The sequence below is a fragment of the Roseospira visakhapatnamensis genome (assembly GCF_014197915.1).
Classification (GTDB): Bacteria; Pseudomonadota; Alphaproteobacteria; order Rhodospirillales; family Rhodospirillaceae; genus Rhodospira; species Rhodospira visakhapatnamensis.
The window spans coordinates 113,685-229,027 of record NZ_JACIGK010000003.1 but is presented as its reverse complement, the minus strand read 5'-3'; the positions used below and the strand labels follow the sequence as shown (position 1 = coordinate 229,027).

The window sequence follows — 115,343 nt, the reverse complement described above, 5'->3', positions numbered from 1 at the left end:
GCGCCGAACAGCGCCCGCAGCGGCGCCAGAGCCAGGATCTCCCCAACCTCCGGAGCGGTGAACGCCTCGCGCAACTGGTCGTCCCAGGCCGGCCCCAGGAACGCGAACGGCGCGACCAGGGCCCCGGTGCTGATGCCGGTGACGACGGAGAAGGTGGGACGCGTGCCGCAGGCGGTCCAGCCATTGAGCACGCCGGCGCTGTAGGCGCCGTCCCAGGCCCCGCCGGAGAGCGCCAGGACGGCGGTGGACAGGCCCTCCTCGGGGCGCCCCTGCTCCTCGTAGCGCCGCAACAGCCGCTCCCGCATGCGGGTCACCAGCGCGTCGGCGTTCGGGGGCACCTCGTCGCCCCACTGACGCACCTCGGTGACACCGCCCACGGTGGCGCGCTCCAAGGCGGCGTCGGGCACGGGACTGCGGATCGGCGTCAGGGTCGAACACCCCGCGATCACCCCGGCAAGGGCCATCCCCAGAAGGACGCGACGACAAAAGGACCGTCGGACCGGCCCGCGCGTCGGACCGGGCGTGGTGATCGGGGGGACCATGGCGGGGACTCCAACGAGACGGGCCACATGGTCGCCCATCCCCCGACGGCGCGCAACCGGCCCCTGTCGACATCGGGTATCCGGCTTTTCGCGGTCCCCCGGACACGGCCGGCGGCCCCTCCCCCCGGGCGCCCGCGACGCGTGCTCTTTCCGGATCCCAGGATCGCCGGCAACGCGGTTCCGCCGCCTCCCCACCGGGTCTAGACTTGCGGAGGGGCCGTGGCTTGGGCACCCTCTCGCCCTGCCGAGGCTCCTGGCCCCCCGGAGAGCCCGTCCGGACCCTCCGGGAAACCGCACCGCGCCGCGTTTCCGTCCCCGAGCGACACGTCGTCCGTCGCGTGCCTGCGGGGACCTCCGGACAGACACCGAGGGCCGCCTCCGCCGGACACATTGCGAAGGAACCGTTTTCATGTCCCTCAAGGATATCCTGGTTCATGTGGACTCGTCGCGTCACTGCGGGACCCGGCTGGAGGCCGCGGCGGCCCTGGCGGCCCGGCACGGTGCCCGGCTGACCGGGTTGTTCGTCCGCACCACCCCCCACGTGCCCCAGTTCGTCATGTCCCAGTTGGGTCCCGAGGTCGCCCAGGCGCAACGCCGCTTCGCCAACGAGGCGGCGGCGAAGGCACGGGCGGCGTTTGACGAGGCCGTCACCGCCACCGGCGTCAGCGCCGAGTTCCGCACCCCGGAAGGCGAGATGCTGGAGACCCTGGTGCTGCATGCCCGCTACAGCGATCTGGTGGTCATCGGGCAGTACGATCGCCGCGACGACAACATGGCCGACGAGCGCGAGGCCGCCGATCACGTCATCCTGGATTCCGGACGCCCCGTCGTCGTCATCCCCCATGCCGGCCACTTTCCGGTCATCGGCGACACCGTCCTGGTGGCCTGGAACGCCAGCCGCGAGGCCACCCGCGCGGTCAACGACGCGCTGCCGCTGCTGCGCGCGGCCAAGACCGTGCACGTGCTGGTCATCAACCCCCGCCACAACGGCGTGCACGGGCACGGCGAGATCCCGGGTGCCGACATCGCCGGCCACCTGGCGCGCCACGGTGTCAATGCCATCGCCGAGCATGTGGTCGCCCACGAGGTGGATGCCGGCAACATGCTGCTGTCGCGAGCCAGCGACGCGGGCGCCGACCTGATCGTCATGGGCGCCTACGGACGGTCGCGCCTGCGGGAACTGGTGCTCGGCGGAGCGACCTGGCACATCCTCAACCACATGACCGTGCCCGTGATGATGGGCCACTGACGCCGGCGGCGGATGAGGGCCCCCTCATCCGCCGGGCTGCCTCGGCCTACCCCGTCAGCATCCGGGCGATGCGCTCAATCGGCGCGGCATCCCGGATGATCCGGGCGTAGAGGGCGATGTGCCCGGCCTCGAAGACCATGCGGTTGGCGACGGGCACCCGCCAGTCGTCCAGCATCCGCTTCGCCTGTCCATAGGGCGTCGACTGGTCTTCCGTGCCCAGGAAGGCCAGGATGGCGTCCGGATCGACGCCCGGTTCGGGACCGGGGTCGAGCACCGGCCGTAACGCCCGCAGGTCCGCGTCCGTCCATCCGGCCCGCGTGACGGCATCGGTCAGGCCGAGCAGCCTGGAAATGTCACCCCGCGTCACCACCTGGTCGATGTGCGTGGATCCGGCCCCGATGAAGGCCATGTCGGGCCGCATCGCCTCGGGCCAGAGGCGACAGCGCGAGGCGATCTGCTGCGTGACCAGGCCGCCGAGGCTGAACCCGCCCACCCCGACTCTCGCCGAACCCCGCGCCCGCGCCCAGGCGACGAGGTGCGCAGTCTCGCACGCCTGCGCCGCATAGAGTTTCACCAGACTGAGCGGCGCGCGCGCCAGATAGGACTGACCGCTGAAACAGCCGGGAGGCGCGCGCCGGCCGTGCCAGGGGGATTCGGGCAGGATGACCCGGATGCCGCGCGCCGCCAGCCGTCGCGCGACATAGTCCTCTTCCGGCCAGTAGGCGATCAGGTCGTACATCATCCCGAAGCCGCTGGCGTAGATGAAGGTCGGCGCGCCGGCCCCGCCCCCCTCCGGCCCGTAGACGCGCGCGGTGACCCGGTCGTCCATGAACGGCGAGGGCGACGCGAACCGGATCAGGGACTCCGGTCCGGCCGGACCGAGCACCTCGGCGGAGATCTCGGTCGGCGGGGTGGCCGCCGGGGCGGCATAGACGCCGTCGGGATCGTCCAGCCAGGGACTCACCGCCGCCAGCGTCTCGCGCGGGGGCGGTACCTCGAACGGACACACCGCGACCGACGGCTCGTTGCCAAGGAACCGAAACAGCCATGCCGGCTTACGCGCATCCTGGGACCGCCGGCGGCGCTCCCGGTCGAGCGCGACCCGCGTGGCCATGTCGGCCGTCGCGTGACCCCAGAAGACGTCATCCCAGCGCCGCTGGGTCTCGGCCAGATCCGCGTGGCGGCGGGCAAGCACCGCCATCGCCCTCCTCGCGCGCGGCCGCAGACGCGAGGCCCGGTCGCCGTCGAGACCCAACTCTGTCAGAAACGCATCGACGTCCGGCTGCGCGGCGGCAACGGCACTGGCGCGCGCGGCCCGGAACTCGCGCGGCACGACCGACATCCTGACCCGGTCGAACCATCGCGACATGAACACACGGCTGAGGGGTCCCGAAAGAACGCGATGCATCATGGACACGCTGAGACGGTCGGGTGCCATTCGTGCTCCTTTCCGTGAGACTCTCGCCGTGGCCACGATCCCGTTCCGACAGGATGATGGGACGGCAGGAGCGATCCAGACCGATGAGTACGGATCGCGCCCTCCGTGTGGATCACGACCCGGACGATCCGCGTCTCACGTCATGTTGAAGATGATTGTCTTCTTGTGGGTGAAGTGTTCCAGCATGGACTCCAGCGAGGCCTCCTTGCCCAGGCCCGAGGCCTTCACGCCGCCGTAGGACAGGTTGGGCTGCACCACCAGGTTCTGGTTGACCTGTACGAAGCCGGCCTCCAGGCGCCGGGTGGCGTCCATCGCGGTTTTCAGATCCCGGGTCCAGATGCTGGCGGCCAGGCCGAACTCGCTGTCGTTGGCGGCCTCGATCACCGCGTCGTAGTCGCTGAAGCGGAACACGCAGGCGACGGGACCGAACACCTCTTCCCTGGCCGGGGGCGCGTCGGCGGCGATGTCGGTGAAGATCACCGGGCGCAGGAACAGGCCCTTGGCCAGGGCGGGATCGCTGGGCAGGGCCGAACAGGGGATGGCGGTGGCGCCGGAAGCGCGACCGGCCTCGATGAAGCCCTCCACCTTCTCGCGCTGCTGCGACGAGATGATGGTGCCGATGTCGGTGGCCTCGTCCAGCGGATCCCCCATCACCATGGCATCCACGCGGGCGCGCAGTCGCTCCACGAAGACGTCATGGATCGAGTCATGAACATAGATGCGCGACGAGGCGGTGCAGCTTTGTCCCTGCCGCGTGAAGCGCATGCCGGCCACGGCGCCATCCACGGCGCGGTCCAGGTCGGCGTCGTCCATGATGATCATGGGGCTCTTGCCGCCCAGTTCCAGGGTGGCCGGGATCAGCCGGTCGGCGGCGGCGCGGGCGACGATGCGGCCGGTCTCCACCGAGCCGGTGAACGAGACCTTGCCCACGCTCGCGTGATGGACCAGGGGGGCGCCGCATTCCGGGCCGAAACCGGACAGCATGTTGAAGACGCCGGCGGGCAGGATCTCGTTCATGATCTGGCAGACGCGCAGCACCGTCAGCGGCGCCTCCTCGGCCGATTTGACCACCACCGTGTTACCGGCCACCAGGGCCGGGGCGATCTTCATGGCCATCAGCAGCAGCGGCACGTTCCAGGGAATGATGACGCCCACCACGCCCACCGGCTCGCGCACCGTGACGGTCATCATGTCGGGGTTGAAGGGCACGGACTCGCCCTTCAACTCCGAGCCCAGGCCCCCGAAGAACACGAACATGTCGGCAAGCACACTGGCCTCGACCCGGCTTTCGGTGCGCAACGCCTTGCCGGTTTCCAGGGCGACCAGGCGGCCCAGTTCCTCGACATGCTCGTTCAGGCGGGCGCCGCAGGCGGCCACCAGCTTGCCGCGCTGGCGCGCCGGCATGCGCGCCCAGTCGGTCTGGGCGCGGCGGGCGGCGGACACCGCGCGCTCGACGTCGGCGGTGTCGCCCTCGGCGGCCTGGCCGATCACGGCGCCGGTGGCCGGATTGATCACGTCGAAGGACTTGCCGGAGGCGGCGGCGGCGAACTGGCCGTCGATCAGGTGCGCGCCGCTCAAGGCCTGGGCCAGGGCAAACGGATCGGTCTGCGGGGTGGTGTCGAGGGGCATGACGAGTCTCTCCCGATACGGGCGCCTCGGTCCGGGCGCCTTTGAAGGTGGGGGCGACGCGCGGAACGGGCGCCACCGCGCGCCAGTGATGCCATGCGGTGCCGAATGGTTCAACCGTGTCGGAGTCGGCGACGGGAAGGGCCCGGCCGGCCGGACGAGCGTCGCGGCGCGCCCGCCGTCAGCCCACGAAATCGGTGGGCAGGGTGGACAGCAGATCGGCGAACAGGTCGCCCTGGATGCTGACATGGTCGCGCATGGCGCTATCGGCGCGCACGCCGTCGCCATCCAGAATCGCCTGGAGCACGGTCTCGTGCTCGCGCAGGGAGTCCGCCAGCCGCCCGGGACGATTGAGCTGGTGGCGACGATACGGCGTGGCGCGCAGACGCAGACCGGCGGTGGTCTCCTCCAGGACGGTGTTGTGGGATCCGACATAGATCAGGTCATGGAAGCGCCAGTTGGCCTCGTAGTAGGCATCCACGTCGTGTCCGGCGGCGACCGCGTCGGCGCAGGCCGCATGCGCGGTGTGCAGGGCCGTGCGTTCCTCGGTGGTCATGCGGCGCGCGGCCAGCCGGGCGCACATGCCCTCCAACTCGGCCATGACGTCGAAGATCTCGATCAGGCGACGCAGCGTGATCTGCGCCACCACCGCGCCCTGACGCGGGCGCACCTCCACCAGGCCCGAGGCGGACAGCTGGTGCAGGGCCTCGCGCACAGGGGTCCGCGAGACGCTGAAGCGCTCGGCGAGGGACACCTCGTCAAGACGGTCGCCGGGTTTCAGGCGTCCGCTGAAAATGTCTTCCTCCAAACCCTTGCGCAACACCTCGGCGCGGGTCGGGCGCTTCTGACGGGTGGGGTGCACAGCCACAAGCCTCCTGGTGTTCATAACGACGAGTCTTCCATCCGGCCGATGGACCCGGTCGTGGCCATGATGGTGTCCTGACACACCCAAGCCACACTGTTCGGGGCATCCATCCGCGACAGGACCCGACACGCGAGAGTCGATTCAACGGCACATTATCACGCGACGATTATCAAGACTCCAATATTTCTCGGAAATGTTCAAGCGCCCCGGGTGACCCGATCAGGGCAATCGCGGCACCGCGAGCAGTCGGTGGGAGATCCCAGGCTACCGACGCGCTCGCGGCCAACGGATATACATCAAAAATTGTTCCTAACCCGTCCGCATCATTTCCATTCCCGACGCGCGCCTTGGCAAGGCGGTATCGTCGCCGAGCCAGGACGCGTTGGTTGCTTTTCACGGTCACTTCGACCCTTCAATCGTTAAGATTTTTCTTCCTAGACTCTATCAACAATAAGTCGCTCAATCGCCTGTTGATGGCTCGACGGGACCGGAACCCGGATGCGTTCATGGCATTGGACCCCGTCCCGTTCCTGTGGCAAGAGTCGAGGGGGCGTCGGGGAACCTGGTCGAAACAAGCCGGCGCGGCCCGGCGAATGAGTCATACCAACCGGCCGTGATCCGGACTCATCGGAATCATGGTCATACGCTGCCCCGGACACCCGTCGGGCGTTCGCGCCATGGACGTTGGCGCCGCGACGCGGCACCGGGGGTAGCGGCCTCCGGAGTCCCCGGAGTCCTATGGATCCGGCACCGCATGGCGGTGCCGGGGCGCGCCGACCGGTATCGCACGCATCCGCCGCCGGTCCGGCACCAAGAATCACGATGCGCGGACCCCAATCCCAGGGCCCGCGCCGACGAAGAGGGAGAGCACCATCATGATGAGGACGACGATGACCCTGGGCCTGGGCCTGATGATGGCTTGCGTGACGGCCGCCGATGCGTCCGCCCGGACCCTGAAGGCATCGCACCAGTGGCCCAGCGGCAAGGGCGATCTCCGAGACGAGATGGTGCAGATCATCGCCCGCGAAGTGGCGGCGGCGGACGTCGGCATCGACGTGCGCGTCTATCCCGGCGCCCAGTTGTTCAAGCCGCGCGAGCAATGGAACGCCATCGTCAAGGGGGTTCTCGACATCACCGCCTTCCCGCTGGACTACGCCAGCGGTCAGCACCCGCAGTTCAGCGCCACGCTGATGCCGGGCCTGGTGAAGAACCACGACCATGCGATGCGCCTGAACGACTCGCCCTTCATGGACGACATCAAGGCCATCATCAACGAGGCCGGCGTGGTGGTGCTGGCCGACACATGGCTGGCCGGCGGGTTCGCGGGCAAGACCGATTGCATCGTGGCGCCCGAGGACGTGGCCGGCCAGACCATGCGCGCCGCCGGCCCGGCGTTCGAGGAAATGCTGGTGGGCGCCGGCGCCTCCATCGCCTCCATGCCCAGTTCCGAGATCTACACCGCCCTCCAGACCGGGGTGCTGGACGGCGCCAACACCTCCTCGGGGAGCTTCCTGTCCTATCGGCTGTACGAGCAGGTGTCGTGCCTGACTCCGCCCGGCGACTACGCGCTGTGGTTCATGTACGAGCCCATCCTGATGTCCCAGCGGACCTGGGACAGCCTGACCGAGGACCAGCAGGCGGCCTTCATGGCGGCCGGCGAGAAGGCCGAGGCATATGCCCACGAGGCGGCCAAGGCGGTGGACGGCAAGATGGTCGCCGCGTTCGAGGACGCCGGTGTCGAGATCGCCACCATGGACGAAGCGCAGTTCCGGGCCTGGCTGGCCATCGCCGACACCACCGCCTATGCCGGCTTCGCCGACACGGTGGACGGGGGCCGCGCGCTGCTCGACAAGGCGCTGGCGGTCGACTAGCCCGGGCTGTCCGCGCCGACGCCGGCGCGCGCGCCTGGTCGCGTAACCGATCCCGGTCACCGTGGATCGATCGCTTGCGATGGGTCCCACGGGCGGCCGGGTGGCCGGCTCCAGGCCAGGATGGACGCCCGTCCCGGTTGCCCCCGTGGGCCGCCGCCCGTCGGTCGGCCTCTCTTTTGTCGTCCCGGGAAGACCGCCGCGCCGAGGGCTTCCCAAGGAGCTTCCATGGACACCTTCATCCTCGCCGTGCGGACGCTGTCGCGCCTGTGCGGCGTCACCGCCGCCGCCATGATGGGCGCCTCCGTGCTGGTGGTGACCCACATGGTCGTGGTGCGCTACTTCCTCAATGAAAGCACGGTCTGGCAAACCGATTTCGTCACCTACGTGCTGGTGGCGGCCACCTTCATCGGCTGTCCATACGTGCTGATGCAGCGCGGGCACGTGAACGTGGACCTTGTGCCCCTTGTCCTGCCGCACCGGGCGCGCCTGGGACTGGCCTTCCTGGCGGCGGCGGTCGGCCTGCTGTTCTGCGGGGTGCTGGCCTGGAAGGGCCTCGACCTGACGCTGGAGGCCTACCGCGAGGGGTGGCAGTCCGCGTCGGTCTGGAAGGTGGACATGTGGCTTCCCTACGCCGCCCTGCCGCTGGGGTTGGGGCTGACCTGCCTCCAGTACCTGGCCGACGTGCTGGCGCTGGCCACGGGGCGGGACCTGCCCTTCAACATGCGGCCCGACGAACGATAGGCGTCGATCGCCGCGTGTCCGCGCGGCGCAAGGGGAGCAATTCAGTATGGATCCGTTGTTGATCGGCGCCCTGATCGGGCTGACCACCGTGTTCATCCTGTCGCTGGGGGTGCCGGTGGCCTTCGGGCTGGGCCTTGTGGCCATCGGCTACCTGGTCTGGTTCGATGGCTGGTTCAGCCTGTCGGTGATCGCCGAGACCTTCTATGCCGGCATCGGCCACTTCTCCATGGTCTCCATCCCCATGTTCATTCTGATGGGGGCGGCGGTGGCCAGTTCCCCGGCCGGCAAGGACCTATACGAGGCCCTGGACCGCTGGCTGTACCGGGTGCCGGGGGGCCTGATCATCTCCAACCTGGGGGCCTGCGGCATCTTCGCCGCCCTGTCGGGCTCGTCGCCGGCCACCTGCGCGGCCATCGGCAAGATGGGCATTCCGGAGATGCGAAAGCGCGGCTATCCGGCCAGCCTGGCGACCGGGTCCATCGCCGCCGGCGGCACGCTCGGCATCCTCATCCCGCCGTCGATCACCATGATCGTCTACGGCATCGCCACCGAGACCTCCATCGGCCGGCTGTTCTTCGCCGGCCTGGTCCCCGGCGCGATGCTGGTGGCGCTGTTCATGGCCTGGTCGCTGTTCGACGCCTGGCGGAAGGGCTACAAGCTGACCGGCCAGTCGAACACCGGCTTCACCCTGTGGCAGCGCGTCCAGATCCTTCCCAAGGTGCTGCCCTTCCTGGCGATCATCGTCGGCGTGCTGTACGTGCTCTATGGCGGCATCGCCACGCCGTCGGAAACCGCCGGGGTCGGCGCCCTGCTGTGCATCATCCTGGTGGTGCTCATCTACCGCATGTGGAGCGCCGGACGGCTGTGGACCGTGCTGTCCGACGCCACCCGCGAGAGCGTCATGATCCTGATGATCATCGCCGCCTCGGAGCTGTTCTCCTACACCCTGTCCAGCCTGTTCGTGACCCAGTCCATCGCCCAGTCGATCGCCGAGATGGAGGTGAACCGATGGGTGCTGATGGGTATGATCAACCTGTTCCTGCTGGTGACCGGCTTCTTCCTGCCGCCGGTGGCGGTGATCCTGATGACGGCGCCGATCCTGCTGCCGATCGTCATGGACGCCGGGTTCGATCCCTACTGGTTCGCGGTGGTGCTGACCATCAACATGGAGATCGGCTTGATTACACCGCCGGTGGGGCTCAACCTGTATGTGATCAACGGCATCACGCCGGACGTTCGGTTGCCAACCATCCTGTGGGGGGCACTGCCCTATGTGGGCTGCATGGTGCTGGGCATCATCATCCTGTGCGTGTTTCCGGGCCTGGCCACCTGGCTGCCCGACCTGCTGATGGGACCCGGGGGATGACCGTCCGGCGGCGGGATCATCGGCGATCGAACCATACGGAGGGGACTATGAGCAAGGCAGAGGACCCGGCGGTCGTGGTCCGCCACGTTCTGTGCGCGCGGCGCGAGGGACTGAAGCGGATGTCCTACCGCCAGCAGGGACCGGCGCACGCCCCGCAGGGCCAGGAGGGGGCGCCGTCGATCATCTGCGTGCACGGGCTGACCCGCAACGCGCACGACTTCGACGCCCTGGGCGCCGCGCTGGCCGCGACCGGCCGGCGCGTGCTGGCCGCCGACGTGCTAGGGCGCGGCGCGAGCGACTGGCTGGCCGATCCCATGGGCTACGCGGTGCCGGGCTACGTGGGCGACATGATGGGGCTGATCGGGCGCGCCACGTCGTCGCCGCGCCAGGACCAGGTGGACTGGGTGGGCACCTCCATGGGGGGCCTGATCGGTCTGGTCCTGGCCGCCAGCCCCATTTCGCCGATCCGCCGGCTGGTGCTCAACGACGTGGGCCCGTTCCTGCCACAGGCGGCGCTGGAGCGCATCGCCGCCTACGTGACCGCCGAGGCCCCGGTATTCGACTCGCTGGAGGCCGCCGAGGCGCACTACCGGGAGATCCACGCGGACTTCGGCCCCATGACCGACGACGACTGGACGGCCCTGACCCGGCACTCCACGGTGCGCACCGAGGATGGCGCCGGATGGCGCCCCCACCAGGACCCCGCCATCGGCGCCCCCGCGGCGGCCATGCCCGCCCACGACATGGACCTGTGGGACGTGTGGGACCAGATCGCCTGCCCCGTCCTGGTGGTGCGGGGCGCGCGATCCGACCTGCTGACACCCGACGTCGCCGAGGAGATGGGCCGGCGCGGACCGGGATGCACGGTGCACACGGTGACCGGCGCGGGCCACGCGCCGACCTTCACCACGCCGGAGATCAATCGCGTGGTGGTGGACTTCCTCGCCGGATAGCGGATGCGCAGGGCATGGACACCAGGGCATGACGACGGACCGGCCGCGGGACGGTTCGGGCCGGGGTCTCGCGCCGGCCCGAAGCGGCGGGACGGCGACCCGACGGGGGGCCGATCCCCCCCCGGCCATGCCACATACGGGCGGGTCTGGCGTGCCCCGGACGGCGCCCGGACCAGGGGTCCCCCCGCCGCCTCGGATCCGCCCGGCGGATCGATGGACCAGAATGACGTATTTTCGTCTTTTTTTCCCCGTCATGATGCGGCCCGTGGTCGACCATCCGATGATCCCGGGGCGCGTGGCGGCATCACGGCGAACCGCGCGGGCCCCCTCTCCATCGGATGCATGACTTCGGAAACCGGCGGCAACCTGGGGGTCGGTCCATGTTACGACCCCGGGTCGCCTGAACCATTGGGGCGGGACACGGTGGGCAGGATCGGACGGCGACGGAGACGAAGACAGGGACGCGACCAACACGCCCCCGACGGCAAGACCGCCACGGGCACCGGCGACCCCGGCGGCGGGCCCGGCGGCGACCGTCGCCGGCATCGGTGCCGGGCAACGCGCCTCGTCGGCGCCCTGGCGGCGCTGATCCTCGTGGCGCCCCTGGCCTGGGCGGTGCCGGACACCTGGGGCAGCACCTGGACCACCGACGCGGAGGACGACCGCGCGACCGTTCAGAAGACCGCCACCGGCGACGCGGAAGCCGACGAGTCAGCGACGGGCGAGCCCGGGCCGGGCGCCGGTCCGGCCGTCATGCCGCCCCCCCTCGACAGCCCGTCCGCAAAACCGGCCGGCTCCACGCTGCTGGAAACGGAATACCGCTGGCTGGTGGCCATCCTGGGCCTGAGCACGGTGGTCCTGTTGGCGTCGGGCGGCCTGGGGGTGTGGTTCTTCTCCCTCAACCAGCAGCTTTCGCGCGAGGCCGACCAGCGGCGCTCGGCGGAAGCCCGCTACCGCATGCTCATCGAGGCCGCGCCCCTGCCCGTCCTGGTGCTGACCATGGACGGCCGGCGCGTGCTGTTCGCCAATTCGCGGGCGCGCGGCATGCTGGGCAACATCGTCGACCTGCCGGCCCCGCCACAGACCCCCAGGACCGATCTGGCGCTGTTCGCCAGCCCGGAGGACGGTGACGCGCTGTTGCGGGCCGTGCGCAAGGGCACGGCGGTGATCGACCGCGAAATGCGCCTGCGCCGGGCCGATGGCCATGCCCTCTGGGTTCACATGTCGGCCGACAGCATCAGCTACGAGGGTGACGACGCCATCTTCCTCGCCTTCGCCGACATCACCGCCCGCCGGGCCGCGGAATTCCGCCTGCGCGACAGCGAACGCCGCCTGCGCATGCTGACCGAGAACATGGTGGACGTCATCTGGACCTTGGATGAATCGCTCCACTACACGTACATCAGCCCCTCGGTGCGGCGCCTGCGCGGATACACGCACGACGATATCATCGGCATCGCCATCGATCAGGTCATCCAGCCGGACGCCTACCGACGCCTGGAGGACTTCATCCGGACCAGTGGCGAGAGCGTCCGCGACACGGGAACCCAGGCCTTCATGGACACGCGGGAGGAATGGGAACTGCCCTGCAAGGGTGGCGGGACCGTGTGGACCGAGGTCAACATCCGCATCTTTTTCGACGAGCACGGCCGCTTCACCGGTATCCAGGGCATGAGCCGGAACATCAGCGAACGCCGCACGCTGGAAGAGGATCTGCGCCGCTCCAACGCCGACCTGGAGCAGTTCGCCTACGCCGTGTCCCACGACCTGCAACAACCCCTGCGCATGGTGTCGCAGTTCCTGGGGCTCCTCAAGCGGCGCCTCGGCGATGACCTGGAGGGCGAACACCGCGAGTTCCTGGACTTCGCCGTGGACGGCGCCCGTCACATGCACGACATGATCAAGGACCTGCTGGAATTCTCGCGCGTGGGCCGGGGCGAGATCCAGCATGATCCCTTGCCCCTGGACCGCCCCCTGGATCAGGCCCTGCACATGCTGGATGCCACCATCCGCGAGGCGGGCGCGATCGTGGAGCGCCACCCCCTGCCCACCGTGCCCGGCGACGAGGGCCAGTTCACGCGCCTGTTCCAGAACCTGCTGGACAACGCCCTGAAGTACGTCGCGCCGGACCGGCGGCCGCACATCGTCATCAGCGCCCACGCCCCGCGCGAGGGATGGTGCGAGGTCAGCGTCGCCGACAACGGCATCGGCGTCGATCCCCGCCAGGTCGGCCGCCTGTTCGCGGTGTTCCAGCGCCTGCAACCGGCCGGAGAGTACCCCGGCACCGGCGTCGGCCTGGCCATATGCCGGCGCATCGTGGAGCGGCACGGCGGCCGCATCCGCCTGGAGTCCGAGGGGCCGCATCGCGGCGCGACCGTGACCTTCACGTTACCGGCCGCGCCCGCCGCCGACGGCCGGACGGATGGCCCCTCCCCCCCGGCGCATCCGCCGACGGCGAACGGGTGACGCACGCGGGCCGGCCACGGACTGCAACGGTCATTCTCAAGGACCGTTGGTATCACTTGCGGATCGGCAGCGTCGCCGCGTAGGCCAGGATACCGGCCGCCACGTCGGCGCCCATGGCCCGCAGCGGCGGCATGTCGTCGCCGGCGTGCCCATTGAACACGCTGTGCAACGAGCGCTCCGGATCCCCGGTCACCATGCGGCCCAGGGGCGGCATGGTGCGCACCGCGCGACCGTCGGCGCCATGGCAGGTGGCGCAGATGGTCTGGTAGGAGGCCTCATACACCGCCTCGTCGCCCCGGAACCGGCCCGTCTGGGGGTCGATCCACGTGGCCATGTCAATCTGTCCCCGGCTGACGAACATCGCCAGATCCTGGATGTCGCGCACGGACAGAAGGCGCTCGTAGTGGTGCGTCTCGTCGACGAGAATGCTCTCGACGTGCTTCGGGAACATGCCGACCATGCCGTCGATCCCCCGGTGAGGCGCCTGGGCATGCTGGCCCCGGGTGACGCCGGCCGCCCCCTTGTAGTCCCAGCCATGACACGCCACGCAGCGCCAGCTGAAGCGTTGCGCCCGGGTCAGGCTGGCCTCGGTCTCCCCGGCCAGGGTGGACCGCGCGGCCTCGGGGTAGGCCGGGTGCCAGCCCTCGGGCACGAGGCCGCCGTTTTCCGTGTACCAGGTGTCGTACAGACGCCCGCCATGCACGATGGCGGCGATGGCCGGGCGGCTGGGCAGGGTCTGCATATAGGCCAGCGTATCGGCGAGACGCGCGTGGTTCAGCACCCGCAGGGGCGGCATGGAGCCGTTGGGGTGACCGTTCAGGATGACGTGCAGGGCGTGCCAGGGTTCCTCGCGACTGAAGTCGCCCAGCGGCGGAATGGCGGTCACGGCCATGCCGTCGGCGCCGTGACACCCGGCGCAGATGGACTGAAAGTAGATGCCACCCGGACCCGGGTCGCCGAACGCGCGGCGCGTGACGGGATCGATCCAGGTGTCCATGCGCACCTGGCCGCGGGTGACGAACAGGGCCAGATCGCGCAGGTCCCCCGCGCGCATCTCCTGGCCGTAGCCATGAAGCCTGTTGCCCAGCACCTCCAGCACCGCCTGTGGATCGCCGCCGGCGGCATCGGTGATACCCCCGGTCAGGCCACCGGACCGGCCATACTGACCCAGGTAGTCCCAGCCGTGGCAGGTGACGCAGCGCCCGGCGGCGGTGACGGCCGCGCCCAGGATCTCGGGCTCCGGCAGGTGGGAGATGCGCCGATCATGGAGGCGCAGTTCCACCCGCCAGTTGTCGTACAGGCGGCCACCGCGCGCGATCGCCGAGATCTCCTCGGCGGCCCACGCAGGCGGCGTGAGGCCGGGGACGAGGGCCGCCAGCAGCGTGACGACCAGAAGGATCGAACCCAGGGGCATGGGGACCACGGCGGCCGGCACCAGGCGACGCGGCACGACGGAACACGTCGAACGACTCACGGTTCATACCCCTCCGGAAGTTCGTGAACGATGCCCTTGTGGCATTCGATGCAGTGCCGTCCTTCCTGCATGGCATCGGGATGCTTGAGGCCGGCGCGGCGCCCCTGCTCGTAGGGGTCCATGGCCTCGAAGGCATGGCACTCGCGGCATTCCCGGGACTCGGTGGCATCGAATTTGGCCCACACCCGTTCCGCCATGTCCAGCCGATGGGCCTCGTACTTCTCCGGCGTGTCGATGGTGCCCAGCAGATGGTGCCAGAGATCCTTGCTGGCGATAATCTTGGCCACCAGCTTGGGGCCGAAGTCGCGCGGCACGTGGCAATCGGCGCACTCGACCCGAATCCCGGTTCGGTTCGCGTAGTGGATCGAGTTCTTGTACTCGGCGTAGGGGCCGATTTCCATCGCGTGGCAGGAGATGCAGAACTCGGTCGTGTTGGTGACGCTGGCGAACACCGTGAACCCGCCATAGGCCCCGCCGATCAGGACGATCGTGGCCAGAACGAAGATGATGCCACCCGACGTGGTGGCGAAGGGATTTCGCATCAGCCGCCGCAGCCAGCTTCGGCCCTGGCTGGACTCGGGCGACGGAGGATCGCCGGGCGGGCCATTCGGGGTATCGGATGCGGACATCGAACCTCCTCACGGGGTCTATGAAAGCGGAACACGGGGACCATTCCGCGATGAACCTGGCGCCGACGGTCAATGAGATCCGTCATCTGGCGTCTGGCGTCTAGCATCCTGTGTTCGGTCGTACAGCTGGCCCGTCGTCCCACCCGGCCCCCGGATGCCCGGCCACGGCCCCCTGGCGTGGTCGGAGTCGGGGTGCGTGGCTGACACCGGCCGTCCCGGGTCCTGACTCGTCGGGCCCAAGGACAGACGCCGCGTCGCGGCACCGACGCGATCGCGTCGGCCGCCGGACAAGAGACGTCCCCTCTCTTGTTCGGCGGTATGACACGGAGCGGCGCGAGACCGAATCGCGGCCCCGGCGCGCCCTCCCCCTCACGGGCGGACGGCGCGCCAGGGCACGCGGCGGGCTAGACGCCCCACACGTCGGTCTTGATGTTCTCGAACCAACTGTGCGCATAGACCTCTTCGCGGGCCCGAATCGAGGGATCCGCGTTGGCGGGCGACACGCCGCCGGCGCCCTCGATCGGTTTCAGGTGGTTTTCGAAATCATCGAACTGGTAGACGGCCGCCACCGAGAAACCAAACTCCGGCCCGGCGATCGAGTAGCAGGCATTGGCCAGCTTCGGCGACGGCGGCTCCTGATCCCGCGCCAGGGCCAGCACGCCGGCGACCGCCGCCTTGGCCTGCGAGTTGGCGCTGGAGGCCGACTTGGGCATGGCGGCGGCGGCGCTGGCGTCTCCCAGCACGTGAATGCCCGGCACGTCCAGGCACTCGAAGGTGCCTTTGTTGACGGTCACCCAGTCCCCGTCCGCCAGGCCGGCGTCGAACGCCAGGCGCCCGGCCTTCTGCGGCGGAATGATATTGACGACATCGCCCTTGAAGTCGCCGGCGCCGGCGCTAGACACGGTCATGGTCGACGGATCCACCTTGGTGACGCCACCGCCGTTGGAGCCGGAGATCCACTCGATCATGCTGTCGTCCGTGCCGAAGCCGTAGAGCTTCTCCCAGGCCTCGGTGAACAGGCCCTGCTTGGAGAACTTGTCCTTGGCATCCAGGAGTATGATCTTGGAGCGGGGTTTGTGACGCTTGAAGTAGCTGGCCACCAGACTGACCCGCTCGTACGGCCCGGGTGGGCAGCGGAACGGGTTGGGCGGCGACACCAGAACGAAGGTGCCGCCATCCTCCATGCTCTCCAGCTGCTGGCGCAGCGCCTGGGTCTGCGGACCGGCCTTCCAGGCGTGCAGCATGGTGCTGTCCGCCACCTCGGCGGAGTAGCCCTCGATGGCGTCGTACTTGAAGTCGATGCCCGGGGCGACCATGCAGCGATCGAAGGACAAGGTGTCCCCGCCCTGGGTGGTGACCGTGCGGGCGGTGGCGTCCACGCCGGTCACCCGGTCGTGCACCACGGTGATGCCCTCGGCGCGCATCGCGTCGTAGCCCACCTGAAGGGTGTCGAAGGAGCGATCGCCCGCCAGGACCTCGTTGCTCATGAAGCAGGTGGTGTAGGTGGGATTGGCCTCGACCAGCGTGACCTCGGCGTCGGGGGCGTAGCGCTTCAGGTAGCGGGCGGCCGTGGCGCCGGCCGGCCCGCCGCCGACGATGACCACGCGGGGTCCGGCGGCGCGGGCGATGGAGGGAAAGCCGGCGAGCCCCAGAGCGGCGGAGGCGCCCGCGAGATGCAGGAATGTGCGTCGTGTCGTCATGGTCTGGGCCTCACTTCACGCTGGCGTAATAGTGCAAGGTCTTCTCGAAGCCCTCCATGCCGTGGGCATCCATCAGTTCCCGGAACTTGCGCGCCTGGCGGCGTTCCATGTCCCGGTGCCCTTCCAGGAAATCCTCAACGGCATAGCGCATGTACACCAGCTTCTGGCCCGCGAGGATGCCGACACCCTCGCCGTCCCGTCCCTCGTTCTCGTGACAGGACTCACAGTATTCGGCGGCAAGTTCCTTGCCCTCGGCGGCCATGGCCATGTCGATGGCCGGCTGCGCCGGCCGCTCGAACGGCAGCCCCTCGAAGTACACCGCCAGTTGCTCGATCTCGTCCTCGGAGAAGCCGCGCGCGATGCGCCCCATGACGGTGGACGGATTGGTGTCGTCCTGATACGTGCGCATCATGTAGGCGAACTGCTCGGCATGCAGCCCGGAGATCGTCGGCACCGCCGGGCCGACTCCGACACCGTTCGGCCCATGGCAGAACGTGCAGGACCCGGCCATGATCTCCAGCGCGTGATCGACCGCCGGCTCGTCACCCAGGGCCGGCGCCGCGGCGGCGGCCAGCCCAACGGTCAGCGTCGCCAGTCCAAGGCGGCGCTGTCCCCTCTTCGAAATATGCATATCCTGGACTCTCCCTGGTTCCATTGATTGCAGTCGTATCGAGACGACATTCTTTATTCATTGTGCTTTTGACTTGATCTGGTCCGTTCCCTTCCGCCCTACCCGGATCGAACGGATCGCGGCACCCTGATTCCGTATATTAGAGACCGCATACGTAACAAGGTCACAGGCGCCGCCGTTAATGTCAAGGGCACGGCGGCGCGACCCCTCTTGACGACGGCATCCCTCGCCCCCATCTCCGGCTTGTAATGGACCGATCGGTTCAGAAAAAGACACTCCACTGCCATTCCCCGAGCCGGAGATCACGCGATGACCGCCTTTCCGAAGCACACCTTGGAGACCGCCCCCGACGAGGTCCGGCCGCTGCTCGAAACCTCCCGCAAGATGTTCGGCCGCATTCCCGGCCTGCACGCCACCATGGCCGAGTCCCCGGCGCTGTTGCGCGGCTATCAGGAGCTGTTCTCCCTGGCCGCCCATACCCGGTTCAGCACCACGGAGCGGCACGTGGCCTGGTTGGCCCTCAACTACGAGAATGGCTGCACCTACTGCATGGCGGCGCACACCGGCCTCGCCAAGAAGGACAGGGTGGACGACGCCATCATCCAGGCGCTTCGCGACGGCCGCCCCCTGGCCGATGCCAAGCTGGAGGCATTGCGCCGACTCGCGGTTCGTCTGGTCAGGGATCGGGGCTGGGTGGACGAGGACGGATTGCGGCCCTTCCTGGACGCCGGCTACACGCGCGGGCACGTCCTGGATCTGGTGCTTCTGGTGGGCGCCAAGACGCTGTCCAACTACACCAACCACCTGGCCGAGACGCCGGTGGACGATGCCGTCAAGCCCTTCGCCTGGACGCCGCCCGATCGTCGGCAGGCGGCGGAGTAGGCCCGACACAGGCAGAACGACGGACCGTGGCCGTCCCTGGGGAGGCCGGTCCACGAGCGTTGGTCTTAACCAGAGGGCGGGATGCGGGGGGCATCCCGTCCCCTAGCGCGGCAACGCTTGCATTCAAGGGGGAATTCCTTGAATGCAAGCGTTGCCGCACAAAACACTGTCTCTAGCAGTGTGTCGGATTTCAACGGCTCAAATCGGCTAACTACTTGATATCATTCATGTTTATTTCTCGGTCAGCAAATCCAACCTTGAATGATATCAATGGGTTAGCCTCTAAATCCGACACACTGCTAGCGCCGTCAGTACCGATCCTCGGCCAGCGACATGACGCCAACGCCCATGGCGACGCTGCCGAAGGTGATGAACAGGCCGGCGAACAGCAGCGCCAGGTTCAAGGCCCACTGGTCGGAGGCCAGCACCAGGGTGCCGATCCCGCCCACGTCGAGGCCAAGGAGCGAAACCCCGAAGGTCAGCGCGCCGGTCAGCCCGTAGGCGAGGTGGCGCAGCATGAACAGCACGGCATGGCGTTCTTGCGGCTGAAGCGGCATGACAGGATCTCCCGACCAGCTCGGCACGCCCGGGCTATCCAGACGGACGGGCGCCCAGCGCGCGCCTCGCCTGGATCCAGACACGATGTCCCCATGATATCAGGAGTCAGGTGCGCTCTGCACGGCGGATGTAAAGGGCACGCCATTGCTGACGTGCCGCTCTCGCCAAGGCCCGAGCATGTCGGAGGGATGCGCGCGGCCCTGCCCGGGATCGCCCCGGGCGGCCGGCCCGGCTCCGGTATCGGCCTCCGGTGGTTTTGGTGCGGTCGAGAAGACTCGAACTTCCACCCCGTTTCCGGGACAGCGACCTCAACGCTGCGCGTCTACCAATTCCGCCACGACCGCACACCGCACCAGCCTGACGCCGGTCGTCCGTGCGACCGCGCCAGAACCATGCAGGTATCAGAAAGGGGACGGGGCATCAAGCGAGACATCGCCCCAGGGCGTTGCGCCGGGGGCGCGGTGTGCCCAGCTTAGGACTTGTCACGCCGGCCGCGTCCGACCGAGACTGAGCCCGCCCGGCCTGGGCAGGCGGCATGTCCGAGCACCCCGGATGGGCGCGCCGTGCGTCGGCCACGCGAGGCGGGCCGCGATGATGCGGCGCCGGGCCATCCGGCGGCGATCGTGTCCCCGGTGTCCCCCGTCCCGCGCCGTGCCGTTACCCCATCCCGTGGTGCGAGGCCTGTCCGGTTATGAGCGAGTCCCTCTCCCTCCGCCGTCCCGATCATCCGCGCGTGGTTCCCCTCGCGCTGCTGGCCGCCGGCCTCGGGCTGCTGGGGGGCGCCATGGTGCTGGAGCACGGCCTGGGCATCGCGCCCTGCGTTCTCTGCGTTTACCAGCGCGTGGCCCCCGCCGTGGTGGTCGTGCTGGCGGCGGTGGCGGCCTGGCCGGCGATCCCCATGCACGGCGCGCGCCGGCTGGTGCTGCTGATAGCCCTGGCGTTCCTCGCCAACACGGTGCTGGCCGGCTATCACATCGGTGTCGAACAACACTGGTGGGCCGGCACCGACGCCTGCGGCAACGGGGACGCGGCGCCGGTCTCCCTGTCCTCCAGCCTGGCGGACCTGCGCGCCGGCCTGACGAACCCGGAGGTCGTGCCCTGCAACACCGTGGCCTGGTCGTTTCTCGGGATTTCGGTGGCAGGTTACAACATGATCCTGTCCATGATGCTGGCGGCCGCGGCGCTATGGGCGACCCGCCGGCCCCATCTGTGGAGATAGCCATGACCGACTCCGCCGCCACGTCCGTGCCCCGGCCCGGCCCGGCCCGCCTGCCCGGTGACCGCCCCCGACGCCAGGAGGTCGCCCGCATGATCCGCGTCGATCACGCCGGCGAGTACGGCGCCGTTCGCATCTATGAAGGCCAGATCGCCGTTCTCGGCAATCAGACGGCCAACGCGGGCGTGCTGCGGCACATGCGCGACCAGGAGCGGGAGCACCTAGCGACCTTCGAGCGGCTGGTGCGCGAACGCCGGGTCCGCCCGACGGCCATGACACCGGTCTGGCACGTGATGGGGTTCGCCCTGGGCGCCGGCACGGCCTTGCTGGGGGAGAAGGCGGCCATGGCCTGCACCGTGGCCGTCGAGGAGGCCATCGACGGTCACTATCAGGCCCAGGCCGATCGTCTGGGCGACGACGACGCCGACCTGCGCGACACCGTGCTGCGGTTTCGCGAGGAGGAACTGGAGCATCGCGACATCGGCCTGCGCAACGGGGCCGAACAGGCGCCGGCCTACCCCGTGCTCTCGTCGGCCATCAAGGGCGGCACCCGGTTCGCAATCTGGGTGTCGGAACGGATCTGACGACGGGCGTTCCGGCGCGGCGGCCCGACCCATCGGCGTCGGTTTCCTGTCAGGTATGGGGCATAACACCCTGAAGCGCGCGCAGAAATAGCGCGCATCCCGAACGGTCCTCGCGTTTCGGGACCCGAGTCGGCGACCGGCATTCTTTTTGCTGGGGCAGAGTCGGGGCGAGGCGTCGTGCCTCGCCCGGCGAACCGGCCCCCCGACAGTCGCACCGGATTCGTTACAATCACTTGATTCAGAAGACAAAACACCAGGTCGGCCGGATCCGGTCACCAGACGACCATTCGTGGTGTTTAATGTGATGCTTTAAAATGCAGGTCTAATCATCGATGTTGTTATACTCAAAATGTTCCGATGGCTGAATCCGCCGCGACGGATGGTCGGGGAGGCTTCGAACGAAAGGGGATTGCACGCGTCATGGTGTTCGGACGTGGCCAACGTGCACAGACAAGTTTGCAGGTGGATCAGGATGTCCCGATGCCCCTGCTCGGCTGGGTGTGGATCGGCTTGGCGGTGCTGTGCGCCATGCTGGCCGCCCTGCCGGTGGACAGCAGCGCCCAGATCCTCATGGTCATGATCTGCCTGCTGGCGGTGTTCCTGCTGCGCCCCATGGTGCCGCGTGACGACCCGAACAGCGTTCTCCGGATCATTGTGCTGTTCCTGGCGCTGTTCATAAGCTTCCGGTACTTCGGCTGGCGGACGTTCGTATCCCTCCATTACGATACCTTCCTGGACGCGCTTCCCGGCCTCATTCTTTACGTCGCAGAGATTTATGCCTTTTCCGTGGCTCTTCTGGGGCTTTTCGTGGCCATCTACCCGGCCCACCGACGCGATCCGCCGCCGGTCCCGGTGGGCGCGCCCATGCCCACGGTGGACGTGTTCATCCCGACCTACAATGAAGACCCGGATCTTCTGGAGACCACCATCCGCGCGGCCTGCCTGATCCGTTATCCCCAGGACCTGCTGCGCATCTATCTGCTCGACGACGGCGGCACCGACCAGAAGTGCACCGACGAGGACCCCGAGACGGCCCAGGCGGCCCGCGCGCGGCGCGAACACCTCCAGGCCATGTGCCAGCGCCTCGGGATCACTTACGTCACCCGGCCCCGGAACGAGATGGCCAAGGCGGGGAACGTCAATCACGCGTTCCGGCAGACCGGCGGCGACCTGATCCTGATCCTGGACGCCGACCATGTCCCCACCATGGACATCCTGGAAAACACGGTGGACTGGTTCCGGGCGTCTCCCAGCACCTTCCTGGTGCAAACCCCTCACTTCATGATCAATCCCGACCCGATCGAACGCAATCTGCTGAAGTCGTTCAGCCGCAGCCCGTCCGAGAACGAGATGTTCTATCGCACCATCCAGTGCGGCCTGGACTTCTGGGATGCTTCGTTCTTCTGCGGGTCGGCGGCCATACTGCGTCGCTCGGCGCTGGAAGAGGCCAACGGCTTCCTGGGCGAGACCATCACCGAGGACGCCGAGACGGCCCTGGACCTGCACGCCCGGGGCTATCGCAGCATCTATCTGGAACGGGCCATGGTGGCCGGGCTGTCGCCGGAGACCTTTGCCGACTTCGTCATCCAGCGCATGCGCTGGACACAGGGCATGGTGCAGATCTTCCTGCTGAAGAACCCGGTCTTCCGGCCCGGCCTGTCCTGGCATCAGCGCCTGGGGTACATCAATTCGTCCCTGTTCTGGTTCTTCCCCTTTGCTCGCCTGGTCTTCGTGCTGGCGCCGCTGATGTACCTGATCCTCGGCATGCGGGTGTACAACGCGACCCTGACCGAGGTGATGATCTACACCGTCCCGCACATGATCGCGGTCTTCTACATGACGGACGTTCTGTTCGGTCGCGTGCGCTGGCCGTTCGTATCCGAACTCTACGAGGTCTTACAGTCCGTCTTCACGGGGCGGGCGTTGTGGCAGGTCATTCGCAACCCCCGCAAACCGCGCTTCGTGGTCACACCAAAAGGACGGACCCTGAACCAGGACTTCATCTCGCCCTATGTCCGCCCGTTCTACGTCCTGCTGGTCCTGGTCGTCACCGGGATTTTCTTCGGCGTATGGCGCTACAGCGTGATCGACATCGATCGCGATCTGACGGTCGTCGCCTTCGCCTGGAACCTGTTCAATCTCATGATCCTGCTGGGCAGCCTGGGCGCGCTGCTGGAGCAGCGCCAGCGCCGCGCCGCGCCGCGCATGCCGTCCCGATACAAGGGCAGCCTGACCATCAAGGACACCACCATTCCCTGCATGATCGTCGACCTGTCGCAAGGAGGCGCCCGCATCTCCCTGGACATGCCGGCGCCCGACGACTGGGCCAGCGGCGACCAGGGCATCCTGGAGGCCATTCGGGGCGATGGGGCCCGCTTCCGGATGAATCTGGAACTGCGGGCCAAGTGGATGTCCGGCCGTTTTGAGCAGTTGGGCACGGTGTTCCGGCCGCGCACCGACGACGAGGTGTTCGACGCCGTGGCCCTGGCCTTCGGGGACAGCGCCCGCTGGGAGACGTTCGTGTCCCGCCGCACGCGCCCGATGATGTTCTGGCGGGCGCTCTGGGTGACGTTGAGGCTGGGCCGCATGGCGGTCACCGAGCACTTCAAGATGCTGTTTTCCCGCCCCCTGGCCAGACTGTTCCGGCGGGCGCCACGGACTCGGACACGGGCGGCTCAAGCAGAAAGCGTTTGAGAGACCAAGGGGGGCATCGATGACAACGGACGACCTGCAGCGCCGGCACCATGGCCGGCTCCACCCGGCAACGCCGGCATCGCACGGCGATGACGGATCCCCGGGAACCGTCGGTGACGGGGCGCGTGTGGGCCAGCAGCGTCGGCGGGGTCGGACCGCGACGGAAACCGGGACAGGACAGGACCAGACCATGGGCAACGGCAAGATTTGGCGGGGCCGGGTCGCCATCGGGCGACTCCGGGACCTTGTGTCCAACGTGGCGATGAACCGAGACGGCGCGGGGCGAGACGGCGCGCGCATCCCGTCCCGGGGTCTGGGACCAACCACACCGGCGCTCGGGTCCGGCCTGGTGCTGGCCGTGATGCTGGCCCTGATGCCGGCGATGAGTCTGGCGCAGTCGGCCGGTGTTCCGACGCGCCCATCGACCGGCGGCGCCGGCATGATGTCGGACGGCGCCCCGGCCGCGCCGGGACCCGCCGGGGCGGGCCGCCTTTCGGCGGGCGGTCCGGCCTTCGGCGAAGCGGACAGCCAGGGTTCGCGGCGCGTGGCCGCCGAGGCGACGGATCGCGCCAACGGTCGGGCCGGCTTCGGCCCGCGATACGGCCTGGACGGGCTGACCACGGACGATCGCTACTCGCTGGCCAAGTTCGTGCCGGAAACAGGCCCGATCCGCCTGAACGGCGTCGGACCCCGCCGCAGCATCTCCATCCCCTTCGCCGGCCGGCTGGACCTGGACAGTGTCGAGGTGCGCCTGACCTTCACCAACTCCATCGCCCTGCTCCCCGAACGCTCGGCCCTGACCGTGCGCTGGAACGAAACCGCCATCGGCCAGGTGCGGCTGGACCGCAAGGGCACCCGCAACCAGGTCCGGGTGCCGGTTCCGGTGGAGCTGATCACGGCGGGGTTCAACAGCCTGACCATCGAGGCCGCGCAGCACTATACCTATGAGTGCGAGGACATCAGCGCGCCCGAGCTGTGGACGGAGATCGATACCTCGCGCTCCGAAATCATCGTCAACGGCACACGCAACAACGACAGCATCACGCTGGCGCGCCTGGACCAGGTGTTCTCGCCCGGCATCGGCGGCGTTCGCGACCTGACCGTGGTGACGCCGGACGTGACCGTGCGGCCGGGCGCGCTCTATTGGTCCGGCCTGATCGCCCAGAGCACCGGGCTGCGCCTTCAATATGAACCGGCCATCATCCGCCATCAGGCGCTGGGCAGCGGCAGCCTGCCCGACACCGATCAGGTCATGGCCGGCACCGTGAACGACCTGCGGGGATCACTGCCCAACTTTCCCTGGCGCTCGGTCACCGGCCCGGTGATCGCGGTGCTGCCGGCGGGCAGCGGCGGTCAGGCCATGCGCCTGGTGATCACCGGCACCAGCGACGACGAGGTGACCACCGCCGCCCTGGCGCTGTTGTTCATCGATTTCCCCCTGGCCGACGCCTGGTGGATGCGCGTCAACGCCATCGAGGGCGGGGGCGAGCAACCGGTCGGCGTGCGCAAGTTCCTGGTGCCGGGCACCACCTATACCCTCAAGGACCTGGGGGTTCCGTCGCTGCTGATCGACGGCTCCGGCGGCACGGTGCGCAACGATATCGCCTTGCTGATGCCGGCCGACCTGTGGGCCGGCGAGAACGCGCAGGTCAAGCTGTTCCTGGACCTGACCTACGGCGCGGCGTTCCATCCCACGTCGGTGTTCAACATCTTCCTCAATGGTGACCTGGAACACGCCATCCACCTGAACGACAAGGCCGGAGGCTCGTTCCGGGAGTACGAGGTGCGCATCCCGTTGCGATCGTTCTCGCCCGGCTACAACACGCTGACCTTCGAGTCGTATCTGGTGGCCGAGCAATTGGAACCCTGCGTTACGTTCTACAAGGAAAACCTGGTGATGACGCTGTTCAACAGCTCGTCCCTGGTGCTGCCCAAGGCGGAACATTACGTGCCGCTACCGGACCTGCAACTGCTGGCGAAGACCGGGATTCCGCTGTTCCAGCCCGACCGGCTGCGCTCCACCGGCGTCGGCGTGCTGAACACCAGCCCGGAGGTCATCACGGCCGCCCTGACCCTGGTGGGCAAGCTGACCCAGGTGGCCGCCGCGCCGTTGCCGGGCCTGGAGGTGGTGCCGCGAAACCCGACCGACAAGGAACACGTGCTGCTGGTGGGAACGGTGCAGTCGCTGCGCCCCGACCTGTTCCGCCGCGCCGGCGCCACCCTGGGCGAGGTGCAGCGCATTCCCTATGAGTCCCATCAGTACGCCGACGAGGAGCGGCAGCAGGCCAGCGAGGCGGTGGCCGCCGACGATGGCGGGGGCCTGGGCGGCTGGTTCGATAGCGTCCTGGGCGAGGGGGACGAGTCCGCCGGCGCGCCGGCCGAGCCGGCGCCCACCCGCACCGCCTCCAGTCCGGGCCCGCGCAACTACGTCGCCCATGGCGCCGGCCTGGGGGACACGGCGATCATCATGGGCTTCCCCTCGCCCAACCAAAGTGACGGGACGGTCACTCTGGTGACGGCCGAGACCGCCGAGGCCCTCCTGGCGGGCGTGGCGCGACTGGTTGACCCCGCCTTCTGGGACGCGCTGAAGGGGGACATCATGATCTGGCGGGACTCGCCCACCACCGCCGAGACCCGCACCATTAGCCCGCTGGTTCACGTGGGCGACATGAACCCCATCAGCCAGGCGTCCTACCACGTGTCCAAGAGCCCTTGGATGTGGATCATCGGCGCCCTTGTGATCATCGTGCTTCTGGCGGTGATCGCCAACGTCCTGCTGCGAAACCGCGCCAGGCGCAAGAACGTGGATTCGCACGGTGACTAGGACAGATGGCCCGACGGGCGGGCGGGCGGATCGCACCGGCACGCCCCCTCCCAGTCGGCGCGGCCTGCTGCGCCTGCTGGGGGCGGGCGCGCTCGGCGCGGCCGGATGCACCCTGGCGCGTCCGGGTGAGTCGCGGAGCCTGCCCCCGGCCGGGACCGGCCGGGGGGCGCCGACCGATGACGTGCGGCCGGCGGACTGGTTGGCCGGATGGGCGCAGTTCCGGGACCGCTTCATCACCCCCGCCGGCCGGGTGGTGGATGTCTCCAACAAGCATGTGAGCCACAGCGAAGGCCAGGGCTACGCCATGCTGTTCGCGGTGGCCGCGAACGACCGCGACACCTTCGACCGGGTGTGGGGATGGACCCGCGCGACGTTGCAGTCCCGGCCCGATGACGCCCTGTTGTCCTGGCGCTGGATGCCCGACGATCCCGACGCCGCCGGCGACATGGGGCGCGTCGACGATCCCAACAACGCCACCGACGGCGACCTGCTGGTCGCCTGGGCGCTGACCCGGGCGAGCCAGCGGTGGTCCGAGCCGTCCTACCGCTCGGACGCCGTGACCCTGGCCGGCGACATCCTGCGGCTCACGGTGCTGGAACGCGACGGCGTGCTGATGATGCTGCCGGGGGTGGACGGGTTCCGGCGGGACGGCGCCGTGATCCTCAACCCCTCCTACTACGTCTTTCCGGCCATCGACGCGCTGGGCATGCTCACGGGCGACGCGATCTGGCAGCGCCTGTCCGCCAACGGCGCCGACCTTATCCAGGAGGCGCGCTTCGGCCGCTGGAATCTGCCGCCAGACTGGCTGCTGGTGCGCTATCAGGAGGCCGACCCCCCCGCCGAAACCGAGACCGAGACCGCCGAGGACGCCGGCACGGACGACGCGGCCGGGCCGGCCGAGGCGAACGCCGAGGGGGCGGAGCCCGACGCCACGGCCGGTCCGGAGCCCGACGCCGACCCTGGCGCCACCGCCGACGCGCCGGCCGAGGACACCGCCGACGGGCCCCCCGAGACTGACACTGAGGCTAACACTGAGGCGGACGCCGAGACGGGCGCCGAGGCGGGCGAGCCGCTGCCGCGCCTCGACCTGCCGGAGGGGTTCGAACCGGCCTTCGGCTTCAACGCCATTCGCATTCCCCTGAACCTGATCTGGGGCGGGCGCCAGACCCCCGAGCGGCTGGAGCCGTTCATCACCTTCTGGGGCCACTTCGACGGCGCCCGGTTCACGCCAAGCTGGACCGATCTGACCAAGGACACGGTCACCGTCTACGAGTCCAATCCGGGATTCCAGGCTGTCTTCGTACTCACCAGCGCGGCCTGGGACGACTGGACCCTGGGGACGGTGACCTTGCCGGATCTGGGCGACGACGCGGACTACTACGCCAGCGCGCTCTGGCTCCAGGTCGGATTGGCGCGGGAGGGATGGGTATGACGACGCACAGGGTCCTGTTGCTGAGCGGCGCCGGACTGGTGGTGCTGTTGGGGCTGCTGGTGTCCCGGTTCATCCCCACCGAACCGGCGGCCTGGATCGCGGCCCGGGCCCAGATGGCGACCTCCACCACCGAGTCCGGCGATCAGGCCGACACGCCCCCGGCAAGCCCCTTCCCCGCTCCGGCGGCCGCGCCCGACGCCGACGCCGCGCCGGCGTCTGCCGATGAGACAGCCGCCGAGACACCCGCCGGCGCCGGTTCGACCGACGCCGTGCCGGAGATTCCCGCGCGTCCCGTGGACGCGGACGGCGCACCCGTGGTGGTGCGCGACGACGAGGGAGCCCAGGTGGAAACCGTGGCGCCGGGCGCCGCCGTCGAGGCGCTGGACCCGGGCGCGGATGTCCAGGCGATGCCCGGAACCGGCCTGCGTCGCGAACCGGACAGCGGCGGGGACGGCGGCGCCGTCCGCGTGGAGCGGCTGGGCGGCACCGACCTCGCGCCGATCCCCGAGGGCGCCACCGCGCCCGTGCGCGTGACCGAGGACCAGCGGGTCAACGATCCGGTCCGCGCGCAGGTGCGCGACCCGACGCGCTTCTATCGCGGCGTCGACACCGTGCCGTTCTGGGACGAGATCCGGGTGGGCGATCGCACCGGCGCCCTTGAGGTGCTGGAGCGTATGCGCGCCGACAATCCCGGCTGGTCGCCCAGCCCCAGCATGGTCGAGGCGCTGGCGGTGGACACCACGCCGTTCTGGGCGCGCATCGAGGCCGGGGACCGCGCCGGGGCCAACGCGGTCATGCAACAGCTGCGGCGCGACAACCCGGACTGGTATCCCACCAGCAACATGATCGAGGCGCTGACGACCGTGGACACACGCCCGTTCTGGGCGCGGATGGAAGCCGGCGACCGCGCCGGCGCCCGGGAGATCCTGGCCCAGTTGCGCGCCGAGAACCCGGACTGGGTGCCCGACCGGCGCATGATGGAGGCCCTGGCCACCGTGGACACGCGGCCGTTCTGGGACCGCATCCAGGCGGGCGACCGGCCAGGCGCGCGCGAGGCGCTGCGCGACCTCCGCCGCGAGTATCCGGACTGGACGCCGACCCCCGACATGCTGGAGGCGTTGCAGGTGGACACCCGCCCGTTCTGGGCCGAGGTGCGCACCGGCGACCTGGACGGCGCGCGGGCAATGATCGAGACGCTGCGCACCGCCAACCCCGACTGGCAGCCGTCCGAGGCCATGACCGAGGCGCTCAACCTGATGCGGCTGTCCGCCCTGGCCGAGGCCGGCCGTCACGGCGAGATCGTCGCCCTGGCGGGGTCCGAGCCGGACCTGTTCGCCTGTGACCGCATCGAGGCGCTGTGGTGGCTGGCCGATGCGCACGCCGCCCTGCGCCAGAAGCAGGCGTTGTCCGCGCTGTATCGCCGCATCCTGACGCAATGCCCGGCGCCGTCGCCCGAGGACCTGGGGATCACCCTTCAGAAGGCCTCCACCCACCTGCCGACCGAGGAGTTCGCCGCCTACGTCAAGGCGATCGACGCCGCCGGCTGGCCGACCGAGGCCCGCACGCGCTATGATCAGGCGACCCAGGGGCTGGCCTCGCGGCGCCTTCAGGAGGCCATCGAAAGCGGCAACGTCACCGCCGTCGAACGCGCGGTGGCGGACACGCCGGCCGTTCAACGCGACCCCGCGCTCACCAATCTGGTGGGCTACTTCCTGCTGAACAAGCGCCGCCCGGCCGACGCGCGCCCCTGGTTCGAGCGCTCCCTCGCGTTGGAGGAAACGTTCGACGCCCGCCAGGGTCTGGTTCTGGCGCTGGTCCGGTCCAATGCGCTGGACCGCGCCGCCGAGGTGGCCGGCGCGGCGCCCGAGAAGCGGGCCGCCCTGCAACGCATTGTCGGCGATGCCTATGCCGACGCCGCCACCCGCGCCGCCCGCCGGGGACAGCGCGCCGAGGCCCGGACCCTGACCGAGAAGGCGGCCGCCCTGGGCGTGCGGCGGCCGGGACCCTCGGCGGTCGGCATCGGCTACGAGCGCCTGAACAAGGGCGACCCCCAGGGAGCGCTGGCACGCTTCGTCGCGTCCTACAAACGCAATCCGACGCCGGCCAGCGCCACCGGGATCACCGTGGCCCTCCAGCAGCTCGGACGTGTCGCCGAGGCCCGGCAAATGGCCTGTGGCTGGTCGGCGCGGGCGGCCAACCTCGCGCAGTTGTGCCAGGACCTGCGCGCCAGCGAGGCCGCGCTGGCCTTCGAGGCCGGAGACTACGACCAGGTGCTGGCCATGGCCGCGGAGGCCGGCCCCGGCGCCAACGCCGACCTGCGCGCCCTGGAGGCCTGGAGCTACTACAGCCTGGAAGAGTACGACCGGGCCGAGGCGGCCTTCGAGGCGGCGCTTCAACGCAGCCCGGGCAACACGGACATGCTGGAGGGGTTGGCGCTCACCCGGCTGAACGGCGGCCGTCCCGGCGAGGCCATGGACCTCGCCTGTCCACGCGCGGGGTCGAGCGCCGGCCTGGCGGATGCCTGCGCCGACGCCGCCGCCACGCTGGCCAACGAGTCCTTCGAGGACGGGGACTGGCGCGCGGTGCTGCGCACGGCCGAGATCGCCCGCGCCAGTGGCGCCGACAATGCCAATCTGGCCCAACTGGAAGGCTGGAGTCTGCTGCGCCTGGACCGGCCGGAGGAGGCATCCCAGCGCTTCGAGGTGGCCTATCGCGCCGACCCCGACTCCGGCGCCGGGGCCGGGCTTCTGGAGTCCCTGGAGAAAAGCGGCGACACCCGCCGCGCCCGCTATCTGGTCGAGGACCTGGGTGGCCCCCTGAAGGATGCGTGGCGGGTGCGGGCCTATGACACCTACGTCGAACGGAGCCAGTATCTGATGGCACATCAGGCGCTGGGGGACGAGGAACCGGCCTTGCGCGGCCTCTTCGATCCCGAGGTGGTCATGGGGGTGTTCTACCGGAGTCGGTCCGGCGACGACGGCCTGGACGCCTTCACCGGGCGCTATGGCCAGCTTGAGATGGGCGACGCCTTCACCGGGTTCAACGGCTATCCCGCCCGCTGGGGCCTGCGGGTCGAGGGGCTGGACGCCGATATCGGCGATCCGGATGCCTGTGCCCTGGTCGGCCGTCGCGGACAGATCAACGACCAGAGCCTGGACGCGACCGCCAACTTCCTCGCCACCCTGCTGGCGGACCCCAACATCAGCGACAGCGACCGCGAGATCGTCAATCAGGCGATCGCCGACGTGCGCGCGACCCGGGCGCGAGGAAGCAACGGGGCCGCCGTGGCCCAGGCGATCAGCGATGCCTGCAACCGAGTCAACGCCAGCCTCCCGAGTGCCGTGCAAGGGGCCTGGGTGGCCAGCCCGACCAGCGGCGACAGCATCTTCCACGTCTATGCCGACTTCCGCCAGGAGGCGCCGAACAGCACCTTCGAGGGCTCGGTCGGCTTCGGTCCGGTGGGCGGCGAGGTCGGCGCGGTGCCGCTGGGTCATCTGTCGGTCACCAGCTATGGCGACGGCGCGACACTCTCGGGCACCGCGTTCGCGGAAACCCGCAAGGACAGCCTGCTGTCGCAGTCGGGCATGGTCGATCCCTTCACCGGCGACAGTTGGGGGCGGGTGGTGGAATACGGCCTGAAGGCCGGCGCCACCTTCGACGTCTCGGAGCGGTTCGCGGTCTCGGCCGAGGTGCTGGGAAGCTACCTGACCGGACGCGACGTGGAGGACAACCGGCGGCTTCGCGGCACGCTGTCGGCGGCCTATGACCTGAAGCCCGACGGCTTCAAGTACCTTCGCGTCGGCCCGAGCCTCATGGTCCAGGGGTACGACAAGAACCTGAGCAAGTTCACCTACGGCCACGGCGGCTACTACAGCCCGCAGTGGAACACCACGGCGGGGCTGTTCGTGGACCTCCTGACCCTGGAAGGGAAGGACTGGCTGGTGGGCGGGCGCGCCTTCGCCGGCCTGACCTCGTCGGAAGAGGACAGCACGCCGCTGTTCCCCACGGAAGACGATGGCCAGCGCTACGCCGGCACCGACAGCGAGGGCCTGTCCACCGAACTGGAACTGCGCGGTGCCTGGCAGGTGGCTCCGCAATGGCAGCTCGGCGGCCTGCTGCGGCACTCCACCGCGCCCGACTACGAGGACACGGCGGTCGGCATGACGCTCCGCTACAGCTTCGGCGAACGCGGCGGCGTGCTCGCCCGCGACCTGCCCTCGTTCGTCGATCGCGGACGGCAATAGGCCGGAGCGAGACCACCGGCATGACATCGCCAGAGCGCGCGCGGTGTCATGGCGGTCGGCAACCGCCCCACCGGTCCCGGCCGTCCGGCGCCAAGTGAGCATCGTCACTGCGGGACGCCGTGGTCGCCACTACCGTGACTCCGCTGAGATGATCGCGGGAACCACGGACGGTCCCGGCCCGGGCCGCCGTGCCACGGTCCATGACGGTCAGTCACGCGCGCGCCGTGCCCGACGAGCGGGCGCGCGGCATGGTCGAGGGGATGCCGTCACCGTCGACGGAGGGCGTCGCGACGCCGACGGCTCGCCTCGAAAAAGGGGGGTGCCCCCGACGGGCCCGTCTCCGGACCGGCACCACCATCGACTCCCGGTCGGTGGTGGCCGGGCCGGGGGCGGGCCTTGTCCGGCCCATCGGAGGCCGATCCCCTCCCGAGGCGCCCGCTGCCGCGTCGCGCCCGTCTCCCTCATGGCCCCGTCTCCCCCATTGCCCCGTCTCCCCATTGCAAAGCCGCCGGCGCCCCGGTAGAGGTGCGCAGGGGACCGGTCGAGCCCACCCCGCGCGGGCTCGGCGTCCCGGGCCCGGGTCCTCAACGCCGCCCCGGTCGCGAGCCGGTCGCCGGGGTCCGGGCTCCGCCCCCGATTCCCCCTCGCCGTCCGGAACCGTGCCCGTGTCCCTGCCGCCCGCCACCGTGCCCGCCGACCTGCCCCTCGCGCCCCGTGTCGCGCCCCGTGTCGCGCGCCTGGAGGGGCCTCCGCTGCGCCTGCTGATCGTCGAAGGCAACACGATCGACGCCCGTCGCGCCGTGGAGGCGTCCGGCGGAACCGTCGCCTGCGTCCTTTACGAACAGGTCCTGTTGGCGCTGGCGCCGGCCGGGTCCACCTGCGCGACGATCTGTCCGGGCGATCCGGACGGCGACACGCTGCCGGCCGGCCTGGACTGGGCGCAGATCGACGGCGTCGCCAGCACCGGATCGGCGCTCAGTGTCTACTGGGACCGGCCCGAGGTGCATCGCCAGATCGCCTTCCACGCCCGTGTCTTCGACAGCGGCCGGCCCGCCTTCGGCAGTTGCTGGGCCTTGCAGGTGGCGGCCGTGGTGGCCGGCGGCACCGTGGCGGCCAACCCGCGCGGCCGCGAGGTGGGCCTGGCCCGCAAGGTCACGCTCACCGAGGCCGGACGCGCCCATCCCCTGCATGACGGCCGCCCGCCGGCCTTCGACGCCGTGGCCATCCATGGCGACGAGGTCACCCGCCCCCCGGCGGGGATGACCTGCCTCTCGGGCAATGCCGTCAGCCCGGTGCAGGCGGCGGACATCCGCCACGGCAACGGCATGTTCTGGGGCGTCCAGTACCATCCGGAATTCAGCCTGCGGGACATCGGCCCGCTGTGCCGGCGCTACCGGGAGCAGTTGATCGCGGACGGTCTGGCGGCCGACACGGCCGCCGTGGCGCGCCATGCCGAGGTCCTGGAAACCCTGGGGGCCGACCCCGGCCGGCGGGATCTGGCCTGGCGCCTGGGGATCGATCACGATGTGCTTGACGACGCCCGGCGTTTGACCGAGATCCGGAACTGGCTCGTCCATCAGGTCCTGCCCGCCTAGCACCGACCCGACCGACCGACCACCGCTCCCCAGGATCCGTCCCTCGATTCATCCGCGGCCCGCCCGCGTTCGCTCGGAGTCCGCCGCCATGTGGCTGTCGTTCCGGTCCGTCGCCTCGCTGTTGCTGAGCGTCTCCATCATGTTCCTGGGCAACGGCCTGCTGGGGACCCTGCTGGGCGTCAACCTGGCGGCGGCGAACATCCCCTCGGCCATCAGCGGTCTCGTCATGTCGGGCTACTTCCTGGGGCTGGTGCTGGGATCGCTGTTCGCCATCACCGTGATCCACCAGGTCGGCCACATCCGCGCCTTCGCCGCCTTCGCCTCCGTCTTCTCGGCGGCGTCGCTGGCCCATGCCTTCTTCACCGACCCCCTGTTCTGGGGCGTGCTGCGGGTGATCGAGGGTTTCTGTGTCGCCGGCCTGCTGATGTGCACCGAAAGCTGGCTGAACGAGAAGGCGACGCGCGAGACCCGGGGGACCATCCTGTCCCTGTACATGATCGCCACCTACCTGTCCCAGGGTGGGGCTCAGTTCCTGCTGCAACTGGGCGACATCGCCGGCTATGTCCTGTTCGCGCTGGTCTCCATCCTGCTGTCCATGGCCCTGGTCCCCGTGGCGCTGACCCGGGTGCCGGGTCCGGCGATTCCGACGCCGCGACGGTTCGGCTTCGTCACGCTGTTCCGGATCTCGCCCACCGGGGTGATGGGGTGTGTCGCCTCGGGACTGGCCATGGGGGCCCTCTACGGCATGGGTCCCCTGTTCGCCCGCCAGCAGGGGCTGGACCTGTCGGGCACGGCAGCCTTCATGTCGGCGGTGATCCTGGGCGGCCTGGTGTTGCAGTGGCCGCTGGGCTGGATCTCCGACCGGTTCGACCGGCGCCCAGTGATCGCCATCGTCTGCCTGGCCATGGCTGTCGTGAGCGCCGCCATGGTCGCGGTGAGCCTGAGAGCCCTAGATCCCAACAGCCTGGGCTCCTTGAGTGTGCTGCTGGCCCTGGCGGTTCTGTTCGGGGCCCTGGTGGCGACCCTTTATCCGCTGGCGATCGCCCTGGCCAACGACTGGATCGAGCCGCAGGACGTGGTGCCAGCCAGCGGCGGCCTGCTGCTGGCCTACAGCCTGGGCGCGGTGGCCGGGCCGATCGTGGCCTCGGCGGTCATGGGCTGGACCGGACCGTCGGGCCTGTTCATGCTGACCACCGGCGTGGGGCTGACCATGGCCGTGTTCACCCTGGTGCGCATGCGCATGCGCGACTCGGTGCCCATGGCGGAGCAGGCGCCGTTGCAGGTGGTGCCGCGCACCACGGCGGTGGCCTACGCGATGCTGCCCAGCGAGGACGACAACGGACAGCTCTGCTTCGACTTCGATCACGCGCCGGCCCCCGCCAACGAGGTCGAGGGCATGACTCCCCCCACCGGGCGGGCGGCCTAGGGCCATGACCACGCCCCCGTCCTCGCCGCCGTCCTCGCCGCCGTCCTCGCCCCCCACGTCGCGCCGGATCCTGGCTTCGGGGCCGCCCACCCGGCCGGAGACCCACGCCCGCCTGGCCTCGCACGCGCCGCGCACCTGGCAGCGCATGCTGTCGGGGCGGCGCCTGAACCTGCTCGATCCCTCGCCCTTCGATGTCGAGATCACCGACGTCGCCCTGGGACTGGCCCGCAACACCCGCTGGAACGGCCAGACGTCGGGCGATCACGCCTGGTCGGTGGCCCAACACTCGGTGCTGGTGGTGGAGATCGTCCGCCGGCTGCTGGCGCCGCGCCGCGATACCACGCTGGAGATGGCGGCGTTGCTGCACGACGCCTCGGAATACGTCACCCACGACCTGATCACGCCCCTGAAGGCCGTGGTGGGCGACGTGTTCAAGGAGGTCGAGGACCGCCTGATGGTCGCCGTCCACCTGCGCTTCGGCCTGCCGCCGCGCCTGGACATGGAGCGCAAGGCCCTGGTCAAGCGCGCCGACCTGATCGCCGGGGCCACCGAGGCGGTGCAACTGGCCGGGTTCGAGACCCGTGAGGTGCGGAGCGTCCTGGGCATCAAGGAACGCCCCTGGCCGGACCTGACACTGAGACCAATGCCGTCGCGCGCCGCCGAGAACCTGTTCCTGGAGACCTTCGAGGCCATCATGGCCCGGCTGGCCCTGGAACGGCGATAGGCGGGACCGGCGCGCCGGCGGCCTCTCTCACTCCCCGGCGACCGGCGACCGGGTCCCCGGCCGCTCGTCCAGCCCCATTCCGTGATCATGATGGTCGGTGGCGCGGGCGCGGCGCCGCGCCCGGCCGCGATGACGGGGCTTGGCTTTCGGAGTGTTCCCGGACTGACGCCGCACGCGCCCGCCCTCGATCAGCGGCATGACCAGGCTCATCAAGGCCGGGATGATGATCAGCGTCAGCAGCGCCGACATGGCCAGCCCGCCCAGCACCACCGTGCCCAGGCCCCGATACAGCTCCGATCCCGCGCCCGGGAACAGCACCAGCGGCGACATGCCCATCAGACTGGTGAGCGTGGACATGAAGATGGGCCGGACCCGGTTGGCGGTGGCCTGGCGAATGGCGTCCCCGGCGCTCAGGCCGTCCTGGCGCAGGCCATAAAGGGTCTGGTCCACCAGCAGGATGGCGTTGTTGACGACGATGCCGATGAGGATGACGAAGCCCATCATGGTCAGCATGTCCAGCGGCTGGTAGCTGAACAGGTTGAGCAACGCCAGCGCCAGCACCGCGCCGGCCGAGGCCAGCGGCACCGTGATCATGATCACCATGGGATAGAAGAAGTTCTCGAACAACACCGCCATCACCAGATAGACGATCACCAGCGCCAGCAGAAGCTGCCAGACCATGGCGTCCCACGCCTCGGTCAGCTTGTCGGCCGTCCCGGACAGCGACATGGAGACCTCGGGCGGGATCCCCTCGGCCAGCAGCGGGGCGATGACGTCGTCCTCGATGATCTCCATGGCCCGCTCCAGGGCCAGGGTGGAACTGGGGCGGATTTGCAGGGAGACGGTGCGACTGCCCTCCAGGTGACGGATCTCCGTGGGTCCCGCCGTGAACACGACGTCGCCCAGGGCGGACACCGGCAGAATGGTCCCGGACTCGGTGACCACCGGCAGGGTGCCGATCCCCTGGGTGCGATCGGCGCCGTTGGCCGGGCCGGCCAGGGTCAGGTCGATACGCTCGCCGCCCAGGGTGATCTCATCCACGCGCAGGCCGTCGTTGAACGCATCCACCGTCTGCCCGAAGGTCAGCACCGAAACCCCGTTGTCGGCCAGCCGCAGCAGGTTCGGGAAAACGCGCACCTCGGGCGCGCCCAGTTCCAGGCCGGGCCGGGGGCGCATCTGGTGGCCCTCGTCGCGCGGCAGGACCGCGCCCACCTTTCCGGCGGCGCGCAGGGCCACGCCCAGGATGGTCTCCAGGTCGGCGCCCGAGATATCCAGGTTGACCGCCCGCGCGCCCCCCACGGACCGGCCGAAGGGCGACGGCTGCGACACGAAGCCGAAGGTGCCGGGCTCGGAGAACACCGGGCCGCGCACGACGGGGATCAGGTCGCTCGCGCGGCTCGACTCCTCGGCGGCGGCGCCGACGAAGGCCCGGGTTTCCAGCGCCACGAAGAAGAAGTTGCTGATCCGTGGGGGACCCGGCTCCTCGGCCTCGGTTCCCCGGATCACGTCGGCCACCGCCCGCGCCATGGCGGTCAGCGCTCCCGGCTCGTCGTCGGCCGGGTCCTGGCGATCGCCCGGATCCTCCAGGCCGTGGCGCATGGCGCCCTCGCGCTCCGACCACAGCGGACGCACCGCGTCCTCGATGGACTGGCCGATGGCCGTGGTGGTGTCCAGATTGTAGCCCGGCGGCGGCAGGATCAGGCCGAACACCAGGTTGCGGTTGCCCTCCGGCAGGTACTCCAGCTTCGGCAGATAGGCCCAGGACACCACGCCGGCGGCCGCCGTGATGGCGATCACGATCACCAGGCTGAGAAGCCGGCTGCGCACCATGGCGGCGGTGAGCGACGTCATGGCCCACGAGAAGCCGCGCCCGAACTGGTCGATGCCCGGCAGCGGAACGGCTGGTCCCTCGCCCTTGCGCCGCACGCGGCCCAGCAGCCGCCGGGACAGCGCCGGAATGACGGTGATCGCCACCACCAGCGACAGCATGACGGCCACCGAGATGGCCACGGCGATGTCGCGGAAGAGCTGGCCCACCTCCTGTTCCATGGTGAGGATGGGGATGAACACCATGACCGTGGTCAGGGCCGACACCAGGATGGCGCCCCACACCTGCTTGGCGCCCTGGTAGGCGGCGGCGGCGCGGCTGTACCCCTGTTCCCGCAGGCGGTAGATATTCTCCAGCACGACGATGGCCGCGTCCACCACCATGCCGACGGCGAAGGCGATGCCCGCCAGCGAGATGACGTTCAGCGACCGCCCCATGGCGGCCATGCCGACGAAGGCGCCGATCACCGAGACGGGAATCCCCAGGCTGATGATGACGGTCGGCCCGAACGCCCGCAGGAACACCAGCAGCACGATGGCCGCCAGGGTGCCGCCAACGTAGATGTTGGAGATGACGAGGTCGATGGCCGCCTCGATGTACACGGTCTCGTCGTAGACTTGGCCCAGGTAGAGGCCCTGCTCGGCCAGCACCCCAGTGTTCAGGGCGGCGACCGCGTCACGCAGCAGGCCCATGGTCTCGATCACATTGGCGCCGGTGTCGCGCACGGCGTTGAGGGCCAGCGCGTTCTCCCCCCGGTAGCGAATTCTCGCCGTCTGCTCCTTGTAGGAAAACCGCACGTCGGCCACGTCGCCCACGCTGACCCGGGCCAGGCCGCCGAGCCCCTGACCGGCGGCCGAGCGGACCACCACCGCTTCCACGTCGGCGGGGGTGATGAACTGACCCTCGACCCGCACCACGTAGCGCCGCTTGCCCTCCTCCACGTCGCCGGCGGACATCGAGACGTTGGCGGCGCGCAACGCGGTGACCACCTGGGGAACGGTGATGCGATACTTCGACAGGGCCACCGGGTCGACGGTAACCCGCAGTTCGCGTTCGCTGCCGCCGTAGACGTTGACGCGCGAGATCCCGTCCACGCGCTCCAGCCGGTCGCGAACCACGTCATCCAACAGGTCGCCGTAATGGTAGATGGGGGTCTCGTTGCCCGCCACACGACGCACCGTGAACCAGGCGATGGGCTGATCGTCGGAGCCCGAGGTTTCCAGGGTCGGCTCGTCGGCCTCGTCCGGGTAGTCGGAGACCTGGTCCAGGCGGTTCGCCACCAGCAGCAGGGCGCGATCCATGTTCTGGCCGGTGTTGAACTCCAGCGTCACCTCGGCGTTGCCGGTGTTGGCCTGGCTGCTCATCTCGCGCAGGCCTTCCAGTCCCTTGAGGGCATCCTCCTGGCGGTTGACGATCTCGCGCTCCACCTCCGCCGGCGCGGCGCCCGGCCACGAGGTGTTGACGGTGATGACCGGCTGACGCACGTCCGGCGTCATCTGGATGGGGATTTCCAGGAGGGCGACCAGCCCGAACAGGACCACCATCAGCACGGCGGCGATGATGGCGGTGGGGCGCGCGATGGCCAGGCGGATGAGATCCATGCTGTGACGTCCGTGCTGGTCCGGTCCACGGGTGGGACCGGGCGGTCACCCTTCCGGGGACGTGTCTGGTCCGGCCTCGGCGCCGACCTCGGCTTCGGCATCAAGGTCGGGTTCAGCCGCGGACTCGGGCGCCGGCCCGGCGTCGGCAGCGCCGCCGGAGTCCGCCGCGCCGCGCGCGCTGGGGGGCACGGTGGCCGTCACCGGCTGCCCGGGGCGCAGGCGCTCGTTGCCGCGCGTGACCACCGTCTCGCCGACACTCAGGCCGTCCAGAACCTCGAAAGTCCCGTCCAGGGCCCGCCCGAGGGTCACCGGCCGGGGCTGGGCAACGCCGTCCTCGACCACGAACACCATGGACCCGGACGGACGCGCGATGACCGCATCCTTCACCACGGTGAGCACGCGGGTCTCCGGTCCCTCCGGCAGCAACAGGGTAACGCTCTGGTTGGCCGCCAGCGACTGTCCGGCGACGACCTCCGGCGGCAGCGTGAAGCGGGCCAGCCGGGTGCGGGTGCGGGCGTTCTCGGCCGGCACGATGGCGCGCAGCGTGGCGTCGGCGGTGGTGGCGTCATCCAGCATCACGGTGACCACATGCCCGGCATCCAGGCCGGGCACCAGATCGAAGGGCACGTCGGCCTCGACCTCCAGGTCGCGGTTGTTGAGCAGGCTGACCACGGCGGCGCCCTTGGTGATGAAGGCGCCGACCTCGGTGTGACGCTCGGTCACGACGCCCGGGTAGGGCGCGCGGATGGCGGCGTCGCGCAAGGCCGTCTCGGCCAGGCTGAGGCGGCTTTGGGCGCTGGCCAGCGTGGCCTGGGCGACCGACACCGCGTGACCGTTGCCGGTGACCTCCTCGGCCTTGTCGTCGTAGTTCGCCTGGCTGAAGGCGGCCGAGCGCCGCAGGCCGGCCAGCCGCTGCAACGCCTGCTGGGACAGGGCCAGCCGCGAGCGCGCCTCCTCCAGACCCGCCTGGCGCTGCTGGACCTCGGACTGGGCCAGGTCCACCTCCAGGCGCAGGGTCTCGGTGTCCAGGCGCGCCAGCAACGCGCCCGCGTCGACGCGATCGCCCACCTCCACGGCGAAGTGCTCCACCGCGCCGGTGCTCTTGGCCGCCACCTCACCGGCGCGGCGCGGCACCAGGCGGCCCACCACGGGCGCGGTCTGGCGGCTGACGCGGTCCTCGGTGACCGCGACCCCCACCGGGGTCGCCGGCGGGGCGCCGCCGCCCGACTGCTGGGCCAGGGCCGGCGCGGCCCCGGCCAGGACCACGAGCAGCAGCGCGATCGACATCGCGCGCCCACGGAAACGGAAGACGGTCACCACCGAACGATACTCCTGTGGGTAGATAAGGCCCGCCCGGGCGGTCGTTTGCTTGGGGCATCGCCGCGTCGGAGGTGGATCGTGCGCACGACCTTCCTCACGCATGGTGGCACCATCCCCGCTGGGGACGTCCGGTCCCCGGGGACGAGGGCGCCCCGCCCGCGTGGACAAGACCCGCAGGGATAATGGTCCGCGCGACGGTCGTCCACAAGGGCGGCGCCCGCCGCGCCGCCAGTTTCACGCCGACTGTGATAATCCTGGGTTTCCACGCGACACCCTGGACCTCGCGCCGCGCGCGTCGGGGGCAGAACGAGGGCTGCGGCCCGGCACCCCCCACACCAGAGGGATGATCCTGATCCGGTCGCGTCCGGCGCGGCCGGCGTCACCGGGCCGGCCGATCCGGGCCGCGTCCGTCGCCGGGCCGTCCCAGACGGGCGCGAAACCACATCCGTTGCAAGAGGCCGTCGCGCAGAACCAGATGATGGTGAAGCACGTCGAGACCGTGGATGACGATGACACCCGTCAATAGCCAGGCGCACACCACGTGGAACAGACGCGCCGGGACGTGCTCGACACCCGGCAGGACACCCAGCGGCGAGGCCGTGGTCATCAGCAGGAGCAGTCCGACCCCACTCACCGCCAGGGCGAGCGGCACCACGGCGAGAACGAGGTGCGCGATCGTCGCCGACATCCCCCGCCACCCCTCGGGAGTCGCGGCCAGGAACGGCGCCGTGTCGGCCGACAGCCACCAGGCGATTCGAACCAGGGACAGCCCCCCCACCAGCATGCCCGTGATGGTATGGACTCGGAACTCGCCACTGTCGGCGAGCCCCTGGGACTCGATGGTGTAGCCCGAGACCATCGTCACCACGGTGAGAACCGCGATCGACCAGTGCAAGGTCACCGTGACGACGCCATGGTGAGTCCCCGTGCTTGCCCCGGTGCTCGTCCCCGTGCCGGTCATTGTCGTGGCGACCCCATTTCGTTCGCGGCGGCGCGACGGCCTGGCCTTCAGTCTGGTTCGGCTGGCCGATCCCCCTGTGTCCGGTCGGCGCGATCGTCGGCGGGTCCGGCGACCGAGCGCACCCCACGTCATGGGGATCCCGGACACCGGGGGATCAGCCGTTCATTCCGACCGTTCATTCCGACCGTTCATTCCGACCGGGGGTCAGAACGCCCAAGACGGGCGCGGGACCGTGGCGACGCGAATGCCAGATCCCATGGTCTCCGTTCAGCAACACACGCACGCATTAGAGTCACAAGCGCTGTTTTGTATAGTATTGTATAGTCCGCTATTCAAGCGGTATCATGGGTACCATGACCTTCGACAAGACGTCTTCCGCCGGCTACCTCGCCAACCACATGGCCCGCCTGTTCGCGCAGGGCCTGCACGCCCGCATCAAGGCATACGGCCTCAGCCCGGCCCAGTTCATGACCCTGCTGGAGTTGTGGGACGAGGACGGCCTGACCCAGAAGCAGTTGATAGAACGGCTTGATGTCGAGCAGGCGACGATGGCCAACACCCTGGCGCGCATGGAGCGCGACAACCTGGTCCGCCGCCTGCCGCACCCCGACGATGGCCGGGTGCGGCGGGTCTGGTTGACCGAAACCGCGCGCGTCCTGCGCGAGCCGGCCACCCGCGCCGCCTTCGCGCAGAACCGTCACGCGCTGTCCGGGCTGACGGACGACGAACGACGCACCCTCATCGCCCTGATGACACGGGTCGTGAACACCATGCGCAAGCGCGACACGACGCCGTCGTCGCCGGACTGACGGGACACCTCGCGCCCCGATCGCGTGCCCCCCCAAGGACCATCGCGCCATGGCCGGCGGTCGGCCGGGTCGCCCCCCCCACGCAATGAGGGTGAAATCCGCGCCCGGATCGCGGCGATGCCCCTGGTCATTGGCGTCGCCCCAGGGTCCCATAACATGCCGCGATAAAAAAAGGCGTTGCGACACCGCTAGAGCGAGTGCGACAAAATAAAGCCTGGATCGGGAGGATTTCGCCGCATGGTTACACTTTACTTGACCCATCATGCCTGTATCGATCATGACACCGGCGACTTTCACCCGGAGAGCGCGGATCGCCTGCGCGCCGTCCAACGGGTCCTGGAAGGCGAGGAGTTCATGTTCCTGCATCGGCAGGACGCGCCGCTCGTGGAGCGAGAACAACTCTTGCGGGCGCACCCCGAGCCCTACGTCGACAAGATTCTCGGCATGGTGCCGGCCACCGGCTTGCGCCACGTGGACATGGACACGGTGATGTGCCCCGAATCGGGCCAGGCCGCGTTGCGCGCCGCCGGCGCCGTGGTGGCCGCCGTGGACGCGGTGATGACCGGGGCCGCCAGCAATGCCTTCTGCGCCGTGCGCCCCCCGGGCCATCACGCCGAGACCGCCCAGGCCATGGGCTTCTGCCTGTTCAACAACGTGGCGGTGGGCGCGCTGCACGCGCGCGCCGTGCATGGCATCGAGCGTATCGCGGTGTTCGACTGGGACGTCCATCACGGCAACGGCACCCAGGACATCTTCCAGACCGACGCCGGCCTGTTCTATGCCTCCATCCACGAAGCCGGGAACTTTCCCAACACCGGCTTCACCCAGGAACGGGGCGTGGCCGAGAACATCGTCAACTGCCCGCTGCCGCCCGGCTCCACGGGCGATGCCTTCCGCGCCGCCGTCGAGACCACGATCGAACCGGCCATGCGCGCCTTCCGGCCGGACCTGGTGATGGTCTCCGCCGGCTTCGACGCCCACGCCAACGATCCGCTCGCGCACATGCGGTTGACGGTCGCCGACTATGTCTGGGCCACCGAGCGCATGCTGGCCGTCGCCCAGGACACCTGTTCGGGCCGACTGGTCTCGGTGCTGGAAGGCGGGTACGACCTGCCGGCCCTGGCCGGCAGCGTGCGCGCGCACGTACGCGCGCTGATGGGCGTGTGACGGCCCCTGGCCCAGGACACCGCCCCGACCCGGGTGGTGGACGGCGACACGGGCGGTTCGTTGACCCGCGCCGGTGGGAGACGCCGGGCAAGGGGTCTACGCGCTGTTGCGATTCGGGGACACACCGATATGATGGCAGCGGTCATAGACCATGACCGGGGACCCACGCGGGCCGGCACGCGGCGGACGCTGTCGGCATGGCCGGCACCGGCATGACGCGCGAAGTCGAGATGCGGGTCGCCGGACCCCCACGGCCCGGGCGACCCGTGGCGGATCGGCGGGTCCTGGAAAACCTGTCGGGGTCGGGGCGGCCGTGGCCGCGCTGACACCGCCCGTTGCGCGCCGCGTCGAAACCGGATCCTGTTTTCATGACATCCAAGCCCCAGACCCAGACCGTGTCCCCCGGCTCCCCCGCCGCCGGTGCCACCCCACCCGCCGATATCGCCGCGCTGTCCTTCGAGCAGGCCATGGCCGCGCTGGAGGACATCGTTCAGCAGTTGGAGAGCGGCCGGGTGGACCTGGACGCCGCCGTCACCGCCTACGAGCGCGGCGTCTGGCTGCGGCGTCACTGCGAAGCCCGCCTGTCCGAGGCCCGCGCCAAGGTGGAGCGCATCGGCGTCACCGCCGGGGGTAGCGTGGAGACCACACCCCTTGACGTGGGTTGACGGTCCGTCGTACCGCGTGATCCTGTCGTGCCATCCGTCAACGGATCACCCGCCCACATCGCCCTGCCGCCCAAGGACCGTCCGATGCCCGACCAGGGGACCATGTCCAACGCCACCCGCTCCGAGACCTACGCCCCGCTGGCCGCCGCCATGACCGAAACGGCCGAGGCGGTCTCCGCCCGGCTGTCGGACCTGATCCCCCCGGTCTCGGAACCCGAGGGCCGTGTCCTGGACGCCATGCGCTACTCGGCGCTGGCCGGCGGCAAGCGGCTTCGTCCGTTCCTGGTGACGCACTCGGCGGCGCTGTTCCACGTATCGCCCAGCGCGGCGCTGACCGTGGCGGCGGCGCTGGAGATGGTGCACACCTATTCGCTGGTCCATGACGACCTGCCGGCCATGGACGACGACGACCTGCGGCGCGGTCGCCCCACCTGCCACAAGCAGTTCGACGAGGCCACGGCGATCCTCGCCGGCGACGGCCTGTTGACCAAGGCGTTCGAGGTGCTGGCCGGCCCCGCCGCTCATTCCGACCCGGCCGTGCGCTGTGAACTGGTGTGGGAACTGGCCAACGCCGCCGGCGGACACGGCATGGTCGGCGGCCAGATGGTGGACCTGATGGCCGAGCGCGGCCACGGCGGGGTGGCGCTGGACGTGCCGGAAATCACCCGCATGCACCAGATGAAGACCGGCCGCCTGATCACCTTCGCCTGCGTGGCCGGGCCGATCATGGGCAAGGCGCCGGCGCGCATGCGCGCCTGCCTGAACGCCTATGCCCGCGACCTGGGGCTGGCGTTCCAGATCGCCGACGACGTGCTGGACGAGACCGGCAGCGCCCAGGACCTGGGCAAGACCCCCGGCAAGGACGCCGCCGCCGGCAAGACCACCTTCGTCAGCCTGTTGGGGCTGGAGGGCGCCCGCGAGCGCGCCCGGCTGCTGTCCGACCAGGCCCTGGCCCACCTGGAGGTGTTCGGCGACGAGGCCGATCTGTTGCGCGCCGTGGCGCGCTACGTCGTCGAGCGCAAAAACTAGCCCCGTCCGCGGCGGCCGCGCGCCGTCCACCGGCCGGTCCGGGGCTGGAGCCCCCGTTCGAGAGCCAGACTTGAGAGCCAGACTCGAGAGCCAAATTCAGAAGGACCAGAGCGTTGTCAGGTCGCCCCGAGACACCGGTGTTGGACACCCTCACGACCCCCCCCGATATCCGCAACCTATCCCTGGATGATTTGACCCGGCTTGCCGACGAGGTGCGCCAGGAGATGATTCAGGCGGTCTCCACCACCGGCGGTCACCTGGGGGCCGGCCTGGGCGTGGTCGAACTGACCGTCGCCCTGCATCACGTGTTCGAGACCCCCGATGACCGCCTGGTCTGGGACGTGGGGCACCAGTGCTATCCGCATAAGATCCTCACCGGCCGGCGCGACCGCATCCAGACACTGCGCCAGCCCGGCGGCCTGTCCGGCTTCACCCTGCGCACCGAAAGCCCCTACGATCCCTTCGGCGCGGGGCACAGCTCCACGTCCATCTCGGCGGCCCTGGGGATGGCGGTGGCCCGCGACCTGGGCGAGCAGACGCGCCACGTGGTGGCGGTGATCGGCGACGGCTCGATGAGCGCCGGCATGGCCTACGAGGCCATGAACAACGCCGGCGCCCAGAACACCCGGCTGACGGTCATCCTCAACGACAACGACATGTCCATCGCCCCGCCCGTGGGGGCCATGAGCAACTACCTGTCGCGGCTGCTGTCCTCCAAGCCGTGGGTGTCCATCCGCAACGTGGCCAAGGACCTGGTGGCGCACCTGCCGCGCCCCGTCGAGCGCGCCGCCCGCCAGGTGGACGAGTTCGCCCGGGGCCTGGTGACCGGCGGCACCCTGTTCGAGGAACTGGGCTTCTATTACGTCGGCCCCGTGGACGGCCACCGCCTGGACCAGCTGGTGCCGGTCCTGCGCAACGTGCGCGAGACGACCCAGGAAGGCCCGGTGCTGGTGCACGTGGTCACCAAGAAGGGCTGCGGCTACGAGCCGGCCGAGGTCGCCCCCGACAAGTACCACGGGGTCGGCCGCTTCAACGTGGTGACCGGCGCCCTGCACAAGCCCGTGCCGCAGGCGCCCAACTACACCGGCGTGTTCGCCAAGGGCCTGATCGCCGAGGCCGAGCACGACGACCGCGTCGTCGGCATCACCGCCGCCATGCCGGCCGGCACGGGCATCGATGCCTTCGGGGTGCGCTTCCCGGAGCGGTGCTTCGACGTGGGCATCGCCGAGCAGCATGCCGTGACCTTCGCCGCCGGCCTGGCCAGCGAGGGCTACAAGCCCTTCGTGGCCATCTACTCGTCGTTCATGCAGCGGGCCTATGACCAGGTGGTCCACGACGTGGCGCTGCAGAACCTGCCGGTGCGCCTGTGCATGGACCGGGCGGGCTATGTGGGCGCCGACGGCGCCACCCACCATGGGTCCTTCGATCTCGCGTTCCTGCTGTGCCTGCCCAACCTGGTGTACATGGCCCCCGCCGACGAAGGCGAGATGATGCACATGATCGCCACCATGGCGGCCTGCGACGACCGAACGACCGCGCTGCGCTATCCGCGCGGCGAGGGCGAGGGCGTGGACCTGCCCGAACGCGGCACGCCCCTCCCCATCGGCCAGGGCCGGGTGGTGCGCGAGGGCCGTGCCGTGGCCCTGCTGTCGCTGGGGACGCGCCTGCATCCCTGCCTCAGGGCGGCCGAGGCGCTGGGCCAGCGCGGCCTGTCGCCGACGGTGGCCGACGCCCGCTTCGCCAAGCCGCTGGACATGGCGCTGGTGCGCCGGCTGGCGACCGAGCACGAGGCGCTGGTGATCGTCGAGGAAGGCTCGCGCGGCGGCTTCGGGGCCCATGTGCTCCAGGCGCTCGCCGAGGAGGGCTTGCTGGACAACGGCCTGAAGGTGCGCAGCCTGGCCATGCCCGACCGCTTCGTCGAGCACGGCAAGCCGGAGCAGCAGGAGGCCGACGCCGGCTATGACGCCGACGGCATCACCGCGACGGTGCTGGCGCTGCTGGCGGACGAGACCGGCGCAGGGGCCGGCGCGGGTGTCGGGACCGTGATCGGCGACGCCGCCGGGCATCCACCGCGCGCCTGACATCAACCACGCGTAACGGGTCCCCCGGGAGTCCGGAGTCCATGGCCGGCCCGTGTCGACGGGCACACATCCCGGGCGCCGTGGCTCGGCCGTCGACGGGGTGACCCTTGCGCTCCCAGGCGGGATCGGAAACAGTGGTCGCGGCCGCCGCCCGGCGGCGACGATCCAACAGGCGCTGGTCCGGCGGGGGACCTCGGACCCGCCGAAACCACGAGGGGTTCATGAAAGGCATCATCCTGGCCGGGGGCTCGGGCACCCGCTTGTTTCCGGTCACCCGGGGCATCTCCAAGCAGCTGCTGCCCGTCTACGACAAGCCGATGATCTACTACCCGTTGTCGGTGTTGATGCTGGCGGGCATCCGCGAGATCCTGGTCATCACCACGCCGCACGACGCCCCCGGCTTCAAGGCCCTGCTGGGAGACGGCGCCGACTGGGGCATCCGCATCGCCTATGCCGAGCAACCACGCCCCGAGGGTCTGGCGCAGGCCTTCGTGATCGGCCGCGAGTTCCTGGACGGCAGCCCCTGCGCCCTGATCCTGGGCGACAACATCTTCTATGGCCACGGACTGACCGAGCAGCTGCGCAAGGCCGCCGATCGCAGCACCCATGGCGCCACCGTGTTCGCCTATCACGTGCCGGATCCCGAGCGCTATGGCGTGGTGGCCTTCGATGCCGATGGCCGCGCCACCTCCATCGAGGAAAAACCCCGGCAACCGAAGTCCAACTGGGCGGTGACCGGGCTCTACTTCTACGACGGCCGGGTGACGGACGTGGCCGCCAACGTCAAGCCCAGCGCCCGGGGCGAACTGGAAATCACCGACGTCAACGCCTTCTACCTCAACGACGGCTCGCTGACCGTGGAGCGCATGGGGCGGGGTTATGCGTGGTTCGATACCGGCACCCATGACAGCCTGCTGGACGCCGGCAACTACGTGCGCACCATCGACAAGCGGCAGGGCCTGAAGATCGCCGCGCCGGAGGAGGTCGCCTTCCGCATGGGCTTCATCGACGCGGCGCACTTGTCCGCGCTCGGCGAGACCATGGCCAAGAACGACTACGGCCGCTATCTGCGCCAGATCGCCGCCGAGGGCCGGACCGACCTGTAACACCAGCGGTCATTGAGACTGACCGTTGCGGTCCGTGGCCGCTCGGCGGATGGGTCACACTCATCCGCCACTGGTATGAGACCGGTGCTATTGCGCCGGCACGGCGGGAATGTCCGGCGGCGGCAACTCGCCCGGCTGGGCGCGCCCCAGGGCGGACCAGTCCATCTCCTCCGGCGCCGTGACGGCGGCGTCTCCGTCCCCGGTTTCCACGGCGGTGTCCCCGGGCGCGCCGTCGCTGGATGGCACGTCCGCCGCCGGGCGTAACGGGACCGGCGTCTCGACCGTCCGGGCCGGGTCCGGCGCGGGACCGTCCCCCGCCTCCGGCGGCATGACGGCGGGTCGCGCGGGCGTGGTCGGGACGGGTCGGGACACCACCCCGTCCAGGCGCAACGGCTGGCCCGACAGCGCGCTTTCCAGGCTGAGGGCGTTCAGGTCGTCGGCGGTCAGCCGCTCCCGTTGGGCTGGCGCCGGCCTGGGCCGGGACGAGGACGTCCGGGGACGGGTGGACACCCGCTCGGACGCGGTGGCGTCAGGCGCCGCGCCGGACGCCCGCACCGTGGATGCCCCCGTATCCGGTTTGCCCCTGTCCGGCGTATCCGTCGCGGATGCCGGAACGGTCTCGGTCTCCGCCTCGTCCACCACCGGCGCGGCGACGTCGGGCGAGTCGGGCCGAGGCGGGGGGGCGTCCCCATCCCCGGTCCGGTCGACGGCGGCGGTCCGGGCGGGCACCGCGCGATCCGGCACAGTCGGCCTGACGCCAGGCATCGGCGGCGCGTCACGCGCGGCGTCGAACGCCGGTGCCGGCGCCGGCTCGGGTGTCGAGGCACTCGCCCGGGCCGGCGTCGAGGACGGAGCCGGGTCAACCGACGCGACCGGCCGATCCGGTGGCTCGGGCCGGGGCGGCACGTCGCCCGACGAATCCTCGCGGGCCATATCTTCGCGAGATGGATCCACGCGGGTCGGTTCCCCCGTGGACGGCTCGACGGTCGCGTCGGCGCCGGGCTCGACCATCGGCGCGCGCGCCATGGTCTCGGCGCCGCCCCTCTCGCCCGCGCCCGCATTTTGGTCGGTGATCGTGCCCCTCGCCATCAGGCCCCCAACGGCCAGCGAGGGGGCACCGGGATCACCCTCGCCGCCGGCCGAGGGCGGCTCCCCCACGGCCGCGTCGCGCGCATCCCCTGGGGGCCCTTCTGGAGCATCCTTTGGAATCCCCTGGGAGGCATCCTGGGGGGACGCGCCGGCCATGTCCTCGGGCGGCGGCGCCAGACCGGTGTTCAGCCCGGCGACCGGTTCATCAAGGGTGGGAATGGCGGGCGCCGGCAACTCGGTCAGGGCGGGTTCGGCGGTTGCGCGGTCGTCCGGCGGACTCGACGGCTCCGGCGCCGGTCCAGCGGCCTCGGCCTCTCTCCCGTCCTCGGGATCGCCCACGGGCGGCGCCACCGCCAGCATCTCGGTCCCGGCCTCGGGCGGAGTCGGCGCCGCGTGCCCTGGTTCGTCCTCCATCGGGCCGGCCGGAGACACCGACGGCATCGGTGCGGCGGTGTCGGCGGCCTCCCGCCGCGCCGCGATCTCGGCCCGGTCCCGGGTCACCGGCAAGGCCGCCAACGGCGCCAGGGACCGCCCGGCGCGCCCCGTCTCCGGCGCCGTACGGGCTGGCATGTCGTCTGGAGACAGGCCCTCCGACGCCAAGGCGTCCTGTCCTGGACCGCCGGGCGCGCGGAGCATGGATCCATCGGGTCGATCGGGCAGCGCCTGTCCCTCCGGCACCGGCAACGGCGGTCGCGTCAGATCAACGCCCGTCGGCGCGGGCCGGGGTTCGGACAGGGCCTCGGCGACCATCTGGTCCGTGCGGTCGCCCGCCGCGGCGGCCTCGGCCGCCGCCCGCCGCGCGGCGCGGGTCTCGGCCGCGCGTTCCTGTTCATGCAGCGTGGCCAGCCGCGCAAGGGCATCGGACACCCGCTGCTGCGCCTCATCCTCGGGGAGGCTGGGGACCGGCACCCTGGGCCCGACGGAGGCCGGTGCCTCGTCCGTGCCTGGCGTGAGTGTGGGCATGGGTGTGGGCACGGCCGTCGCGGCCGGACCATCCCCGGCGGGCCTGTCCGGAAAGACATCGGCGGCCTCGCGATCAGCCGCCCGCCCCGCCCCGGGGCCGTCATCCGCCTCCAGGGTTCCCGTGCGCAGGCGCGCCGTCAGCGCCGCCAGGGCGGCGGGGGCCTCGTCCGGCGCCCGCGCCCCGGGCTCCGGCGTCACGGCCATGGCCGGGGCGTCGGCGCGCGGGGGCGGCCCCGCCGCCCATCCCGCCTGCGCCGTCCGATCCGGGCGATCCCCGGGACCGGCGGGCACGACCGTCTCGTCGCGCGGCATCACCAGGGACGGCGCGGGTGGCGGCCTGAAGCCCCCGGCCCGGCCTGGATCGCCGGTATCCTCCGGCGGGGTCCAACGCACCATGCCCTCGGACGACCCGGCGTCGCGGGTTCCGGTCAGGGCGACCGTCTCCGTTCCCGTCTCGTCCCCGCCCCACAACGGCAGCAGGGCCACTACAAGGCCGCCGACGATCGCCGCCGTTCCCACCGTCGCCGCCGTCACCACCCCCCAGGGCGGAAGACGGAACCAGCCGGGCCCGCCGGAAGTGCGCGACGCGGCCGTCGGCTGGGCAACCTCCAGGACCTCCTCGACGGTCAGGATGGCATGCTGCTCGGTGACCTGAAGGGCGCCGTCGGCGGCGGCGCGGACCAGCGCCTTGTCGCACAGGGTGTTCAGCAGACGGGGCACGCCGACCGCCGAGCGCGCCAGCACCGCCTTGGCCCGCTCGGTGAAGGGGTCGTAGTCCACGCCTTCGCGCCGGCAGCAGCCGATGCGGTGATCGATGTAGCTCAGCGACTCCTGGGCGGAGAACGGCTCGGTGCGGACCGCGACGGTGATGCGCTGGGCCAGTTGCCGCAGGTCGGCGCTGGCCAGCAGAGTGTTCAACTCCGGCTGCCCCACCAGCACGATGCGCAGCAGCTTGTCCTCGTCGGTCTCGAACGTGCTCAGCAGGCGGACCGCCTCCAGGCCGGCCAGGCCCAGGGTCTGGGCCTCGTCGACGATCAGCACCGCGCCATGGCCGCGCGCCAGCCGATCCTCCAGGAAGATCCGCAACGTGGTGGTCATGTCCGCCGCCACGGGGCTGGGCGGCAACCCGAACGCCTGGCACACCAGGGCCAGCAGCGCCGGGGCGTCCTGGCCGACCGGCGCCGGCACGTAGCCGACCGCGCGCCGGGTGTGCAGGCGATGCCCCAGCACCCGGCAGAGCAGCGTCTTACCGGTGCCCGGCTCGCCGGTGACCTTGAGCAGGCCCTCGCCGCGTTCGATGGCGTCTTCCAGGACGTCGGCCGGATTGCCCCGCTCCGGCACGACGAAGTGATGCGCGACCCGGGGGGTCAGCGCGAACGGGGCCTCGACCAGGCCAAAATGCTCCAGATAGTCCATGAGCACCCTTCCCCGCCCGGACCGCGCCGCTCCGATCGCCCGCGCGTCGACCCACGGATCCCCGCCGAGGCCCCGAACGGAACCCGACTGGCAGGCGCTTGCCCCCGGACGCATGTCATGGATCCATCATGACATCTTCCGTCGGCATTTCAAGAAAAGCAGCCAACTCGTTTAAAAACTGCCTGTTCTGCCTTCAATCGACAAAGAGCCTTCAATCGACAAAGACAAGAGCGCCCCCCGGCCCGACCGGTGTCCGCGCGCGGACGGGCCGGCCCGGGGAGACCGCCCCTCGCCCTACTGCGCGGGCGCCGGTTGCGCCGGCGCGGGTGCCGGCGTGCCGGGTTGCCCGGGCGTTGCCCCCGGCCCCGCCATCATCAGCATGCCCATGGGCACCTCGTTGATCAGCACGCCCTGCTCCGCCGACAGCGTCAGGTCAAAGACATGCGCCCCCGGCTCCTCCACCCGGCCCAGACCGCGCAGGGCCACCAGGACCAGCACGGCCTCCTGCAGGGACGGATCGGTGCGGGCGCGCTCCTGCACCACCGCCAGGGTCTCGTCCAGTCCGCTCACCGTGAACGACACGCCACCACCGAACATGAGCGGCGAGGCGGGATCGGTGATAATCTCGCCGGCGCCGTCGATGTCATAGGCGGGCGCCGTCACGGATATGCCGTCCACGTCGAAGGTCGGCTTGTGCGTCCTGATCAGGTCCATGAACGCCTGGTTGCCGAACAACACGGGCTCCGGCCCCGTCATCAGCGCGTCGAAGTCAAACGACTGGCGGGTAAGGGCCGGCAGCGGGACATCGGTCATATCGAGGCTGAGGCCCGCCGCCTTGGGCAGGATGTCGGACGGCACGGCGGCGGCGGCCATCGGCCCGGTGTCCAGACCGGCCATGTCGAAGCGCACCCGGGCATCGGTCACGTCCACATCCGCCGGCGCGGCATCCGCCTCAATGCGCAGGGCCGACGACTCCAGGCCCCCCATGGGCGTCTGGTCGGTGCCGATCCGCACGCCCTTGACCGAAAGGTCCGTGAACCCGCCGCCGAACACCATGCCATCCGCGATCGCCTGGACGGCACCAGGCTCGGGTGGCTGCCCCGTGGCCCTGAAGCTGTCCATCGCCAGCACGGCCATGGACCGCAGGCTGGCGAGATCGAAGTCCTCGGTCAGCGTCTCCATCACCAGGCTGTCCATCCTGATGGGCAGGCCGTTGTCCTGATCGACGATCAGCAGGTCCGCCAGTTCCCACCGGCCAGGCAGGTCCACCAGGCCGGCGTCGTTCTCATCCCAACGGCCGTTCGTGGTCATCGACCCGAGGCCGAAGACCGCCTCGCCTTCATCACGGACCGCCAGGCCGGCCAGCGACATCGACCACTCCGCCTGACCGATGTCCAGGTCCTTCGCCAGGCGCGCGACCTGAGTCAACATCTGGTTCTCGAGACCGGGCGGCAGGGGCGGCGGAGGCTCGCCCGGCACCGGTGTCTCGATGGTCGCGGCCACATCCATCATGTCGGCCATGAACAGCCGCAACGCGGCCGAATTGAGGCCTTCGCCGTCCATGTCGAACCGAAAGGCCCCCAGGTCCACGCCGTCGTCCAGGGTCGCGCCCTTGGTGCGCAGGCCATCCAGGGCCATCGAGATACGGCCGCTCGCGGGATCGTCGTCCTGAGGTTCGGCGACCTCCGAGTCCATGAAGACGCGATCAATGGTCACGGAGTCGTCGGATGTGATGAAGAACTCGATCCCCGTGCTCTCGATCGACCCGTCACTGATCCCCAATGTCGTATCCCGCATCAACTGACTGTAGAGGGCCAGCACCTCCTTTTCGGTCGGGAGCCGCGTGGTGGCGGCGACCAGATCGATCACCTGCTTCCAGGTCCCTGGCACCGCCTCGTAGGTGCTGATCAGCTCGGTCTCCGCGATCCGCACGGTGGGGCTGCGCTCGCCACGACCGGTCCGCAGGTCGCCCAGCGTCATGCTGACCGCGCCGTCGATCATGCCGTCCTCGACGATGTCGGAGTCCGCCGTCGCGATCAGGGACTCGACGGTGACGAACACCGGTTCACCCTCGCCGGCATCGACGTCCAAGCGCAGACCGTCCACGACGACCGAGTCCCGGCCCATCATCGGGGCTTCCGGGTCGATCAGGCCCTCGGCAAGGAACCGGTCCATGGCGATCGCCCCGATCCTGAGGCCATTCTGGTACAGTTGAACCGGGCCGGGGACGGAAAAGGTGTAGGCGACCGCGCCCCCGCTGTCGGCGTCGCTGGCGTCCACCACCAGGTCGCCGGCGGCCATCACCACCGGTGCGCCGGTGGAGCTGTAGGCCCGAATGGTCAGATCCTTGAACGTGACCCGCACGCCGCCGTCGGCGGATGGCTCCGCCATGATCGGCCCGTCGGTGGCGATGATGTCGCCTGTCGTCAGCGAGCCGAGCATGCTGATCGCGCCCACGACCCTGTCCCGCACCAGCGTCGCCATGCGACCTTCGGGCGAGTTCGGACTCAGCGTCCGGTCGAGCACCGGAAGCTCCGGCAACCCCGGCTGGGCAAGCAGAGCCAGCGCGGCCGGCGTCGTCTCCGCCACAGAGGCACCCGTCCCGGTGCCGGCGTCAGGTCCCGTCTGGGATTCGGTCTGGGCGCCCGTTTGGGCGCTTTTGGTCACGGTGACGGCCGCGCCGCCCGTCTGGTCGCCGGCCGCCACGGCGGGCGGCGTCGCCGCCGTCAGGCCCCCGGCCAGCACCACACCGGCCAGACCCGCCATGCCCGCCGATGACCGGACGGCATCCGCGATTCGAAGACTCACGGAGACTCCTTTCATATGCCCACCCCTTGAGAAGACGAAACCGAGGAGCCGGCGACATCGGACGGCGTGCGCCGTCATGCCCTGCCCCCAACAACACCAGACTCGCTCCGGCATGCTTGTTCGTGTCGCAAGCACACGCGAGTCGAAGCCGTGCGCGGCGGCCGACGCCATCACGCCCGGCGCCCCGGACGGCGTCGCCGCACGCGGCAGAATCCGACCGTCGCGGTCACCTTAACCCCCTTCTCCCCGCGACGGAACCATAGGCCGTTCCAGACCCGCCATGGATCACGAGACGGTCACAGGCTGCGCCCGCATGGTGCGTTTTTTGAGGCACGGATCCGACCCGCGCGCGCCGATGTCCACAGAAACGCGTCGGCGTCAGGCCGGCAGCGCCGCCGCCGCGCGGTCGACATCGGGATCCTGGGCGGCCTGTTGCAGGCGCGCTTCGAGGTCTCGGGCCTCCTGCTGCTTGGCCCACAAGGCGGCATAGCGCCCGCCCTGGGCCAGGAGGTCCTGGTGCGTGCCGCTCTCCGCCACCCGTCCGCCGTCCAGCACGACGATCTGGTCGGCGTCCACCACCGTGGACAGCCGGTGGGCGATCACCAGGGTGGTGCGTCCGGCCGAGACCCGGCGCAGGGCGGCCTGGATCTCCCGTTCGGTGTGGCTGTCGAGCTGGCTGGTGGCCTCGTCAAACAACAGGATGGGGGGGTCCTTGAGGATGGCGCGGGCGATGGAGACGCGCTGCTTCTCGCCGCCCGACAGCTTCAGGCCGCGTTCGCCCACCCGGGTCTCGTAGCCGTCGGGCAGGCCGGCCACGAAGTCGTGCAGGGCCGCCATGCGCGCCGCCTGCTCGATCTCCGCCTGGGTCGCGACGGGGCGGCCGTAGGCGATGTTGTAGCCGACGGTGTCGTTGAACAGCACCGTGTCCTGGGGCACCACGCCGATGGCCCGGCGCAACGACGCCTGGGTGACCGAGCGCAGGTCCTGGCCATCGATCAGCACGCGCCCGCCGGTGACGTCGTAGAAGCGGAACAGCAGGCGGCCGATGGTGCTTTTGCCCGCCCCGGACGGCCCCACCAGGGCCACCGTCTGCCCCGCCGGCACGGTGATGTCCACGCCGCGCAGCACCGCCCGGTCCGGGCCGTAGCCGAAGCCCACGTCCTCGAACCGCAGCGCGCCGCCGGTGACCCGCAGATCCGTCGCGTCGGGCGCGTCGGCCACCTCGGGCGGCTGGTCGGACAGGCTGAACATCAGTTCCATGTCCACCAGGGCCTGCTTGATCTCGCGATAGACCATGCCGAGGAAGTTCAGCGGCATGTACAACTGAAGCAGATAGGTGTTCACGAGCACGAAGTCGCCCGGGGTCATGCGGCCCTGGACGATGCCGTGACCGGCCATGGCCATGATGCCCACCAGACCGGCGGAGATGATGACGCCCTGCCCCACGTTGAGCAGCGACAGCGAGGCGTGGGACGTCACCGCCGCGTTCTCGTAGGCGGTCAGGGCCTGGTCGAAGCGACGGGCCTCGTGCTCCTCATTGCCGAAGTACTTCACCGTCTCGTAATTCAGCAGGCTGTCGATGGCCCTGGTGTTGGCCTCGGCGTCGTGGCGGTTCATGGTGCGGCGGAAGCCGACCCGCCAGTCGGTCACCACCAGGGTCCAGGCCACGTAGGCGGCGATGGTCACCACGATGGCGGCGGCGAAGGTCCAGTCGAACAACCACCAGAGCGTGCCGCAGACCATCGCCAGTTCGATCACCGAGGGACCGGCGCGGAAGGCGAACAGGCGCAACACGATCTCGATGCCGCGCGTGCCGCGCTCGATCACCCGGGACAGGCCGCCGGTCTGGCGGTCCAGATGGAAGCGCAGCGACAGGGCATGCAGGTGCCGGAACACGCGCAGGCCGACCACATGCATGGCGCGCTCGACCACCCGCGCGAACAGCAGGTCGCGCAGTTCGTTGAACAGCACCACGCCCACCCGGGCGCCGCCATAGGCCAGGATCATCATCAGGGGCACGGCGGTGATGGTCGCCGGCACCGACAGGGCATCCACCGCGTCCTTGTAGAACAGCGGCGCCGCCAGGGTGGCCAGCTTGGCCAGCAGCAGCAGGCCCATGGCCACCACCATGCGCGCGCGCAACACCGGCTCGTCCCGGGGCCACAGGTGCGGCATCAGGCGTCCGATCACCCGCCAACTCCCCGTGATGCCCTCGGGCGTGGTGGGCGGCATCTCGGTGACGCGCTTCTTCAAGGCCATGGGACTCCAACACGGGGACTGCCGGCGCGGGCCGGGGGCTCGTGTCGGGCTGGGAGGACGTGGGAATGCTGTGAGACCTAGGCCATGAAACGGCGGCGTTCAAGGTTGGAAGGCCGGCGGAAACGCGCCCGCCTACTCCGCCGCCATGCGGGACGCGGACGGCGGTGGCGCGCGGAACGCCTCCAGCAACGCCGCCTCCTTGGCCTTCGCGGCCGTCACGGTGCGCTCCAGCACGTGGCCGAAGCCGCGCATCTCCAGCGGCAGGGCGGCCAGGGCCACGGCCGTGGCGTGGGTATCGCGCGAGAGCCCGCCCAACAGCGTATCCACCAAGGATCGATACTCGGCCAGCAGACGGCGCTGCATCTTGCGTTCGTCGGTGGTTCCGAACACATCCAGGGGCGTCCCGCGCAGCCCCTTCAGCCGCGCCAGCACCCGCATGGCCGGCCAGATGCGCCGGCCGTCGTAGGGACGCTTGCGCAAGGCGCCGGTTTCCGGGTCGCGCCCGGCGGTCAGGGGCGGCGCCAGATGGAAGGTGAGGCGCGGCGTGCCCTCGAACCGCTCCCTCAGCATCCGCGCAAACCGGCCGTCGGTATACAGGCGGGCCACCTCGTACTCGTCCTTGATGGCCGTCAGCTTGAACAGGCCGCGCGCCACGGCCTCGGTGAGCGCGGTGGTCCCCTCGCCCATCACCGCCGCCTCGGCGGCGCGCACCCGCTCCACCCCCTTGCGGTAGGCACGCGCGGTGCGGCGGTTCTGGTAACCCACCAGGAAGGTCTCCCGCCGGGCGATCACCTCGTCCAGGGTGCGCGCCGGCAGGGCCTCGGGCGATGGACCAGGGCCGGCCAGGGCCAGGACCTCGTCGGGGTGCGCGGCCATGCGCCGGCCCCACAGGAAGGCGTCCAGGTTGCCCCTGACCGCGGCACCATTCAGCTCGATGGCCCGCTCAATGGCCGCCCGGCCCACGGGGATCAGCCCCTTCTGCCAGGCGAAGCCGACCATGAACAGGTTGGCGGCGATGCTGTCGCCCAGCAGCGCGGTGGCGATGCGGGTGGCATCCACGAACAGCACCTCGCGGGTGGCATCCGCCAGGGTGTCGCGGATGGCCTGATCGGGGAAGGCCAGATCCGGGCTCTGGGTGAAGTCGGCGGTCATCACCGGATGGGCGTTCATGACCGCCACGGTCAGCCGCCGGCGCATCTTGCCGAGAACGTCGGCGCTGGCGGCGGTCACCATGTCGCAGCCCAGCAGCAGGTTGGTGTTGCCCGCCGCGATGCGCACCGCGTGGATGTCCTGGTCGCGGCGCGCCAGGCGGACGTGGCTGACCACGGCGCCGTTCTTCTGCGCCAGACCCGTCTGGTCGAGCACCGACACACCCTTGCCGTCCAGGTGCGCGGCCATGCCCAGGATGGCGCCGATGGTCACCACCCCGGTGCCGCCGATACCGGTGATCAGGATGTCATAGGGCACCGCCTGGTGGATCTCCGTATCCGGCTCGGGCAGTGCCGGGAACCCCTCGTCGCGGGTCGCGGTCCCGCCGCCCTTGCGCGGCACCGCCCCGGAGACGGTCACGAAACTGGGGCAGAAGCCCTTGAGGCAGGACTGGTCCTTGTTGCAGGAGGACTGATCGATAGCCCGCTTGCGGCCGAACTCGGTCTCCACCGGCACCACCGAGACGCAGTTGGACTGCACGCCGCAGTCGCCGCAGCCCTCGCAGACCGCCTCGTTGATGACCACGCGGACGTCCGGGTCCTCCATCAGGCCGCGCTTGCGGCGGCGGCGCTTCTCGGCGGCGCAGGTCTGGTCGTAGATCAGCACCGTGACGCCCGGCTCCTCGCGCAACTGGCGCTGCACCCGGTCCAGGTCGTCGCGGTGCTCCACGGTGGTCCCATGCGGCAGCCCGGCCCCGGCGCCGTACCGTGCGGGGTCCTCGGCGACAACGACGATGCGGCGCACGCCCTCGCCCTCCAACTGGCGGGCGATCTGCGGCACCGACAGCGATCCGTCGACGGGCTGGCCCCCGGTCATGGCCACGGCGTCGTTGTAGAGCAGTTTGTAGGTGATGGTCGCCCCGGCGGCGACCGCCTGGCGGATGGCCAGGCTGCCCGAGTGGAAGTAGGTCCCGTCGCCCAGGTTGACGAAGGCATGACGGGTTTCGGTGAAGGGCGACAGGCCCACCCAACTCGCGCCCTCGCCGCCCATGTGGGTGAAGGTCCTGGTGTTCCGGTCCGGCATCCAAGTGACCATGTAATGGCAACCGATGCCGGCCAGGGCCTGGCTGCCCGCGGGCACCTTGGTGGAGGTGTTGTGCGGGCATCCGGAGCAGTAGTAGGGCAGCCGCTTGGTGGCCACGCGCTCCCGGGAGACCTCGGCCTCCTTGCGGTCCAGCAGGGCCAGGCGCTCTTCCATGGTGTCCAGGGTCACGAAGCGGCGCAGCCGGCCGGCGATGGCCCGGGCCACCAGGGCGGGGGTCAACTCTCCGGCCGAGGGCAGGATCCAGGCGCCGTCCTCGTCGAACTTGCCGACGATGCGCGGGCGCACATCCTCGCGCCAGTTGTAAAGCTGCTCCTTGAGCTGGTTCTCGATCAGCGCCCGCTTCTCCTCAACCACGAGGATCTCCTCCAGCCCCTCGGCGAAGCGGCGGACGCCGTCGCGCTCCAGCGGCCAGGGCATGCCCACCTTGTAGAGCCGTATGCCGAAGTCGCGGGCGATGGCCTCGGTGATGCCCAGGTCGGCGAGCGCCTGGCGCACGTCCTTGTAGGTCTTGCCGGAGGCGATCAGGCCCAGGCGCGGCGTGGGGGAGTCGAAGATCACCCGGTCGAGGCGGTTGGCGCGGGCGAAGGCCAGGGCGGCATAGATCTTGTGCCGCATCAGGCGGTGTTCCTGGGCCAGTGGCGTGTCGGGCCAGCGGATATGCACGCCGTCGGGCGGGAACGGGAAGTCGTCGGGGGTGACGATCTCCAGCGCCAGCGGGTCGACCATCACCGTGCCGCCGCTGTCGCAGGTCTCGCTGATGGCCTTCATGGAGACCCACAGGCCGGCGAAGCGGCTCATGGCGATGCCCAGCAGGCCATAGTCCACCACCTCGTCCACGCCCGCCGGGTTCAACACCGGGATCTGGGCGCCCGCCAGGGCATGCTCCGACTGGTGGGCGATGGTCGAGGACTTGGCCGCGTGGTCGTCCCCGGCGATGGCCAGCACACCGCCGTGGGGCGCGGTGCCGGCCATGTTGGCGTGCTTGAACACGTCGCCGCTGCGGTCCACCCCCGGTCCCTTGCCGTACCACAGGCCGAAGACGCCATCGACCGTGGCGCCAGGGAACAGATGGACCTGTTGCGTGCCCCAGATGGCGGTGGCCGCCAGGTCCTCGTTCACGCCCGGCTGGAAGTGCACATTCTCGGCCTCCAGATAGGCGCGGGCCTTCCACAGCTCCTTGTCATAGGCCCCCAGGGGCGAGCCCCGATAGCCGCTGATGAAGCCGCCCGTGTTCAGCCCGGCGGCCCGGTCGCGCTGACGCTGGGCCAGCGGCAGGCGGGCGAGCGCCTGGATCCCGGTCATGAACACCACCCCACGATCGAGGCGGTACTTGTCCTCCAGCGTGATGGAGTCCGGATTCACCGGCTCGGGCGGGCGAGGCGGGACGTGGGTCATGGCCGAACGCTCCAGGGCGGAGGGAACCCGCGCGGGCGAGCCCTACCCGGGGGCACGCGAACCGCGCGGAGACAACCGGGATATGGGCACGGTCGGGGTCCCCCGCCAATGCCGCGCCGGTGCGCTCAGTCTAGCGCCCAGCCCGGGTCACGGCCAATAGGGAAGAGATGCTGACGTTTCTTGGGGGCGCGACGGAGGGCAGCCGGTCCGGTCGACCATCCGGGCCCTGGTCCGACCCCGTTGCCCCGCCATCCGGCCTTGCCGCTTGCCAGCGCCGGGACGGCTCGCCACACTCCGGCCGCACGAGACACCACGGGACGGAAAGGGGGAGTGATGAGCGGACGCGGGAGCGCGCCGGTGGATCCGCGCCGGGCCGAGGCCGAGGGACGCGGGCAGTCGCCGTGGTCGGCCCTGGCGGGCGTGCCTCATCTGGACGTGGCCCCGCATCGGGCGCCGATCACCGCCACCCTCGCGCTGCCCGGGTCCAAGAGCTATTCCAACCGTGCCCTGATCCTGGCGGCCATGGCCGATGGGCGCTCGACCCTCGGCGGCCTGCTGCGCTCCGACGACAGTTACTGGTGTATCGAGGCCCTGGGCCGCCTGGGCGCCGCAGTGACCGTCGAGCGCGACACCGCCATCGTCATGGGGCTCGGCCGGCGGCGCCCGCTGGCCGACGCGCGGCTGTACATCGGCTCGGCCGGAACCTCGGCGCGCTTCCTGCCCGGCCTGCTGGCGGCCGGAGACGGGGGGCGCGTCACCCTGGACGCCAGCCGGCAGATGCGCGCCCGGCCCATGGCGCCCTTGCTGGAGGCATTGCGATCCATGGGCGCGGCCATCACCTGCCCCCTGACCGCCGACGCGCCGCCGCTGGACATCGCGGGCGGCACCCTGCGTGGTGGCGCGGTGACCATGTCCGGGGCGGTCTCCAGCCAGTTCATCAGCGGCGTGCTCATGGCCGGGCCGCTGGCGCCCGAGGGCGTGCATGTGACCATTCCCGACCACGTGGTGCAGAAGGACTACGTGGCCATGACCCTGGACATGATGGCGACCTTCGGCGCCTCGGTCGCGGTCAACACCGACCTGACCGACATGCGCGTGGATCCCGGCGCCTATCGGCCGACCGACGTGATGCTGGAGGCCGATGCGTCCACGGCCACCTACTTTTTTGCCCTGGCGGCGGTCACCGGCGGCCACGTCACGGTGACCAATGTCGGCACCGCGACGCGCCAGCCGGACCTGCGCCTCATCGACATCCTGGAGCGCATGGGCTGCGCCGTGACCCGCGCTCCGGGACAGGTGAGCGTCGCCGGGCCGGAGGGTGGGCGCCTGGCGGGCGGCTTCGACGTCGACATGCGACCGCTGTCCGATGCCACCCTGACGCTGGCGGCCATCGCGCCCTTCGCCGACGGGCCGATCGCCATCCACAACGTGGCCCACATCCGCAACCATGAGAGCGACCGCATCGCCGTGATCTGCCGGGCGCTGGCGGACCTGGGCATCCGGGTGGAGGAACGCCCGGATGGCCTGACCGTGCATCCCGGCCGGCCTACCGCCGGCGTGATGGACACCCACGACGATCACCGGGTGGCCATGGCGCTCGCCGTGCTGGGGGTGGCGGGCGAGGGTCTGCGGCTGCGGGACCCGGGCTGCGTGTCCAAGACCTGCCCGCCGTTCTTCGACCTGCTGGCCGGGCTGGGGGTGGGCGTGACGACGGCCTGACGGCCGGTCCGGCGCGGGACGGCCCGGCCTACTCCGCCGGCAGCACGACGATGAAGCGCGCGCCCAGCACCCGGCCCTCGGCGTCGGTGCGGTTCTCCGCGCGGATCATGCCCTTGTGGCTGTCCACGATCTGCTGGGAAATGGACAGGCCCAGCCCCGAATGGGTGCCGAACTTCTCCTTCTTGGGCCGTTGCGAGTAGAAGCGGTCGAAAATGGCCTGTTCCTTGCCCGGCGGTAGGCCAGGGCCATCGTCGTCGACGGTGGCCACGACATAGTGACCGTCGCGCCGCGCCGACAGCACCACCGCGCCGCCCTCCGGGCTGAACGACACGGCATTGGCCAGCAGGTTCTGGAACACCTGGCCCAGGCGGCTATCGATGCCGCGCACCCGGAGCGGCCGGCCCTTGGCCGGCCCCTGGTACCGCACGGTCACGCCGACCTCGGCGGCCGGATGGCTGTGCACGTCGGCCAGGGCCGCCAGCATCGGCCCCAGGTCCATGGGCTCGGCGTTGGCGCGGGACAGTTCGGCGTCCAGGCGGGAGGCATCCGAAATGTCCGAGATGAGCCGGTTCAGGCGTTGTACGTCGTCGAGGATAACGCCCATCAGGCGCCGCTGTTGATCGGGGTCGGTGACCCGGGCGACCGTCTCCACGGCACTGCGCAGGGAGGTCAGCGGGTTCTTGATCTCATGCGCCACGTCGGCGGCGAACCGCTCGATGGCGTCCATGCGGGCGGACAGGGCCGCCGTCATCTCCCGCAAGGCCCCCGACAGTTCGCCCAGTTCATCGCGCCGGGCGGTGAAGTCGGGGATGTCCAGGTGCCCGCCCTGGGCGTGGCGCACCCGCTCCGCGCCATTGGCCAGGCGGATCAGCGGCCGCACGATGGTGCCCGACAGGTACAGCGACACGAGGATGGTGACCGCCAGCGTGGCGATGAAGATTTCCAGGATGGCGAGACGGATCTCGAACAGATCCTGTTCGATGCCGGCGTTGTCGGCGGAAACCATGAAGGCGCCGACCACCTGCTTGAAGTACTGCACCGGCACGGCCACCGACAGGATCTTGTCGCCACGATCCGGGCGCAGGCGCACGGCGGTGCTGACCGGCTCGCCGGCCAGGGCGGCGCGTACCTCCTCGTAATGCCCGGCGACCTGGACGGCCGCTTCCTGGTAGACCGGCAGTTCGGCGCGGGGCGACACCATGCCGACGGCCGCGTCGATGGAGTGTTCCACCCGATCGTGAACGCGGCGAAGCGTGTCGCCGACCGGGTCGGGTTCCGGCAAGGGCGGCAGCGACGAGATCTGGAACTGGCCCCCCACGCCCCGGCGGCTGTCGGCCACCAGGGTCCCGTCGAGGCTGAACAGGCGCCCGCGCACCCCCGCCAGGTCCGACAGGCGGCGGACGATCTGTGCCGCCAGTTCCGGGGTGATGACCTGACCCGGCACCAGGCTGCGGGTCTGGGGATGGACCTCGAACGTCAACGAGCCCTCGGCCACGGCGGCGGCGATCAGGTCGGCCTCGGTGCCTAGCGCGGCCAGGCGGGCCTGGGTGAGGGTCTCGCGGTAGTTGTCCAGATAGAACATGCCGCCGACCAGCAGGATCGGCGCCAGAAGGTTGACCGCCAGGATGCGGCGCGTAAGCGGCGAGCGCAGCACGGACGCCGTCCGGCGCACGGGTCGCCGCCGGCCGCGCTCGCGATCGCCGTCATGGCGTCCCGGCGCGGCGCCGATGTCCGGGCCGTCGCCCCGCCGCCGCCCGGCATTGCCGTCGCTCCTTGCCCGTGTCACGGCCTCATGCCATGTCCTTGTAGCGGTAGCCGACGCCGTACAACGTCTCGATGTCCGAGAACGTCGGGTCGACCTCGCGGAACTTCTTGCGCAGCCGCTTGATATGGCTGTCGATGGTGCGGTCGTCCACGTAAATGTGCTCGCCATAGGCGGCGTCGATCAACTGGTCACGGCTTTTCACGTGACCCGGCCGCTGCGCCAGCGACAGCAGCAGCAGGAATTCCGTGACCGTCAGGTTCACCGGCTCGCCCTGCCAGGTGCACAGATGACGGTCCGGGTCCATCACCAGGGGACCGCGCACGATGGCCTTGTCCGACAGGTCCGGCCCCCCCTCGCTGCGCGCCTCCACCCGGCGCAGCACCGAGCGGATGCGCTCGATCAGCAGGCGCTGGGAGAACGGCTTCTTGATGTAGTCGTCGGCGCCCATGCGCAGACCCATCAGTTCGTCCACCTCGTCGTCCTTGGAGGTCAGGAAGATGGCCGGCGTGGCGACGCGGGCGCGCAGCCGCTGCAACAATTCCATGCCGTCCATGCGCGGCATCTTGATGTCCAGCACGGCCAGGTCCACGGGCTCGGCCAGCAGGCCGCGCAGGGCGTCGGCGCCATCGTTGAAGGTCACCACCTCGAAGCCCTCGGATTCCAGGGTAATGGACACGGAGGCGAGGATGTTCTGGTCGTCGTCCACCAGGGCGATGCGCTTGGTCACGGATCGGGTCCTTCCAGGCATGGGGCCGGGCATGGGGCCAGCCAAAGGGTGCCCGGGTCGGCCGGGCGGCGCAAGACGGCACGGAGCGGCCCCCGCCGGCGAGGGCACCCCGGGACGCTCCGCTCACCTCATCTTGTCGAAGAGTGGCGCCCACATTGTGGCGGCCGCCGGGACGGGATTGGCGCGAAACCGTGGCGGCGCGGCCAGACCGCCGGGAAATGTCCGGCGGAGGCTGGACGACCGGTCACCACGGGCCGACCGAAGGGCCGGGACTCGCGAGGGAGGTCCCTCCCTCGGAGCACACGGGATGCCAACGGATCGCCTGTCCGCGTGCGGGACCCTGACCCGCCCTCAATGCATGGCGCCGGGCGCCGCTCCGGCCGGGGCCATGGCGGCGACGTCCTGGACGGTCACCGTGATGTCGATGGTGCCGGCGGTCTCGAAGGTCAGGGACACCGGAAAGGTCTCGCCCTTCTCCAGCGGCGCGTGCAGACCGATGAACATGATGTGCAGTCCGCCCGGCCGCAGGTGCGTGGCGGTCCCACCCGTGATCTCGATGGCGTCGATCTTGCGCATGCGCATGACGTCGCCGTCCTTGATATGCGTGTGCAGTTCGACCACATCGGAGACGTCGGCGGCGGCGGCGATCAGCCGGTCGGCGGCACCGTCGTTGGTGATGGTCATGAAGGCGGCGCCGGCCCGGGCCATGCCCGCCGAGGCCCGCGCCCAGGGCTGCTCGATGGTCAGGGGACCGAGGGTCACGTCGGCGGCGGCGGCGGCTGTGGGCACCGTGGAGGTGGCGAGCCCCGCGACCATGAAGGCGGTCAGCAGGGGGGCGGCCAGGACACGGGCGGTGGGGGCACGACCAGTCATGGGGAGGCTCCTTCAAGGGTGCTGAATGGCGTGGTAGGGGGCTTGGCGACGATGGTACGGACACGTACGGTATCGCGCATAGCATGCCTACGATGCGCTTCCGCGCGCGCAAGGACAAGGTGCCGATGATTCCCGCGATCTCATGATGTTGCAGCGCCAACTTTCCTGGACCCGGACGGCGAATCGGGGCAAACTGCCCGTCAATGAGCGTTTCGCTTCGGAAACTATTTCCCTGCGGGTCCGCGGTTGCCCGCCGACGCCTGCCACGCCAGCATCAGGGCGGTGCACGGCGCGCGGTGCTGGCATCCGGCCGCGATCATTCCCCGTGGGGCGAGACGGACGGCGGGGGCCTTGGCGGCATGCCCCATGCCTTGCTGGTGATCGTGGCCGCCGCCACCGCCGGCGTGTCGATGGGTCTGGGGTCCTCCCCGGTCGTCCGCATCCGCGCCGTGATGATCAATCGTGATGCCGTCCCGCTGCTGCGTGACCCTAGGGTCGGCTCCGTCCCCTTCGCCTCCGCCATCCCCGGGAGGATGACCGCGTGACTCGCATGGGCCGTCTTGACAGCGACCCCGATCCCCGTCTCGGCGCCCACTATCCGGTCCGCCCGGCTCGCGGTCACGCGGGCCGCGTCGTCCTAGGCCACCCGGGGCTGCCCTGCGATCAGCCGCGCGCGGGGGCCATGCCAGTCGCCGGCATCGATCCGCATCGCATGCCGATACACAAGACAGCGGCGCCGCCGCCGATTCCATGGATTTGCTTCGACCGTCCGGTGAATGACCCGGCGGCCGTCATGCCGATCGTCCCGGCCCCGATCGAGGGGGCGCACACGTGAGTGCGTCTCCACGATCCGGTCCAATGGGACAACGGTGGGCATGGCCGCCATCGGGAGCGTCGACCGTCCTCCGCCGCCGGCTGTGTCCGGCGTCGGGAGCCGGCCGCACGTTACCCCTTTGCGGTGTCTCTAGTCTGATCCCAAATTGCATTTGTCTCTGTCGTCGGACGTCCATGTCCGTGCTGCCAATGGGAGGGTTCTGTTGATGAGTGATGCACCGACCAACAATGCCAAGTTGCTGGCTTGGGTGGATGAAATTGCCAAACTGACCAAGCCGGACGCCATCCATTGGTGTGACGGAAGTCAGGAAGAGTACGATAACCTGTGTCAGATTCTGGTGGACGGCGGATCCTACATCCGCCTGAACCCGGAGAAGCGGGTGAACAGTTTCCTCTGCCGCTCCGATCCCGCCGATGTGGCCCGGGTGGAAAACCGGACCTACATCTGCTCCGAGAAGAAGGACGACGCCGGCCCCACCAACAACTGGGTCGCCCCCGCCGAGATGCGGGCTACGCTGAACGGCCTCTTCGACGGCTGCATGCGCGGCCGGACCATGTACGTCATTCCGTTCTCCATGGGGCCGCTGGGTTCGCCCATTTCCGAGATCGGCGTGGAGATTTCCGACTCCGCCTACGTGGCCACCAACATGCGCATCATGACGCGCATGGGTCAGGCGGCGCTGGATGTTCTCGGCAAGGACGGTGAGTTCGTCCCCTGCGTGCACTCGGTGGGCATGCCGCTCGCGAACGGCCAGAAGGACGTGCCCTGGCCCTGCAACGCCGACAACAAGTATATCGTCCACTATCCCGAGACCCGCGAAATCTGGTCGTTCGGATCCGGCTACGGCGGCAACGCGTTGCTGGGCAAGAAGTGCTTCGCGCTGCGCATCGCCTCGGTCAAGGCCCGCGACGAGGGCTGGCTGGCCGAACACATGCTGATCCTGGGCGTGAAGAGCCCCGACGGTCAGAAGACCTATGTCGGCGGTGCCTTCCCCAGTGCCTGCGGCAAGACCAACTTCGCCATGCTGATCCCGCCCAAGGGGTACGAGGGCTGGGAAGTCACCACGGTCGGCGACGACATCGCCTGGATCAAGCCGGCGCCGGACGGCAAGTTGCGGGCCATCAACCCCGAGTACGGGTTCTTCGGCGTGGCGCCGGGCACGTCCATGAAGTCCAACCCCAACGCCATGCTGTCGCTGAACGCCAACGCCATCTTCACCAACGTGGCGATGACCGACGACGGCGACGTCTGGTGGGAGGACATGACCGATGAGCCGCCGGCTCATCTGATCGACTGGAAGGGTCAGGACTGGACGCCGGGCTGTGGCCGTCCGGCGGCACACCCCAACGCCCGCTTCACCGCGCCGCTCAATCAGTGCCCGTCCCTGGACGAAGCCTGGGAGGACCCGGCCGGCGTGCCCATCGACGCGTTCCTGTTCGGTGGCCGTGTCGCGTCCAACTTCCCGCTGGTGTTCGAGGCCAAGGACTGGACGCACGGCGTCTACCTGGCGACCACCATGGGGTCCGAACTGACCGCCGCCGCCGAGGGCAAGCCGGGCGACCTGCGCCGCGATCCCTTCGCCATGCTGCCGTTCTGCGGCTACAACATGGCGGACTACTGGCAGCACTGGCTGACCATGGGCCACAAGCTGGCGGGCAGCCTGCCGCACATCTATCGCGTCAACTGGTTCCGCAAGGACGAGAACGGCAAGTTCATCTGGCCGGGCTTCGGCGACAACATGCGCGCGCTGGAGTGGATCGTGAACCGGGTGCGCGGCCACGCCCACGCGGTGGAAAGCCCGCTGGGCAACGTGCCGTCCTACAGCGACATGAACTGGAAGGGGCTGCCGTTCGACGAGGCGCTGTACAACCGCATCATGAGCGTCGAGAAGGACAAGGCGCTGCGGGAAGTGGTCACCCAGGCCGAGCTGTTCGACAAGTTCGGCGACCGCGTGCCTAAGGAACTCCTCGCCATGCGGGATCTCATGCTGGCCGAGCTGGAGCAGGCCCCGGAGGTCTGGGAACTGCCCAAGTCGGCGTAGCACGACCGAATCACGCGGCGGTGTCGGCCAGGGGCCGGACGGTGGCGCATCCCCTTGCTTCGGGGGCGCCGCCGGTCGGATCGAGGCCGGCGGCCAAACGTGTGATCACGATCGTGGTCAAGACCATGTCCAAGACCCCTGCCGGGTTCGCGCCCGGCGGGGGTTTTGTCTGAAGGACGGCCCCTTGGCCCATGCGGGCCGGATCATGCGGGCCGGATCACCGGTGCGGGTCTATCCCCGGCCGCGCCCTCGCCCCCGGGGTTCGTCCATGACCGACATGACCGACATGACCGAAGACCGTCCACCGACGTCCCGCCGCCTCGATCTGCAGACCGTCCTGTGGCACGGGCTGTTCGCGGTGCTGCTGGTGTTTCCGGCGATGGGTCTGGTGGTCGGCGTGCTGGTGGTGTTGGCGGGCGTGCCGATTCTGGTGGCGCTGTTCCCGGTGACCCTGACCCTGGCGGCCGTCGCGTTGGGGGTGCTGTATGCGCGGCATCGGCGCGCGCGGGCGGGACGGGGGCGCGGCTGACATGAGACAACGCGCCCGGCGATGCGCGTTGTCTCATGAAAAAAGGAGGCGGTTCCTCGCGAAACCGCCTCCTCGTCGATCGGCCGGGGGTGGGCTGATCGGCTCCTCCCCCCGGCGCGGACCGATGGTCCGGTCTTACCGCTCCACGCACATGGCGATGCCCATGCCGCCGCCGATGCACAGCGTGGCCAGGCCCTTCTTGGCATCGCGCTTCTGCATTTCGTGCAGCAGCGAAACCAGGATGCGCGCGCCCGACGCGCCGATGGGATGGCCGAGGGCGATGGCGCCACCGTTGACGTTGACCTTGCTGGTGTCCCAGCCCAGTTCCTTGTTCACCGACAGGGCCTGGGCGGCGAAGGCCTCGTTGGCCTCGATCAGGTCCAGGTCCTCGTGCGTCCAGCCGGCCTTTTCCAGGGCCTTGCGGCTGGCGGGAATGGGGCCGGTGCCCATGATCTCGGGCTCGACGCCATAGGTGGCCCAGGAGACGATTCGCGCCAGTGGCGTGACGCCGCGCTTGGAGGCGTTCTCCTCGGTCATCAGCACGACGGCGGCGGCGCCGTCGTTGATGCCGCTGGCGTTGCCGGCGGTGACGGTGCCCTGCTTGTTGAAGGCGGGACGCAGCTTGGCGAGGCTATCCTTGGTGACGCCGGCCTTGGGGTGCTCGTCGGTGTCGACGATGGTGTCGCCCTTACGGCCCTTGATGGTCACCGGGATGATCTCGTCCTTGAAGCGGCCGTTCTTCAGGGCGGCCTCGGCCTTCTGCTGGGATCCGGCGGCGAAGTCGTCCTGTTCGTCACGGGTGATCTGCCAGCGCTGGGCGATGTTCTCGGCGGTCACGCCCATATGATAGCCATGGAACACGTCGAACAGGCCGTCCCGCAACAGGCTGTCCTGGAGTTCCAGCCCGCCCATGCGGGTGCCGTTGCGCATGTGCGCGAGGTGCGGGGACTGGCTCATGCTCTCGTGGCCGCCGGCGACGACGATATCGCAGTCGCCCGTCAGGATCGACTGGTAGCCCAGCGCCACCGTGCGCAGGCCCGAGCCGCAGAGCTGATTGATGCCGTAGGCGGTGACTTCGACCGGAACACCGGCGTTGATGGACGCTTGGCGGGCCGGGTTCTGGCCGGCACCGGCGGCCAGGATCTGGCCCATGATGACCTCCGAGACCTCGCCCGGCTCGGTCTTGGCCCGGTTCAGGACCTCGCGGATGACGATCTCGCCCAGATAGTGGGCGGGCACGGAGGCGAGGGATCCGTTGAAGGTTCCCACGGGGGTCCGCACGGCGCCGGCGATCACGATATCGGACATGTCTTTCCGTCTCCTGTTTTGTGGTCCTCCCCGTGGCGTCCGTCCCGTTCCGTTCGCGCGTCCGGCCGCGCCGCCGCTGCGGCACGGCAGGAAACCACGGACGGTATCGGGGGATTGATCGTGGACGCCACTGTTAGCTCCCTTATATACGTATCCCGAGGCGTAACGAAAACCGTTCTTGGGCCGGAGACACCTTATTTCGCGATTCGGCGCACCCAGCGCACCAGGGGATCGTGCACCTGTGCCACCGCGCGGCGGCCGGTGATCATGCCCACGTGGCCCAGCGACGGGGCGCGGCACTCCGATCGCGGCAGCGCGCGCGCCAGCGCCTCGGCGGACACGGCCGGAACGATCCGATCGCGCTGTGGAATCACCACCAGGGTCGGCAGGGTCACCGACTCGGGACGCACCGGCGTGCCGTCCACCCGCCAGGTGCCGCGCGCGGTGGCGTTGTCGCCGTACCAGCCGCGCAGGGTCTCCCAGGCCACGGCGGCCGGCAGCGGCACCCCCTCGTTGAGCCAGTCCTCCATGGCGACGAAATGGCGGGCCGCCGTGCCGCGCGCCGGCAGCCGGGCGAATCCCTGGAACTTGCGGCCGATGGAGGGTGGATCAATGGTGGCGAAGGCGGCCTGGAGCAGGTCCACGGGCAAGGTGTCCTGGGTGGCGAGCACCGGCTCGATCCAGGGCGCCAGGGCATCGGCCAGCCGGCCCTGCGCGGCGGCGCTGTCGGCGTGGAAGTCCCAGGGCGTGGCCATCAGCACCAGCGCCGCGATGTCGTCCTGGCGCCGGCTGGCCAGCGCCAGGGCCAGCAGGCCGCCCATGCAGTAGCCCAGCACCACGGGCCGCCGTCCGCTGCTGGCGCGCAGATGGTCGAGGGCCGGTTCCAGGCGGTCCGTGACGTAGTCGCTGAGGGTGAAGCCACGTTCGGCCGGGCCCGGCTCCCCCCAGTCCACCAGCATCGGGTTGAGGCCACGCCACGCCAGATAGCGCGCGAAGCCGCGCCGGCGGCTCAGGTTCAGCACGAAGGCGCGGTTGATCAGCGACGGCACCAGCAGCACCGGCGGCCCGTCGGCGGCGCGGTCGCGGCGGGCGGGGTCGTCCGGGGTCTGGGCGAACGGCCGCAGCAGGGTGGAGCCCCGCCGCCAGCACGGCGCGGGATCCAGCGACGGCCGGCGGTAGGCGTGGTGACGGTAGCGGCTGACGCCGTCCAGGAAGGCGCCCAGGCGGCGCCGCGCCTCCCTGTCCACCGCGCGGGCCAGGCTGGCCGGATCATGGCCGGCGGCGCGGGCCTCGGCCATCAGCGCCGCCAGGCGGTCCTCGGTGGAGGGCGCGTCGGGTGTCCCCGGATCCGCCGTCGCGTCCGCCCCGGTGCCCGCCTCAGTCCCCGGGGCGGCCGCGCGTGGCGCCGGCGAGCAGGCCGCCGAGCGCGGCCTCAAGGATGGCGACGCGCCGTTCCAGGCCGTCAACCCGAGAGGCCAGCTCATCATCAGCAGGCCCTGCGTGGCCAGGTGCAGGGCCAGCGGGCGCGGCCCCGGCCGAGGTCCCGGACTCGCCGGCGACGGGGTCGGGCTTGGAGTCGGGCTCGGAGTGTTGGTCGCTGGTGGCATGGTCCCCCGCCGCCGGTTGGCGGGGCCCGGCGCCGTCGGCCCGGGCGGGCCCACCGTCGGCCAGGCCCTGGGTCATCAGGGAAAACGCGCGCGCCAGGGCATCGGACACCGCCGGATCCCGCGCCATGGAGCCCAGATGCTCCTGCCACAGGTCCATGTAGCGCCGGGCCAGCGTCGCCAAGTCGGGAGGATCGCTCATGGCGGGAGTATAGATCGGCGCGGCCCGCGCTGTCATCTTCGGAACGGAACCGGTTCGCCGCCCCCGTTTCGGGCGGGCGGACCACGGTCGAACGGAGGGACTCGCAAGACGGCCCCCGGTCTTCCCGGCAACCGATATTCTTGTTGCATTGCGGTCTCCGAACCCAGACACTGCCGGCAGGGACTTGTCCACAAGACCGGATTTTACCCGGCGGGCCGAGGACAGTCTTTCAGGAGAGGAAGCCCACCCCGCGTCGCCATGGCGAACGGGTCGGTGATGGCATGTGCGGGACAGGCCGCGCGTGGAAACAGGCCGGGGGCAGAAGGGGACGGGGACGGTATGACCGAAAAGACGGGTGTGGGGCGCGCGCGACGCGGCGAAAACGACCCGATCATCATCAAGAAATACGCCAATCGACGTCTGTACAACACGGCGACCAGCAGTTATGTGACGCTGGATTTGCTGAGCCAGATGGTCAAGGAGCAGACTGACTTCGTGGTCTACGATGCCAAGTCTGGTGAGGACATTACGCGGTCGGTGTTGACCCAGATCATCGTCGAGGAGGAATCGAAAGCGGAGCAGACCATGCTTCCTATCAACTTTCTTCGGCATATCATCAGTTTCTACGGCGATTCCCTCGGGAGCGTGGTTCCGCAGTACCTGGACCACTCCATGCAGGCGTTCGCGCGCAATCAGGAGCAGATGCGCCTGGTGATGCAGAACGCCTTCGATGGCCTGTTCCCCATCCAGAAAATGGAAGAGGTGAACAAGCAGAACATGGCGTTCTTTGAAAGCGCCATGAAGATGTTCGCGCCCTTTGAGGGAAACCCCATGATGCCCGGTTTTCCGCCGGGCCGGCCGGCCACCGGCGCGTCCGAGCCACGGTCGGCGTCGGTCGAGGCCGACGCCCGGCGCGCGGCGGGCGATGCCGAGGACGTGCAGGCCATGAAGCGCCAGATGGCGGAAATGCAGCGTAAGCTGGATCGCCTGATGAGCGAGCGCGACAGGGCCGGCGGTGACGACGCCCAGGCGGGCGACCCGGGGGGTGGTAAGGGCTCCAAGACGGGCGAGTCTGGCAATGGTGTCGGCACCGGCGCCGATCCCGCGTCGCGGGCCTCTGGATCCTGACGTCCATGGCAGGCCGCCGTCGGCCCGGTTCGGATACGCGGACGGCGGCGCGGCGAGGGACATGTGGGCGACGAACAGGTGGGCGACGGTTAACCGTCGCCGCCATAGTGATGTGGGTGGTGGCCGTCGGGCTTGGCGTGTCCTGCGCCGGCCCGACGGTGGCGGCATCCGCTGGCGCGGCGGAGGCGGGGCCGGTGTTGGCGGCGGGCGACCTGACCCTGACGCTGGACGCCCTGGTGGCTGGACCCCGTCGGCCCGATGACCCGAAGGCCGGAGCGCCGTGCCTGGCCACGATGCGGATCGGCAACCGGTCGACGGCGTGGGTGCGCACCTTCGCGATGCGGCTTCTGGTCCACGATCCCCAGGGGGTCGTGGTACGGCGGGTGTCGGTGTTGGCCATGCCCTTGCCGCCGGGGAAAACCACCATGGCGACCTTTCCGGTTCTTGACACCGGGTGCGCCGGTGTCGGAAGTCTGACGATTCTCGACTTTCCGCAATGCGCGGATGGTGCCGGACGTGGCATGAGATGTCGGACGGCGGCGATCCCGGACAGTCGTGTAACGGTGCCGCTGACGTTCTGATCCTGGTGTCCCTTGGGTCGGTCGGGGTCGGATCGTGCGGACGAGAGCGGTGGAACGGCGGCGGGACGGTGCTGGTCCCGAGTCGCGGATACCGCAAGGCGAGCCCCAAGAAAATGGCGCTCTCTGTGGGTGAGAAACCCCGGCTGCCATCGATGATGGCGGCGGCGTTGGGGACCCGGTGGATGCCCGGCAATCCCCTCGAATGGATGAAGTTTCCGAACCGGACAGGGGCTTGCGCACCAAGTCCGGGAAAAAAGTCCGGACGCGATCGGCTGGCGGGGTTGTCAGAGAGAGAGACGCCCTTGCATAGTTGTTGAGCGTTTGGGGAATAGAACGCAGAAATTTTGGGCGGAGGGGGACAACTAATGGTGCAAGTAGCCGTCAAGTGGTACAACCCCAAAAAAGGCTTTGGCTTCGTTCGCCCGGATGACGGGGATCCAGACGCCTTCCTGCATGTGTCGGCGGTGGAAGCCTATGGGCTCGACCGGCTGCCGGAAGGCGCGCGCCTGGACTGCACCTTGATGCAAGGTCCCAAGGGCTGGGAGGTGCAGACCATCGACGCCGTGCTGTCGCTGCCCGAGACCTCTCCCATCCCCGATCCCGGCCAGATCGCCCACGGCGAGAACGGTGTCGTGAAGTTCTTCAATGCCTACAAGGGCTTTGGCTTCGTGACCCGGGACGGCGACGAGGCAGACGTGTTCGTCCACGTGCGCACGCTGGAGCAATGCGGCCTGTTCGACCTGGCCGAGGGTCAGTCGGTGGTGATGGAGGTCAGCACCGGCCCCAAGGGGCTCCAGGCCGACCGGATCGCGGTGGTGGCGGAGCCGGAGCGCCCGGCGGGTCCGTTGCTCCGCTGGCGCGCCGCCTATGGGGTGGGCGACGCCGAATCGGATACCGAACATCGGGAACTCATCGCCCTGGTCAATACCCTGCACGATCGCTGGGCCGCCAACGCCGGACGCGAGGACGTGGCACGGCTGTTCGACCGTGTGATCAGCGCCACGGTGATCCACCTCAGCCGCGAGGATACCCGCTGGGCCTATGGTCCCGGAGAACCCCTGGCCGGCAGTCGCTGGCGCTGGGTCAAGGACATGATCGACTTCCGCGAACGCAGCCTTGCCGAGGCGCGGCCGCCGCGCTTCACCGAGGAGATGGCCGAGTTCCTGCGCGCGTGGGTGACCGCGCACATCCTCTCGGAAACCGCCAGCCAACCGCGCGTGGTCGGGGCTCAGGTCTGAGGCGGCGCCTCGCGGGCCGGCTGCGGGTACCGGATACGACACGAGACGCGGGGTCGGGGCACAGGATCCGCACCGGGAAGGAACGTCATGGGGCCGAGGGGCTCCATGACGGCGTTCGTCCGGCACCGGGCTCTCGAAATGGAAGCGCCGGACCCGTAAAGAAACCTAAAGACATCTTGAAAACCGCGATGCCGCGGCGCGCCGGCTGATCGCGACGGGACAGACGATGACCAGAGCCTGCCGGACCCCGGCGAGGCGGCCCCAAGACAGCAACCATGCACGCAACGCGCGGCAACCATCGAACGCGTCGAAATGGTGTCCACCGTCGCGCCACGCCCAAAGATCCCGGTCTTGTCTTGGGACGGGGGCCTTGGCGTTTGACTGGATGACAGCGCCCCCCGCAGTCATGGTATGACCGTCCGACGAAGCGTCGGGGGGGTGCCCCCGGCCCTGTCCCCGGACCCCTGTCCGATCATCGCCGGGAGCGCCCATGGCCACCTTCATCGTCCGTCGCCTGCTGCAATCGGTGTTGGTCATGGTGGTGGTGGCCCTGGTCGGCTTCGCGCTGTTCGCCTACGTGGGCGATCCGATCAACAACATGGTCGGCCAGGACACCAGCTTCGAGGACCGCGAGCGCCTGCGCGAGGATCTCGGCCTCAACGATCCGGCGCCCGTCCAGTTCCTCCGCTTCGTGGGCAACGCGGTCCAGGGCGACTTCGGTCTGTCCTACCGTCATGGCCGGCCGGTCGCCGACCTGCTGGTGGAACGCGCGCCGGCCACGCTGGAACTGTCGTTCGCCGCCGGTGTGTTCGCCCTGCTGGTGGGCGTGCCCATGGGCATCCACACCGCGCTCTGGCGTCAGAGCTGGCTGGCCAAGGCGTTCCTCACCATCTCCCTGATCGGGATCTCGCTGCCCACCTTCCTGATCGGGATCCTGCTGATCCTTGTGTTCGCCGTCTGGCTGGGCTGGATGCCGTCCTTCGGACGCGGCGAGGTCGTGCAGATCGGCTGGTGGTCCACCGGATTCCTTACGGCCAGCGGCCTCAAGGCCATGGTCCTGCCGGCCATCACCCTGGGCCTGTTCCAGATGACCCTGATCATGCGTCTGGTGCGCGCCGAGATGCTGGAGGTGCTGCGGACCGACTACATCAAGTTCGCCCGCGCGCGCGGCCTGTCGGCGCGGGCCGTCAACTTCGGTCACGCCCTCAAGAACACCCTGGTGCCGGTGATCACCATCACCGGCTTGCAGTTGGGCAGCGTGATCGCCTTCGCCATCATCACCGAGACCGTGTTCCAGTGGCCCGGCATGGGCCTTCTGTTCATGCAGGCGATCGAGTTCGTGGATATCCCGGTGATGGCCGCCTATCTGGTGCTGGTGGCGGCTCTGTTCGTGATGATCAATCTGGTGGTGGACATTCTGTACGTGATCGTCGATCCGCGCCTGCGCATCGGTGGCGGCGCCGTCGGTGGCGGGGGGGGCCGATGACGCGCCCTCGCGCCCGGCCCACGACCGGCGAACCCGTGGTGCCGGCGTCCTCCGACCTGGCGGCGCCGCGTCGGACCGGCGTGACGGGCGCGCTAGTCCGGGCCCTGGACTCCGACGTCTTCTACTCCTTCCGGCGGTCTCCGGTGACGCTGGTGGCCGCGCTGGTGGCCGTGCTGCTGATCGGCGCGTCGCTGGCCGCGCCGCTGGTCGCGCCCACCGACCCGTTCGCGCTGGAAACCCTGGACCTGATGGCCGCCTTCACGCCGCCGATGTGGGCGGAGGGCGGCGAGTCCGTGTTCCCGCTGGGGACCGACGACCAGGGCCGCGACCTGCTGTCGGCGATTCTCTATGGCATGCGCATCTCCCTGGCCGTGGGCGCGGCGTCGGTGGTGTTCGCCATGCTCCTGGGCGTGGGCCTGGGCCTGCTGGCCGGCTATGCCGGCGGCTGGGTGGACGCGCTGATCATGCGCGTGGCCGATGTGCAGCTCTCGTTTCCGGCCATCCTGATCGCCCTCCTGGTGGATGGCGTGGCCCGGGGCCTGCTGCCGCGCGACCTCCATCACGACATGGCGATCTATGTGATCATCTTCGCCATCGGTGTGTCGGGATGGGTGCAGTACGCGCGCACCGTGCGAGGCTCCACCATGGTGGAGAAGAATCGCGAGTACGTGATGGCCGCCATCATCATGGGCCTGCATCCGGGATTGATCGCGCTGCGCCACGTGCTGCCCAACGTCATGGGGCCGGTGCTGGTGATCGCCACCATTCATCTGGCGGTGGCCGTCATCACCGAGGCCACGCTGTCCTTCCTGGGCGTGGGCCTGCCCCCCACCGAGCCGTCCCTGGGCACGCTGATCCGCATCGGCAACGACTTCCTGTTCTCCGGCGAGTGGTGGATCACGGTGTTCCCGGGCCTCGCCCTGGTGCTGCTGGTGCTGTCGGTCAACCTGCTGGGCGACTGGTTGCGCGACGCCCTGAACCCCAAGCTGCGGTGAGGGACAGGGCATGACCGAGTCTCTTCTGAGCGTCCGTGACCTGATCGTCGAGTTCCCCACCCGGCGCGGTGCCCTGCGCGTGGTGGACGGCGTGTCGCTGGACATCGTGCCCGGCGAGGTGCTGGGGGTCGTCGGTGAGTCCGGCGCCGGCAAGTCCCAGACCGGGGCGGCCATCATCGGCCTCCTTGAACCGCCCGGCCGCATCGTCGACGGCACCGTCCATCTGGAGGGCGAGCGGCTGGACACCCTCTCAGGGGACCAATGGCGTCGGGTGCGCGGTCGGCGCATCGGCGCGGTGTTCCAGGATCCGTTGACCAGCCTCAACCCGCTCTACACCGTGGGGCGCCAGTTGACCGAGACCATCCGAACCCACCTGGACATGACCGAGAAGCAGGCCCGCGCGCGGGCGCTGGAGCTGCTGGGCGAGGTGGGCATTCCGGCGGCCGCCGACCGCCTGGATGCCTGGCCGCACCAGTTCTCGGGCGGCATGCGCCAGCGGGTGGTGATCGCGCTGGCGTTGTGCGCCAACCCGCGTCTGATCATCGCCGACGAGCCCACCACCGCCCTGGATGTCTCCATTCAGGCGCAGATCACCGCCTTGCTGAAGCGCCTGTGCCGGGAGCACGGCACGGCGGTGATGCTGATCACCCACGACATGGGGGTGATCGCCGAGACCGCCGATCGCGTGGCGGTGATGTACGCCGGCCGACTGGTCGAGACCGGGCCGGTCGACGACCTGGTCAACCGGCCCCGCCATCCCTATACGGAGGGCCTGATGGGGTGCATTCCCACCATGCACGCCCGGCCGGTCCGGCTGGACCAGATCGAGGGCGCGATGCCCGCGCCCCGGGCCGTGCCGCCGGGCTGTGCCTTCCACCCCCGCTGTCCGCTGGCGGTGGAGCGCTGCACGTCCGAGCGGCCCCCCCTGGTTGCCCGGCCGCCCCTGGCCACGGCCTGCTGGGTCCGGAGCCCGGACGGTGATGCCGCATGAGTCCCCGTGATGAAGAGACAGTCGCCGAGGGCGATCCGGTGCTGGTGCGCCTGCGGGGGCTGACCAAGCACTTCGACGTCTCGCCGCCGCTGTTGACGCGCCTGATCGAGGGCCGCTCGCGGCAGGTCCTGAAGGCCGTGGACGGGCTGGACCTGGACATCGCGCGCGGCCGCACCACGGCGCTGGTGGGCGAGTCGGGGTGCGGCAAGTCGACGGTCGCGCGCCTGCTGGTGACGCTCTACCGGCCGACGGCCGGGGACCTGGTGTTCGAGGGCACCGACATCGGCCGCCTGACCGACCGGCGCGCCCTGGCCTCGGCGCGCCGGCGCATGCAGATGATCTTCCAGGACCCGTTCGCCAGCCTCAATCCGCGCTGGCGGGTGGGCCGCATCATCGCCGAGCCCCTGCGCGCCCACGGCCTGCTGGACGACCCGGCCGCCATCCGCCGCCGGGTGGCCGAGCTGCTGGAGCACGTGGGCCTGCGCGCCGCCGACGCCGAGCGCTTCCCGCACGAGTTCTCGGGTGGTCAGCGGCAACGGATTTCCATCGCCCGGGGCCTGGCGTCCAGCCCGCACTTCCTGGTGTGCGACGAGCCCACCAGCGCCCTCGACGTCTCGGTGCAGGCCCAGATCCTCAACCTGCTGCGCGATCTTCAGCGGGATCTCGGACTCACCTACCTGATCATCACCCATGACCTGGCGGTGGTGCGCTTCATAGCCGACACCATCGGCGTGATGTATCTGGGCCGGCTGTGCGAGGTGGCCCCGGCGGACACGCTGTTCGCCCGGCCCCGCCACCCCTACACCCGCCTGCTGATGGAGACGGTGCCCGACCTGCGTCACCCCGACCGCGACCGCCGCCCCATGGCCGGCGAGGTGCCGAGCCCCCTGGATCCGCCGTCGGGCTGCGCCTTTCACACCCGCTGCCCCCTGGCGAACGACCGCTGCCGGCGGGAGCGCCCGGCGTTGCGGCAGGACGGCCCCGGCCAGGTGGCCTGCCACGCGGCGGAGGAGGGACGGCTGTCGCCTGAGGGCGGCGACGCCGTCAAGGGGATGCGCCCTTGACGGCAGCAGGCGCTGCGGCGCCCGCGTCTTGACTCTCGTGTCACAAAGGCTCAGCAGTCGTCGATGTCCGTCGATCCCGCATCCCCCGTCTCCACCACGCGTCCCCCGCCGGCGGTCCACATCGCGGAGGCCACCGCGCGCGACGCCGCCGATATTCAGGCCCTCTATGCCCATCATGTCCGCCACGGCACCGCGACGTTCGAGACAGAGCCGCCCCCGGTCGACGAGATGGCCCTACGTATCGCCGCCGTTCGCGACCAGCATCTTCCCTACCTGACGGCCCGCGCGGCGGCCACCGGCGCGCTGCTGGGGTATGCCTACGCGGGACCATTCCGGGCGCGCGCGGCCTATCGCCATACCGTCGAGGACAGCATCTACCTGGCCCCCCAGGCCGCCGGCCAGGGCCTGGGCACGCGCCTTCTGGCGGATCTGATCGACCGGTGCCAAGCGCGGGGCGATATCCATCAGATGATCGCCGTGATCACCAGTCCGGGGTCGGAGGCGTCGGTGGCGCTCCATCGGCGCCTGGGGTTCCAGGTGGTCGGCACCCTCGTCGCGGTGGGACGCAAGAACGGACGCTGGCTGGATACCCTGTACATGCAACGGGAGATTGGCGCGGGCACGCCGCCCGCCTGACGCAAGCGAGCGGCGAGCAGGGATTGCCAACAAGGAACCGGGGGCCGGCGGGCACAAGGCGGACCGCGACTTGACCGTACCCCAGAACATCTCGCTCCTGATCCTGCCGGCCTATGCGCCCGAACTGAACCCGGTCGAAAACGTCTGGCAGTACCTGCGCCAGAACGTCCTCGCACATCGGGTCTTCGACGGATACGACCAGATCGTCGACGCCTGTTGCGACGCCTGGAACGCCTTCGTCAATAAACCTGAGGTCGTTCCCTCAATCACCAGAAGACAATGGGCGAGCGTCAATGTCTGATGCCGCTGGTATCACCTGCTTGTATCGAACACTGTCCTCTTCCGACTCCAGCCACGATCACAGGCGCAAGAATCGGCATCCCTGGAACGTGCCCATGAAACCAAAGTTGCTGTTCTTGCTGAGATGATCATGGAGATAGGACGGGTTGTAACTGATGCTTTCGTAGCCGAACATGCCCTGCATGCTCTGAAGGGGAAACGATCCCTGGACGGCGATGTTGGCCTGCTCCATGGCGACGAGATAGCAGTACACCACGTGTCCCGAACAAAAAAACGCCTTCGACCCGCCCGCAAGGAGATTGTCGAGGGCGATGTTGATGCGATCCTGGGAGGAAACGGCCGTCCCCCGGCCGAGAGACTTGGCCGCGCCCTTGATGGTATAAGGCAGGTCGAAGCCTCCGGCGCGCACGCCCTCGTACAGCATGATGGCGGTTTCGGCAGCGCCGGCACGAATACCACTGAGTCCGCAACGGAACACGTCGTATGTGTAGATCGCGTTGCCACCCGTCAGGCTGTTCCTGTGCAGGCCATCGCCGCTCATTTCAATGATTTCCGTCGGGGAACAGGCGATGCCGGCGTGGATGAACTTCGACTTTCCCTTGCTGAACACCTGACCGATCTGGATGGCGACCCCCGTCATGCCCAGGCCGTGCCGGTGCTTGATCATGATATCCCCGGCCCGGATCATGCTGGGCAGGGTGCCCGTGCTAGGGGCGCGTGCTGCACTGCTGCCTCCAACCATGGCGGCCTCCAACCATATGAATGAGGTGTATCCCCTGTCGGCTTGTCCGTCTGACTCAGGGAGGCCCATCACGGAACGCGTTCGTTGTCCGTGGGGAACGACCATAATGCGATCGCCAGAACCAGGGGGACAAGCCTTTTGAGGTGGTGTGCAGCGACTCACCGAGTGCACCGATCCAGACAACAGAATGCGGACTGCATCTTTTGTCTGGATCAGTGCACTAATGACGCCCTTTGCGGCCGTTCTCCGGCACCAGGCCCTGCGGCCGCAGGATCAGGATCACCTGCAGCAGCACCCCGATCAGCAGCACGCGCAGCGCCCCGGCCTGGGTGGCGTACTCGGCGCCCAGGGCATCGGTCAGGAACTGCGTGGCCGACCACAGCAGCCAGATCACGAACGCGCCAACAAGCGCCCCCGTGTTGTTGCCCGCGCCGCCGGCGATCAGCATCACCCACACCAGGAACGTCCCGTACAGCGGCAGGAACGCCTCGGGGCTGATGAAGCCGACGAAGTTGGCGTAGAGCGCGCCGGCCATGCCCATGATGGCCGATCCCAGCACGAACGCCTGCAAGCGGCAGCGGACCACGTCCTTGCCGGCGGCGCGCACCCCGTCCTCGTTCTCGCGGATGGCGCGCAGCACCCGGCCCCAGGGCGAGACACGCGCGCGTTCCACCATCCACCAGGCCAGCGCCAGGAAGACCAGCACCACCACCAGGGACACCAGGGGACCGGACAGAACCTCCAACACGGCGGCCCCCAGGGGACCGGACAGGACCTCCAACACGGTGGCCTCCAGGGGGTCCGGCAACAGGCCCGCCAAGCCCGCCAGCGTGTCGAACTCCAGGGTCTCCGAGAAGGGGCGCGGGATGGCCGGCACGCCACGCACGCCGTTGGTCAGCCACTCTTCGTTCTTGAGGGCAAGGCGGATGATCTCGGCGATGCCGATGGTGGCGATGGCCAGGTAGTCCGTGCGCAAGCGCATGGTCACCCAGCCGATGACCACCGCCACCAGGGCCGACGCCACCATCGCCCCGGCCACGCCGATCGGGAACGGCAGACCGAAGCCGCCCAGATGATGGTCGGACGCCGCCGTGGTGAGGATCGCCGAGGTGTAGGCGCCGACGGCGAAGAAGCCGGCGATGCCGATGTTGATCTGCCCCGTGAAGCCGAACTGGACATTGAGCCCCAGCGTCAGCACCGCGTAGATGCCGGCAACGGTGACGAAGAAGACCCCGTAGGTCAGAAGCCCCGCCCATTCCATCACGCGTTCCCCTTGAACAGGCCCTGCGGGCGGACGATCAGCATCAGGACCATCAACCCGAAGGCCACCGCGGGCTTGTAGGTGGGATCGATGATCATGGTCGACAGCTCCATGGCCATGCCGATCACCATGCCGCCGGCGATGGCCCCATAGGGCCGGCCGATGCCGCCCAGGATGGCGGCGGCGAACACCGGCAGCAGCACCGACCAGCCCATCACCGGATGCAGGCGCGTGTCCATGGCCAGGAAGATGCCGGCGACGGCCGCCAGGCCGCCCCCCACGGCCCAGGTGGCCATGATGACGCGCTCCGCCGGGATGCCGGAGACCAAGGCGAGGTCCATGTTGTCGCTCATGGCGCGCATGGCCTTGCCGGTCTTGGTGCGGGTCAGGAACAGGTGCAGGGCGATCACCAGCACCACGGCGCCGAGGACGATCCACACGTGGTCCGGCTTGACGATCAGGTCGCCGACCCGCCATGGCATCTGGATGCCCTTGACGTAGACCTGATTGTGCGGCCCCCAGACCAGCTGAATGATGCTGCGCAGGGCGATGGCGATCCCGAACGACGAAATCAGCAGAATGACCGGCTCCACCCGCCTGAGCCGCCGGTACACGATCTGGTCGATGGCGATGGCCGCCAGGGCGGCGGCGACGATGGCGAAGGGCGCCGAGGCCCACACCGGAAAGCCCAGACCCACCACCAGCGACAGGGCGAAGTAGGCGCCCAGGGCCATCAGGTCGCCATGGGCGAAATGCGCGAAGCGCAGGATGCCGTAGATCAGCGACACCCCGATGGCCCCCAGGGTGAGGATGCTTCCCAGCACCACGCCATACAGGCCGACTTGCAGGAAATCCATCAGCATGGCCGCTCGCCCCTCATCAACCGCCCAGGAACATTTCGGCCACGTCCTTGTTGGCCAGCAGACTCGCGCCGGTGTCCTCGACCCGGTTGCGCCCCATGGTCAGGACGTACCCGCGATCGCAGATGGCCAGCGCCTGTTTCGCGTTCTGTTCGACCATCAGGATGCCGATGCCGGTGCGATTGATGCTCTGAATCCGCTCGAAGGTCTGATCCATGAACAGCGGCGACAGACCGGCGGTGGGCTCGTCCAGCAACAACAGCTTGGGTTCCAGCATCAGCGCCCGGCCCATGGCCAGCATCTGCCGCTCGCCCCCGGACATGGACCCGGCCACCTGGTCGCGGCGCTCCCCCAGACGCGGGAAAAGGTCATAAATCTTGTCCAGTTGCGGCCGGATGTCATCGTCGCGGATGAACGCGCCCATCTCCAGGTTCTCGTGCACCGTCATGGAGGGAAACACGTTGCGTTCCTGCGGCACGTAGGACACGCCCTCGCGCACGATCTGGTCGGGCCGCAGCCGGGTGATGTCGCGGCGCTCGAACAGCACCGCCCCCTCGCGGATGGTGACCAGGCCGAAGGCCGCCTTCATGAGCGTGGACTTGCCGGCCCCGTTGGGGCCGATGATGACGACGATCTCGCCCGGCCCGACCCGCAGGTCCACGCCGTGCAGGATGTCGGCACCGCCATAGCCGCCGGTCACCCCCTCGATGGTCAGCAGGCTCATGGACGCCATTCCTCCGGATCGCCGTTGTCTCCGCCGGGGCCGCCAGGGCGCCCGCGCCCGATGTCCGCCTCGGTCATGGCCGACACCCCGCGCCCGGACACACCGCCGCCCAGATAGGCCTCCTGGACCTCGGTGTTGGCGCGCACCTGCTCCATGGCGCCCTGGGCGATCACCCGGCCCTGGGCCATCACCACCACCGGGTCGCACAGTTGGGCGATCAGGTCCATGTCATGCTCGATGAGGCAAAAGGTGTAGCCGCGCTCCTGGTTCAGGCGGCGGATCGCATCGCGGATGCTGTTGAGCAAGGTGCGATTGACCCCGGCCCCGGGTTCGTCCAGCAGCACGACCTTGGCGTCGGTCATCATGGTGCGGCCGAGTTCCAGCAGCTTCTTTTGTCCGCCCGACAGGTTGCCGGCCAGTTCATCCATCACGTGGGTCAGGTTCAGGAAGGCCAGCACCTCATCGGCCTTCTTGCCGACGGCCCTGTCCTCGCGCTTCACCCGTCCCCACCGGAACCAGGCGTGGGGCAGGCTCTCGCCGGCCTGTCCGGGCGGCACGATCATCAGGTTCTCGCGCACGGTCATGCGAGAGAATTCGTGCGGAATCTGGAAGGTGCGCACCAGGCCCCGATGGAACAGGGTGTGCGGCGGCAGCCCGGTGACGTCCTCGCCATCCAGCAGGACACGCCCGCGATCCGGCGGCAGGAACCCGGCGAGGATGGCGAACAGGGTGCTCTTGCCGGCGCCGTTGGGACCGATCAGGCCGGTGATGCCCCCCTTGGCGATGGTGAAGTGGACGGAGTCCACGGCCTGGAGTCCGCCGAATGCCTTGGAAATGCCGTCGATCTGAATCAAGGGACGCCCTTCCGTCGCGATTGGGGCCTGGCGTGGAAACCGGACTCGGCCACCGATCGCCCCCCTGACACGCCCACCGGCGGCGACGGCCGGGAGGCGCGGCTGTGTATCCCAACACCGCGCGCCGGGCAACCCCCCAACCGACTCGGGTGACCGCCCCACCATGCCGGGCCACCGGCGCGGGAGCAAGGGGCAGGCGGCGCGCCGGCTTCGGCCGGCTCGCTTGCCGTCCTCGGGGGGCGCCTCTATGTACGGAGGAGACAGCGCCCCGACCGGCTTCGACGGACGGCGCTTTCCCGACCCCCTGCCATTCGGACGAGACCCCATGATCCAGGACATCCGCGTCACCGGCGCGCGCGAACACAATCTGAAGGCCGTGGATGTCACGCTGCCGCGCGACCGCCTGGTGGTCATCACCGGGCTGTCCGGATCGGGAAAATCGTCGTTGGCCTTCGACACCATCTATGCCGAGGGTCAGCGCCGTTACGTTGAATCCCTGTCGGCCTACGCGCGACAGTTCCTGCAGCTGATGCAGAAGCCGGACGTCGAGTCCATCGAGGGCCTGTCGCCCGCCATTTCCATCGAACAGAAGACCACCAGCCGCAATCCGCGCTCCACCGTCGGCACGGTGACCGAGATCCATGACTACATGCGCCTGCTGTGGGCACGCGTCGGCATCCCCCACTCTCCGGCCACCGGCCTGCCCATCGAAAGCCAGACGGTCAGCCAGATGGTCGATGCCATCCTGGCGATGGGCGAGGGCACGCGCCTGTACCTGCTGGCGCCCATCGTGCGGGGCCGCAAGGGGGAGTACCGCAAGGAGCTGGCGGAGCTGCGCAAGCGCGGCTTTCAGCGGGCGAAGGTGGACGGCACGCTTTATGACCTCGCGGACGTGCCGGCCCTCAACAAGAAGGTCAAGCACGACATCGAGGTGGTCGTGGACCGCCTGATCGTGAAGGACGGCCTGGCGACACGCCTCGCCGATTCGGTGGAGACCGCCCTGGGCCTGTCGGACGGCCTGCTGTTCGTCGAGGACGCGGGCAGCGGCGCGCGGACCACGTTCTCGGCCAAGTTCGCCTGTCCGGTGTCGGGCTTCACCATCGACGAGATCGAGCCGCGCCTGTTCTCCTTCAACAACCCGTTCGGCGCCTGCCCCGCCTGCGACGGCCTGGGGGTGAAGCTGCACTTCGACCCGGACCTGGTGGTGCCCACCCCGGACCGCTCCATCCGCGCCGGCGCGATCGCGCCCTGGTCCTCGAACGGCCAGCCCTCGCCCTACTACGCCCAGGCGCTGAAGAGCATCGCCGCTCACTACGGCGCCGACATCGACACCCCCTGGCGCGACCTGCCGGAGCGCACGCGCCACGCCATCCTGCATGGCAGCGGCGACGAGATCGTCGCCCTCAGTTTTCATGACGGCACCCGCGCCTATCGCACCGAGAAGCCCTTCGAGGGCGTCATCCCCAACATCGCCCGACGCTGGCGCGAGACCGAATCCCAGGGGGTGCGCGAGGACCTGTCGCGCTACCAGGCGTCCCACCCCTGCGACGCCTGCGGCGGCTTCCGCCTGAAGCCCGAGGCCCTGGCGGTGAAGATCGACGGCCGCCACATCGGCGAGATCTCGGAATTGGCCATCGGCGGGGCGCTGGCCTGGTTCGACGGCCTCGCCGATCGCCTGCGCCCCCGTGATCGCGAGATCGCCCGGCGCATCCTGCGCGAGATCGGCGAGCGCCTGACCTTCCTCACCGACGTGGGGCTGGACTATCTCACGCTGTCCCGCACCTCCGGCACCCTGTCGGGCGGCGAGAGTCAGCGGATCCGCCTGGCCAGCCAGATCGGCTCCGGCCTGACCGGCGTGCTCTACGTGCTGGACGAGCCCTCCATCGGTCTGCATCAGCGCGACAACGACCGCCTGCTGGGCACCCTCAAGCGGCTGCGCGACCTCGGAAACACGGTCCTGGTGGTGGAGCATGACGAAGACGCCATCCGCACCGCCGATCACCTGGTGGACATGGGGCCGGGCGCGGGCCGGCACGGCGGCACCATCGTCGCCGAGGGCACGCCGGACGAGGTCATGGCCAACCCCGCCAGCCTGACCGGCCAGTACCTGACCGGCCGGCGGTGCGTGCCGGTGCCGGCCGCGCGCCGGTCCGGCAACGGCAAGGTGCTCACCGTCCAGGGCGCGCGCGCCAACAACCTGGACGACCTCAGCGTCGACATCCCACTGGGGACCTTTACCTGCGTGACGGGCGTGTCCGGCGGCGGCAAGTCCACCCTGGTGATCGAGACCCTGTACAAGGCCCTGGCGCGCCATCTGCACGGCGCCCGCGACCTGGCCGGGGAGCATGACGCCATCCTGGGCATGGAGCACATCGACAAGATCGTGGACATCGACCAGTCGCCCATCGGCCGCACACCGCGCTCCAACCCGGCGACCTACACCGGCGCCTTCACCCCGATCCGCGACTGGTTCGCCAACCTACCCGAGGCCAAGGCCCGCGGCTACAAGTCCGGCCGGTTCTCGTTCAACGTCAAGGGCGGGCGCTGCGAAGCCTGCCAGGGCGACGGCGTCATCAAGATCGAGATGCACTTCCTGCCCGATGTGTACGTGACCTGTGACGTGTGCAAGGGCCAGCGCTACAATCGCGAGACCCTGGAAATCCTCTTTCGGGGCAAGTCGATCGCCGACGTCCTCGACCTGACGGTCGAAGAGGCGATCGACGTGTTCAAGGCCGTTCCGGTGATCCGCGACAAGATGGAACTGTTGCAGCACGTGGGCCTCGGCTACATCCACCTCGGCCAGCAGGCGACGACGCTGTCGGGCGGCGAGGCCCAGCGGGTCAAGCTGTCCAAGGAGCTGTCGCGGCGGGCCACCGGGCGGACCCTCTACATCCTCGACGAGCCCACCACGGGCCTGCACTTCGAGGACGTCCGCAAGCTGCTGGAAGTGCTGCATCACCTGGTGGACCAGGGGAACACCGTGCTGGTGATCGAACACAACCTGGAGGTCATCAAGACCGCCGATCACCTGATCGACCTGGGACCCGAGGGCGGCGCCGGCGGCGGCCGGCTGGTGGCCAAGGGAACACCGGAAGAGGTGGCCATGCACCCCGACAGCTACACGGGACAATACCTCAAGGGGCACCTGCCCGGCGCCGAGGACCGCGCACGACGACCGGCATGACGACCTCGCGATCCCTCGCGGCCCTCACGGCGCCGGCGCGGGCTCCGGGCGGCCGCTCCAGGGGTCGTCCAGCGTCGCCAGGCGCGCCGACACCGGACAGGCGGGGCCGTGCGCCCCCGGCAACACGCCGATGCTCATCAGGAACTCGTTGACCACCTCGCGGCCCGTGAAGGCGAAGGTGGCGCGAAACAGCACGACCCAGGCGTCCAGGTCGCGGGGGTGGTGCGCCATGATCCAGTTGGCGAGGCCGCCATGGCTGGCCCTCAGGGCCTGAACCGTGGCCGCGTTGCGGATCACGGCGTCGATCTTGCGGCGGTTGCGGATGATGCCGGCGTCGGCCAGCAGCCGCGCCCGATCGGCCTCGTCGAAGGCCGCCACGCGATCCACGACGAAGCCGGCGAAGGCCGCGTTCAGGGCCGGGCGCTTCTTCAACACCAGGACCCAGGACAGCCCGGCCTGGAAGATCTCCAGGCACAGGCGCTCGAACAGCACCGTTTCATCGGTGACGGGAAAACCGTACTCGGTGTCGTGATAGGGACCGTGCAGGGGATGGCCGGGCGCGACATCACAGTACCAGGTCACATCCGCCTCCCCTGCCCCGCGGTCCGGGTCCCGGCCCTACGCCTGTTCCAGCTCCACCAGGGTACCGGTGAAGTCCTTCGGATGCAGGAAGAGAACCGGTTTGCCATGCGCCCCGATCTTGGGATCGCCATTGCCAAGCACGCGCTTGCCCTCGGCCTTCATGGCGTCGCGCGCGGCCAGGATGTCCTCCACCTCGTAGCAGATGTGGTGGATTCCGCCCGAGGGGTTCTTGTCGAGAAACGCCTGGATCGGCGACTTCTCCCCCAAGGGATGGAGCAGCTCGATCTTGGTGTTGGGAAGCTCGATGAACACCACGGTGACGCCATGTTCGGGCTGGGGCAGCGGGTCCGAGACCTTGGCGCCCAGGGTGCCGCGATAGTCGGCCGCGGCCGCCTCCAGATCGGGGACCGCGATGGCCACGTGATTCAGCCGTCCAATCATCGTCCGGGTCCTTTCCTTGCCGTTTACGTCCCAGGATGACCAGCGCGAGAGCCGGGACTCAGCCCACGCGCACCACATGAATATCGGTCAGCGGGCGGCGGTTCTGGCTGCCCCGGAAGAAGCGGCCGACGGCGCGGCGGGCTTCCTCGCGCACCGTCTCGTCGTCGTCCAGGGCGCGCCGGTCCAGGCGGTCCACCGCCCCCCGGATGGTGCCGATCAGCGAGTCCAGATCGTCACCGTCCTCGTCCGGGTCCAGCAGGCCCCGGGCGCTAACCACCGGATCGGTCACCAGCCCCCCCTTGCCGTTCAGAACCAGGGTGACCGCCGCCGCGCCGTTGGTCATCATGCGCCGCCGATCGCGCAGCATCGGGCTGCCCATGGGCACCAGCCGATCACCGTCCAGGGCCAACAGGCCGGTCGTGGCCTGATCCACCACCCGGGGCGCCTCGCCGTCCAGGCGCAGCATGTCGCCGTCGTCGATGACCATCACGTGGTCGACGCCACAGGCGCGGGCCACGCGCGCATGCTCGTTCAAATGCAGCGACTCGCCATGCACGGGAACCGCCACGCGGGGCCGCACCAGGCGATACATTTCCTCGACCTCGGCGCGCGCCGGATGGCCGGATACATGGACCGGCGCGTCCCGGGCGGTGATGATCTCCACGCCGTTGCGCACCAGCCGGTTCTGCATGGCCATGATGGCGCGCTCGTTGCCGGGAATGATGCGCGACGAGAAGATCACCGTATCGCCCGCGCCCAGCGACACGGCGCGATGCGATCCGGAGGCGATGCGCGGCAGGGCGGCGCGAGGCTCCCCCTGGCTGCCCGTGGCGACGTACAGGACTTTCTCGGGCGGCAGGGCGGCGACGGCCTCGTCGTCCAGGAACGGCGGCAGGTCCGCGAGGTACCCACACCCCCGCGCGGTGGCGTTCATGCGCCACAGCGAGCGCCCCACCAGGGCCACGTGCCGCCCATTCTCGCGGGCGGCGACGGCGACGCTTTCCAGGCGCGCCACGTTGGACGCGAAACAGGCCACCATCACCTTGCCGGTGGTGTTGCGGCCGATCACCTCGATCAGCGCCTGGCGCACGTCGGCCTCCGACCCCGAGTGGCCCGGCGTGAAGATGTTGGTGCTATCGCCGATCATGGCCAGCACGCCCTCGTCGCCCAGGCGCCGCAGCGCCTCGGTGTCGGCGGCGCGGCCGATCAGGGGATCGGGATCGAACTTCCAGTCGGCGGTGTGCAGAACCGTCCCCGCCGGCGTGCGGATGGCCAGGGCGTTCGGTTCCGGGATCGAGTGGGTGGTGCCGATCATCTCCACGTCAAAGGCGCCCACCTGGAACCGGGATCCCAGGGGCACCTCATGGAGCGGCACATCGTTCAGGAGCCCCTCTTCCTGCAATTTGACGCGCAGGAAGGCGGCGGCGAACGGAGACGCATAGACCGGCTTGCGCAGCCACGGCCAAAGATAGGTGACCGCCCCCAAATGATCTTCGTGAGCGTGCGTGATGACGATGCCGTCCAGAGCCTCCAGATTCTTTTCGATGAAACTGGGATCTGGCATCAGGACGTCGATCCCCGGAGTCGTCTCGTTGCCGAAGGTGATTCCCAGATCGACCATCAGCCACCGCCCCTGACACCCATACAGGTTCAGGTTCATGCCGATTTCGCCGGTCCCACCGAGGGGCACGAAGACAACGCCATCCGGCACGCTGGTGCCGGGCGTTTGGGTCATGGAGTTTCCTTTCCGTCTCTAGGTCATGTGTACGGATCCATGGTCGGATCGTGTGTGCGTGCGTTGCGCCGCGTTGCGGCGATGAATCTGCAACAGACCCCGCAGGGTCAGATCATTGTCCAGATGATGTATGACGTCGGTGGCCTCGGTAAAGAGGGAGGCGAGCCCTCCAGTGGCCACAACGGTCATGGCTGCCCCGAATTCCTGCTGGATCCGGGCGGTCAGCCCCTCGATCATCGACACATAGCCAAGATAAATGCCGGAGCGCATCGCCGACACGGTCCCCTTGCCGATGACCGAGCGCGGCCGACCAATGGCCACACGGGGCAATTGGGCGGCCGCCATGTGCAGCGCCTCCAGGGACAGGTTGACGCCGGGGGCGATCACGCCCCCGCAGTAGTTGCCGTCGGCGTCCACCACATCGAAGGTGGTGGCGGTCCCGAAGTCAATGACGATCAGCGGCCCCTTGTAGGTGGTGTGCGCGGCCACGGTGTTGACCAGGCGGTCGGCCCCCACCTCCTCCGGCCGATCCACCAGGACCCGCAGACCCAGGTCCACATCGGGGTCGCCGATCACCAGCGGGGGCGCCGAGAAGTACGTGTGGCACAGCAGCCGCAAGTCGTATACGGCGGCGGGAACCACGGACGCGATGATGGCCTCCGTGATCGACTCGGGACGCAGGCCCTTGAGGGCCATGAGCTGAATCAGCCACACGCCCATCTCGTCGGCGGTGCGGCCCGACTTGCTGGCCGCCCGCCATTCCCGGAACTTGGTATCGCCATCGTACACCGCGAAGACGGTGTTGGTATTGCCGCAATCGATTGCCAGCAGCATGCTCGCCCCTGCCCTCTCCCCACGTCGCGCGCCCCATGGCCAACCCGCTCCGTCGGCGACGGCGCGTGCGCGACTTTCAAGACCAACGGTCCATGGCCGCGACCACACGACTCCGTGACGGGGAGTCGCCAACCGCATGCTTCCCCGTCGCGGCGCCCCCAGCGGTCCACGCACCAGGGCGTGTCCGGACCGCGCCGTCTGTCCGTGGATCGCCGTTCTCGCCGCCTAGTGCAGCGACGCATTCAAGGGATTCCCCCTTGAATGCGTCGCTGCACAAAACATTGTTTCTAGTGCACTTTCGATCCAGACAAAAAGAATGCGGACTGCATCTTTTGTCTGGATCAGTGCACTAGCCGCCCGCCGATGGGAAGAACACGTCCCCGGCCAACACCGTGCGGTCGACTCCCTCGGAGTCGCGCATCCGTAGCGCACCGTCGGCGCCCAGGCCCAGGAACACCCCGTGCGTGGCCTGCTCACCCACGCGCACCCGCACCGGCTCGCCCAGGCCATGGCCGTGCTCGGTCCAGGCTTTCCGCACCGGATCGAACCCCTCGCGACGCCACCGCGCCACGATGTCCGCCAGGTGCCCCAGCAACGGCTCCAGCACCGTGGCCGGCTCCAGCGGCGGCGATCCCCCGGCGCCGGTCCAGTGGTGACACAGAGCGGTGGGCGGGTAAAGCGCCTCGGTCGACGCCGGGCAGTGCGCCACGTTGACCCCGAGCCCCATCGACACCCAGGGGATGCCGGCGGGGTCCTTGACGCTCTCAAGGAGCAGGCCGGCCACCTTGGCGCCGTCCAGCAGCAGGTCGTTGGGCCATTTCAGGCGGGGCGCCGGAAGCCCGGGGCGACGACCGAAGCCCAGATCCTCCAGGGCGCGGGTCAGCGCCACCCCGGTGGCGAAGCCCACGTCGGTGGCCCTGGCCGGTCCCTCGGGGCACGGCAGGGCCACGGATACATAGAGGTTGCCCGGGGGGCTGGTCCAGGAGCGTCCATGCCGCCCCCGTCCGCCCTGCTGCTCGCCCGCCCAGACCACCAGGGCGCCGTCGGCCCTCAGGCCCTTGGCCTCGCCCCGGCGCAGGGCATCGCGGGCCACGTCCTGGGTGCTGTGCACCACGGGCAGGGCGATCAAGCGCCACATGGGCGGCAGCCGAAACGCGGGGCGAACCGCCGCGCCGGCCCCGGCCCCATCATCGGCCCGGGTCCGGACCCAGGGCCACCGCCACGGTGACGTCACCGACCGTCTCACCGCCCGGCGGCGATCAGGCTGGCCGCGGCGGTTTCCGCGCCGGTCACCACCACCTCAGGGCTCACGGCGAAGAATACGATCACCACGGCACTGACCCCCATGATCGCCCGCAGCGCGTTGCATTGGATCGGATCCAGGCCCTCCAGGGGCTCGTCGAAGTACATCACCTTGACGATACGCAGGTAGTAGAAGGCGCTCACGACACTGGTCAGCACGCCAATGATCGCCAACCAGATCAGGCCCGCGTCCACCGCCGCCATGAACACGTAGAACTTGGCGAAGAACCCGGCCAACGGGGGAATACCGGCCATGGAGAACATGAACACGCCCATGGCCAGCGCCATCAGGGGCTGCGTCCGCCCCACGCCAGCCAGATCCTTGATGGCCTCGACCGGACGGTCCTGCCGGCGCATGGCCAGGATGACCGCGAACGCGCCGGCGTTCATGAACACGTAGATGGTCAGGTAGACCAGCACGCCCCGCACGCCCTCGCTGGTGCCGGCCGCCATGCCGACCAGGGCATACCCCATGTGACCGATGGAGCTGTAGGCCATCAGCCGCTTGATGTTGTCCTGGGCGATGGCGGCAAAGGATCCCACCACCATGGACAGCACGGACATGACGATGATCACCTGCTGCCAATCGGCCTGCAGCGCCTGGAACGGCTCCATCAGCACACGCAGGAACAGCGCCAGCGCGGCGATCTTGGGCGCGACGGCGAACAGCGCCGTGACGGGCGTGGGCGCGCCCTCGTAGACGTCGGGCGTCCACATGTGGAAGGGCGCGGCCGAAATCTTGAAGGCCAGGCCGCAGACCACGAACACCAGGCCGACGATCACCCCCACCGGCACCGTCTCGCCGGAGACGGCGGCCTGGATCCCCTCGAAGGTCGTGGTCCCCGCGAACCCGTAGACCAGCGACGCGCCATAGAGCAGCACGCCCGAGGCCACCGCCCCCAGAACGAAGTACTTGAGGCCGGCCTCCGTGGCCCGCGCGTTGTCCCGATGCACGGCGGCCATGACGTACAGCGCCAGGGACTGCAACTCCAGGCCGACATAAAGCGCGATCAGGTCGTTGGCCGAGACCATCAACATCATGCCGACGGTGGCCAGCAGCATCAGCACCGGAAACTCGAAGCGCCGGATGTCCTCGGCCATCATCCAGCGGCGCGACATCAGCAGGGTCGCGGCGACGGCCACCAGGATCAGCAGCTTGGCATAGCGGGTGAAGTCGTCCACCACGAACTGGCCGTAGAACGCCTCCACGCGCGTGCCCAGGCCTGCGGTCAGCAGCAGTCCGGCGATCAGCAGGGCGTAGGTGGCCCCCCAGGTGGAGGCGGAAAAGGCATTGCCGCGCGCGAAGACACCGAACATCAGCAGCCCCATGGCCGCCAGGGCCAGGACCATCTCCGGCAGGGCCGGCAGCACAAAGGGCAGCTCCGTCATCCTCTCGCGTCTCCCGCCGCTTTTCGGGGCGTGTCACGGCGTGCGCCGGCCCCGTCGATCCTCATTCAAACCGTATCGCGTCCCATCCCGCTTGGGTCCATCGCGGGCCGTCGGTCGTCACCGCGCCGCCACCGACAGACCGTCCGCCGCGGCCAGCGCCGTCTGATAGCCGTCGATCAGGTTGGTGACGGTGGCGTGCATGGGGCCCAGGAACGTGCTGGGATAGATGCCCATCCACAACACCACCAGGACCAGCGGCGCGAACACCGCGACCTCACGCGGGCTCAGGTCCAGCAGGCCCTTCAGGTCGGGCTTCTCCAGCTTGCCGTAAATGACTCGCCAGTAGAGGTACAGCATGTACACCGCGCCCAGGATCACGCCCGTGGCGATCAGCAGCGCGGTCCAGGGGCTGACCTGGAAGACCCCCAGCATGATGAGGAACTCCCCGACGAAGCCGCCAGTGCCCGGCAGTCCCACGGAGGCCATCATGAACAGCATGAACACCAGGGCATAGCGCGGCATGGTGTTCGCCAGACCGCCATAGCGGGCGATCTCGCGCGTGTGCAGACGGTCATAGACCACACCCACGCAGAGGAACAAGGCCCCCGAGACGACGCCGTGGCTGAGCATCTGATAGAGCGCGCCCTCGACCGCCTGCTGGGTCATGGCGAAGATGCCGGCGGTCACGAAGCCCATGTGGGCGACCGACGAATAGGCGATCAGCTTCTTCATGTCCTCCTGGGCCAGCGCCACCAACGAGGTGTAAATCACCGCGATGACCGACAACGCGAAGATCACCCCGGTCATGTCCGCCGTGGCCAGCGGCAGCATGGGCACCGAGAACCGCAGGAAGCCATAGGCGCCCATCTTCAGCAGCACGCCCGCCAGGATCACGGAGCCCGCCGTGGGGGCCTCCACATGCGCGTCGGGCAGCCAGGTGTGCACCGGCCACATCGGCACCTTGACGGCGAAGCTGGCCATGAGCGCCAGGAACAGCCAGATCTGCCATTCCTCGGGGAAGGCCGTGACCATCAGCGTGGGAATGTCGGTGGTACCCGCGTGCAGGTACATGACCAGCAGGGCCACCAGCATGAGCACCGAGCCCAGCAGCGTGTACAGGAAGAACTTGAAGGTCGCGTAGACCCGCCGCGCCCCGCCCCAGACGCCGATGATCAGGAACATGGGGATCAGCACGCCCTCGAAGAACACGTAGAACAGCACGTAGTCCAGGGCACAGAACATGCCGACCATCATGGTTTCCAGCACCAGGAAGGCGATCATGTACTCGCGCACACGGGTCTTGATGGCCTCCCAGCTCGCCAAAACACAAAGCGGTGTCAGGAAGGTGGACAGGATGACGAAGAACAGCGAAATCCCGTCGATCCCCATGTGGTAGCCGATGCCGTAGGACGGCAGCCAGTCCACCTTCTCGACGAACTGGAAGTCGGCCGTGGACGGATCGAACCCAATCCACACGAACAGCGACAGCACGAAGGTGACGCCGGACGTCCACAGCGCCACCCAGCGGCTGTTGTTGGCCACCTCCGCCTCGGTCCCCCGCACCACCAGAAGCAGGCAGGCGGCCCCGAACAGGGGCAGAAAGGTGATGATGCTGAGGAAGGGGATCGTCTCGATCATCGCCGCCGTCACCTTTCTGCGCCCGGTCCCGAGTGGGTGTTGATGGGAACCGTCTCATTCTCTTTGTTCATCAGGACCTTGTAGGTCCTTACTCAGAAGCCACTTGACCTTAGCGGCCGATCTCAGGCCACCGCCAGGCGCCAGGACACGAAGGCCGCCAGCCCCAGGATCATCAGGAAGGCATAGTGATACACGTACCCGGTCTGGAACCGCCGCATCTGGACGGCCACCCAGCGGGTCACGGCGGCCACACCGTCCGGCCCGAAGCCATCGATGATGGCCTGGTCACCACCCCGCCACAGGATGCGCCCAAGGGCATGGGCTGGCCGCACGAACACCGCCGCATACAACTCGTCGAAGTACCACTTGTGCAGCAGGAACCGGTAGACCGCCGGGAACCGCGCGGCCAGCGCCACCGGCCAGGACGGCCGCAGGACGTAGAACAGGAACGCCAGCAGGATACCCCCCGCCGTCACGATCAGGGGCAGGATCTTGATCAGGATCGGCGTGTGGTGGGCGCGCTCCAGCACGCCCGCCCCGTGGGCATCCGCGGCGGCGCCATGATCGCCGGCGGCATGCGCGTCGCCCTGGGCATCGGCGGCGCCATGGCTGTCGGTGGCCGCGCCGTGGTCGTCCGTCCGCCCCCCCGCCTCGGCGCCCGCCTGCACATTGTAGGCGATGCTGTCCCGCCAGAACCCGGTGTGCCCGTCCCCCACGAACGCGTCATAGGCCACCATGCCGGAGAAGACGGCGCCCAGGGCCAGCGCGCCCAGCGGCACGGTCATCACCGCCGGGCTTTCGTGCACATGGGCCATCACGTGCTCGTTGGCGCGCGGCTTGCCATGGAAGGTCATGAACAGCATTCGCCAGGTGTAGAACGCCGTCAGGAAGGCGGCCGAGATGCCCAGCACGAAGGCCAGCGTGCCGGCCGGCGAGCCCGCCGCCCAGGCGACCTCCAGGATCATGTCCTTGGAGTAGAAGCCGGCGAAGAACGGCACCCCGGCCAGGGCCAGCGAGCCGATCCACATCAGCGCGTAGGTCAGCTTGATGTTCTTCCAGATGCCGCCCATGTGCCGCATGTCCTGCTCGTCGGACATGGCATGGATCACCGAGCCGGCCCCCAGGAACAGCAGCGCCTTGAAGAAGGCGTGGGTCATCAGGTGGAAGATGGCCGCCTGATAGGCGCCCACGCCCAGGGCGAAGAACATGTAACCAAGCTGGGAGCAGGTGGAGTAGGCGATCACCCGCTTGATGTCGTTCTGCACGCAGCCGACCGTGGCGGCGAAGATCGCCGTGGCGGCGCCGACCAGCGTGACCAGCATCAGCGCAGTCGGCGCCCACTCGTACAGGGGCGACATCCGCGCCACCATGAACACGCCGGCGGTCACCATGGTGGCGGCATGGATCAGGGCGGAGACCGGGGTCGGTCCCTCCATGGCGTCGGGCAGCCAGGTATGCAGGCCCAACTGCGCCGACTTGCCCATGGCGCCGATGAACAGCAGCACACAGATGATGGTCAGCGCATGCCACTCGACGCCGAACAGATTGACCGTCGTCTCGGCGTGGTCGGGCGCCGCCGCGAAGATGGCCTCCAGGTTCACCGTGCCGAACAGCAGGAACACCGCGAAGATTCCCAGCAGGAACCCGAAGTCGCCCACCCGGTTGACCACGAAGGCCTTGATGGCCGCCTCGTTGGCGGACTTTCGCTCGTACCAGAAGCCGATCAGCAGGTAGGAGGCGAGGCCCACGCCCTCCCAGCCGAAGAAGAGCTGAATGAGGTTGGACGCCGTCACCAGCATGTACATGAAGAACGTGAACAGCGACAGGTAGGCCATGAAACGCGGGATGGACGGGTCATGGTGCATGTAGCCGATGGAATACACATGCACCAGGAACGACACCCAGGAGACGGTGAGCAGCATGACCGCCGACAGCGTGTCCACCTTCAGCGCCCAGCTCACCGCCAGATCGCCCGAGGAGATGAAGGCCAGCAGGTCGATGGTCTGGGCCTGACCCAGGATGGCCACCTCCCAGAACAGTGCGACTGCCAGCAGGGCGCTCAGCCCCATGGCGCCGCTGGTGATCCACTGCGACGCGGTATCGCCGAGACGGCGGCCGAAGAACCCGACGACCAAGGCCCCGAGGAGCGGCAGGAAGATGGTGGCGACATACATGGCCAAGATCCCGGTTTCGGTGTCTGCCCAGAAAGCGATCAGGGACTTTTCAGGGAGGGCTCGCGCCCCGCGAGTGATGACGGTGTCTTGCCGTTCCCAAGACGTCCTGGGCGGGTCTCACCCCTTCAGGCGATTGATGTCCTCGACCTCGATGGTGCCGCGATTGCGGAAGAAGACCACCACGATGGCCAGCCCGATCCCGGCCTCGGCGGCGGCGACGGTGAGGATGAACAGGGTGAACACCTGGCCCACCATGTCCTGCAGAGCGGTCGAGAAAGCCACCATGTTGATCGACACCGCCAGCAGCATCAGTTCGATCGACATCATGATGACGACGACGTTCTTCTTGTTGGCGAAGATCCCGAACACCCCAACCGTGAACAGAATGGCCGCCACCGTCAGGTAGTGCGTCAGCCCGATATCCCACATGCTTAGATTCCCCCCCGGCTGCGCACGGATTTGACGTCAAGCACCTGCTCGCGCCGCCGGTGCACCTGATCGGCGATCCGCTGGCGCCGCACGCTGGGCGAGGTCCGGTGGGTCAGCACGATGGCCCCCACCATGGCCACCAGCAGCAGCAGCCCGGACACCTGGAACAGGTAGACGTACTGGGTGTAGATCAGGTTGCCCAGGGCCTCGGTGTTGCTCACCTGGGAGACGTCGGGTATGGGCGCGGCGCGCAGGGCCATGGCCTCGCCGGCCAGGGTCCAGTCGAGGAACAGGATGACCACCTCCACGGCCAGGATCACCGCCAGGGCGGCGCCGAACGGCATGTACTTGAGGAACCCCTCGCGCAGGCCCAGGAAGTTGATGTCCAGCATCATGACGACGAACAGGAACAGCACGGCGACCGCGCCGACGTAGACCACCACCACCAGCATGGCGATGAACTCCGCGCCCATCAGCACGAACAGCCCGGCGGCGTTGAAGAACGCCAGGATCAGCCACAGCACCCCATGCACCGGGTTGCGATTGAGCACCACCATGACCGCGGAGAGCACCCCGACCAGGGCAAACAGATAGAACGTCAGGGCATGAATCATCCTCGGGTCCCCTTCCCCCGGCACCGGCCGGCCTGGTCTTCCGGCCTAGGGCCGGCACTCTCCCCCGGCCTCATGCCGTTGGTTTATCGTGGTCTTCCGCACCCTCGACCGGGTTCGCGCCGGATGAACCGTGGCGTCCGGCCCCGGTCCCGCGCCCCGATGCCTTAGCGGTACGGCGCATCCAGTTCAAGCCTGCGGGCCAGTTCGGGCTCCCAGCGATCACCGTTGGCCAGCAGTTTGTCCTTGTCGTAGAGCAGTTCCTCGCGGGTCTCGGTGGCGAACTCGAAGTTCGGTCCCTCCACGATGGCATCCACCGGGCAGGCTTCCTCGCAGAAGCCGCAATAGATGCACTTGGTCATATCGATGTCGTAGCGCGTGGTGCGGCGGCTGCCGTCGCTGCGCTCCTCGGCCTCGATGGTGATGGCCTGCGCCGGACAGATGGCCTCGCACAGCTTGCAGGCGATACAGCGCTCCTCGCCGTTCGGATACCGGCGCAGCGCGTGTTCGCCCCGGAAGCGCGGGCTGAGGTACCCCTTCTCGTACGGATAGTTCAGCGTGTACTTGGGCTTGAACATGTACTTGAAGGTCAGGCCCAGCCCGGACACAAGCTCCGACAGCAGGACGCTTCGGGCGGTGCGGTCGAGGAACGACATGCGGTTGATCTCCCTTCCCTTCCGGTCGCCCGGGCCTACTGCGGCAGCGCGTCGAAGGCCACCAGAACCCCGGCGGTCAACACCACCCACGCCAGGGACAGCGGCAGGAACACCTTCCAGCCCAAGCGCATGAGCTGGTCGTAGCGATAGCGGGGGAACGTCGCGCGGGCCCACAGGAAGACGAACAGGATGGCGCAGACCTTGAGCGCGAACCAGATGATGCCCGGCACCCAGGTGAACGGCGCCATGTCCAGCGGCGGCAGCCAGCCCCCCAGGAACAGCACCACGGCGATGGCCGACATGAGGATCATGTTGGCGTATTCACCCAGGAAGAACAGGGCGAAGGTCATCGCCGAGTACTCGACGTTGTAGCCCCCGACCAGTTCGGCCTCGGCCTCCGGCAGGTCGAACGGCGCGCGGTTGGTCTCCGCCAGGATCGATACCACGAACAACACGAACATCGGGAAATGCGGCAGCGCGTACCACACGCCATTCGCCTGGGCCTGGACGATCTCCGACAGGTTCAGGGTACCGGCGGTCAGCAGCACGGAAATGATGATCAGCCCCATGCTGATCTCGTAGGACACCATCTGCGCCGCCGAGCGCAACCCGCCCAGGAAGGCGTACTTCGAATTGGACGCCCAGCCGGCCATGATGATGCCGTAGACCCCCAGGCCCGAGATGGCCAGCAGATACAGCACACCGACGTTGATGTCCGACAGCACCCATCCCTCGTCGAAGGGAATCACCGCCCAGCCGATCAGCGCCAGGATGAACGTCAGCATCGGCGCCAGGATGAACACCGGCCGGTCCGCCCCGGTCGGGATGATGGTTTCCTTGAGGAACAGCTTGGCACCGTCGGCAATGGGTTGCAGCAGACCGAAGGGCCCCACCACGTTCGGCCCCTTGCGCAACTGCATGGCGCCGATGACCTTGCGCTCCGCGTAGGTCAGGTAGGCCACCGCCAGCAGCAGCGGCAGTACGATGAGCAGTATCTGGGCGATGATGATGATCAGCGGCCAGAGGACGTCGTTCCAGAGATCAGCCATCGGTCCCCGTCCGTTTGCCAGCGCCGGTCTTGCCGTTGATGTAGACGTCGGTGCACGCGGCCATCGTCCGCGAGGCGCGGCTGATGGGATCGGTCTGATAGTAGTTCGAGACCGGCGAGACGAACGGCGCGCCGTCCAGGCGGCCGCTGAACCCGCGATGGGTGGCGCGATACTCGGCCGGGACCACCCGCCCCTCGTTGCCCGGGGCGAAGATCGGCGAGATCGCGGCCAGCCGGGCGCGCACCGCCTCCAGGGTCCCCTGGGCCAGTGGCTTTTCCAGCGCCGAGGACAGGGCACGGATGATCTTCCAGTCCTCGCGGGCCTCGCCGGGCGGATGCACGGTCAACCAGGTGCGCTGCATGCGCCCCTCGGTGTTCACGTAGGTCGCGGTCTTCTCGGTATAGGCCGCCCCGGGCAGGATGACGTCGGCGCGGTTGGCGCCGGCGTCGCCATGATGCCCCTGATAGATCACGAACGCCTCGCCCAGGGCGTCCATGTCGATCTCGTCGGCGCCCAGCAGGTAGACCACCTCGACGGCGCCGCTCCCGGCGCCCTCCAGGATGCCCGCCGTGTCGCGGCCACCCGGGCCGGGCACGAAGCCCACCTCCAGGCCGCCCACCCGGGCGGCGGCGGTGTGCAGCACGCCGAAGCCGGTCCAGTCGTCGCCAATCGCGCCCACGGTTTCGGCCAGCCGGCGGGCATAGCCCATCACGGCGGCCCCGTCATCGCGCGTCAGGGCGCCCATGCCCACCAGCACCAGCGGCCGCTCGGCCTCGGTCAGCACGCGCCAGAAGGCATGACTGCCGCTGGACAGCGCCCGCAGGGTGTGCGGGTCGTTGCCCAGGTCCTCGACCGGGTAGGTCAGGTCCGTGGCCGGACCCAGCACGCCGATGGGGAACCCGCCCATGGCATAGCGCTTGCGGATACGGGCGTTGAGGATCGGCGCCTCGCGACGCGGATCGGCGCCGATGATCAGCAGGGCGTCCGCGTCCTCGATGCCGGCGATGGTCGGATTGAACAGCCAGGAGGCCCGGTCGTGTGGGTCCAGCACCGCCCCGTCCTGGCGGCAGTCCCGGTGCGGGCTGCCCAGGGCGTCCATCAGGTCCTTCAGAAGCACCATGGCCTCGGCGTCCGCCAGATCCCCGGCCAGGGCGGCGACGCGATCCGGATCGGCGCTCAACAGCCGGCCGGCCACGGTGGCCAGGGCCTCTTCCCAGGAGGCGGGGCGCAGCGTGCCGTTCTCGCGCACATAGGGGCGATCCAGCCGCTGATAGCGGAGCCCGTCGATGGCGTGGCGCGACTTGTCGGCCAGCCACTCCTCGTTGATGTCCTCGTTCAGGCGCGGCAGCACGCGCATGACCGCGTTGCCGCGCGCGTCCACCCGGATGGCCGATCCGACGGCGTCCAGCACGTCGATCGACTCCACCTTATGCAGCTCCCACGGCCGCGCATGGAAGGCATAGGGGGCGCTGGTCAGGGCGCCCACCGGGCACAGGTCGACGATGTTGCCCGACAACTCGCTGGTCAGCGCCTGTTCGACGTAGGAGGTGATCTCGGCGTGCTCGCCGCGCCCGATCATGCCCAGTTCCGGCACCCCGGCCACCTCGCGGATGAAGCGGACGCAGCGGGTGCAGTGAATGCACCGGGTCATGGCCGTCTTGACCAGGGGACCCAGATGCTTCTCGGTCACCGAGCGCTTGACCTCGCGGTAGCGGCTGCGGTCGGACCCGAAGACCATGGCCTGGTCCTGCAAGTCGCACTCCCCACCCTGGTCGCAGATGGGGCAGTCCAGCGGGTGATTGATGAGCAGGAACTCCATCACCCCCTTGCGGGCCTTGCGGGCCAGATCGGACTGCGTCCAGACCTGCATGCCCTCGGCCACCGGCAACGCGCAGGCGGCCTGCGGTTTCGGTGGCCCCGGCTTCACCTCCACCAGGCACATGCGGCAGTTGCCGGCGATCGACAGCCGTTCGTGATAGCAGAAGCGCGGGATCTCGATGCCCACCAGATCGGCCGCCTGCATGACGGTCATGCCGGCCTCGGCCTCGACCTCAATGCCGTCAATCGTCAGCTTGGGCATGGACAAAAACCCTTTTTCACCAGTTGTCCCCGGATCATTCGGCGGCCGTCTGCACCTGAACCATCCCGGACGAGCCTTTCCGGGCGCGGATACGCCGCTCCAACTCGGGACGGAAGTGCCGGATCAGGCCCTGGATGGGCCAGGCGGCCGCGTCCCCGAGGGCGCAGATGGTATGCCCCTCCACCTGGCGGGTGACCTCCTCCAGGATATCGATCTCCTCGATGTCGGCGTCGCCGGTCACCAGGCGGTGCATCACCCGCGCCATCCAGCCGCAACCCTCGCGGCACGGCGTGCATTGGCCGCAACTCTCATGCTGATAGAAGTCCGACAGGCGGGCGATGGCCGCGACCACGTCGGTGCTCTTGTCCATCACCATGACCGCCGCCGTGCCCAGGCCCGACTGAACATCCCGCAGGCTGTCGAAGTCCATCAGCACGGTGTCGCAGATGTCCTTGGGCAGCAGCGGCACCGAGGCACCGCCGGGAATGACGGCCAGCAGGTTGTCCCAGCCGCCACGCACACCGCCCGCGTGCGTTTCGATCAGCGTGCGCAGCGGGATGCTCATGGCCTCTTCCACGTTGCACGGCGTGTTCACGTGGCCGGAGATGCAGAACACCTTGGTGCCGCTGTTCTTGTCGCGGCCGATGCCGGCGAACCAGTCGGCGCCGCGCCGCAGGATGGTCGGCACCACGGCGATGCTTTCCACGTTGTTGACCGTCGTGGGACAGCCGTACAGGCCGACGCCGGCCGGGAACGGCGGCTTCAGGCGCGGCTGACCCTTCTTGCCCTCCAGCGACTGGATGAGCGCGGTCTCCTCGCCACAGATGTAGGCCCCGGCGCCCCGGTGCACGTAGATCCGGAACGGCCAGCCCGACCCGCAGGCGTCGTCGCCCAGCAGGCCGGCGTCCTCGGCCTGGGCGATGGCTGCCTCCAGGCGCTCGGCCTCGCGGTAGAACTCGCCGCGGATATAGATGTAGGCCGCGTGGGCGCGCATGGCGAACCCGGCGATCAGGCAGCCTTCCAGCAGCTTGTGCGGGTCGTTGCGCATCATGTCCCGGTCCTTGCAGGTCCCGGGCTCGCCCTCGTCGGCGTTGACCACCAGATAGTGCGGCCGGTCGCTGACCGTCTTGGGCATGAACGACCACTTCAGACCGGTCGGAAAGCCCGCCCCGCCGCGTCCGCGCAGGCCCGACGCCTTGACCTGGTCGACGATCCAGTCCTGCCCCATGGCCAGCAGGGCCTTGGTGCCGTCCCAGTCGCCGCGCGCGCGCGCGCCCGCCAGGGTCCAGTCGTGGATCCCATAGAGGTTGGTGAAGATGCGGTCCTTGTCGCTCAGCAGCACGAGTCTCGCTCCTCTACCGGGGATCGGCCGTCGCGCCCGGGGCCGCCGGGCTGGAGTCCGCGATCCAGCGACCGCCCTCCGGGGTGGTCGGGTCGGTGGTCAGGGTGGTCAAGGTCCCCTCGGGCGCCGAACAGCGCCGCCCCGCCTGCGACCCGCCATGCATGGTCCGGCCCTGCTTCATGGCCGTGAACAGCGCCTTGGCGCGGTCGTACGTCAGGTCCTCGTAGTAATCGTCCCCGATCTGGGCCATCGGTGCGTTGACACAGGCCCCCAGGCACTCCGCCTGGGACAGGGTCACCAGGCCGTCGGCGCTGGTCTGGCCGATGTCCACGCCGAACACGTCGCGGGCGGCGCGCACCACGTCCTCCGACCCGCGCAGCCAGCACGGCAGGTTGGTGCAGACCTCGATATGGAAGCGGCCGATCGGCTCCAGGTTGTACATGGTGTAGAAGGTGGCCACCTCCCAGACCATGATCGGGGCCACCCCGGCCATCTTCGCCACGGCCTCCACCACGGCGCGCGACACCCAGCCTTCCTGGCGTTGCGCCAGATCCAGCAGCGGCAGCACGGCGCTGCGCGTCCGCCCCTCGGGATACTTGGCGATCAGCCGTTCGGCCTCGGCCTGATTCTCCGCCGTGAAGGCGAACGGCCGGTCGGCGGCGCCAGGAATGGTCTTGGGGGCAGCACTCATCGGTCGATCTCGCCGAACACAATGTCGATGGAGCCGATGTTGGCGGGGATGTCCGCCAGCATGTGGCCACGGGAAAGCAGGTCCAGGCCCTGGAGGTGCGCATACCCGGGCGAGCGGATCTTGCAGCGATAGGGACGGTTGGTGCCGTCGGACACGAGATAGACGCCGAACTCGCCGGTGGCCGCCTCGACGGCCGTGTAGGTCTCGCCCGGCGGCACCTTGAAGCCCTCGGTATAGAGCTTGAAGTGATGGATGAGCGCCTCCATGGAGCGCTTCATCTCCGGCCGCGTCGGCGGCGAGACCTTGTGGTCATCGGCCTTCACGGGACCGTCCGGCATCTTCTCGATACACTGGCGCATGATGCGCACCGACTGCTTCATTTCCTCCATGCGCACCAGATAGCGGGCGTAGACATCGCAGGTCTTGCCCACCGGCACGTCGAACTCCATGTCCTCGAAGGCATCGTAGGGGTGGGCCTTGCGCAGGTCCCAGGCGATGCCCGAGCCGCGCAGCACCGGCCCGGTGAAGCCCCAGGCCAGGGCGTCCTCGGGGCTGACCACGCCGATGTCCACGCAGCGCTGGCGGAAAATGCGGTTGTCGTCCAGCAGCGTTTCCATGTCCTCCAGGAACCGCTCGAACCGGTCGCACCAGGCGTAGATGTCCTCGGCGAGCCCCGCCGGGAGATCCTTGGCCACGCCCCCCGGCCGATAGTAGGCCATGTGCATGCGCGCGCCCGACGCCCGCTCGCAGAACTCCAGCAGGTGCTCGCGCTCTTCCCAGCCCCACAGCATGGGCGTCATCGCGCCGACGTCCAGCGCGAACGACGTCGTGTTCATGATGTGATTGATGATGCGGGTGACTTCCGAATACAGCGTGCGGATGTACTTGCCGCGCGGCGGAACCTCCACGTCCAGCAGCTTCTCCACCGCCAGGACGTAGGCATGCTCCATGTTCAGCGGACAGGCGTAGTCCAGGCGATCGAAGTAGGGCAGCGCCTGGACATAGGACTTGTACTCGATCAGCTTCTCGGTTCCGCGATGCAGCAGGCCGACATGCGGGTCGGCGCGGTCGATCACCTCGCCGGACAGTTCCAGGATCAGGCGCAACACCCCGTGCGCCGCCGGGTGCTGCGGGCCGAAATTGAGGTTGTAGCTCTTGATCTCGGTCTGCGCCATGGTCTGTGGGTCCCGCCTGGGTCTCGGTCTTGCCGGCCACGGTGCCGGTTGCCGGTGGTTGGGGCGATCGGGCGCGCGGCGCCCCGTCGGCCCGCCCGCCCCGCCTGTGGTTCCGTGGCCGCCAGAAGGTCAGCCGGTCGTGGCCTTCTCGTCTCCCGGCAACGCGGCGGCGGCGGCCGCCGCGTCCGGGTCCAGCGCCCCTTCCCAGGGGCTGAGAAAATCGAAGCTGCGGAAGTCCTGGGTCAGCCGCACCGGCTCGTAAACCACCCGCGACTGCTGGTCGTCGTAGCGCATCTCCACGTGGCCGGTCAGCGGGAAGTCCTTGCGCAGCGGGTGCCCCTCGAACCCGTAGTCGGTCAGCAAGCGGCGCAGGTCCGGATGCCCGGAGAAGAACACGCCGTACATGTCCCAGGTCTCGCGCTCGAACCAGTTGGCGGCGGGAAACACCTCCACCACCGAGGGGACCGGCGTGGCCTCGCTCGCCGACAGCTTCACGCGAACCCGCTGATTGTGCTTCAGGCTCAGGAGGTTATAGACGACCTCGAAGCGTTCGTCGCGATCTGGATAGTCCACCCCGCAGACATCGACCAACTGCCGGAACATGCAGTTCGGGTCGTCGCGCAGGAAGATCAGCACCCGGACGATATCGTGCCGGTTCACGCGCACGACCAGTTCATCGCGGGCCATGGTCGTGGCCTGAACCGCTTCAGGCAGCGCCGAGGCGATATGGTGCCCCAGGTCCTCCAGGGCCTCGATCTGCTCCGCGGTCAACAACATCCGACGTCAATCCTGCTTCGGGCCTGCATTGGGCCTGGTTCGGGCCTGACTCGCGCCCGGCTGGGGCGCGACCGCTGGCGTGCGTCACCTCGTCCGGGTGGCGCAACGACTCTCGGACATAGCACTCATCGATACAAGCTTCCGGTGCGCTGAATCTTCTTCTGCAACTGAAGAACGCCGTACACCAGAGCCTCCGCCGTGGGCGGGCATCCCGGCACATAGATGTCCACGGGAATGATCCGATCGCATCCGCGCACGACCGAGTACGAATAGTGATAGTAGCCGCCGCCATTGGCGCAGGACCCCATGGACAGCACCCAGCGGGGCTCGGCCATCTGGTCGTAGACCTTGCGGAGCGCCGGCGCCATCTTGTTGCACAGGGTTCCCGCGACGATCAGCAGGTCGGACTGGCGCGGCGAGGGCCGGGGCACGACCCCGAAGCGATCCAGGTCGTAGCGCGAGTTGTACGCGTGGATCATCTCCAGGGCGCAGCACGCCAGACCGAAGGTCATCGGCCACAGAGACCCTGTGCGCGCCCAGTTGACCAGCTTGTCGACGCTGGCCAGGACGAACCCCTTGTCCTGAATCTCCTGTCCGACGGCGGCCAGCAGCGCGTCCTGCTGGGGGCCGGGCGACAGCGGCGCGGCGCCACCGGCGGCCACGGAGGTGTCCCTCATTCCCATTCCAGAGCCCCCTTCTTCCATTCGTAAATGAACCCGATGGTCAGAACGGCCAGGAACACCATCATCGACCAGAAGCCGAACAAACCGATGTTGCTCAGGCTGATCGCCCACGGAAACAGGAAGGCGATTTCCAGGTCGAAAATGATAAAGAGAATAGCGACAAGATAGAACCGAACCTGGAACTTGGTGCGCGCGTCATCGAACGCCTCGAAGCCGCACTCGTACGCCGAGTCCTTCTCCGGATCGGCGCGTTGCGGAACAACCACCAGTGATCCGACCACGGCGCCGAGGGCCACGACGATCGCCAGTCCCAGAAAAACCAGGATTGGAAGATACTCTAGCAGCAGGTCGGTCATGCCGGCCGGATCCTCCTTGCGACGATACTGTCGGTCCCGACACGGGCGCCCAGGAACCGCAGTGGTGTAGTCAACGGCCCGAACCAAGTCAAGCCATCAAAATCCGCATGGTGATTCACGCGTGCATCCCGGCGTGCCCCACAAGTGGGACCCGGGACCCTTGGATCAAGGGCATTTGCAATGATGCATCGCAACACGCACGCGACTTAAACATGAATCACATGCGGGCGTTTCTTGGTCCAACACGAAAGATCTCGTCTTGGCGAGCCTCTCTCGCGCCGCCGTCACGCGTCTGCGATACTGCTCTCCTGGTCCGCCCGGTGCAACATGCTTCATGTCTGGAGGCGACGCTTGATGATCCGCTACGACATGCCACTCTACCGGCCGCCATCCGAGGGCGATAATCTGATCCTGCAAGCGACCCTGGGGTGTAGCTTCAATCGGTGCGGCTTCTGCTCGATGTACCGGGACAAGCTCTTTCGGCCGCGCCCGCTCGACGACGTCTTCCGCGATATCGACACCGCGGCCCGGGTCTGGCCCGTCGCCCACCGGGTGTTCCTGGCCGACGGGGACGCGCTGGTGCTGCCCACGGACCACCTGCTCGCTATCCTTGAACGCCTGGCCGACCGGCTGCCGGCCTTGGCACGAGTCTCCAGCTACGCGACACCGGCCAACCTGCTGAAGAAGTCGCCTTCGGAGTTGGAGGCGCTGCGGTCGGCGCGCCTGTCCCTGGTCTATCTGGGGATGGAGTCGGGGGCGCCGGAGATTCTGCGGCGGATCACCAAGGGGGCCTCGCCGCGCGGCATCGCCACCGCCGTGGACAAGGCGCGCGCCGCCGGGATCAAGGTTTCCGCCACGGTGATCCTGGGCTTGGGAGGGCGCGAGGCATGGGAGACGCATATCGCCGAGACCGCCGCCCTGATCAACCGGGCGCCCCCGGCCTATCTGTCCACCTTGCAACTGTTTCTGGAGCCGGATCGCCTGTCACCGTTCCTGGAGCAGATGACTCGGGACGGCGCCACCTTCTCGTTCCAGGACGACGCCGCCATCCTGGCCGAGCAACACCGGTTCCTGGAGCTTCTGGAGCCACCCCGACCGGTCATTTTCCGCTCTAACCATGCCTCGAACGCCCTGGCGCTGGCCGGCACCCTGCCTCGCGACAAGGATCGCCTGCTGACCGAGGTGCTGTCCACGCAAGCCCGTCTGGGCGGACGCGGCTGGCGTCCACCCCATATGCGGGCGTTGTAGCAACATCAGGAACCGAGAGGCGCTACGGGCACACGGCGTCAGGGGTTGCAGGGCCGGGGCGGGATCGGAGATGGTGGCGCCGTCATCAGACCGGTTTCCGGTTTCCCGAGCAAGGATCCCCGCCCATGTCGTCGCGTGCCCCGGCACCCGTCTCCCGTGCCTTGTGGTGGCGGGTGCTGTTTGGTGTTTTTGTCGTGTGTCTCCTGGGTCCGGTCCCGACCCCGGCCTGGGCACAGGACGCGCCGCTTTCCGCCGATCAGAAACAGGCGCTGAGCGAGTGGATCGCGGCGCGCTCCGCCGATCTGGAGCGCGCCGCCGAAGCCCGCGTGACGGCCAGCCTGACCGAGGAAGCGGGATCAACCACCGAGTCGTCGGTGTCCGCCCTGATCGCCGAAACCGCCGAGGCCGCGTCGCCGGTACAGTCCGAGACCGGCGCCAGTCCGGCCGCCGCGCCCCCCGCGTCCGCGCCGGAGCCGGAGCCGACGGCCCCGGCCGAGTCGAGTCCCGCGCCCGCGCGACCGCCGCAGGCCGCACCCGCCGGTGACCTGAAACTGCTGGTCGACATCCTGAACGACCCGGCCCGCCGGGAGGCCCTGGTCAGCCTGCTTCAGGCGGCCGACTCCGGGGCCGCTCCGGCCGCGACCACCGACGGCACGGCCGCCGCCTCGGCGCCTGGACCCGGCGTCGGTCCCGGCACGGGCATCACCGCGACGGCCCCCGCCCCCGCCCCCGAAACAGCATCGGCGCCCCCGCCGTCCGAGGCGGCAGGCACCGCCGACGACGGCAAGGGGACCGCTCCGCTCCCCATCGTGGCGCCGGACCTGTCGGCGCTGACCGCCTATCTGCACGAGCGCTACGAGTACATCGTGTGGTCCAGCGGCGTGACCACACAGGTGCCGGAGTTGCTGGACTGGATCCGGCTGCAACTCGACGACGATATGCGCGGCCAGTGGCTGAACCTGTTGTGGCAGCTCGGTCTGGTCATCCTGGTCGGCCTGCTCGCCGTGGTGCTCGGGCGGATGACGGTCCATGGCGCCGCGCGGCAACTCAAGGAAAAGGCCGCCGAAACCGCCACCAGCCGCCGCGTCGTTCTGCTGCTCACCCGGCTGGTTCTGCAACTGGTGCCGGTCGTGCTGTTCGCCATCGCCGCCCAGGCCACGCTGCCGCTGATCGACGCCACGTTGCGCACCGAACTGGTCGCCGCCGCCGTGATCACCAGCCTGGTGATGCAACGGGCCGGCACGGTCGTGCTGCGCGGCCTGTTCGCGCCCCGGGACACCAGCCTGCGGCTCCTGCCCCTCGGCGACGAGTTCTCGGCCATCCTCTACCGGGGGCTCCGGTTGATCGTGCCGACGATCATTTTCGGCTATCTCGCCGTCGAGGTGGCGCGCCTGTTCGGCATGCCCTTGGGCAGCCGCCTCCTGCTGGCGCATCTGGTGGGCTTCCTGGTCACCATATTCACCGTGCGCACGATTTTCAGGATGCGATCCAACGTCAAGCAGGCGATCCGCGCGGTGTCGCTGGGGACCTCGGCGGCGACGGCTTGGATCACGGGGCTTCAGCGCGGGTTCGCCGACATCTGGCACCTGCTGGCCGCCGCCTACGTGGTGGTCATCTACGTGGCCTGGGTGCTGGACTCGGAGCAGTGGTTCAGTCTCGCCGGCTGGGCGACACTGAAGACCGTGATGCTGGTCATCGCCGCCCTGGTCGCCCTGAGCTGGATCCAGACCTGGCGCGACGCCGCCATGGTGCGGCTGACGGCATCGACGCGGTTCGACCGCCACATGCGCGAGCGCACGCGGCGCTACCTGGGTCTGGCCGCCGGGACGGCGCGGATCCTGGTGGGCCTGGTGTGCCTGGTGCTGATCCTGGAGTCCTGGTCGCTGGGCGCGGTCGGCTGGGTTACCGACGGCCTCGGCGGCCGGGCCATGACCATCGCCCTCAACCTCACCCTGGTGATGGCCGTGGCGCTGGCCCTGTGGGAAGGCGTCAACTACGCCATCAAGGGCTACCTGACGACCACCGACGCGCAGGGCAAGGTGATCGAGCGGGGACAGCGGGAACGCACCCTGCTGCCCTTGCTGCGAAACGTCCTGTCGGTGTTCCTGGTGGTGGTGGTGACGCTGATCCTGCTGTCGGAACTGGGCCTGGACATCGCCCCCCTGCTGGCCGGCGCCGGCGTGGTCGGCCTGGCCATCGGCTTCGGGTCTCAGAAGCTGGTTCAGGACGTCATCACCGGCGTTTTCAACCTGCTGGAGGACACCATCGCCGTCGGCGACGTGGTGCAGGTGGGCGGTCATGCCGGCGTGGTCGAGGCCATGTCAATCCGCTCTCTGAGATTGCGGGATCTGTCGGGCAACCTGCACACCATCCCGTTCAACGGCGTGGACACGGTCACCAACATGACCAAGGACTTCTCGTTCTACCTGATGGACATCGGCGTCGCCTACCGGGAGAACACCGACGAGGTCTGTCAGGTCATCCGGGACATCGGCGCGGAACTGCAACAGGATCCGGAATACGGAACCGTCATTCTGGAACCCGTGGAGGTCCTGGGCGTGGATGGGTTCCAGGACTCGGCCGTGATCATCAAGGCACGCATCAAGACCAAGCCGATCATGCAGTGGTGGGTCGGGCGCGAGTACAACCGTCGACTGAAGATGCGCTTCGATGCGCTGGGCATCGAGATCCCGTTCCCGCACATGACGCTCTACTTCGGCGTCGACAAGGACGGCAACGCACCGCCCGCCCATCTGCACGTGGACCGGCTGGCGGCCATGGGGTCACGCGCGCGGGCCACGACGACGGCCGGCGATGCGGTCCCGGCGTTGGCGCCGACCCCCTCGGGCGCGGGGAAACCGCCGGAGGGGACGGCCCTGCTGCCGGATCCGGATGGCGAAGACGGCTCGGGGGACGGCCGCTGATCCGGCCCGCGCATCACGCGGCCCCGGCGGGGCAGGCACGCGAGGCCGGTGGATGCGCGGCTCGCCGACACCAGATACCGACGACGGCCCATGGCGCGTGGGCCGTCGTCGCGATCACAGGATCCCGAAGCGGCTGAGCGCCAGCGCCAGGTCATCCCCGAACGCCGTGCCTTTCTTGAGCAGCGCGGCCCGTGGGGGGAGTTCCCGCAACGCCGGGTGACCCCACTTGTAGCTGGTCAGCAGGGCGAAGGGGATGGCGCGCGTCGGCGGCATGGCGGTGAAGGCGCAGGCCAGGTCCACGCCGGTCATCTCGCCCAGTTCCATGCCCGCGATGATCAGGTCCGGCTTGGCGCGGTACGCCTGCTCGAAGGCGTCGAAGGGGATCCGCACATTGGTGCTGCGCAGGCCGCAGGCGGCCAGCTCGCGTTCCACCAGATGGGCGCCGGCCCGGTCGCGCAGGATCAGCAGCACCTCCACGGGGCGCGGAATGATGACCTCGAAGTCGATGTCGAACCCGCGCTTCAGGGGCAGTTCGCGCACCATCTGGGCGGTGGCCTCGGGACCTTCCAGGTTCCCCTCCAGGGCCTGCTCCAGGCGGTCGGTGAACGCCAGGACGTCATCCACATGATGCCCCTTCAAGTCGTTCAGGGGACCGAGGTAGTCGTCCAGGCGTTGCAGCACCAGACGCGCCCCGGGCAGGACGCCGGACGGAGCCTGGGCCCGCAGCGTCCCGGTGATGTTGCGCACCGATCGCGCCGTTTCGGCGCCCGAGACAGCCCCGGATCGAAGGTTCTCGATTTGCACCTGGATCGAGTTCAAGCCTTCGCGAACGTCATCTCGAAACTCGGCCTCGATCTCGCGCTCGACATCTTCGGCGCTGGGGACAAAACCTGCCGGAACCATGGGACATCCTTCCCTGAGGGGCATGACCGGATGACGGGTAGACCATCTATCCTGGATCCCCTCAGGGCGCGACTGCAAGTCCGTTTCTGTATGGCCCGAGGGGCACCGGGACGGCCGCCCCCCGGACGCCGTCGCCGCATTGGCAAACCCGGTGGGCAGGGTGTAAGACGAAGGCCGATCGGACGAGCCTTGCCGCCCCGCGCGGGCCGCCTCGTCGCCCCGGCTACAGGACCGTCGGCGTGAGTTCCACCCTGACCCGATACGTGGCGCGTCAGTTTCTGATGGCGCTGATGGTCACCCTTCTGGTGGTGGCGGCGCTGATTCTGCTGTTCGACGTGATCGAGCTGCTGCGCCAGACCGCGCGCGTGCAGGAGGCGACGCTGAGCGTTCTCACCCGGCTGGCGCTGTTGCGCCTGCCCCTGGTGTTGCAGACGGCGCTGCCGTTCGTGTTCATGGCCGGCGCGTTCGTCACCTTCTGGCGGCTGGTGCGGTCCAGCGAACTGGTGGTCATCCGGGCCGCCGGCATGTCGGTCTGGCAGATGCTGATACCCTTGTTCCTGCTGACCCTGTTGCTGGGCGCCATTAACGTCGCCGTGTTCAATCCCGTGGCCGCCGCGCTGTTCACACAGTTCGAACGCGCCGGGCGGACCATCGGCCTGGGCAGCGACAACCCGTTCTCCCTGTCCCGGGGCGGCATGTGGTTGCGCGAGTCCGGCGAGGACGGACGCTACACCGTCGTGCATGCCCGCAACGCGCGCCAGGATGCGCGCATGCTGCATCTCGACGAGATCATGATCATGGTGGTGGACGACGCCAACCGCACCATCCGCCGCATCGATGCCCCCACGGGGCGCCTTCAGGGCGGCCGCTTCATCCTCACCGACGCGGTGGTCTCCGTGCCCGGGCGTCCGCCGGACCGGCGCGCGTTCATGACCGTCAAGACCGGCCTGTCGATCCCCAAGATCGAGGAGAAGTTCGCCGCCCCCGAGACGATTTCGTTCTGGGACCTGCCGTCCTTCATCGCCTTCTTCGAATCCGCCGGATTCTCCGCCAGCGCGCACCGCATGCACTGGCATGCCCTGGTATCGTCGCCGGTGATGCTGTGTGCCATGATTCTGGTGGCGGCGGTGTTCGGCCTGGGCTCCAGCAGCCGCCGGGGGGCTTGGCTTGCACGCCTGGCGGGCGCCGTGGTGGCGGGATTTGTCGTCTACTTTTTCTCCCAGGTGACGTATACCCTGGGCCAGTCTCAGACCCTGCCGGTGGTCATGGCCGCATGGTCTCCGACGGCGATCGCGGGGTTTCTGGGGCTGGCCCTGATGTTCCAGCTGGAGGACGGATGAGTCGGCTCCGGGATCGGGGCACCGTGGACGCGGGATACCCGCCGACCACGGCGTCGGCGGGCGTGGAGCAACCATGATCGAAACCTACCGGGACCCTCGTCCCTCGCTCCTGGACCGCGTGTTCGGGGTCGCGTACGGCCCGTGGGGCGTCGCCCTGTTGGTGTTGCTGCTGACGGGTTTGCGGCTGGGCATGCTGTCGCCGGGCGACGCACCACCGGTGATGCCGGAAGAGGCGCGCCCCTGGCTGCTGGGCCTGTCGCCCCGGCCCGGCTACGCCGATGCCGCGCCGCTGGGACCCTGGATTCTCGGGTGGCTTTCCGAGACCTGCGGGTCCACCACGCCGTGCCTGCGTCTGGTCGCGCCCATCGCGCATGGGCTGGTCACCTGGATGATGTACCTCCTCGGCCGGCGCCTGTTCGATGCCCGCACCGGATTCTGGACCGCGCTGACCTACGCCACCCTGCCCATGGTCGTGGAGGGCTCGGTGATCGTCGATCCCATGGCCCTGGTGCTGCTGGCCTGGGCCGTGGGCCTGCATGCCCTGGCACGCCTGACCGTGCCCGGGCCGGCCCGTCCGTCGCGGCCGGGCTCCTGGGTCGTGCTGGGGGCCAGCGTCGGCGTCGGCCTGCTGGCCCATCCGGTGATGGCCCTGTTCGCCCTGGCGACGCTGGCCTACCTGGCGGTGTCGCCGGAGTTCCGCGGCGGGCGGCTGTGGGGCGGGCTGGGTCTGGCGGGGCTGGCGGCGGCGGCGATCTATGGCCCCGAGGTCGCCTGGCACGCCGCCCACGACTGGGACGGCTACCGCCGCCTGTGGAGCGCCCTGGCCGGCGGAACGCCGGATCCGCGCGCGCTGGGGT

Annotated in this window: 85 protein-coding genes, 1 tRNA gene and 1 pseudogene (2 of these 87 cut by a window edge); 39 read left to right on the top strand and 48 right to left on the bottom strand. The window is 69.2% G+C overall.

Going from position 1 to position 115,343, the window contains the following annotated elements; genetic code table 11:
• A protein-coding gene (locus tag GGD89_RS03525; protein WP_184042708.1) for a patatin-like phospholipase family protein crosses the window boundary here: on the bottom strand, window positions 1-407 show its beginning. The gene continues 748 nt to the left of window position 1, outside the view; 407 of the gene's 1,155 nt are visible here — the first part of the coding sequence; the start codon lies at window positions 405-407; its stop codon lies beyond the left edge, outside the window.
• Between the two features lie 544 nt (window positions 408-951).
• Here GGD89_RS03525 and GGD89_RS03520 point away from each other — a divergent pair.
• Window positions 952-1,791 (top strand): universal stress protein, encoded by an 840-nt coding sequence (locus GGD89_RS03520; protein ID WP_184042707.1) that lies wholly within the window; start codon window positions 952-954, stop codon window positions 1,789-1,791.
• Window positions 1,792-1,837: 46 nt separating this feature from the next.
• Here GGD89_RS03520 and GGD89_RS03515 read toward each other — a convergent pair whose 3' ends face one another.
• The 3 genes from GGD89_RS03515 to GGD89_RS03505 all read right to left on the bottom strand — a co-directional run bounded on the left by GGD89_RS03515 (window position 1,838) and on the right by GGD89_RS03505 (window position 5,717).
• On the bottom strand, window positions 1,838-3,229 hold the full coding sequence (locus tag GGD89_RS03515) for an alpha/beta hydrolase family protein (protein ID WP_184042706.1): 1,392 nt from the start codon (window positions 3,227-3,229) through the stop codon (window positions 1,838-1,840).
• Between the two features lie 135 nt (window positions 3,230-3,364).
• Complete coding sequence (locus GGD89_RS03510) at window positions 3,365-4,858, bottom strand: aldehyde dehydrogenase family protein (RefSeq protein WP_184042705.1); 1,494 nt, start codon at window positions 4,856-4,858, stop codon at window positions 3,365-3,367.
• 178 nt (window positions 4,859-5,036) lie between these two features.
• A complete protein-coding gene (locus GGD89_RS03505; protein ID WP_343058527.1) occupies window positions 5,037-5,717 on the bottom strand; it encodes a GntR family transcriptional regulator in 681 nt (226 codons plus the stop codon).
• Between the two features lie 878 nt (window positions 5,718-6,595).
• Here GGD89_RS03505 and dctP point away from each other — a divergent pair.
• The 5 genes from dctP (at window position 6,596) to GGD89_RS03480 (ending at window position 13,117) form a co-directional block, all read left to right on the top strand.
• Window positions 6,596-7,591, top strand: coding sequence for a TRAP transporter substrate-binding protein DctP (dctP, locus tag GGD89_RS03500; protein WP_184042703.1), 996 nt, complete (start codon window positions 6,596-6,598; stop codon window positions 7,589-7,591).
• A 225-nt stretch (window positions 7,592-7,816) separates the two neighbouring features.
• Entirely contained in the window at window positions 7,817-8,332 is a 516-nt protein-coding gene (locus GGD89_RS03495; RefSeq protein WP_184042702.1) for a TRAP transporter small permease, read from the top strand.
• A gap of 46 nt (window positions 8,333-8,378) precedes the next feature.
• Window positions 8,379-9,698, top strand: a complete 1,320-nt coding sequence (locus GGD89_RS03490; protein WP_184042701.1) for a TRAP transporter large permease — start codon at window positions 8,379-8,381, stop codon at window positions 9,696-9,698.
• 47 nt (window positions 9,699-9,745) lie between these two features.
• Window positions 9,746-10,651 (top strand): alpha/beta fold hydrolase, encoded by a 906-nt coding sequence (locus GGD89_RS03485; RefSeq protein ID WP_184042700.1) that lies wholly within the window; start codon window positions 9,746-9,748, stop codon window positions 10,649-10,651.
• 594 nt (window positions 10,652-11,245) lie between these two features.
• Entirely contained in the window at window positions 11,246-13,117 is a 1,872-nt protein-coding gene (locus tag GGD89_RS03480; protein ID WP_184042699.1) for an ATP-binding protein, read from the top strand.
• A gap of 52 nt (window positions 13,118-13,169) precedes the next feature.
• On the opposite strand, the gene GGD89_RS19915 is transcribed toward GGD89_RS03480, so the two are convergent.
• From GGD89_RS19915 to GGD89_RS03460, 4 genes are all read right to left on the bottom strand, one after another.
• On the bottom strand, window positions 13,170-14,591 hold the full coding sequence (locus GGD89_RS19915) for a c-type cytochrome (RefSeq protein WP_184042698.1): 1,422 nt from the start codon (window positions 14,589-14,591) through the stop codon (window positions 13,170-13,172).
• Window positions 14,588-15,220: a NapC/NirT family cytochrome c gene (locus tag GGD89_RS03470; protein WP_221238303.1), complete on the bottom strand. Its 633-nt coding sequence runs from the start codon at window positions 15,218-15,220 to the stop codon at window positions 14,588-14,590. The genes GGD89_RS19915 and GGD89_RS03470 overlap by 4 nt, the downstream gene beginning before the upstream one ends.
• Window positions 15,221-15,624: 404 nt before the next feature.
• Window positions 15,625-16,920 (bottom strand): NAD(P)/FAD-dependent oxidoreductase, encoded by a 1,296-nt coding sequence (locus GGD89_RS03465; protein WP_184042697.1) that lies wholly within the window; start codon window positions 16,918-16,920, stop codon window positions 15,625-15,627.
• Between the two features lie 10 nt (window positions 16,921-16,930).
• Window positions 16,931-17,551 carry a c-type cytochrome gene (locus GGD89_RS03460; RefSeq protein WP_184042696.1) on the bottom strand — a complete coding sequence of 207 codons (621 nt, stop codon included), beginning with the start codon at window positions 17,549-17,551 and terminating at the stop codon, window positions 16,931-16,933.
• A 309-nt stretch (window positions 17,552-17,860) separates the two neighbouring features.
• Between GGD89_RS03460 and GGD89_RS03455 the strand changes: the two genes are divergently transcribed.
• Window positions 17,861-18,433, top strand: a complete 573-nt coding sequence (locus GGD89_RS03455) for a carboxymuconolactone decarboxylase family protein (protein ID WP_184042695.1) — start codon at window positions 17,861-17,863, stop codon at window positions 18,431-18,433.
• Between the two features lie 308 nt (window positions 18,434-18,741).
• Here GGD89_RS03455 and GGD89_RS03450 read toward each other — a convergent pair whose 3' ends face one another.
• Both GGD89_RS03450 and GGD89_RS03445 read right to left on the bottom strand, forming a co-directional pair.
• Window positions 18,742-18,990, bottom strand: a complete 249-nt coding sequence (locus GGD89_RS03450; RefSeq protein WP_184042694.1) for a hypothetical protein — start codon at window positions 18,988-18,990, stop codon at window positions 18,742-18,744.
• A gap of 258 nt (window positions 18,991-19,248) precedes the next feature.
• Window positions 19,249-19,335: transfer RNA gene (locus GGD89_RS03445), tRNA-Leu, on the bottom strand.
• 347 nt (window positions 19,336-19,682) lie between these two features.
• Between GGD89_RS03445 and GGD89_RS03440 the strand changes: the two genes are divergently transcribed.
• From GGD89_RS03440 to GGD89_RS03400, 9 genes are all read left to right on the top strand, one after another.
• Window positions 19,683-20,210 (top strand): disulfide bond formation protein B, encoded by a 528-nt coding sequence (locus tag GGD89_RS03440; protein WP_184042693.1) that lies wholly within the window; start codon window positions 19,683-19,685, stop codon window positions 20,208-20,210.
• A 2-nt stretch (window positions 20,211-20,212) separates the two neighbouring features.
• Window positions 20,213-20,791, top strand: a complete 579-nt coding sequence (locus GGD89_RS03435) for a demethoxyubiquinone hydroxylase family protein (RefSeq protein WP_221238302.1) — start codon at window positions 20,213-20,215, stop codon at window positions 20,789-20,791.
• A 480-nt stretch (window positions 20,792-21,271) separates the two neighbouring features.
• Window positions 21,272-23,485 carry a UDP-forming cellulose synthase catalytic subunit gene (gene bcsA, locus GGD89_RS03430; RefSeq protein WP_184042691.1) on the top strand — a complete coding sequence of 738 codons (2,214 nt, stop codon included), beginning with the start codon at window positions 21,272-21,274 and terminating at the stop codon, window positions 23,483-23,485.
• Window positions 23,486-23,675: 190 nt separating this feature from the next.
• The gene (locus GGD89_RS03425) at window positions 23,676-26,309 is read left to right on the top strand and encodes a cellulose biosynthesis cyclic di-GMP-binding regulatory protein BcsB (protein ID WP_184042690.1); all 2,634 of its coding nucleotides are present in this window, start codon (window positions 23,676-23,678) and stop codon (window positions 26,307-26,309) included.
• Window positions 26,302-27,741, top strand: a complete 1,440-nt coding sequence (locus tag GGD89_RS03420; protein WP_184042689.1) for a glycosyl hydrolase family 8 — start codon at window positions 26,302-26,304, stop codon at window positions 27,739-27,741. Before GGD89_RS03425 ends, GGD89_RS03420 begins: the two co-directional genes overlap by 8 nt.
• On the top strand, window positions 27,738-31,985 hold the full coding sequence (locus GGD89_RS03415) for a cellulose synthase subunit BcsC-related outer membrane protein (RefSeq protein WP_184042688.1): 4,248 nt from the start codon (window positions 27,738-27,740) through the stop codon (window positions 31,983-31,985). Before GGD89_RS03420 ends, GGD89_RS03415 begins: the two co-directional genes overlap by 4 nt.
• 665 nt (window positions 31,986-32,650) lie before the next feature.
• Window positions 32,651-33,580: a type 1 glutamine amidotransferase gene (locus GGD89_RS19705; RefSeq protein WP_343058526.1), complete on the top strand. Its 930-nt coding sequence runs from the start codon at window positions 32,651-32,653 to the stop codon at window positions 33,578-33,580.
• Between the two features lie 88 nt (window positions 33,581-33,668).
• Window positions 33,669-35,006: an MFS transporter gene (locus GGD89_RS03405; RefSeq protein ID WP_184042687.1), complete on the top strand. Its 1,338-nt coding sequence runs from the start codon at window positions 33,669-33,671 to the stop codon at window positions 35,004-35,006.
• Window positions 35,007-35,010: 4 nt separating this feature from the next.
• Complete coding sequence (locus tag GGD89_RS03400; RefSeq protein WP_184042686.1) at window positions 35,011-35,730, top strand: YfbR-like 5'-deoxynucleotidase; 720 nt, start codon at window positions 35,011-35,013, stop codon at window positions 35,728-35,730.
• Window positions 35,731-35,757: 27 nt separating this feature from the next.
• Here GGD89_RS03400 and GGD89_RS19700 read toward each other — a convergent pair whose 3' ends face one another.
• The 3 genes from GGD89_RS19700 to GGD89_RS03380 form a co-directional block, all read right to left on the bottom strand.
• Window positions 35,758-39,159: an efflux RND transporter permease subunit gene (locus tag GGD89_RS19700; protein ID WP_221238301.1), complete on the bottom strand. Its 3,402-nt coding sequence runs from the start codon at window positions 39,157-39,159 to the stop codon at window positions 35,758-35,760.
• 45 nt (window positions 39,160-39,204) lie between these two features.
• Window positions 39,205-40,476 (bottom strand): efflux RND transporter periplasmic adaptor subunit, encoded by a 1,272-nt coding sequence (locus tag GGD89_RS03385; RefSeq protein ID WP_184042685.1) that lies wholly within the window; start codon window positions 40,474-40,476, stop codon window positions 39,205-39,207.
• A gap of 382 nt (window positions 40,477-40,858) precedes the next feature.
• Window positions 40,859-41,440, bottom strand: coding sequence for a cytochrome b (locus GGD89_RS03380; protein ID WP_221238300.1), 582 nt, complete (start codon window positions 41,438-41,440; stop codon window positions 40,859-40,861).
• A 353-nt stretch (window positions 41,441-41,793) separates the two neighbouring features.
• Here GGD89_RS03380 and GGD89_RS03375 point away from each other — a divergent pair, with 353 nt between their 5' ends.
• The 6 genes from GGD89_RS03375 to rfbA all read left to right on the top strand — a co-directional run bounded on the left by GGD89_RS03375 (window position 41,794) and on the right by rfbA (window position 48,297).
• Window positions 41,794-42,249 (top strand): MarR family winged helix-turn-helix transcriptional regulator, encoded by a 456-nt coding sequence (locus GGD89_RS03375; protein ID WP_184042683.1) that lies wholly within the window; start codon window positions 41,794-41,796, stop codon window positions 42,247-42,249.
• Between the two features lie 237 nt (window positions 42,250-42,486).
• Window positions 42,487-43,416, top strand: coding sequence for a histone deacetylase family protein (locus GGD89_RS03370; protein WP_184042682.1), 930 nt, complete (start codon window positions 42,487-42,489; stop codon window positions 43,414-43,416).
• 368 nt (window positions 43,417-43,784) lie between these two features.
• Complete coding sequence (locus tag GGD89_RS03365) at window positions 43,785-44,081, top strand: exodeoxyribonuclease VII small subunit (RefSeq protein WP_184042681.1); 297 nt, start codon at window positions 43,785-43,787, stop codon at window positions 44,079-44,081.
• Between the two features lie 84 nt (window positions 44,082-44,165).
• Window positions 44,166-45,110, top strand: a complete 945-nt coding sequence (locus GGD89_RS03360) for a polyprenyl synthetase family protein (protein WP_425503012.1) — start codon at window positions 44,166-44,168, stop codon at window positions 45,108-45,110.
• 137 nt (window positions 45,111-45,247) lie between these two features.
• Window positions 45,248-47,191, top strand: coding sequence for a 1-deoxy-D-xylulose-5-phosphate synthase (gene dxs / locus GGD89_RS03355; RefSeq protein WP_425503011.1), 1,944 nt, complete (start codon window positions 45,248-45,250; stop codon window positions 47,189-47,191).
• Between the two features lie 221 nt (window positions 47,192-47,412).
• The gene (gene rfbA / locus GGD89_RS03350; RefSeq protein WP_184042679.1) at window positions 47,413-48,297 is read left to right on the top strand and encodes a glucose-1-phosphate thymidylyltransferase RfbA; all 885 of its coding nucleotides are present in this window, start codon (window positions 47,413-47,415) and stop codon (window positions 48,295-48,297) included.
• An 87-nt stretch (window positions 48,298-48,384) separates the two neighbouring features.
• Here rfbA and GGD89_RS03345 read toward each other — a convergent pair whose 3' ends face one another.
• From GGD89_RS03345 to GGD89_RS03330, 4 genes are all read right to left on the bottom strand, one after another.
• Window positions 48,385-51,765 (bottom strand): AAA family ATPase, encoded by a 3,381-nt coding sequence (locus tag GGD89_RS03345; protein ID WP_184042678.1) that lies wholly within the window; start codon window positions 51,763-51,765, stop codon window positions 48,385-48,387.
• A gap of 294 nt (window positions 51,766-52,059) precedes the next feature.
• Window positions 52,060-54,573 (bottom strand): hypothetical protein, encoded by a 2,514-nt coding sequence (locus GGD89_RS03340; RefSeq protein ID WP_184042677.1) that lies wholly within the window; start codon window positions 54,571-54,573, stop codon window positions 52,060-52,062.
• Between the two features lie 378 nt (window positions 54,574-54,951).
• Window positions 54,952-56,832, bottom strand: a complete 1,881-nt coding sequence (locus GGD89_RS03335; RefSeq protein WP_184042676.1) for an ABCB family ABC transporter ATP-binding protein/permease — start codon at window positions 56,830-56,832, stop codon at window positions 54,952-54,954.
• Between the two features lie 132 nt (window positions 56,833-56,964).
• Window positions 56,965-60,480 carry an indolepyruvate ferredoxin oxidoreductase family protein gene (locus GGD89_RS03330; protein WP_184042675.1) on the bottom strand — a complete coding sequence of 1,172 codons (3,516 nt, stop codon included), beginning with the start codon at window positions 60,478-60,480 and terminating at the stop codon, window positions 56,965-56,967.
• A 333-nt stretch (window positions 60,481-60,813) separates the two neighbouring features.
• On the opposite strand from GGD89_RS03330, the gene aroA reads away from it, so the two are divergent.
• Complete coding sequence (gene aroA, locus GGD89_RS03325) at window positions 60,814-62,199, top strand: 3-phosphoshikimate 1-carboxyvinyltransferase (protein WP_184042674.1); 1,386 nt, start codon at window positions 60,814-60,816, stop codon at window positions 62,197-62,199.
• A 28-nt stretch (window positions 62,200-62,227) separates the two neighbouring features.
• On the opposite strand, the gene GGD89_RS20475 is transcribed toward aroA, so the two are convergent.
• The 3 genes from GGD89_RS20475 to GGD89_RS03310 all read right to left on the bottom strand — a co-directional run bounded on the left by GGD89_RS20475 (window position 62,228) and on the right by GGD89_RS03310 (window position 65,564).
• Window positions 62,228-63,985: a stimulus-sensing domain-containing protein gene (locus GGD89_RS20475; protein ID WP_343058525.1), complete on the bottom strand. Its 1,758-nt coding sequence runs from the start codon at window positions 63,983-63,985 to the stop codon at window positions 62,228-62,230.
• 4 nt (window positions 63,986-63,989) lie between these two features.
• On the bottom strand, window positions 63,990-64,691 hold the full coding sequence (locus GGD89_RS03315; protein ID WP_184042673.1) for a response regulator: 702 nt from the start codon (window positions 64,689-64,691) through the stop codon (window positions 63,990-63,992).
• Between the two features lie 351 nt (window positions 64,692-65,042).
• Entirely contained in the window at window positions 65,043-65,564 is a 522-nt protein-coding gene (locus GGD89_RS03310; RefSeq protein WP_184042672.1) for a copper chaperone PCu(A)C, read from the bottom strand.
• Between the two features lie 1,040 nt (window positions 65,565-66,604).
• Here GGD89_RS03310 and GGD89_RS03305 point away from each other — a divergent pair.
• Complete coding sequence (locus tag GGD89_RS03305; protein ID WP_184042671.1) at window positions 66,605-68,440, top strand: phosphoenolpyruvate carboxykinase (GTP); 1,836 nt, start codon at window positions 66,605-66,607, stop codon at window positions 68,438-68,440.
• Between the two features lie 268 nt (window positions 68,441-68,708).
• Window positions 68,709-68,969 (top strand): hypothetical protein, encoded by a 261-nt coding sequence (locus GGD89_RS03300; RefSeq protein ID WP_184042670.1) that lies wholly within the window; start codon window positions 68,709-68,711, stop codon window positions 68,967-68,969.
• Window positions 68,970-69,104: 135 nt separating this feature from the next.
• Here GGD89_RS03300 and GGD89_RS03295 read toward each other — a convergent pair whose 3' ends face one another.
• The 3 genes from GGD89_RS03295 to GGD89_RS19910 form a co-directional block, all read right to left on the bottom strand.
• Window positions 69,105-70,277: an acetyl-CoA C-acetyltransferase gene (locus GGD89_RS03295; RefSeq protein WP_184042669.1), complete on the bottom strand. Its 1,173-nt coding sequence runs from the start codon at window positions 70,275-70,277 to the stop codon at window positions 69,105-69,107.
• 194 nt (window positions 70,278-70,471) lie between these two features.
• Entirely contained in the window at window positions 70,472-71,713 is a 1,242-nt protein-coding gene (locus GGD89_RS03290) for an alpha/beta fold hydrolase (RefSeq protein ID WP_246422370.1), read from the bottom strand.
• Window positions 71,655-72,083 carry a hypothetical protein gene (locus GGD89_RS19910; RefSeq protein WP_246422360.1) on the bottom strand — a complete coding sequence of 143 codons (429 nt, stop codon included), beginning with the start codon at window positions 72,081-72,083 and terminating at the stop codon, window positions 71,655-71,657. Before GGD89_RS19910 ends, GGD89_RS03290 begins: the two co-directional genes overlap by 59 nt.
• A 339-nt stretch (window positions 72,084-72,422) precedes the next feature.
• Here GGD89_RS19910 and phaR point away from each other — a divergent pair, with 339 nt between their 5' ends.
• From phaR to GGD89_RS03245, 9 genes and pseudogenes are all read left to right on the top strand, one after another.
• The gene (gene phaR / locus GGD89_RS03285; RefSeq protein WP_184042667.1) at window positions 72,423-73,211 is read left to right on the top strand and encodes a polyhydroxyalkanoate synthesis repressor PhaR; all 789 of its coding nucleotides are present in this window, start codon (window positions 72,423-72,425) and stop codon (window positions 73,209-73,211) included.
• 110 nt (window positions 73,212-73,321) lie between these two features.
• On the top strand, window positions 73,322-73,792 hold the full coding sequence (locus GGD89_RS03280; RefSeq protein WP_184042666.1) for a hypothetical protein: 471 nt from the start codon (window positions 73,322-73,324) through the stop codon (window positions 73,790-73,792).
• Window positions 73,793-74,157: 365 nt separating this feature from the next.
• A complete protein-coding gene (locus tag GGD89_RS20330; protein ID WP_184042665.1) occupies window positions 74,158-75,030 on the top strand; it encodes a cold shock domain-containing protein in 873 nt (290 codons plus the stop codon).
• A 490-nt stretch (window positions 75,031-75,520) separates the two neighbouring features.
• Complete coding sequence (locus GGD89_RS03270; RefSeq protein WP_184042664.1) at window positions 75,521-76,516, top strand: ABC transporter permease; 996 nt, start codon at window positions 75,521-75,523, stop codon at window positions 76,514-76,516.
• Window positions 76,513-77,511 carry an ABC transporter permease gene (locus GGD89_RS03265; RefSeq protein ID WP_184042663.1) on the top strand — a complete coding sequence of 333 codons (999 nt, stop codon included), beginning with the start codon at window positions 76,513-76,515 and terminating at the stop codon, window positions 77,509-77,511. Before GGD89_RS03270 ends, GGD89_RS03265 begins: the two co-directional genes overlap by 4 nt.
• 10 nt (window positions 77,512-77,521) lie before the next feature.
• A complete protein-coding gene (locus GGD89_RS03260) occupies window positions 77,522-78,502 on the top strand; it encodes an ABC transporter ATP-binding protein (RefSeq protein ID WP_184042662.1) in 981 nt (326 codons plus the stop codon).
• A complete protein-coding gene (locus tag GGD89_RS03255) occupies window positions 78,499-79,566 on the top strand; it encodes an ABC transporter ATP-binding protein (protein ID WP_184042661.1) in 1,068 nt (355 codons plus the stop codon). The genes GGD89_RS03260 and GGD89_RS03255 overlap by 4 nt, the downstream gene beginning before the upstream one ends.
• A 63-nt stretch (window positions 79,567-79,629) precedes the next feature.
• Window positions 79,630-80,202, top strand: coding sequence for a GNAT family N-acetyltransferase (locus GGD89_RS03250; RefSeq protein ID WP_184042660.1), 573 nt, complete (start codon window positions 79,630-79,632; stop codon window positions 80,200-80,202).
• A 40-nt stretch (window positions 80,203-80,242) separates the two neighbouring features.
• Window positions 80,243-80,503: pseudogene (locus GGD89_RS03245) on the top strand (transposase); the annotation flags it as partial.
• A 57-nt stretch (window positions 80,504-80,560) separates the two neighbouring features.
• On the opposite strand, the gene GGD89_RS03240 reads toward GGD89_RS03245, so the two are convergent.
• From GGD89_RS03240 to GGD89_RS03220, 5 genes are all read right to left on the bottom strand, one after another.
• A complete protein-coding gene (locus tag GGD89_RS03240; RefSeq protein ID WP_184042658.1) occupies window positions 80,561-81,244 on the bottom strand; it encodes a hypothetical protein in 684 nt (227 codons plus the stop codon).
• 220 nt (window positions 81,245-81,464) lie between these two features.
• On the bottom strand, window positions 81,465-82,505 hold the full coding sequence (locus GGD89_RS03235) for a branched-chain amino acid ABC transporter permease (protein ID WP_184042735.1): 1,041 nt from the start codon (window positions 82,503-82,505) through the stop codon (window positions 81,465-81,467).
• Window positions 82,505-83,368, bottom strand: coding sequence for a branched-chain amino acid ABC transporter permease (locus tag GGD89_RS03230; RefSeq protein WP_246422356.1), 864 nt, complete (start codon window positions 83,366-83,368; stop codon window positions 82,505-82,507). Before GGD89_RS03230 ends, GGD89_RS03235 begins: the two co-directional genes overlap by 1 nt.
• A 16-nt stretch (window positions 83,369-83,384) precedes the next feature.
• The gene (locus GGD89_RS03225; RefSeq protein WP_184042657.1) at window positions 83,385-84,089 is read right to left on the bottom strand and encodes an ABC transporter ATP-binding protein; all 705 of its coding nucleotides are present in this window, start codon (window positions 84,087-84,089) and stop codon (window positions 83,385-83,387) included.
• The gene (locus GGD89_RS03220) at window positions 84,086-84,943 is read right to left on the bottom strand and encodes an ABC transporter ATP-binding protein (protein WP_184042656.1); all 858 of its coding nucleotides are present in this window, start codon (window positions 84,941-84,943) and stop codon (window positions 84,086-84,088) included. The genes GGD89_RS03225 and GGD89_RS03220 overlap by 4 nt, the downstream gene beginning before the upstream one ends.
• 325 nt (window positions 84,944-85,268) lie before the next feature.
• Here GGD89_RS03220 and uvrA point away from each other — a divergent pair, with 325 nt between their 5' ends.
• On the top strand, window positions 85,269-88,127 hold the full coding sequence (gene uvrA, locus GGD89_RS03215) for an excinuclease ABC subunit UvrA (protein ID WP_184042655.1): 2,859 nt from the start codon (window positions 85,269-85,271) through the stop codon (window positions 88,125-88,127).
• Window positions 88,128-88,151: 24 nt separating this feature from the next.
• Here the strand turns inward: uvrA and GGD89_RS03210 are convergent, their stop codons facing one another.
• The 19 genes from GGD89_RS03210 to GGD89_RS03120 all read right to left on the bottom strand — a co-directional run bounded on the left by GGD89_RS03210 (window position 88,152) and on the right by GGD89_RS03120 (window position 108,071).
• The gene (locus GGD89_RS03210) at window positions 88,152-88,709 is read right to left on the bottom strand and encodes a DNA-3-methyladenine glycosylase I (protein WP_184042654.1); all 558 of its coding nucleotides are present in this window, start codon (window positions 88,707-88,709) and stop codon (window positions 88,152-88,154) included.
• Between the two features lie 36 nt (window positions 88,710-88,745).
• Window positions 88,746-89,150, bottom strand: a complete 405-nt coding sequence (gene mce, locus GGD89_RS03205) for a methylmalonyl-CoA epimerase (protein ID WP_184042653.1) — start codon at window positions 89,148-89,150, stop codon at window positions 88,746-88,748.
• 58 nt (window positions 89,151-89,208) lie between these two features.
• Window positions 89,209-90,885, bottom strand: a complete 1,677-nt coding sequence (locus GGD89_RS03200; protein WP_184042652.1) for a ribonuclease J — start codon at window positions 90,883-90,885, stop codon at window positions 89,209-89,211.
• Window positions 90,886-90,903: 18 nt separating this feature from the next.
• The gene (locus GGD89_RS03195; RefSeq protein ID WP_184042651.1) at window positions 90,904-91,719 is read right to left on the bottom strand and encodes a type III pantothenate kinase; all 816 of its coding nucleotides are present in this window, start codon (window positions 91,717-91,719) and stop codon (window positions 90,904-90,906) included.
• A gap of 349 nt (window positions 91,720-92,068) precedes the next feature.
• Window positions 92,069-92,857, bottom strand: coding sequence for a biotin--[acetyl-CoA-carboxylase] ligase (locus GGD89_RS03190; protein WP_184042650.1), 789 nt, complete (start codon window positions 92,855-92,857; stop codon window positions 92,069-92,071).
• 104 nt (window positions 92,858-92,961) lie between these two features.
• On the bottom strand, window positions 92,962-94,410 hold the full coding sequence (gene nuoN, locus GGD89_RS03185; protein ID WP_184042649.1) for an NADH-quinone oxidoreductase subunit NuoN: 1,449 nt from the start codon (window positions 94,408-94,410) through the stop codon (window positions 92,962-92,964).
• Between the two features lie 117 nt (window positions 94,411-94,527).
• Window positions 94,528-96,048, bottom strand: coding sequence for an NADH-quinone oxidoreductase subunit M (locus tag GGD89_RS03180; RefSeq protein ID WP_221238297.1), 1,521 nt, complete (start codon window positions 96,046-96,048; stop codon window positions 94,528-94,530).
• Between the two features lie 122 nt (window positions 96,049-96,170).
• Complete coding sequence (gene nuoL / locus GGD89_RS03175; RefSeq protein WP_184042648.1) at window positions 96,171-98,222, bottom strand: NADH-quinone oxidoreductase subunit L; 2,052 nt, start codon at window positions 98,220-98,222, stop codon at window positions 96,171-96,173.
• A 117-nt stretch (window positions 98,223-98,339) separates the two neighbouring features.
• Window positions 98,340-98,651, bottom strand: coding sequence for an NADH-quinone oxidoreductase subunit NuoK (gene nuoK / locus GGD89_RS03170; RefSeq protein ID WP_184042647.1), 312 nt, complete (start codon window positions 98,649-98,651; stop codon window positions 98,340-98,342).
• A gap of 2 nt (window positions 98,652-98,653) precedes the next feature.
• On the bottom strand, window positions 98,654-99,265 hold the full coding sequence (locus GGD89_RS03165) for an NADH-quinone oxidoreductase subunit J (protein WP_184042646.1): 612 nt from the start codon (window positions 99,263-99,265) through the stop codon (window positions 98,654-98,656).
• Window positions 99,266-99,429: 164 nt separating this feature from the next.
• Window positions 99,430-99,918: an NADH-quinone oxidoreductase subunit NuoI gene (gene nuoI, locus GGD89_RS03160; RefSeq protein WP_184042645.1), complete on the bottom strand. Its 489-nt coding sequence runs from the start codon at window positions 99,916-99,918 to the stop codon at window positions 99,430-99,432.
• A gap of 35 nt (window positions 99,919-99,953) precedes the next feature.
• Entirely contained in the window at window positions 99,954-100,967 is a 1,014-nt protein-coding gene (gene nuoH / locus GGD89_RS03155; RefSeq protein ID WP_184042644.1) for an NADH-quinone oxidoreductase subunit NuoH, read from the bottom strand.
• Window positions 100,960-103,047 (bottom strand): NADH-quinone oxidoreductase subunit NuoG, encoded by a 2,088-nt coding sequence (nuoG, locus tag GGD89_RS03150; protein WP_184042643.1) that lies wholly within the window; start codon window positions 103,045-103,047, stop codon window positions 100,960-100,962. The genes nuoH and nuoG overlap by 8 nt, the downstream gene beginning before the upstream one ends.
• Before the next feature lie 34 nt (window positions 103,048-103,081).
• Window positions 103,082-104,386: an NADH-quinone oxidoreductase subunit NuoF gene (nuoF, locus tag GGD89_RS03145; protein WP_184042732.1), complete on the bottom strand. Its 1,305-nt coding sequence runs from the start codon at window positions 104,384-104,386 to the stop codon at window positions 103,082-103,084.
• 16 nt (window positions 104,387-104,402) lie between these two features.
• On the bottom strand, window positions 104,403-105,080 hold the full coding sequence (gene nuoE, locus GGD89_RS03140; protein ID WP_184042642.1) for an NADH-quinone oxidoreductase subunit NuoE: 678 nt from the start codon (window positions 105,078-105,080) through the stop codon (window positions 104,403-104,405).
• Entirely contained in the window at window positions 105,077-106,255 is a 1,179-nt protein-coding gene (locus GGD89_RS03135) for an NADH-quinone oxidoreductase subunit D (protein ID WP_184042641.1), read from the bottom strand. Before GGD89_RS03135 ends, nuoE begins: the two co-directional genes overlap by 4 nt.
• A gap of 129 nt (window positions 106,256-106,384) precedes the next feature.
• Window positions 106,385-107,032, bottom strand: coding sequence for an NADH-quinone oxidoreductase subunit C (locus tag GGD89_RS03130; protein WP_425503009.1), 648 nt, complete (start codon window positions 107,030-107,032; stop codon window positions 106,385-106,387).
• 125 nt (window positions 107,033-107,157) lie between these two features.
• On the bottom strand, window positions 107,158-107,715 hold the full coding sequence (locus tag GGD89_RS03125; protein ID WP_184042640.1) for a NuoB/complex I 20 kDa subunit family protein: 558 nt from the start codon (window positions 107,713-107,715) through the stop codon (window positions 107,158-107,160).
• Window positions 107,706-108,071, bottom strand: coding sequence for an NADH-quinone oxidoreductase subunit A (locus tag GGD89_RS03120; protein ID WP_184042639.1), 366 nt, complete (start codon window positions 108,069-108,071; stop codon window positions 107,706-107,708). Before GGD89_RS03120 ends, GGD89_RS03125 begins: the two co-directional genes overlap by 10 nt.
• Window positions 108,072-108,425: 354 nt before the next feature.
• Between GGD89_RS03120 and GGD89_RS03115 the strand changes: the two genes are divergently transcribed.
• Together GGD89_RS03115 and GGD89_RS03110 are read left to right on the top strand one after the other, a co-directional pair.
• Window positions 108,426-109,319: a B12-binding domain-containing radical SAM protein gene (locus GGD89_RS03115; protein ID WP_184042638.1), complete on the top strand. Its 894-nt coding sequence runs from the start codon at window positions 108,426-108,428 to the stop codon at window positions 109,317-109,319.
• A gap of 125 nt (window positions 109,320-109,444) precedes the next feature.
• The gene (locus tag GGD89_RS03110; protein ID WP_184042637.1) at window positions 109,445-112,243 is read left to right on the top strand and encodes a mechanosensitive ion channel domain-containing protein; all 2,799 of its coding nucleotides are present in this window, start codon (window positions 109,445-109,447) and stop codon (window positions 112,241-112,243) included.
• A 114-nt stretch (window positions 112,244-112,357) separates the two neighbouring features.
• On the opposite strand, the gene GGD89_RS03105 is transcribed toward GGD89_RS03110, so the two are convergent.
• Entirely contained in the window at window positions 112,358-113,146 is a 789-nt protein-coding gene (locus tag GGD89_RS03105) for a response regulator (protein ID WP_184042636.1), read from the bottom strand.
• Between the two features lie 239 nt (window positions 113,147-113,385).
• Here GGD89_RS03105 and GGD89_RS03100 point away from each other — a divergent pair, with 239 nt between their 5' ends.
• Together GGD89_RS03100 and GGD89_RS03095 are read left to right on the top strand one after the other, a co-directional pair.
• Window positions 113,386-114,486 (top strand): LptF/LptG family permease, encoded by a 1,101-nt coding sequence (locus GGD89_RS03100; protein ID WP_184042635.1) that lies wholly within the window; start codon window positions 113,386-113,388, stop codon window positions 114,484-114,486.
• Between the two features lie 73 nt (window positions 114,487-114,559).
• Window positions 114,560-115,343, top strand: partial view of a glycosyltransferase family 39 protein gene (locus tag GGD89_RS03095; RefSeq protein ID WP_184042634.1) — the 5' portion only. 677 nt of this gene lie beyond the right edge of the window; 784 of the gene's 1,461 nt are visible here — the first part of the coding sequence; the start codon lies at window positions 114,560-114,562; the stop codon falls past the right edge of the window.

Coding starts and splice junctions, on each gene's coding strand:
- GGD89_RS03465 (WP_184042697.1), bottom strand. CDS start 16,920: ATGACGACACGACGCACATTCCTGCATCTCGCGGGCGCCTCCGCCGCT.
- GGD89_RS19910 (WP_246422360.1), bottom strand. CDS start 72,083: ATGAGCGATCCTCCCGACTTGGCGACGCTGGCCCGGCGCTACATGGAC.
- GGD89_RS03490 (WP_184042701.1), top strand. CDS start 8,379: ATGGATCCGTTGTTGATCGGCGCCCTGATCGGGCTGACCACCGTGTTC.
- GGD89_RS03265 (WP_184042663.1), top strand. CDS start 76,513: ATGACGCGCCCTCGCGCCCGGCCCACGACCGGCGAACCCGTGGTGCCG.
- GGD89_RS03250 (WP_184042660.1), top strand. CDS start 79,630: ATGTCCGTCGATCCCGCATCCCCCGTCTCCACCACGCGTCCCCCGCCG.
- nuoE (WP_184042642.1), bottom strand. CDS start 105,080: ATGAGTGCTGCCCCCAAGACCATTCCTGGCGCCGCCGACCGGCCGTTC.
- GGD89_RS03425 (WP_184042690.1), top strand. CDS start 23,676: ATGGGCAACGGCAAGATTTGGCGGGGCCGGGTCGCCATCGGGCGACTC.
- GGD89_RS03295 (WP_184042669.1), bottom strand. CDS start 70,277: ATGTCCGATATCGTGATCGCCGGCGCCGTGCGGACCCCCGTGGGAACC.
- GGD89_RS03305 (WP_184042671.1), top strand. CDS start 66,605: ATGAGTGATGCACCGACCAACAATGCCAAGTTGCTGGCTTGGGTGGAT.
- GGD89_RS03310 (WP_184042672.1), bottom strand. CDS start 65,564: ATGACTGGTCGTGCCCCCACCGCCCGTGTCCTGGCCGCCCCCCTGCTG.
- GGD89_RS03330 (WP_184042675.1), bottom strand. CDS start 60,480: ATGACCCACGTCCCGCCTCGCCCGCCCGAGCCGGTGAATCCGGACTCC.
- GGD89_RS03415 (WP_184042688.1), top strand. CDS start 27,738: ATGACGACGCACAGGGTCCTGTTGCTGAGCGGCGCCGGACTGGTGGTG.
- nuoI (WP_184042645.1), bottom strand. CDS start 99,918: ATGTCGTTCCTCGACCGCACCGCCCGAAGCGTCCTGCTGTCGGAGCTT.
- GGD89_RS03405 (WP_184042687.1), top strand. CDS start 33,669: ATGTGGCTGTCGTTCCGGTCCGTCGCCTCGCTGTTGCTGAGCGTCTCC.
- GGD89_RS20330 (WP_184042665.1), top strand. CDS start 74,158: ATGGTGCAAGTAGCCGTCAAGTGGTACAACCCCAAAAAAGGCTTTGGC.
- GGD89_RS03435 (WP_221238302.1), top strand. CDS start 20,213: ATGACCGACTCCGCCGCCACGTCCGTGCCCCGGCCCGGCCCGGCCCGC.
- nuoH (WP_184042644.1), bottom strand. CDS start 100,967: ATGGCTGATCTCTGGAACGACGTCCTCTGGCCGCTGATCATCATCATC.
- nuoL (WP_184042648.1), bottom strand. CDS start 98,222: ATGTATGTCGCCACCATCTTCCTGCCGCTCCTCGGGGCCTTGGTCGTC.
- GGD89_RS03200 (WP_184042652.1), bottom strand. CDS start 90,885: ATGACCCAAACGCCCGGCACCAGCGTGCCGGATGGCGTTGTCTTCGTG.
- GGD89_RS03105 (WP_184042636.1), bottom strand. CDS start 113,146: ATGGTTCCGGCAGGTTTTGTCCCCAGCGCCGAAGATGTCGAGCGCGAG.
- GGD89_RS03345 (WP_184042678.1), bottom strand. CDS start 51,765: ATGGACTATCTGGAGCATTTTGGCCTGGTCGAGGCCCCGTTCGCGCTG.
- bcsA (WP_184042691.1), top strand. CDS start 21,272: ATGCCCCTGCTCGGCTGGGTGTGGATCGGCTTGGCGGTGCTGTGCGCC.
- GGD89_RS03460 (WP_184042696.1), bottom strand. CDS start 17,551: ATGCATATTTCGAAGAGGGGACAGCGCCGCCTTGGACTGGCGACGCTG.
- GGD89_RS03380 (WP_221238300.1), bottom strand. CDS start 41,440: ATGACCGGCACGGGGACGAGCACCGGGGCAAGCACGGGGACTCACCAT.
- GGD89_RS03300 (WP_184042670.1), top strand. CDS start 68,709: ATGACCGACATGACCGACATGACCGAAGACCGTCCACCGACGTCCCGC.
- GGD89_RS03495 (WP_184042702.1), top strand. CDS start 7,817: ATGGACACCTTCATCCTCGCCGTGCGGACGCTGTCGCGCCTGTGCGGC.
- GGD89_RS03110 (WP_184042637.1), top strand. CDS start 109,445: ATGTCGTCGCGTGCCCCGGCACCCGTCTCCCGTGCCTTGTGGTGGCGG.
- GGD89_RS03125 (WP_184042640.1), bottom strand. CDS start 107,715: ATGGGAATGAGGGACACCTCCGTGGCCGCCGGTGGCGCCGCGCCGCTG.
- GGD89_RS03225 (WP_184042657.1), bottom strand. CDS start 84,089: ATGAGCCTGCTGACCATCGAGGGGGTGACCGGCGGCTATGGCGGTGCC.
- phaR (WP_184042667.1), top strand. CDS start 72,423: ATGACCGAAAAGACGGGTGTGGGGCGCGCGCGACGCGGCGAAAACGAC.
- GGD89_RS03400 (WP_184042686.1), top strand. CDS start 35,011: ATGACCACGCCCCCGTCCTCGCCGCCGTCCTCGCCGCCGTCCTCGCCC.
- GGD89_RS03115 (WP_184042638.1), top strand. CDS start 108,426: ATGATCCGCTACGACATGCCACTCTACCGGCCGCCATCCGAGGGCGAT.
- GGD89_RS03470 (WP_221238303.1), bottom strand. CDS start 15,220: ATGTCCGCATCCGATACCCCGAATGGCCCGCCCGGCGATCCTCCGTCG.
- GGD89_RS03520 (WP_184042707.1), top strand. CDS start 952: ATGTCCCTCAAGGATATCCTGGTTCATGTGGACTCGTCGCGTCACTGC.
- nuoN (WP_184042649.1), bottom strand. CDS start 94,410: ATGACGGAGCTGCCCTTTGTGCTGCCGGCCCTGCCGGAGATGGTCCTG.
- GGD89_RS03510 (WP_184042705.1), bottom strand. CDS start 4,858: ATGCCCCTCGACACCACCCCGCAGACCGATCCGTTTGCCCTGGCCCAG.
- GGD89_RS03270 (WP_184042664.1), top strand. CDS start 75,521: ATGGCCACCTTCATCGTCCGTCGCCTGCTGCAATCGGTGTTGGTCATG.
- GGD89_RS03180 (WP_221238297.1), bottom strand. CDS start 96,048: ATGATCGAGACGATCCCCTTCCTCAGCATCATCACCTTTCTGCCCCTG.
- GGD89_RS03255 (WP_184042661.1), top strand. CDS start 78,499: ATGAGTCCCCGTGATGAAGAGACAGTCGCCGAGGGCGATCCGGTGCTG.
- GGD89_RS03190 (WP_184042650.1), bottom strand. CDS start 92,857: ATGTGGCGCTTGATCGCCCTGCCCGTGGTGCACAGCACCCAGGACGTG.
- rfbA (WP_184042679.1), top strand. CDS start 47,413: ATGAAAGGCATCATCCTGGCCGGGGGCTCGGGCACCCGCTTGTTTCCG.
- GGD89_RS03515 (WP_184042706.1), bottom strand. CDS start 3,229: ATGGCACCCGACCGTCTCAGCGTGTCCATGATGCATCGCGTTCTTTCG.
- GGD89_RS03485 (WP_184042700.1), top strand. CDS start 9,746: ATGAGCAAGGCAGAGGACCCGGCGGTCGTGGTCCGCCACGTTCTGTGC.
- GGD89_RS03370 (WP_184042682.1), top strand. CDS start 42,487: ATGGTTACACTTTACTTGACCCATCATGCCTGTATCGATCATGACACC.
- GGD89_RS03335 (WP_184042676.1), bottom strand. CDS start 56,832: ATGGCCTTGAAGAAGCGCGTCACCGAGATGCCGCCCACCACGCCCGAG.
- dctP (WP_184042703.1), top strand. CDS start 6,596: ATGATGAGGACGACGATGACCCTGGGCCTGGGCCTGATGATGGCTTGC.
- GGD89_RS03360 (WP_425503012.1), top strand. CDS start 44,166: ATGCCCGACCAGGGGACCATGTCCAACGCCACCCGCTCCGAGACCTAC.
- GGD89_RS03130 (WP_425503009.1), bottom strand. CDS start 107,032: ATGTTGTTGACCGCGGAGCAGATCGAGGCCCTGGAGGACCTGGGGCAC.
- GGD89_RS03365 (WP_184042681.1), top strand. CDS start 43,785: ATGACATCCAAGCCCCAGACCCAGACCGTGTCCCCCGGCTCCCCCGCC.
- GGD89_RS19700 (WP_221238301.1), bottom strand. CDS start 39,159: ATGGATCTCATCCGCCTGGCCATCGCGCGCCCCACCGCCATCATCGCC.
- nuoK (WP_184042647.1), bottom strand. CDS start 98,651: ATGTGGGATATCGGGCTGACGCACTACCTGACGGTGGCGGCCATTCTG.
- GGD89_RS03230 (WP_246422356.1), bottom strand. CDS start 83,368: ATGCTGATGGATTTCCTGCAAGTCGGCCTGTATGGCGTGGTGCTGGGA.
- GGD89_RS03260 (WP_184042662.1), top strand. CDS start 77,522: ATGACCGAGTCTCTTCTGAGCGTCCGTGACCTGATCGTCGAGTTCCCC.
- nuoG (WP_184042643.1), bottom strand. CDS start 103,047: ATGCCCAAGCTGACGATTGACGGCATTGAGGTCGAGGCCGAGGCCGGC.
- GGD89_RS03440 (WP_184042693.1), top strand. CDS start 19,683: ATGAGCGAGTCCCTCTCCCTCCGCCGTCCCGATCATCCGCGCGTGGTT.
- GGD89_RS03195 (WP_184042651.1), bottom strand. CDS start 91,719: ATGCTGCTGGCAATCGATTGCGGCAATACCAACACCGTCTTCGCGGTG.
- GGD89_RS03135 (WP_184042641.1), bottom strand. CDS start 106,255: ATGGCGCAGACCGAGATCAAGAGCTACAACCTCAATTTCGGCCCGCAG.
- GGD89_RS03375 (WP_184042683.1), top strand. CDS start 41,794: ATGACCTTCGACAAGACGTCTTCCGCCGGCTACCTCGCCAACCACATG.
- GGD89_RS03455 (WP_184042695.1), top strand. CDS start 17,861: ATGACCGCCTTTCCGAAGCACACCTTGGAGACCGCCCCCGACGAGGTC.
- GGD89_RS03120 (WP_184042639.1), bottom strand. CDS start 108,071: ATGACCGACCTGCTGCTAGAGTATCTTCCAATCCTGGTTTTTCTGGGA.
- GGD89_RS03280 (WP_184042666.1), top strand. CDS start 73,322: ATGTGGGTGGTGGCCGTCGGGCTTGGCGTGTCCTGCGCCGGCCCGACG.
- GGD89_RS03165 (WP_184042646.1), bottom strand. CDS start 99,265: ATGATTCATGCCCTGACGTTCTATCTGTTTGCCCTGGTCGGGGTGCTC.
- aroA (WP_184042674.1), top strand. CDS start 60,814: ATGAGCGGACGCGGGAGCGCGCCGGTGGATCCGCGCCGGGCCGAGGCC.
- mce (WP_184042653.1), bottom strand. CDS start 89,150: ATGATTGGACGGCTGAATCACGTGGCCATCGCGGTCCCCGATCTGGAG.
- GGD89_RS03235 (WP_184042735.1), bottom strand. CDS start 82,505: ATGGAATGGGCGGGGCTTCTGACCTACGGGGTCTTCTTCGTCACCGTT.
- uvrA (WP_184042655.1), top strand. CDS start 85,269: ATGATCCAGGACATCCGCGTCACCGGCGCGCGCGAACACAATCTGAAG.
- GGD89_RS03240 (WP_184042658.1), bottom strand. CDS start 81,244: ATGGTTGGAGGCAGCAGTGCAGCACGCGCCCCTAGCACGGGCACCCTG.
- GGD89_RS03450 (WP_184042694.1), bottom strand. CDS start 18,990: ATGCCGCTTCAGCCGCAAGAACGCCATGCCGTGCTGTTCATGCTGCGC.